The sequence below is a fragment of the Mesorhizobium sp. A556 genome, from assembly GCF_054489545.1.
The window spans coordinates 53,037-167,182 of sequence record NZ_JBTMXA010000010.1; the positions used below are offsets into that span (position 1 = coordinate 53,037).

The following is a 114,146-nucleotide window of genomic DNA, read 5'->3' on the forward strand; positions in this document are numbered from 1 at the left end:
CGCTGGCGGTCATGGTATTCAACCTCGGCCTCTACGACACGCCTTTCGCGTTGATCCTCACCTATCCCACGTTCCTGGTGCCGTTCTGCACCTGGCTCCTGATGGGCTACTTCCGCTCCATCCCGTTCGAATTGGAGGAGTGCGCGCTGATCGACGGCGCCAGCCGCTGGCAAATCTTGACGAAGATCGTGCTGCCCCTGTCGGTGCCCGGGCTGATCTCGGCCGGTATCTTCGCCTTCACCCTGTCCTGGAACGAATTCATCTACGCGCTGACCTTCATCCAGTCGTCGGAGAACAAGACCGTACCGGTCGGCGTCCTGACTGAATTGGTTCGCTCCGACGTCTATGAATGGGGCGCGCTCATGGCCGGAGCGCTGATCGGCTCACTGCCGGTGGTGATCCTTTATTCCTTCTTTGTCGAGCATTATGTCTCCTCGATGACTGGAGCCGTGAAGGAGTAACTTCTGGAAGGGACCAGTGAACGCATCGGACCGCTCGCGACGCATTTCAGCGTCTGCTGGACAGCAGACAATTCCTGACTGCCCTTTATGCGACTTTCGGAGCACGAAGCGTGAACATTCGAGGGGTTCCGATTTCCATTTGGCTTAAGACTGCTTTGCGCCCAAGTGGGTCATCGCGATGGGCCCTGCACGCCGCCAAAAGCGGGTACACGGAAATGGCACTGTAGGTCTCTCTGGCTTGTAAGCAGCCAATCAGTCCAGTGACGGCAGCACTGCGGCCCTGCCGAGCTCCGTTAGCTCATAGACCCTTCTATCGGTGTCAGTTGCAGCCAACTGACCTGGCCTCGGTGGGAATAGCCTCCTTCACCGCCAATTCAGCCATGGCGAGAGCAGCATCGCGGGTCTTAGCGGCGGCGACGAAGCGGCCGTTGTGGCAAAAGCTTGCGCCCTTCACGCCGCATGCCGCCTCCAGATCGCCATTGCTCAGCCCGGCCCAGGCCGCGGGAAGATCGGCCCTCACCTCAAACCCTTCGTCCGCTCGGCGGATTGTGGTCAGGCACCAATCCCCGTCGCGCGGGTGGACCACGAACAGCAGATGATCGGCACCCGCCTTCACGATGGCTGGCCGGAAGGGCATTCCCATGGGAAGCTCGAGAACACGCCCCTGCCCTGTCGTCTCGATGGCTCGATGCACAACAGCTTCAGCACGCAATTTTGCGGCGATGCGGGAGATACCTGCCTCGACAAAACTGCGGGCGATCGTCAGCGCGGCCTGGAACGCGCGATCTTCGGCTGCAGGGTCGGTCTCGTCAAAAGCCGGCTTCAAGGTTTCCAGCAGTGCCGGCAGCGTGAGCCCCGCCAGCGGCCCCGAAGGGCTGAGCGCACCATTGTCCACCAGATCGACCGGAAGCACAAAACTTGCATCAAGCGAGGCGTGGACCGCTTCAATATGGGCCTCGGGAAGGCTCGAGGCGGCGAGATAGTCACGGCCATAATGCGTCCAGATCAATCCAAATGAACTGAAGGGTTGGCCATCCTGGCGCAACGGCGCGCCACGCTGGTGGTGATCGAATATCTGCGCAGCAGCGTCGTAGCGGCCGCCAACGTCGTAAACGATACGGTCCAGGCCGGATGTGATCCATTCCGGCGCCCTGCTGCGGATCAGACGAGCCTTCGGGAAAAGCCCGGTCAGGATGACGCTGGACAGCAGTTCATCGGCATGGAAGCCACCGGAATGGGTGACGAGGAAATCTGGAACCATGCCGGGATGTGCCTTGTATTTGCGGAGAACCCGCTTGCGGGTGGCACCAGATAGCCGTTGCCCGATACCAACTCAACCTGCCATGTCTCTTAGACCGCTTCCGCAGTGTTGACGCGTTAGATCGAATATGGATCGGCCGCAGTCGCAGCAGCCAGGACCGGCTTCCAAAAGGCACGCGCTGTGAAAACTAACCGAATAGTGACCCCAACGACGCCCACTCATTATGCCGAGGATGGCTATGCTTGGGTCGCGCGCCGTTTCGTGCACTGATCACTCCCATAGTTCATTTGCCAGTTTGCGATTGTTGACACGACGGACGGCCATGCGTGACATGTCCTCGGGCAAGGAGAGGGCATCCGCATATGGCGAATCCGGAACTGACTGCTGAGGTTCTCCTAAACCTCGGGTTCGTCGACGTCGGACGATGGCAGCCGTCCGGCGATTTTATCGCCTACCATCTGGACGGCGACGATGCCGCGGCAAACCAGGTCCTGCTTGACGCCCCGAACGCGCTCTATGCATTCGTGAAGGCCGAAGATGTTCTCTACATCGGGAAAACTGCCCGCTCGATCCGGAAACGATACGTCGGCTATTGCCGTCCGGGAAAGCGGCAGGCGACGAACCAGCGCTGCCATCGCAACATCAAGGTCGCCATCGCCCAAGGAACCGAAATCCGCATTTTCGTTTTCACGCCGATCTCGCACCTCCGCTACGCCGATTTCGAGATTAATCTGGCCGCGGGCCTCGAAGACAGCCTGATCCGTCAATTCGATCCGCCATGGAACGGCCGCGAGAGGGGCCAGCCGATTTCCGAGGAAGCCGAACGTGAAGAGGCGGAGGAAACCGAAACCGTGCAGGCTGGTGTCCGAGCGTCGGCCGATATCCCGTCGGAGCCACAGGCATCCAGTCAAGCGATGGTGTCTTTCTCTGTCGTGCTCGGCCCGACCTATTACAACAAGGGTTTCCTGAATCCCGGCGTCGAGGCCAGTCGTCATCTGGGCAAGGACGGCGACCCGATCCGTGTCCGGTTCAGCGATGGCAGCCAGACGGTCGTCTCGAAAATCAACAGGACGGCCAACCGGACCGGTGCCGTCCGCGTCGTCGGCTCCAACCAGCAGATCGCCAGATGGTTTCAGGATCACTTCCACGAAGGCGATACCGTGCGGGGCAGGATCGTCGACCTGCATACGATTGAGCTGCTCTCACAGTAGGAAGATATCCGCCATCATCGGCAATGCCGCATCCCCAGGTTCGGAGTATGCTTCGAATCAACAGGGGACTCCGATGGGGGATGTCGATCCGCACGTAGTCGTGGGAGACCAGTACGACGATGACCGCGCTTGTTGTCCTTCGGCTTCCTGCGCCACACCGCCATGAGCAGCGCCTGCAACACGATGTCGGTGGTTTGGCGGCTCTGCATTGACCAGCCGATGACGCGGCGCGAGAACAGGTCGATCACGACCGCCAGATAGGCAAAGCCTTCCTGGGTCCTGATGTAGGTGATGTCTGTCACCCATGCCGCGTCCGGCGCATCAACATCGAACTGCCGGGCCAGAGTGTTGTCGACCACGACAGACGGTTTGCCACCATAAGAGCCGGGACGCCGCTTGTAGCCGATCTGGGCTCTGATCGCGGCAAGCCTTGCAAGGCGAGCAATGCGGTTCACACAACTGGTCTCTCCCTGATCCAGAAGGTCGTCATGCAGCTTGCGGTAGCCGTAGACCCTGCCGCCATCCTTCCAGGCCTTGCTGATGAGCTCGGTCTGACGTGCGTCTTCGCGAGCTCGCTTACTTAAGGGGTTCTTCAGCCAGGCGTAGAAACCGCTGGCTTGGATGCGCAGGCAACGACACATCGCCCGAACCGTGAACTGCTGGCGATGCTTGGCAACGAACGCGTATCTCACTTTGCATCCCTGGCGAAATACGCGGTGGCTTTTTTTAGGATGTCGCGCTCTTCGGTGACGCGAGCCAGTTCTTTCTTCAAGTGCCGGATCTCCGCCGCCTGATCCCCATCGCCAGAACCTGAAAGCTTCAAAAGCTTCTTCTTCCACGCGTAGAGCGAGTGCGGGCTGACACCCAGACGCTTCGACACCTCCGTTACCGGATAGCCCCGCTCGGTGATCTGTGCGACCGCATCGCGTTTGAAATCGTCACTGAAACTGCTGGTCCCCATCATGGCCTCCTTGCCTCAAATTTAGGGAGGAAGGCGTCCACAAATCTAGGGGCTATTCAGACACCACCGGCGTGATGGTGACGGGCAGCACGACATGACGGCGCTGCGTTTCCTTCACCCGGGTCTTGGCGATCTCTTGTGCGTGGAATTCGTCACGAACTCGCCAGCCTGGTCATTCGTGATTGTCGCCAACGGCTATCTGCCTTCCATGACCTGGATGAGGCCGCCGAGGTCGATGGTGCAGCATGACCGACGACTATCTGGACGTAAAATTTGACTACTTTGCCGCACGGCACGCTCAATCCATTGTGATGCGCGAAGGCGCGGCTCTCGCACTGTCTGCACTCGGCGGGCCGCCGCGCGACGCGCTATTCGTTTGAGCCTCTACTCGAACTCGTCCGGGCGTAATCCGCCTTCTCTCCCATCCCGGCCTCGCGCCGGGTTTTCGTATCCGCCGGTAAGAACCTTTGATCGCGGCGACGTTGACCTCGCGTCCTCAATCCCGATGATGCCGACCCGCGGGGAGCGAAATCGAAGGGACGATAGATGACCCGTAAATTCCAACTTCTCGCTGCCATTGGATTGGCGACAATTGCCTTGGCTGCATGCAGTCAGACACAGTCGCAGGATCCCCAATTCCCGCCTGCAACGCAAGCGCCACCCCCGCCAAGCTCAATGTCAGCACCATCTGGCACGACACCAACGCCTCTGCCGGCACCCACGGAATAGCAGAGGCATAACGCTCATGCGAAAATCCCGCGATTGACGGGGTTTTCGTTGCCCGGCGGAACGGCTGTCTGTTTATCCACAGTGCATAGTTGCCCGAATCATAGGGCGCTGGCAGCATGTTGGGGCTGACGAGGGGGTCAGCGGGTTTGAGGCTCGATCACGCTTCGGCGATCCTCCCACGATCGAGCCTCGCCCTGCTATTGTAGATTATATCGCCTGCCACTCAGCCGCCTCCGGGCTCGCGGCAAGCCCTTCCTTTGCTAACAAGGCCCGATCTCCTATCGGGTTTCATTTCAAGCCTATTGAGGCCAATCAACCGAGCCATCCTGAATGGCCAAATCTTAAACATGCTGGAGGTTACTATGCATCGACGAATCTTCTTGGTGGGAACGGCGGCAAGCATTGCCTTCGCTTCTGGTTGCCAGAGTGAGGCTGCGAAATCGCCACCCCGTTCGGGCATTTGCGATCAGGAAGCAGCAGCGGCACTCGTCGGTCTAGATCGAGTATCCGACGCCCAGGCGAAGCAATTGACCGGTGCGACGATCGTTCGGCAAATCAAGCCTGGCGACCCTGTTACAATGGATTTCCGGCAGGAACGCGTCACTATCGAAACCGATCCAAAAACAGGCAAGATCGTTCGAGCCGGTTGCGGCTAATATCTCCTCTTCGGCGGGGGTTTCGTTTCAAGCGAGGAGATTGACAGTTACACCGGGTAAGAAACATTGAACCTGGCCAGTCCTTCAAGCGTTGACGCTCGCTTCCTCGCTCACCCTGAGAACGCTGTCCCCCTTCATGTCCGTCATGGTGGATTCGTTTTGCTTGGACATACCCGGTTCGTAGGGCAAACTGCCCTGGGGTCAGGAGGATGCATGAGAGCACGAACAGCGACAGTCGGAGACCTCGAACACGTCTTTCATGACTTGTCGAAGCGGATGTCAGACGAGTATGTCGCGGCCGGCAAGGACAGCAAGGCCGCCTACGACAATCTGATGATGAATTTGAAGGAAGGGCGTGCCCACGCGCTTGTCGAGAATGATACTACCGTCGCGATCATCGCGTGGCATGAGCATGGCGGCGCAGCAGATACCCTGTTCTCCGCGCGGGACGATTTCTTCAGCGCCAAGACTGTTCGGTTCTGCAAACAACACATCCGCCAAATCCAGGCGCTAACCGGAAATCTTCCGATCCATTCGCGCAGCTGGCTTGACGGCCCAGATGTCGTGAAATGGTTTCGGATAATCGGCTATGCCGAGCGAGGCCGAGAGAATGGTGCGCGGCTGTTCGAGTTGCTGCCAAATAACTGATGGATGGACACACTTCGCCCTATCAGGACGAGCCAAGGCTCTGGCAGCGGTTTCGTTTCAGGCGCCTACCTCCAATTGCCGACCGACTTGCTCTTCGTCGGCTTTCTTGAAGGGTGCAGACTGTCCAAAATCTGGCTTCTCAAGCGGGGCACGGATGGACATCGATTTCGAGGCAGCGCGAAAGCACCTGAAGCAGGCCCGCAAATTCCTTCAGGGGAATGACGGCGCCTGCCACGATATGGCTGGGGCCCTTGATCTGATGATCATCAATCTGGCTGTGGCCGAGTGCTCGTCGTTTCGCGCCCTCTCGCCTTTCCGCAGATCGAAACACGCGGAAGCCCGCGACGCCGATCCCGTTCAGGCGCTCGATAGCTTTGAATAAAAGTGGCAGAGTAGCAACGTTGGCGGCTACAGATCGTCAAGCGTCGTCAGCGCGCCTTCAAGAACAGCGCCTCAAGCGTGTACGCCCATGCGCTGTACACAAAATTGCATGACCGTGTTTCCGTCGAACCGCACAAAAGCTTTCTCCGCAACGGTACATGCGATACTTCCTGATAAGATAAAAGGGATGACACATGATGAACCTCGCCCGCTACCCCCGCGTCACGCTCGGCCACCTGCCGACACCGCTCGAAAGGCTCGACAATCTGACGAAGGAACTGAATGGTCCGGAAATCTGGATAAAGCGTGACGACTGCACCGGCCTGTCGACCGGCGGTAACAAGACGCGCAAGCTGGAATTCCTGATGGCGGAAGCGATCGCCGAAGGCGCGGACACCGTCATCACGCAGGGCGCCACGCAGTCCAACCATGCGCGCCAGACCGCGGCGGCGGCAGCGAAGCTTGGGCTCGCCTGCCATCTCCTGCTGGAGGATCGCACCGGCAAGACCGACTTCGACTATAAGGAGAATGGCAACGTGCTGCTCGACCGCCTGCATGGCGCGACGCTTGAGCGCTGTCCGGGCAATCCCGACATGAACGACGAAATGGAAAAAGTCACTGAGCGGCTGCGCGCCGAGGGCCGCAAGGTTTACACGATACCGGGCGGCGGTTCCAATCCGACCGGCGCGCTGGGATACGTCAACGCCGCCATCGAACTCCTCTATCAGGCGAACGCCATCGGCCTAAAGATCGACCATGTCGTGCACGCCACCGGCAGCGCCGGAACCCAGGCCGGGCTGGTGACGGGACTTGCCGGCATCAACAGCGGCGTGCCGGTGCTCGGCATCGGCGTGCGTGCGCCGAAAGCCAGGCAGGAGGAGAATGTGTTCGCGCTCGCCTCCCGGACCGCCGAGAAGCTCGGCATTGCCGGCGCCGTCAAGCGCGAAGATATCGTCGCCAATTGCGACTATATCGGCGAAGGTTATGGCTTCCCCGCTGCCGACACGATCGAGGCGATCCGAACGCTGGCGCGCACCGATGCCATCCTGCTCGACCCGGTCTATTCCGGCAAGGGCATGGCCGGGCTGATCGACCTGGCGAAGAAAGGTTTCTTCAAAAAGGGCGAGACGATCGTGTTCCTTCATACCGGCGGATCGGCCGGGCTGTTCGGTTACCCGACGGATTTTGAGAGCAATGCCTGATCGCCCCTCCGCGGGACAGGACATGAGCCGCCATTTCCCACCCGCCCATCCAGTCGTCGGCGTATTGGGCGGCATGGGGCCGGCTGCGACCATAGAGCTGATGCGCCGTGTCATGGAAGCGACGCCCGCCACGGACGACGCCGACCATATCCACCTTCTGGTCGACCAGAACCCGAAGGTGCCGTCGCGCATCGATGCCCTGATCAACGGCACCGGACCAAGTCCGCTCGACGAACTGGTGCGCATGGCGAAGGGCCTGGAAAGCGCCGGCGCGACGATGCTGGCGATCGCCTGCAACACTGCCCACGCCTATGCCGGCGACATCGCCGCGGCGGTCTCCATTCCGCTGCTCGACATGGTCACGCTGACCGCCGCGGCAATCGCACAGAAGCCGCTGCGCCACGGGCGGGTCGGCATGCTGGCCTCGACCGCCGTCCTGCAGCTCGGCATCTATGAAAAAGCTTTCGCGGCGTTCGGGATCGAAACCCGTTATCCGCAAAGCCAGCCGGAGGTCATGGACATCATCAGGGCGGTAAAGAAAGAAGGCGCGACGGCAAGGCTGCGCGGCGAATTCAATGCTGCTGCCCACGCGCTTCTTGCAGACGACATTGATCTGCTGGCCATTGCCTGCACCGAGCTTTCGCTGCTCATCGAAGGCCTCGATGCCTACCCGCCGAGGATCGATGCCCTCGATGTGCTGGTTTCTGCGATTGTCGAGGGCGCACGCAAATGTGAATCGGCGGCCTAGGCGCGGCCGCGAAGGCCCGTTGATTGACCTTCCGGTGAGCGTGCTCTAGCTTCGACGGTGCCGGCTTCCTGGTCATCCTGGCTGGGTTTGTCTCCGCCATGACTGCCGGTGAACGGATCACGACGCAATGTCCGCCGATCCCGGCACAATGGGATACGGCGTCGGGAGGAGTGAAGCGAATGAAGAGACTTTCCATTGTTGTCGCGGGTATCGCGCTCGCCATGCTGACGGCGCAAGCCTCGGCCGGCAAGCTGGACGACATCAAGAGCCGTGGCTCGCTGATCGTCGGCACCAAGGCCGACTACAAGCCGTTCGGCTTCCGTGATCCGTCCGGCGGCATCATCGGCATCGAGCCCGATCTGGCGGCCGACGTCGCCAAGCAACTCGGCGTCAAGCTCGAACTCGTGCCGGTCGTTGCCGCCAACCGGATGGAATTCCTCAAACAGGGCAAGGTCGACCTTCTCATCGCAACCATGTCCGACAAGCCTGAGCGCCGGAAGGTCGTCGAAGCGGTCGATCCGCCCTATTATTCGGACTCCGTCAACGTGTTGATGTCGAACCGCGCCAAGATCACGTCCTGGGAAGGATTGAAGGACAAGCCGCTTTGCGCGACGATCGGGTCGTTCTACAACAAATCCGTCGCAGAAAAATACGGTGCCAAGATCGTTGCGCTCGATGGTTCAGACAAGCCACTCATCGCCTTGCAGCAGGGCAATTGCGTCGGCTATCTCTACGACCAGACCTACATTCAGGGCAAACTTCTCGATAAGCAGTGGTCCGCCGATTACTCGATGCCTCTCAAGGGTATCATGGAAACGCCGTGGATCATGGCGGTGGCACCGGGCAATGACGACCTGCGGGATTTCGTCTCCAAGGCAACGATCACATGGATGAAAAAAGGCACAATCGTCGATCTTGAGAAGAAGTGGGGGATCGAGCCCACCGATTATTCCAAGCGCATGCATGAGAAGTACAAGAACCAAAGCTGACATATGCGATCTCTGGGCGCGCGGCCGTTGAAAGGCCGCGCGTTTTGGTTGGAACCGTTGGTGGGTGACTCGCATGCAGGAAATCGCCAACTGGTTTCGTAGCCTCTACGAAACCACAGGGCTGAATTTCACGATCTTCTACGATCCATACGATGCTACGCAGTTCTTCCACGGCATCGGCATGACGATCTATCTCAGTGTCGTGTCGATCCTCATCAGCCTCGTCGTGGGCGTGATCGGTGCCTGGCTGCAAGGCTCGAAAATCATGCTCGTGCGCGGCATCGTCCAGGCTTTCGTCGTCATCTTCCGCAACACGCCTCCGCTGGTGCAGATCTTCTTCTTCTATTTCGGCATGGGAGAACTGCTACCCACCACCTACAACGAGATCGGACTGCGCGAGCCCCTGCTCAGTAATGTCCAATGGGCGATCATCTCGCTTTCGCTGTTTTCCGGCGCGTTCAATATCGAAATTTTCCGATCCGGGATCGAGGCGGTCCCGAGCACCACGGTGGAGGCAGCCGAAGCGCTTGGCTATACCCGCCTCGGCGTCTACCGGCATGTCGTCCTGCCACTGGCGCTGCGTGTGTGCTTGCCGTCGCTCAACAACAATCTCGTGAACCTGCTGAAAACCACGACCCTCGCCTACGCCATCGCTGTTCCCGAGACGCTCTACGCCGTGACGCAGATCTGGGCACAATCGCAGAATGTGACGGAAATGATGTTCGTGTTGCTGGCCACCTTCGTGGTTTTGGTCGGGGTGCTGGTCTGGATCATGCACCGTTGGGAACGGTCTTTGCGCATCCCCGGATTCGGCCGATGATCGGCGCGCGCATCACGGCCAAGACCGACCTGCCTGTGCTGCTGGCGGTTCGGCCGCCCTCTGTGCCAGTCTTTCGTTTCCGCCCCTGGCACGGCCTGGCACTTGCCGGAGCGGTGATGATGTTTGCGCCAGGGGCCGTCGCCCAGACCGCCGTGCAGGAGTCTTCGATCATCGGCGTCATCATCAAATGGATGCCGCTGCTTCTGACCGGTTTTGCCTTCAATCTTCTCATTTCGGTGTTGTCGATGGCGCTCGGCACGATTGTGGGCGTTGGCCTCGGCCTGCTTCAAATGAGCGAATTGCGCTGGCTAAGGGGCAGCGCCTGGGCTGTCACCCAGTTCTTCCGCAACGCGCCATGGCTGGTGCTCCTGTTCTTCGCCATGTACCTCATTCCCTATCAATTCCAAATAGGCGGGATCACCGTCCCCTTTCCCGACTGGGTCAAGGCAGTCATCGGTTTCGCCTTGCCGGTCATGGCCAATGTCGCCGAGATTCTGCGCGGCGCGGTGCAATCGATCTCCAGCGGCCAGTGGGAAGCCGCGGATTCGCTCGCCTTCTCGCGCCGGCAGACGATGTGGATGATCATCCTGCCACAATGCGTTAAGCGGATGCTGCCCTCCTGGATGAATCTTTATTCGCTCGTCACCATGGCCACGGTGCTGGCATCGATCGTGGGCATCAACGAAATTCTGACCCTGACCGCGCAGGTTCATAATGCGGAAGGCGGGCGTACTGATCTGCTGGCACCGCTCTATGGCTTCGCGCTGCTGTGCTTTTTCCTCTACTGTTACCCGATCAACCTGTGGACCGTCCGCCTCGAGCGGCGCTTCAACGTCAAGAGCTGAGGTTTCATGCCTGTCTGGACCCCCGATCAACCGATGGTGTGCCTCAAGGACGTGCATAAGTCGTTCGGCCAGTCCGAGGTGCTCAAGGGTATCAGCTTCCAGGTGATGAAGGGCGAGGTCGTCTGCATCATCGGGCCGTCCGGCTCGGGGAAATCGACATTAATCCGCTCCATCAATGCGCTGGTGCCGATCAACTCCGGCTCGATCACCGTCGAAGGGCAGGAGGTCAACGATCCGGCCCTCGACAAGCTGGCGCTGCGCCGCAAGGTCGGCATGGTCTTCCAGCAGTATAATTTGTTTCCGCATAAGACCGCGCTGCAAAACATCATGATGGCGCCCATCAACGTTCTCAAGCAGGACCGTAGCGAGGTCGAGGTGCGCGCGCGCGCACTCGTCAGGAAGGTACGTCTCGAAGGCAAGGAAGACGCCTATCCCGGCGAATTGTCGGGCGGCCAGCAGCAGCGTGTCGCCATTGCCCGCTCGCTCGCCATGCGCCCCGACCTGATGCTGTTCGACGAGGTGACGGCGGCGCTCGACCCCGAAACCGTCAAGGAAGTGCTAGTCACCATACGCGAACTGGCACAGGAAGGAATGACCTGCATCCTGGTCACCCATGAGATGGGTTTCGCCCACGAGCTTGCCAACCACATCTATTTTACCGATCAGGGTTTCATCGTCGAACACGGCGCGCCACGAGAAATACTGGACCACCCGCGAAAGGCGCGGACAAAAGCGTTCCTCGAACAAGTTTTATAGACGCGCGGCCGGATCGACTGCGGAATCAGGCGGCGTTTTCAAGTCTCGCTTGCGGGCGCGGCGGACGCGCTGGCGCCGGCCGGCTCACCTAGCCGCTCGCCTCGGACGTGGTCGAGGCGTCACGAGCTTGAAAGCGGCCAAGCCCTGAGGTCGGTCAGGGCCCGCGCCACACCGGAAATGGACGCCGAAACTGGATTGATTAATACGGATACGGATACTTGTCTCGGCGATCGTACGGCAGGCTTCGACGCCGCCGATCGAGGAATGACGCAGAGTTGGAAGAGCGGCGAAAGAGCCGGGCCGTCGCCCAGCTCTTTCACGCTACATTGCCTATTCGCCCGACCAGCCGATGCGATTGACGAAGATGTTCTCGTTCGGCGTCGGTGTGAATTCGATGCCCTTGCCGGCGCCGTAGATTACCGAGGCCTGATAGAGTGGGATCACGTAATTCTGCTTCGCCACGATCTCGTGCACGGTCTTGTACAATGCGGTGCGCTTATCCGTGTCAATCGTCGAGCGCGCTTCGTCGAGGGCCTTGTCGACCTCGGCGTCCTTGATGTTGGCCCAGCCGCTGGAAGAATGCAGGATCGGGTACATGATGCCGTCTGCGTCCTGACAGCCGCACGACCAGCGGCTGAAGGCCGACTGAGGAATGCTGTTTGGCCCCGATTGCATACGCTGCAGCCAGTTGCCCATGTCTGTCATCTCGATCTTGGGGTTAAGGCCGACATCGGCGAGCATCTGCTGGATCGCCTGGACGACGCGCTGGTCATAGACGGGCGCGGTCAGGATGGAGAACTCCTGCTTGGCCTTGTCGCCAACCTCGGCGACGAGTTCCTTCGCCTTCGCCGGGTCAAAAGTCGGAGCCTCAATCCCCTCCACCCAGCCGACATGGGCGGGCGAGGCTAGCTCTGGCACCGACCGCTCGTAGCCGCCCAGGATGCCGTTGACGATACCGTCCTTGTCGATCGCTTCCGCAATCGCCAGCCGCACGCGTGGATCATCGAGCGGCGGCTTGCTGACGTTCATGGCGAAGTATGCGACGCGCTCGGTGCGCGCCGCAATCACCTTGGCCCCATCGGAGGCTTTGACCTGGTTGGCGAGGTCGCTGTCGATGTTGGTGACCAGATCGCTGGTTCCGGCAAGCAGGTCGGCGACCCGCGTCGCCGCATCCGGCACCGCGCGGAACGAAACCTTCGGGAACACCCCCTTGCGCCCCCAGTAGTCGTCGTTGCGCGCCACCACCACCTCGACGCCGCGCGTCCAGTGATCGAATTTGTACGGACCGCTGCCGACCGGCTTGAGGTTGAACTGGTCCTTGGTTTCGGCCTCGACGATGTGCTTGGGCACAATTGAAAGCTTCGTCAGTTGCGCCAGCAGCACTGGATAAGGCCCCTTGGTGGTGACTACCACCGTGGCCAGGTCCTTCGCCACTGCGTCGGTGATCTCGTTGAACTGGCTGAGCTGCGGACTGGCGAAGGCGGGATCGGTGATGCGCTTGATCGAGAAGACGACGTCGTCAGCCGTCAGCGGCTTGCCGTCGTGGAATTTCACATCGCCGCGGATCTTAAACTCCACCTCGGTGTCGGAAAGATATTTCCACTCGGTCGCGATCTGCGGGACGATCTTGCCTTCATCGTCACGTGTGATGAGATTATCGAAGATGTTGCGGTACACGTTGAAGCTGTCGGGGTTCCATTGCATATGCGGATCGAGCGAGTTCGGCTCGCCGACAAAGTCGATCACCAGCATGTCCTTGGCGAATGCCCCAGACAACGGAAGCGTGAACGCGGCCGCCGCTCCCATCAAGGCGGCGAACATCAATGTGTGTGCTCTCATGACTGTTCCTCCCAGTTGAACTTTCCAGCGCCGATGCCCTGCGTCAAAACAATGCCTGCGCTCCCCCGTTCTGGCCGACGACATCCATCCTCAATCTACCATCTAACATCTCAGTTAGAGTATATGCAGCGCCAGTTTTCAAGATTGACATGTCAATAGAAGGGATGCAATCGTGAATCCCGATCATCGTTCAGGCCTGCCTTCAATGGTGCATGAGCACAGGTTCGCTGGCCGGATGACGCCGATGCCTCGATCCGAGCTTTCGGCGGAAGAAACAAAAAGGAGGATCATGCTCGACAACGACGCATATGCATCGCCCGCTCCCGCCGGCGGCAAAGGCGAAGCCGCCGAGCGCGCACTGAGAAGCGCGATCGTCCACTGCGTGCTGGCTCCCGGCGAGCGCCTTTCGGAAGCCCGCCTGGCGCAAGAGTTCGCACTTGGCCGTGGCGCCGTCAGGGCGGCGCTGGCCCGCTTGCAAGCAGCAGGTTTTGTATCGGCCAGCGCCCGCAGCGGCTGGTCCGTTTCCCCCATATCGGCCGGAGAAATCCGCGAGGTCGTCGCGGCCCGCCGTCGGCTGGAGCCCCTTCTCGGCTCGGTGGTTGTTGGCGAAGGCGATCGCGCGCGGCTGGAGCGGCTGGCCGACATGCATCTCGCACTGGCGCAGCGCGACGATCCGGGAGGCGATGTGCTGCCGACCATTCGTCGTTACGAACGCGATCTCCTCGATCTTCTGGCCAATCGTCTCGGCATGCCCGTGATCGCGGGCTGGCTGGGCGATTTGTGGGACCGTTCAGCGCGCCTGATTCACTTCTTCGAGGCACACGGCCCTGCGCGGCTGACGCCGCCGGACCGGCCGTGCCTGATCCAGGCCCTGGTCGCCGGCCGCCCGGTCGAGGCGGCGGAAGACGTCACGGACGCTATCGGCGCGTTCGAGGCTTTCCTGCTTTCCCGCTTCCTGGAATCGGAAGCGACCGTCGGCAAGCCGGCGGGCCGTCGTGCGCCGGTCCAACAGGACCTCGCCGCTCCTACGCCCAAGCAAATAAAAAAATCAACCAGAACAGGGACACTCGACGATGTTTAAGATCGATCGCCTGCTTGCCGCCGCCTCACTATCTCTCTCACTGCTTGCATCGCCGCTACTCGGCACGACCGCCTACGCGAAGGATGCACTGGTCATCGACCTGGTCAGCGAGCCGTCATCGCTTGATCCGCAGAAACAGTGGAACCCGGACAGCTACTACGTCTACCGCAACATCTTCGACAACATGCTGACCCGCGACGATGCCGGCAAGATCATTCCGCAGATCGCGACCGAATGGAAATACGCCTCCGATACTGAAATCGTCTTCACCATTCGCGACGGCGTGAAATTTCACGATGGCTCGCCGCTGACGGCCGAGGACGTCGCCTTCAGCGTCAAGCGCATCATCGACCCGAAATTCGCCAGCCCGCAGCTAGGCCAGTTCAACAAGATCACCTCCGCCGAAGCGACCGGCGAGCATCAGGTGACGATCAAGACCGACGGCGCCTATCCGGTGCTGCTGGCCCAGCTCGTCAAGCTCTCCATCGTGCCCAAGCATGTGGTCGAGAAGGTTGGCGACGACGCCTTCAACCTCGCGCCGGTCGGTTCGGGACCCTACAAATTCGACAAATGGCAGCGCGGCGTCTCGGTCTCGCTCGTGCGCAATGACGCCTACTGGGGCGACAAGGGCACCTTCGCCAGCGCCGAATTCCGCGCCGTGCCAGATGCTGCTACCCGCGTCGCCGACCTCGAGTCGGGCGCGGCAGACCTCGTCGTCAGCATGGATTCCGACCAGGCCGCCCAGCTCAAGGGTTCGAGCGTCGCCAAGGCGCTCATCGCACTTACCGAGCGTGTCGCCTATGTGAAGCTCAATCCCACGCTTGCGCCGTTCAACGACGTGCGTGTGCGCCAGGCGGTTGCCTATGCCATCGACAAGCAGGGGCTGGTGGACGGCATCCTTGGCGGCTTCGACAAGCCCGCTGATCAGATGGCCACCCCCTCGCATTTCGGCTATATCGACGGCATCAAGGGCAGCGCCTACGATCCCGAGAAGGCGAAGAAGCTGATCGCCGAGGCTGGGGTTTCCGGCACGCACCTGGCCTTCGCCACATCGCCGACCTTCGACCAGCGCATCGTGCAGGCCGTCGCCCAGATGCTCACCGATGTCGGCCTTCCGGTCGACCTGCAGCTCACCGACATGGCGACCTACCTCAAGCACGTACAGAGCGATCCCGACAAACAGCCAATGATCTCCTTCGGCCGCTGGTCTTGCGCCTGCCAGGACGTCGACGGCGTGCTGTTCCCGCTGCTGCATTCGTCGAGTTCGTGGTCCTCGCTCAGGAGCCCGGACATCGACAAGTTGCTGGAGACGGCCCGCAACACGCTGGACGAAAAGGCCAGGCTCGACGCCTACAGGCAGGTCAGCGAGTTCGTCGCCTCGGACGTGCCACTGGTACCGCTCTATCAGGCCGCCGCCATCTATGGCGCCGCGAACGGGCTGAAGTGGCAGCCAACCGCGAATGAGAGCATGTTCCTCAATCGCATGAGTTGGACCGACTGAGACCCAGGAAAGAAAGGAACGCAACTGGTGTCGGCGTTTTTCCTGAAACGGATCCTCCAGGCCGTCATCGCGGTGCTGGGGGTCATCACGCTGATCTTCTTCCTGCAGCGTCTTTCGGGTGACCCGACCCTGTTGCTGGTTCCACAGAATGCGACCCAGGCCGACATCGACACCCTGCGCCATTCGCTGGGCTTCGATCGGCCGCTGGTCGTCCAGTATCTCGACTTCATGCGCAACCTGCTCTCCTTCGATCTCGGCCGATCCTTCGTTCAAAACATCGACGTCACCACGCTGATCTGGAGCCGCCTGCCCTACACGCTGATGCTGGCCGGCGGCGCGCTGGTGGTGGCCTTCGGCATCGGCATACCTCTGGGCGTGCTGATGGCGGTGCGGCGAGACAAGCCAGAGGCCAGGCCAATGATGGCGCTGGTGCTGGCCTGCCAGTCCATGCCGACCTTCTGGAGCGCCATCCTGATGATCCTCTTCTTCGCCGTCTGGCTGGGCTGGTTGCCGCCGTCCGGCGCGCGCGAGCCGGCGAGCCTGATCATGCCTTCGATCACGCTCGGCATGCTGTCTATGGCAACATTCGCACGCGTTTCGCGCACCGCCGTGCTCGACGAATTGGAGAAGGACTATGTGCGCACCGGCCACGCCAAAGGCCTGCCGATGCGCCGTATCGTCATGCGCCATCTGCTGCGCAACGCCTCGATCCCGATCGTATCGGTCGGTGCGCTGGAAATCGCCAATTTGCTCGCCGGCGCCGTCATCACCGAGACGGTGTTCGCTTGGCCGGGCCTCGGGCAGCTTACCGTACAGGCGATCAACGCGCGCGACTTCCTCGTCGTGCAGGGCGTGGTCCTGCTCGGCGCCGTCGCCGCCATCGTTCTCAACCTGATTGCGGACCTGCTCTACAGCCTGATCGATCCGCGCATCCGCGTCGGCGGGGATGCGGCATGACTGAGACTTCCATCGCCCCCAGGCGCATCCCCTGGCCGATCGTTCCTTTCGCGATCATCCTGGCGATACTCGTTGCGATGGCGGTATTCGCCCCCTTCTTCGCGCCACTCAACCCCAACCAGCAGAATCTACTCGCTCGGCTGAAGCCGCCGGGGCATGTCGCGCGCGGCGTCGTCTACCTGCTCGGCTCGGACGAACTGGGCCGCGACGTGCTGAGCCGCGTCATCTACGGCGCGCGCGTCTCGCTCTCGGTCGCCTTCGCCTCGGTCATCCTCTCCGGCATTTTCGGCAGCCTGCTCGGCATGGTCGCCGCCTTCTATCGCGGTTGGATCGAGATCATCATCATGCGCGTCGTCGACATCGTGCTGTCGATCCCCGCCATCCTGCTCGCCATCATCACCGTCGCGGTGGTCGGGCCGAGCCTCTACACCGTCGTCGTCGTCCTGGCCTTCACCCGCTGGCCGCGCTACGCGCGCGTCGCCTATGGCCAGACGCTTTCGGTCGCCAACATGCCTTATGTGCGCCTGTCGCGCTTCATGGGCGCCCGCTGGCCTCGCCTGCTCGGGCGCCACATTCTGCCCAACATCAGCGGGCCGCTCATCGTCGTCGCCACGCTGGAATTCGGCCTCATGGTGCTGTTCGAGGCCGGCCTGTCCTTCCTCGGCCTCGGGGTGCAGCCCCCTACAGCGAGTTGGGGCGCGATGCTCTCCGTCGGCCGCAACTATGTCGCAACCGCTTGGTGGATCGCCACCATTCCGGGCCTCGCCCTCTTTCTTCTCGTCCTCTCCATCAACCTGATCGGCGATTTCACGCGTGACCGTCTCGATCCACGTTCAAGGTAGCGTCTCATGAATTTCGAAAATGAATTCGCCGGCAAAAAGGTCGTCGTCACTGGAGCCTGCGGCATCATCGGCGGCTGGATCGCCGAGGCCTTCCGCGACCACGGCGCGCTTCTGTGCCTGACCGACCGCGACGAAGCAAAACTCTCCACTCTGCACAAAAAGTTGGGTGCCTCGGACGGCAGCTTTCATCTCGCCGCAGACCTGATGGACGCAGAAGCGCTTTCCACCTTCGCCGCCGACGTCAAGAAACACTGGGGCGCGCCCGACATCGTCGTCAACAATGCCGGCATCTATCCATCCGGCTTCTTGCTCGACATCAACGTCGAGGACTGGGACGCCATCATGGGCGTAAACCTGCGCGCGCCTTTCATCCTCTCGCGGCTTTTCGCCCTGCAGATGATCAAGGGCGGCAAGGGCGGCTCGATCGTCAACATATCGTCGGGCGCGTCGCGCAAAATGCGCACCACTGTGGTCCCCTATTGCGTGTCGAAGACGGCGCTCGACCGTCTGACCAAGGGTTTTGCGCTTGAACTCGCGGAATACGGCATCCGGGTGAACGCGGTGGAGCCTGGCTTCATAGCCGGCAGCGACGTCAGCCCCCTCTCCGACGAGCATGTCAACACCGTCACCTCGACGATCCCGCTCGGCCGCCCCACCTCTCCGAAGGACGTGGCGAACGCGGTGCTCTACGTCGCCTCGGAAGCCGGCGGCTACGTCACAGGCTCGACGCTGACCGTCGACGGAGGCAATTCGATCGGCTCGCTGGCCGTGTTCCAGGCGAAGAAGAAAGCGCTGTGAGCGGCGGCGCGACGAACGAGGGTGGACAGGAAAACAACATGACTGGGTCTCCAGAGAATAAAAGCGCGGTGGCATCGCCGTGGCCCGCCTACGAATGGCCGGGAGAAAAACGCTCGGCGGCGCTTCTGTCCGTCGATGTCGACGCGCATTCGCCGTTCCTGTGGTCGCTACGCGACGCCGTTCCCGAACGACTCGGCGGCGTCGAGATCCGCCGCTTCGGCCCACGCACCGGCCTTTATCGCCTGCTCGATCTTTTCGCGCGATACGGCTTCAAGGCTAGCTTCTACGTTCCCGGCTTTGTCGCCGAAACCTGGCCGGAAATCCTGCCTGCGATTGTCGACGGTGGCCACGAGATCGGCCTGCACGGCTATTTCCATGAGATCGTCGCGGATGTTTCCGACCAGGAATTCACCGGCGCATTGGAGGCGAGCCTCGACCTTTTCGTCAGGCAAAGCGGCGTACGGCCCGTCGGCTTCCGCTCGCCAGCCTGGGAAATGACGCCGCACATGCTGCGCGAAGTCAAGCGTCTCGGCCTTGCCTATGACTCCTCGCTCTCCGGCTTCGACCACCCCTATGACATAGACGGCGTGACGGAGATTCCCGTCCAGTGGGCGACCGACGACGCCATCTTCTTCAAGTTCGAAGGCGGCGGGCGCGACAAGTGGCCGTTGCAGTCCGGCCATGCCGTGCTGGAGGACTGGCTTTCGGAATGGCGCACACTCCACCGCTTCGGCGGGCTGTTCACGCTAACCGTGCACGACTGGATCTCCGGCCGCGCCCAGCGCATCGCGCTGCTGGAGAAATTACTCGACGCCATCGCCGAAGAAGGCTCGGCTTGGGTGGCGACCGGCGCCGAGATCGCCCACCACCACAGGAATTCATCGAACTGCGGCCGTTTCAGCGTCGAAGGCGCTGTGCCGGAGCCCATCGGCCCGCGCAGGTTTGGACAGGCCCATGGGTGAGCACTGGAAAGTACACAAGCTCGAACGGCGGACCGACAAGGGCTTGGTCGCCTGCCAGAACTGGCTCGCCGCAGAAGCGGGGGCGACTGCGCTGGCGCGCGGCGGCAATGCCGTCGACGCCGCGGTCACCACCGCGCTCACGCTGAGCGTGGTCGAGCCGTGGCTGTCGGGGATCGGCGGCGGCGGCTTCATGCTCAGGGCTGATGCCGAGACGGGCGCAGTCGACGCACTCGACTTCAACGTCACTTCGCCGCGCCGCCTCGACCCGGCCGACTATCCGGTCATCGCCGGCCGCGACGGCGACTGGTTCGACTGGCCCTCCGTCGAGGGCGACCACAATCTGATCGGCTACGGCTCGATCTGCGTTCCCGGCACCATTGCGGGCCTGGCGGCAGCACTTGAGCGCTTCGGCACGATCAGTTTCGCGGAAGCCCTGCAACCGGCGATCGAGCACGCAAGGAGCGGCCTCGTGCTCGACTGGTACACAGTGCTGTGCCTGGCCATTGATGCTGAGGGGCTCGGTCGCTTCCCTGCATCGTCAGAGCTTTTCCTCAAGGACGGCCGCGCCCCACGCGTGCCCGAACGCGGGGCGCGGGCGACCTTGCCAATGCTGCGCAAGGCGGCGACACTGGAACGTCTCGCCCGCGCCGGCGCGCACGACTTCTATGAAGGAGAGACCGCCAGCCTCATCGTCGCCGAGCTCCGCGAAGGCGGTTCGGCGATCACGGCGGACGAAATGCGCGACTATGCGCCCCGTTGGTGCAAGCCACTCGAAACCGACTATCACGGCCTGCGCATCCACACGATGCCCGGCCTCTCGGGCGGGCCGACGATGGTCGATGCACTCTCCGAACTGGACAAGACCCTGAAGCCGGGCGGCGACGGGCTCTCCGGCCAGACCGCGCTCGCCTTCGCCCGCGCCATCCGCCGCGCCTCCGAAAAGCGCTTGCGCACGCTCGGCCATGCCAGCGGCGAAAGCTGTACGACCCATATAAGCGTGGTCGATCGCGCCGGCACGATGGTCGCGCTCACCAATACGCTTCTGTCGCGCTTCGGCTCGAAGGTGGTGCTGCCGTCGACCGGCTTTCTGCTCAACAACGGCGTGATGTGGTTCGATCCCAGGCCGAACCAGCCCAATTCGATCGCGCCCGGCGTGCGTCCGCTTGCCAATATGTGTCCGTTCGTAGCCACCGTCGGCGGCAAGCCGCACCTGGCCCTCGGCGCCGCCGGCGGACGCCAGATCATGCCGGCGCTGGTGCAGATCCTGTCCTACCTTGCGGTATTTGGCATGGCGCTGGAGGACGCGCTGCATGTGCCACGCATCGACGCCAGCGGCGTCACCATCCGCGTCAACCGGCTAGCAAGGCCGGATGTGGCGACACGGTTGGCGGAGGAGTTTCCCTTCGAGATCGTCGAGGATACGCTCTACCCGGTGAATTTCTCGGTGCCGTCGGCGGTGCTGCGTGTCGACGGCGAAAATGTCGGCATGGCGCATCCCAACCACCCTTGGGCGGCAGTCGGGGTCGAGGGCGCATGAGCAGAAATGTCCTCACCGTCGAGGATCTGAAAGTCACCATCCACGGCCAGCCGGTCGTCGACGGCGTCAGCTTCCATGTCGCCAAGGGCGAGATCCTGTCGGTCGTAGGCGAATCCGGCTGTGGCAAGTCGATGACCGCCTTCGCCGTCATGGGCCTGCTCCCCGAGGTGGCCAAGCTTGAATCCGGTAGCATTAGGCTAGGCGATGTCGACCTCAGGACACTGGCGCAAAGCAAGCGCCGCCAGTTGCGCGGCGACGACATAGCCATGATCTTTCAGGAGCCGGTCGCCTCGCTGAACCCGCTGATGAAGGTCGGCCGCCAGATCGAGGAGAGCCTGATCGTTCACAGGAATCTTGATTCCGCCGAGACGCGTCGCGCTGCCATCGCCATGCTGGAGGAGGTCGGTATTCCGGAGCCGGCGCTACGCTTCGAGCAATATCCGTTCGAGCTTTCGGGCGGCATGTGCCAGCGCGCCATGATCGCCATGGCGCTGATCTGCCGGCCGAAGCTCTTGATCGCAGACGAGCCGACCACCGCGCTTGATGTCACCATCCAGGCGCAGATCCTGGAATTAATGAAGCGGATGCGCGACACCACCGGCACCACCATCCTGTTGATTACGCACGACATGGGCGTGGTGGCCGACATGGCCGACCGCGTCGCGGTGATGTATGCAGGCCGCATCATTGAGGAAGCGCCGGTCGATGCCATTTTCTCGCGCCAGGAGCATCCCTATGCGCGTTTGCTTTTGTCCACCATCCCGCGTCTCGACGGCACGCCCAAGACGGTGCTGCCGACGATCGAGGGTACGGTGCCGGACATCGGCGAGTGGCCCGCCGGCTGTCGCTTCAATCCGCGCTGTCCCTTGGCCGACCGGCAATGCGTCGAGCGTCAGCCACCCTTGGCTCCGCGCGCCGATGCCGGCGCCGCCGCCTGCTGGCACAGCGACAAGGTGGGAGCGATGCTGTGAGCGAAACGCTGCTCGCCGTGCGTGGTCTCAAGGTGCATTTCCCCATCCGGGGCGGCCTGCTCGGCCGCCCCGTCGGCTGGATCAAGGCAGTCGATGGCGTCGATCTCGACATCGCCGTCGGCCAGAGCGTGGCGCTGGTCGGCGAATCCGGCTGCGGCAAGTCGACGCTTGGCGCGGCGATCCTCGGCATGCAGCGCCCGACCAGCGGTACGATCAGCTTCGAGGGCAAGCCGATCGTCCACGGCGCGGCCGGGTCGCTGCGCGCCCTTTCCCGTGATGTCCAGATCGTCTTCCAGGATCCCGTCTCAGCGCTCAATCCGAAGCTGACAGTGGGCGAAAGCATCGCCGAACCGCTCGCCATCCATGGCGTCGGCAATGCGAGGCAACGCAAGGAGCGCGTCGGCGAGTTGCTGAAACTGGTCGGCCTGCAACCCGGCCATGCGGCGCGCCGGCCGAACGCTTTTTCCGGCGGCCAGCGCCAGCGCATCGTCATCGCCCGCGCACTGGCGCTCAACCCGAAGTTGCTGATCCTCGATGAACCGGTCTCGGCGCTCGACGTGTCGATCCGCTCGCAGATCCTCAATCTTCTGCTCGACCTGCAGCAGCGCCTGCACCTATCCTATCTTTTCATCAGCCACGATCTTTCGGTGGTGCGCCACTTCGCCGACCGCGTCTTCGTCATGTATCTCGGCCATATCGCCGAGACCGGAAATGCCGGGGACGTTTTCGCCACGCCGATCCATCCCTATACGGAGGCCCTGCTCAGCGCCGTGCCGCTGCCCAACCCGGCTGCCCAGCGCAACCGACGTCGCATCGTGCTGAAGGGCGACCTGCCGAGCCCATCCAATCCGCCGAAAGGCTGCGCCTTCGTCACCCGCTGCCCGCTGGCGCAGCCGATATGCCGGGAGGTGCCGCCGCCTCTGGTCGTCGTCGGCGACGACCAGCAGGCCGCCTGCCATGTGCGTGCACCTCAAAGCGGCATCGCCGCGTCGAACGTCCAGGCCATATCGGCCGGGTCCGACAAGCACGGAGAGACGATATGATGCCTAACCTTACCCGGCGAACCATCAACGCCCCCGACGCGCCGGACACGACGGCGCGCCGCTATTCCCAAGCCGTGGAAGTTTCAGGCGCTGCCCGCACGCTCTATGTCAGCGGCCAGGTGCCCGCCGACCGCGACGGCTGTGTGCCCGGTAATTTCGAGGCCCAAGCGCGCCAAGCCTGGGCCAATGTCACGGCCCAGATCTACGCTGCGGACATGAGCCTCGACAATCTGGTCAAGGCAACCGTCTTCCTTGCCGGTTACGAGCACCGCGACGTCAATGCAAAAGTACGTATGGAGGTGCTCGGGGAGTGCCGGCCGGCACTGTCGACAATCATCACCGGCATCTACGATCCGGTCTGGCTGATCGAAATCGAGGCGATCGCGGTAGCTTGAGTTCAAGACGCCGAAGGGGATGGACCTCGGCTGAAGAAAGGTTATCGCGAAAATCCGGCGCGACATTGCCCGCAGTAATAGAAAAGCTACCCAGCGCCTTTCCTTCTAGGACCAATCGACATTACGATGTGAGCGTGGCGCGAGCCGAGTTTCACGCCTAAGCAGGCGAAAAGACCGCTGTGGTGTCGACCACCACAAGGGCTTTTCAACGAACTCAGTGCGAAATTCGCCGCGTCCCGAAGGGGATATGGCTCCATGTCCTGAATGTCGACTGGTTGTTGATTTCCACTGAGAATTGACGGCAACACAGGATATTTCCATCGAGAATTGACCCATGTTTGAATCCTGCCCTGCGGTTTTTCAGCGGGGGCTACGGAGTGGATCGACATGGCGTTATTGAGCGTGATCCGACGCTGGCATTTTCGAGAGCATTTATCGATCCGGGAGATTTGCCGCATGACTGGCCTGTCTCGGAATATCATCCGCAAATACCTTCGCTTGGGCAGCGTGGAGCCGAAGTTCAAGGTTCCTGATCGACCCAGCAAGCTTGATCCGTTTGCGGACCGGTTGTCGGCTTAGCTGAAGACGAATAGGCCGCTGAGCGAATTGAGAGTTATGACATAGACGCCGTTTCCATCTTTCGAGACGTCGCGGAAAAATGCAATTCGAGGCTCCGAAGAGCCACGCCTCAGCGCTGGTGATGCAAGTTTCAGCCTTCTGCGAGCCGCTGGCAGCGGTTAATATTAACGAGGGTTCACTCGATAAAACCCAGCGTCGCGACAGTAAGCCAAACTCCCTGGCGGCGTTGGAGTTTTGGTGATGTCGATCCTAGGCGCTGATCGTTGGCCGGCGGTCCTTCCAAGGCATCGCCTGTTCCAGTTGTGCTGAGGCGGCAAGGACTGTTGCCTCGTCGCCGTAGCGGCCGACAAGCTGCACCCCGATCGGGATATCGTCGTTTGTCCACGCCAGCGGAAGCGAGATCGCCGGCTGCCCGGAGAAGTTGAAGGGGAAGGCGAACATCGAATCCGTCCACTTGGCATTGTAGGCGTCGATGTCCGTCATCGACATGTCGTAATAGCCCATCGGGCGAGGCAACTGTGTCAGCGTCGGCGTGACGAACAGGTCGTAGGGGACAAGATCGGTCGTGACCTCACGGCCAAGCACGCGAAGCCTCTCCACATCCGTGGCATGGTCCATGCCGCTGGTGGATCGGCCGCGCTCGATGATGGCCCAGGTAACCGGCTCGACATCGTCGGGGGTCACGGCGTGCCCCACCACCGGCGCCAATTGGTCGAACATGGCCGCCGTCTGCACACAAGTCATGTTGGTATAGGTCTTCCACGCGGCTTCGCCGTCGAACGGCATATCGTGCTCCTCAACATGGTGCCCCAGGCTTTCGAACGTCCTGACCGTGGCCAGCACGGCGGCCTTCACCTGCGGGTCGATGGACGCGCCGTTCGGCGGTGTGACCGTGAAACCGATGCGAAGCTTCTTCGGCGCGTGCGACGAAAGCTCTAGCCAGGTGCCGTCCGGCACGGGGGGCGTGTAGGTGTCGCCGGGCATGCCGCCGGCGACACCGTCCAGATAGGCGGCAGTGTCGCGCACGGTGCGGGTGCAGGCGAAGAAATAGGCGCCGCCATACCAATAGTCGCCAAAGGGCGCGAGGGTGATGCGTCCGCGCGACGGCTTCAGGCCGACGATGCCGCAGCAGGAAGCGGGCACGCGGATGGAGCCGGCGCCGTCGCTGGCCTCGCCGATCGGCACCATGCGGGACGCGACCGCCGCCGCCGTGCCGCCGCTCGATCCGCCGGCGGTGATGTCGTCCTTCCACGGGTTTTTGGTCGCGCCATAGAGCTTCGGCTCGGTGCTGATCGACCAACCGTTTTCCGGCGCGTTCGACTTGCCGACGAGGAGCAGCCCGGCCGCCCTGACGCGCCGCGACAGTTCCGAGTCACCGGGCGCGGTGAGGTCCTTGAGGTAGCACGACGAATTGGTGAGCGGCGCGCCTTTCCAGGACGACGCAAGCTCCTTGAGCAGGAACGGAACACCGGCGAACGGCGCGTTGCGATCCACGGTCGCGGCCCCTTCGCGGCCCATGTCGTAGAGCTTGTGGATCACGGCGTTGAGTTCGGGGTTCAACCGCTCGATCAGCGTGACCGCGCACGCCACCAGTTCGGCGGGCGAAACTTCGCCTCGCCGCACCAGCCCGGCGAGGCCGAGCGCGTCGGACTCCGCATAGGTGTTCAGCAAGCTGTCGGTTATCGCCATGTCTTCCCCCTTGATGTTCCTGCTGCCGTCGCGGTGAGCCTGCCCAGACTCGACGTCACTCCGGTTTCAGGCCAAATCGATGGCCCTGCCTTCTTGAATGCTCTGTTCCGCAGCCAGCACGATGCGCAGGCTGTCGACGGCGGCGGCCATCGAGTCCGTCAGGTCCAAGTCCTCGCGGATGGCGCGCAGAAAATACTCCTGCTCGCGGTCGCAAAGCTCCTGATGGCCAGGCTCGTCCTGCATCGAGAATATCTCGTCGGGCTTGGAGAAATTCTTGTCGGCATCGACCGCCGCGTAGTGAATCTTGATGGCGTCGGTCTTGGTATGGCGGTCGATATCGGCGGAATCGGACACTTCCTCCGTCTCCTTGCCGGCACTTTCCGACTGTCCGGCGACGATGGAGACGGCGCCCTTCGGCCCGACCACATCCTTCACAAAATAGGCGGTTTCGCTCATCATCGGCCCCCAGCCTGCTTCGTACCAGCCGACCGAGCCGTCATCGAAGGTCACATGCAGATGCCCGTAATTCTGTTTAGCCGCGTCCGCCCACAGCTTGGCGCCGATGCCGTGCACGCGGACCGGTTTCGCGCCGGTCAGCTGGCACATGACATCGACATAGTGAACACCGCAATCAACGATCGGGATCAGCGAATCGATCAGGTTCTTGTGCCATTGCCAAGCCGTCCCGCTCGATTGCTGGTTGAGGTTGAGGCGCATGACCAACGGCTTGCCGAGCGTCTTGCCTACCTCGATGAATTTGATCCACGAGGGGTGGACGCGCAGGATGTAGCCCAGTAGCAGCTTGCGATTGCTTGTCTTCGCCGCTGCCACGACCTTTTCGGCGTCTTCGACGGTGGTGGCGATCGGCTTTTCCATGAAGACATGGCAGCCGGCCGCGAATGATTTCAGCGCGTATTCGACATGGGTGTTGGGCCATGAGTTGATCGACACGGCATCCGGCTTCGCCTCTCTGAGCGCGGCGTTGAAGTCCTCAAAGAGCGGATAGCCGGCAAGCTCGGCCGGTACCTTCTTCGATTTGATCGAACGGCTCATGATGCCGACGATCTCGAAGCCGTCGAGCCGGTGATAGGCGCTGGCATGCGACGCGCCCATATTGCCGAGGCCGATGACCAGAACCCTTACTTTATCGGACATATGCCCTCTCCATCACCCGTTGTATCGCGGCTTGCGGACGGCAGCGAAACCGCCGCCCGCAGGCCCTTGAGCGTCGTCTTTCGATCTCAGATCGCCGAGTCGAACAGATGCGCCTTGATGGTGTCGACATCGAGCGCGGCAAAGCCCTCGGACAGCTTGACGCCGTCCGCGTCGGCCTTGACCTTGGCCTTGTCGAAATCGTTGGCGCCGGCGATCAGGTCGTTGCTCACCACGTCTTCTGCTTTAACCGGTGCGGTGATCTGGCCGATCTTGTGGATCTCGTCGAAGAAGGCCTGCCAGCTTTCCATGTCGTGCCAGCCCCAGCCGCCACGCTTTTCCATGTCGCCACGGAAGACGTTGACCTGCTGCAGGATCGAGGTGGTGCCAAGCTCCGGCCCCAGGTTGGAAGCCAGCGTCGGGAACTGCTCGAACACCGCTTCCACCGCCGCGCGCGGGTTCTGGTAGCCGAATTCAAGGCCCATCGCCCAGCCGCGCAGATACTTTTCCAGGAACGCCTTGCGGTCCGGGTCTTCCAGGTCCGCCGCGCGAACCACGAAGGTGTTGGCCGGGAACTTCGAATGCTGGACGCCCAGCCAATATTCGAAATCCAGCTTCTTGGCGATCCATTCGGCCCGCAATCCCTCCCATGAAAGGGCTGCGTCGCCCTGTCCGCTGGCGAGTGCGGTGCCCCAGGTCGGCCAGCCGGCCTCGACATATTTGACCTTCTTGATGTCGACGCCCTGCGAGGCAAGCAGCGGATCGGTGATCGCCTGCCATGCGGCCGAGCCAAGCAGGATGGTCTTGCCTTCCAGCTTCTTGAGGTCGTTGGAGCCCTCTCCCTTGCGGAACGCGAAGCCGAAGGTGTCGCGCGCGCCCATGTGGAAGATGGACTTGAGCCTCATGCCGTTCTGGATGGCGAAGGAAAAGACGCCGGGCGAGGGAAACCCCATGTCGGCCTGGCCGACATCGACGAATTTCACCGTGGCGGTGCCATCGGACGGGCCGGGCTGCATGTCGGTTTCGAGGCCGTCGAAATAACCGGCCTTCTTGGCTGCCCAATAGGGATAGTCGTCGAGCACTTCGAGCGTGCCGCGCGGCGAAATCCAGGTGAATTTCTCATAAGGGGCGGCCTGCGCCCGGCCAAGGCCAGAGCCCAGCGCGGTCGCCGTCACAAGGCCGCTGGCGGTAACCTGCAGGAAGTAGCGGCGGCTCATTCCGGCGCCGATGCAGGTCGGTGTCAGGCTAGCTTTCGTCATTTTATCCTCCCGAATTGACGATTGTGGTCTTCTTGTTACCCGCGCGATGCGGTCGCGCCGTTGGTCAGGCCTCCCAGCTCGCCCATTTCTTCCCGATCAGGAAGAACAGGACGTAGATCAGGATGCCAAGCGTCGACAGCACCAGCACGACGGCGAAAAACTGCGGCATCTGGATCATCGAGGAATAGGTGGTCAGCCGGTTTCCGAGGCCGAAACCGCCGCCAACCATTTCCGCACCGACCGCCGTCAGCAGGCCGAAGATGGCGCCGATCATCAGGCCGACGAGGATCATCGGCAGAGCCATCGGCGCGCGTATCTTCCAAAATATCTGCAACGTGCTGGCGCCATAGGAGCGCGCCAGCGCGATCTTGGCGCTGTCGACGCGCCGGAAACCGGTGGCCGCGTTGATCATCACCATCGGTCCGGCCGCAAGCGCCACGGCGATGATGCGCGGTTCGTAGCCGAAACCGAAGCGCAGGATGAGCAACGGCACCAGCGCCAGCATCGGCGTCGTCACCAGCAGCAGGATATAGGGCGCAACGATCTTCTCGGCGAAGGGGAACTGGGTGATGACCGCGGCCAGAAACAGGCCGACAACGGCGCCGATGGAAAAGCCCCCAAACAGCTCCACCAGGGTATAGCCGAGATGCGGCAGGATCAGCGGGAACTCGGTGACCAGCGCGACCACGATCGCGCTCGGCGGCGGCATGATGTAGTGCGGAACTTCGAAGTAGCGCAGCGACAGTTCGACCCCGCCAATCACGACAACCGCGACCAGGATGATGGCCAATATCTCGGCACCCGAGCGAATCCCCGGTCCGCTGGAAAATGCAGACAGATTGGTCAGGCTGACCTTTTGCCCATCGCCGCCCTTGGAGAATTCAGGGATTACGTCGCTCACGGCTCACATCCTCAACTGGCGGTCGCGGCAGGTCTGAAGGCGGCGGGTGTCTGGACGACCCGCGCGCCGATGATATCCATCTTGATCGCATTATGGAGGTCGAAGACTTCTCTGGTCGCCATGATTTCCAGCAAGCGCGGGCGGGGAAACGGCACGGCATATTCCTTGGCCACGCGCCCCGGTCGTGCGCTCATGACGACAACCCGGTCGGACAGGAAGATCGCTTCTTCGATGCTGTGGGTGATGAACACGATGGTGGTCGGCCTATCGAGCCAGATCTCCTCGACCAGCCGGTTCATCTCCTCGCGGGTAAAGCTGTCGAGCGCGCCGAACGGCTCGTCCATCAGCAAGACCGACGGCTTGAGCGAAAGCGCGCGCACGATCGCGGCGCGCTGCTGCATGCCACCGGAAAGCTCGCGCGGGAACTTACCGCCGAACCCTTCGAGGCCGACCCGCTCGAGCAGGTGGCCTATCCATTCGCGGTCAGGCTTCAGCCCCTTGATCTCGAACGGGAAATTTATGTTGGCGTCCAGGTTGCGCCAAGGCAGCAGGTTGGCTTCCTGGAAGACGAGGCCGATTTCGGGGCGGGGGCCGGTAACCGGCGTGCCGTCGAGGGTGATCTCGCCGCTGGACAGGCGGTGAAGACCCGACATCGCCCACAACAAAGTGGTCTTGCCGCACCCGGAAGGGCCGACGATCGAGACGATCTGGTTGGCATGGATATCGATGCTGCAACCGTCCAAGGCCAGCAGATCGCCGGAAGCCGTGTGATAGGCCTTGGTCGCCGCCCGCACGGCTAGCTTCGGGATGGATGCGTGGCCCGCGTTCATTCGTCCCTCGGAGATTGCGCCGTGACCATCAAGGTCGTCTCTTTGCCAGACGAGTTTGTAACTATCCTACTTAGCTGTCAAGCGAGGCAACGGATTGGCGTAACCTGCATACGATAATTTGTCTTATCTAATTGAATATACATATATTAATGACCCTTGAAGAACGTGTTGCTTTCCTACATACTCACGGTGACGGCTGGTCGGATGAACCCGCCGCAAGGAGCGGACCGGCATGGCTCGAAACGACGACCTGCGAGCAAAGAGGACGAAAGCGCCCGCCCCGAACCAGGCGACCGGCAGTGCGCGCGCCGTTTCATCCCGGGCCGATGCCGGGATGCAGAACGATGCGCCGCGCATCCCCGACATCATTTCGCTGATCAAGGACAGCTATAGCAATCTCAGCCCGGCGGAGCGGGCCGTCGCCGACGTGGTGCTAGAGAATGTGCAGTTTTCGGTCGATGCGTCGAATGCGGTGCTGGCGCAGCGCGCGGGGGTCAGCGAACCGACGGTAACCCGTTTCTGCCGCACGATCGGCTGCGCGGGCGTACGCGATTTCAAGCTGAAGCTCGCGCAGAGCCTGGTCGTGGGCGCGCTCTATCTCAGCAGTGAGCCTACGGCGGACGCCGCCAATGGCGTGCCTTGCTGGAGCGCCGTTTTCGGTGAGGCGCGGCGCGCACTGCAGGAAGCCGAACGCCAACTGGACCCGGTACAGGTGCAGAAAGCGGCCGACCTCATCGCCAAGGCACGGCAGGTGGTGGTGTTCGGCCTCGGCGGCAGCGCTTCGGCACTGGCGCAGGAGATTCAGTACAGGCTGTTCCGGTACGGCATCACGGTGAGCGCGCACTGCGACCCTTACGTAATGCGCATGACCGCTTCGGCCCTGAAGCCAACCGATCTGGTCATCGCCATCTCGGCGACGGGGCGGACACGCGAAGTCATCGAGGCCGTCGAGATCGCCAAGCATTACCGGGCGGGCGCGATCTGTCTGACCGCGCCCGATACCGATCTGGTGCGGGTCAGCGATGTCGCGCTGACGGTCGCGGTTGCCGAATACCCCGACACGCTGAAGCCGACGGCGTCGCGCTTCGCGTTCCTGGCGGTGATCGACCTGATGGCGGTGGCGACCGGCTACGCGCTTGGCCCATCCGCCCGCGAAACGCTTCGCCGGATCAAATACAATGTCCAGATCCATCGCACCGGCAAGGAAATGGAACCGCTGGGCGACTGAGACCGAAGCGCGCCAAGCGCCCCGCCCGGAAAGGCCGCGCATGCAACAGGGAAGATCAATGCTCGTGACCGCACCTTCGAAACAGGCAGCCGCTTGGCTCTGTTCCTTGGCACAGGCGCTGGAGGCGCGCGATTCCAGCGCGGCGGCGGGCCTCTTCCTCGAAGGTTGCTATTGGCGCGACCTCCTCGCCTTCACCTGGAACATCAAGACCATGGAGGGTCGCGACGCGATCCGGGACATGCTCGATGCGACGCTGGCGACGGGCCGGCCGGACGGCTGGCACCTTTCCGGGGAAGCGGCAACGGACGAAGACGGCTGCGTGGAGGCGTGGTTCACCTTCGAGACGGCTGCGGTGCGCGGGCAAGGGGCGATCCGTTTGCGCGACGGCAAATGCCGGACCCTGTTCACGGCCATGACCGAGCTTAAAGGGTTCGAGGAACGCAGCGGGCCGAAGCGCCCGCTGGGCGTCAAGCACGTGGCCGACCCCGACCGCGAGACCTGGTCCGAGGCACGGCGGCGCGAAACGCAGGAACTCGGCACTGAAACCCAACCCTATTGCGTGATTATCGGCGGCGGCCAAGGTGGCATCGTGCTGGGCGCGCGGCTGCGCCAACTCGGCGTGCCCACGATCATCTTGGAGAAAAACGCCCGCGCCGGCGATTCATGGCGCAACCGCTACCGTTCGCTCGTGCTGCACGACCCGGTCTGGTACGATCACCTGCCTTACGTCCCGTTCCCGGAGCACTGGCCGGTGTTCACGCCCAAGGACAAGATGGGTGACTGGCTTGAAATGTACACGCGCGTGATGGAACTCAACTACTGGACCTCCAGCACCTGCGCTAGCGCCTCCTATGACGAGGCGGAAAAGACCTGGACCGTCGAGGTGGACCGCGATGGCGAGCGCGTCACGCTCAAGCCCAGGCAACTGGTCTTCGCCACCGGAGCCTATGGCCCGCCCAGGATGATCGACCTGCCGGGCGCCGACGTCTTCAAGGGCGAATTGCTGCACTCCAGCCGGTATTTCGATGGGTCGCGTTTTCGCGGCAAGGCCTGCGCGGTCATCGGCGCAGCGAGTTCCGGCCACGACGTCAGCGTCGACCTGTGGGAGAGCGGCGCAAACGTCACCATGATCCAGCGCTCGCCGACGACGGTGGTGAAATCCGGCACCTTGATGAATCTGGCATTCGACACCTATTCGGAAGATGCGCTGGCGCGGGGCATCACCACCGAAAAGGCGGACATGATGGCGGCCTCCGTGCCTTTCGCGCTGATGCCGGAAGGCCAGAAGCGACTCTATGACCGGATCAGGGCGCGCGACGCCGATTTCTACGACCGCCTTTCCGGTGCGGGTTTTGCCATCGATTTCGGCGACGACGAGACCGGCCTGATGATGAAGGCACTTCGCACCGGGGCTGGCTATTATATCGATGTCGGTGCCTCGGACCTGATCATCGACGGCAAGATCGGGGTGGTAAGCGGGGTCGGCATCAAGTCGCTCACCCCGGACGGCATCCTGTTCGAGGACGGCAGGGAACTTGCCGTCGATGCCGTCATCGCCTGCACCGGCTACCAATCCATGCACGAGACGGTCGCCACGGTCGTGTCGCGAGAAGCGGCGGACAGGATCGGGCCGTGCTGGGGCCTCGGCTCCGGCGTGCGCGGCGATCCCGGCCCATGGCACGGTGAGCCGCGTAACATGTGGAAGCCGACCGCACAAGAAGCGCTGTGGTTTCAGGGCGGCAATCTGGCGCTGTCGCGCTTCTACTCGAAGTTCGTGGCGATGCAGATCAAGGCCCGGATGGAAGGAATTCCAACGCCTGTCTACGCTGCGCCGAAGTGAGGTAGGCCTGCGGCCTCCGCAGGCACTTATTGCTGCTGCGGCTTTCTCGCGAAGTAACGCGTGGCGAGATCGACATGCGTGCATTGGCGAGACGGCTGGAAATGCTCCGTCTCCTCCGCATTGTCGTCCTCGTTCGGCCACCATGTTCCGCCTGCAACGATGCCGTCACTGACCAACCGCTGGTCGGCGACCATGGCCGTTCCGCGTGAATCGATGAAGGTGAAGCGGCCGGAACGCTCGCGAAGCACCGCGATATCGGCCGGCAGGCCGACCGCAAGCCGGCCAAGGTCCTCGCGGCCGATCACGTCGGCCGGCTTTTGCGTGGCGGCGCGCAAGACGTCCAGCAGCGGCATGCCCAGCGCCTGCAGCTTCGACATGCAGACCAGCATGTCGAAGGAAGGGCCATCGACACAATAGAGGTGGACGTCGCTGGAGATAACATCGGGCGTCAGCCCTTCCTTCAGCATGGCGCGCGCCACCTCGAAATCGAACGACCCCATGCCGTGGCCGATGTCGAAGATGACGCCGCGCTCGCGCGCCAGCCGCATGTCGGGCCGCACCGTGCCCGAGGCGAACATCGGCGCGTTGGGAAAAGGCCGGAAGCAATGCGTCAGCACATCGCCCTTGCGCAGGCGCGGCAGAACCTGCGAGCGGCCCGGCGGCGGCTCGTCGATATGCGTCATCAGCGGCAGGCTTACCGCATCGGCGGCCTCCAGCGCGATGTCGACCGGCGCGATGCCGCTGGTGCCGCCGGCGATACGGCCGGACCTCACCTTTACGCCAACGATCACGTCCGCATGTTCGCGCACGATCGCCACCACCTCGCGCGGATTGCACAGGTTGAGATCGCCGCATTCACCGACCATGACGGTATGGGAAAAGCCGAAAATGCCGGCAAAGGAAATGTTGACATAGGCAAGGATGCGGACCCTGGAGCGCTCCATGACGTGGCGACGGAAGCCGAGAAAATTGCCGGCGCCGGCGCTGCCCGCGTCGATGAAGGTCGTCGTGCCGCTCTTGGCCGCGAGCCGGTCGGCATCGACGCCGAGCGAGGTTCCACCCCAATAGACATGGCTGTGCAGGTCGATCAGACCAGGCGTCACCAGACAGCTGGAGGCCTCGACCACGCGGGCAGCATTCGCGGCCGGCAGGTCCGCTTCGATAGCTACGATCTTGCCGTCGCCAACGGCGACATCGCGCTCCGCATCCAGTCCGGACGCTGGGTCGATGACCCGTCCGCCTTTCACAAGAAGGTCATAGCGCATGTGTCACCTTGTCGTCGTGCATGGTTGCGATCCTCGTGCAGCTTTTGTTGGAAAGCAACATTATTTTTGGAAGCCATGTTGCTTTCTTACAAAGCGACCGGCATCTTGCGTTCCACCTTCAACGATTGTTCCATGAAGCCTAGGCTTTCGGACGTAAAGTGCTGCACAGGCGGACGCTGCATGATCGATTTCAAGGGTCGCACGGTGGTGGTGACGGGTGCCGGCGGCGGCGTCGGCAGCGCGCTGGTCGGGGTGCTGTTCGAACTCGGCGTCAGGGTCGTCGCCTGCGATGTCGAGGGAAGCGATCTGGCAAGGCCGGAGATTGCGCAGGCGCATCATTTCGACCTGCTCGACGACCGCGCCATCGCCGCGTTTGCCGATCAGGTCTGCACGGAGGCCGTGCCGGCCGCCGTCATCTCCAATGCCGGCTGGACCCGCGCCGAGACGCTGGCGGGCGTTTCGACCGACGTGCTTGACCATGAAATGAACATCAACTTCCGCAGTGCGGCATTGCTGACGCAGGCATTTCTTCCCGCGATGCGCAGCCAGCCGGAAGGCACGGCCTTCGTCTTCATCTCGTCGGTCAATGCCTTCATCCATTGCGGGAACCCGGCCTATTCCGCCGCCAAGGCGGCGCTTAACGCATGGATGCGGGCGGTGGCGACGGAAGAGGGCCGAAACGGTGTCCGCGCCAATGTCGTGGTCCCCGGTTCTATCAGGACCGGCGCCTGGGATCACCGCATCGCGCAGGAGCCGGGCATTCTGGCTGCGGTGAGCAAGCTTTATCCGCTGGGCAGGCTGGTGGAGCCGGTGGAGGTGGCGCGGGCGGCGGCGTTCCTCGCCTCACCCTTCGCCAGTGGCATTACCGGCACCACCTTGAATGTCGATGCCGGCTTGCTGGCCGGCAATCTGCCGTTTCTGGAATTGATTTCCGGGTAAGGTCAAGGCGCTGGACTAGGCTGTTCAGGGGACGGAACGGCTCGACCAATCGGAACATTTCATCACGGGGAGAGGCCAAGATGATATTTGACAGAAATCCGTTTCCGCCCGGCGATGCCGACCGCCATGAACTGTGGGAAATGCTGGTGCGGCGCGACGTGGACGCCTTCCTCGCGCAGGACTGGTCGATGGTTCAGGGCGATTTCGTGACCCCGGGTTTTTTCGGGATGCACGCCCATTTCCTGAACAACCCGGATTCCTGGCGGCTGCAGTTCCCTTCGGTGGATGCCTATCGCAACGAATGGCTGCGACAGGCCCGAGAAACCGCTTCGACTGAGTTCGCGGAGCCTTTGCGTGCCGCGCTGTTTCGGGTCACCAACATGCGCGATATCGACGTCGATGGCGACAGTGCGGTTCTACACAAGAAGTTCCATGGGACGATCGCAAAGCCGGGCGGCGCAGTTGAACAGCTCAAATGGCAAACGCTGTATTTCTGCACGAGGGTAGCAGGGCGGTGGAAAATCGTGGGCTTTGTCGGTTACATGCCTCATCCACTTAGCTTCCAGGAGGATTAACCCGGGGCTTTGAGGTTCATCATCGTCGACCGTTATTCAGTCAGGAGAGACAGAAAATGCGCAGGATAACCGACATCAACGTTTTCGATCTCCGTTTCCCGACCTCCAGACAACTGGACGGGTCGGATGCGATGAACCCCGACCCGGACTATTCGGCGGCCTATGTCATCCTCAAGACCGATGTGGTGGGTCTCGAAGGGCACGGTTTCACCTTCACGATCGGACGCGGAAACGAGGTGGTTTGCGCCGCCATCGAAGCCTTGCGGCACCTTGTGGTTGGCCTCGATATCGACGCGATCCGCAAGGAACCCGGCCGGTTCTGGCGTAACCTGACGGGCGACAGCCAGTTGCGCTGGATAGGGCCGGACAAGGGCGCGATCCATCTTGCCACCGGCGCGGTCGTTAACGCCGTGTGGGACCTTCTGGCCAAGCAGGCACAAAAGCCTGTCTGGCGGCTGGTCGCCGACATGGAGCCAGAGGAGATACTCATGATCGTCGACTTCCGCTATTTGACCGACGTACTGACGCCGGATGAAGCGCTTCGGATTCTCGAGAAGGCTTCGGAGGGCAAGCAGGATCGTATCCGGACCCTGCAGGAAAAAGGGTATCCCTGCTACACGACATCGGCCGGCTGGCTGGGCTACTCCGACGACAAGCTTCGCAGACTGTGCCGGGAGGCCGTCGACGCCGGTTTCAACCATGTGAAGATGAAGGTGGGCGCGAACCTGGACGACGACATTCGGCGCCTGACGATCGCGCGCGAAGTGCTCGGCCCGGATCGCCATCTGATGATCGACGCCAACCAGGTATGGGAGGTGGACGAGGCCATCGAGTGGGTAAACAGGCTGGCTTTTTGCAAGCCGCTTTTCATCGAGGAACCGACCAGCCCGGACGATATCGCCGGGCACCGCAAGATTCGTCAGGCCGTTTCGCCGGTAAAGGTGGCGACAGGCGAAATGTGCCAGAACCGTATCATCTTCAAGCAGTTCATCGCGGAAGGCGCCATCGATATCGTTCAGATCGACGCCTGCCGGATGGGAGGGCTGAACGAGGTGCTGTCAGTGCTGTTGATCGCGGCCAAATATGGATTGCCGGTTTGGCCCCACGCGGGCGGCGTCGGGCTTTGCGAATATGTGCAGCACCTTTCCATGATCGATTTCGTCGCGGTTTCCGGCATGATGGACGGCAGGGTGATCGAATATGTAGACCACCTCCATGAGCATTTCATGGACCCATGCATCATTGAAAATGCGGCCTACAAGGCGCCATCCCTGCCGGGCTTTTCCGCGCAGATGTTCCCGGAAACGCTGACGCAATTCCAGCACCGGTAGACGTCTGTCGCCGACACGCCGAGACCAAAATCTCACGCTTTGGCGAGCAGCGCCTCGACCTCGCCAAGCGTCGGCATGGAGGGAGCGGTGCCCGGCCGCGTCACCGAAATGCCGGCGACCGCCGATGCGAACCGGACCGCTTCGAGTGGCGCGACGCCCCGCGACAGCGCGACGGCCAATCCACCGTTGAAGGCGTCGCCCGCGCCGGTGGTTTCCGCGACCGGCCCGGCATCGAAGGCCGTCACATGATGCGAGCCGTGCTGTGTGTGCAGCAGCGCGCCCTTGTCGCCAAGGGTGATGATCGCGGTCCCCACGCCCTTGGCGAGCAGGACGGCGGCGGCGCGGCGGGCGTCGTCAATCGAAAAAACCTTCACACCGGTCAGTTCCTCGGCCTCGGTCTCGTTGGGCGTCATGTAATCGCAAAGCCCGTAAATACGCTCCGGAAGTGAGGCTGCCGGCGCTGGGTTGAGGATCGTCATCACCTTCGCGATACGGGCTATTTCCAGCGCGCGCAGGGCCGCGTCGATGGGCTGTTCGAGCTGGGTGACGAACACGCCGGCCGAGCGGATCAGGCCGGCGGCGGCGTCGATGTCGGCTGGCGATATGAGCGAGGCGGCACCGGGGCTGACGATGATGGCATTGTTGCCGGTAGCTTCTTCCACGAAAATATAGGCAGCCCCGGTATAGCTGTCGGGCGTGTCGATGGCGGCGCTGATGACGCCGGCCTGCGTCCATGTTTTCCTGGCGAGGTCGGCGAAGGCATCGACGCCGAGGCGCGTGAGAAAAGTGACGTCCGCGCCAAGCCTGCCGGCCGCAACGGCCTGGTTGGAGCCTTTGCCGCCCGGGCCGAGCGAGAAGGAGGTTCCAAGGATCGTCTCGCCCATCCTCGGTTGCCGGGAAGCCCGGTACGCGGTGTCGGCGACGAAGACGCCAAGGATGATGATTGGATTGGCCTTGACCATGGCGCTACTCGGCGTCCGGCGCGACGACGCCCTTGCGGAAGGCAAAGCACCCGTAGAAGCGGCGCTCGCCCGTCTGGATCACGCAATAGGCCTGCTTGGCGCGCTCATAAAAAGCGTAGCGTTCAACCGGAACCAGCGGCAGCGACCGCCCTTCGGCCTTGTCCACCACCTGCTGAACCTCCTGCTGGACGGGTGGAACGTCGTCCGGATGGCCGACAATTTCCATGCGCGCGGCGGCATCGTCGACAAAAGTATCGAGCGGATAGAGTGACAGGATGGCTTCAATCGCCTCGGCGGCGGTGACGTTGTCGATGCGTAGTAGCTTGCCGAGCCGCGTCTGCCGCGCGGTCGAATCGGAGGGGAAATTGGTGTCGGCGATGATGAGATCGTCGCCATGCCCCATCGCCCGCAGAGCGTGAAGCACATCGGCATTGAGCAGCGGGCTGATCCCTTTGAGCATTCTTTTGTCCCCAAATCCCCGTTCCGCGGTAAAATCAGATACGCTGGCCGCTATCCGCATCGAAAAGATGGACCTTGTCCATCCGCGGTTTAAGGCGAAGCGTATCGCCCAGCGTGAAGTCCTGGCGTTCGCGAAACAGGGCGACGATCTCGTTATCGCCAAACCGCAGGAAGACCAGCGTTTCCGAGCCGGTCGGCTCGACCACCGAGACGCGCGCCTCCACACCGTCCGGGTGGATTTCGAGATACTCGGGCCTGATGCCGTAGATGACGCTGCGTCCGTCTTCCAAGCTTCTGCTTGGCGGAATCGGAAAGGCTACGCCGCCGATGTCCACCACGGGATTCGCGCCGGCCCGAAGTACCCCCTTCAGCAGGTTCATCGAGGGGGAGCCGATGAAACCGGCGACAAACAGATTGGCCGGGCGATCGAAGAGGTCGAGCGGTGCGCCGACCTGCTCGATACGGCCGTCGCGCATGACGACAATCTTGTCGGCCATGGTCATCGCCTCGATCTGATCGTGGGTGACGTAGATCGTAGTCGTCCTCAGCCGCTGGTGGAGTTCCTTGATTTCCTTGCGCATCTGAACGCGCAGTTTCGCGTCGAGGTTGGAAAGCGGTTCATCGAACAGGAAAACCTGCGGATTGCGCACGATGGCGCGGCCCATGGCGACACGTTGGCGCTGGCCGCCGGACAACTGCCGGGGATAGCGCTTGAGATAGGGCGCGAGGTCGAGAATATCGGCCGCCTGGGTCACCCGTTCGGAAACGATTTTCGGGTCCGTCTTCTTCAACTTCAGCGAGAAGGCCATGTTCTGCTCGACCGTCTTGTGTGGGTAGAGCGCGTAATTCTGGAACACCATGGCAATATCGCGCTTGGCCGGCGGCAGGTTGTTGACCACCCGCTCGCCGATGGCGATCGTGCCGCCGGACACCGTTTCAAGACCGGCAACCATCCGCAGCAAGGTGGATTTTCCACAACCCGACGGGCCGACCAGAACCACGAATTGTCCATCGGCGATGTCCACGCTGACATCGTGCAGGACCTTTACCGGCCCAAACGCCTTACCCACATTGGTGATCGCGACCTGAGCCATTTGCCCTCTTCCGGCCCTAGGAGCCATTTTTCCAGCGAAGCTAACCAACGGAAACGGCGAGGGCAAGACGGTCTTACAGATAGCAAGACAGTCTCTTATAGATAAAAAGCTGAGCTCGTTGACACGGCTCCCGGTTACGAGAATAGTACCGCTCGCCAATCAGGTTACCTGCAGGACTGCCCGAACATAGGGCGTCGAGCGATGCGAGGCATCGCCGTTCCAATGTACGGGAAGGCGCGATCAGTGCGCCGTCATCCAGCAGTGCTGGCTTCGTGTATCGGGATCGTGTCTGGGAGGACCAATATGAAAGCAGGAATTTACAACCAACTCTTGGCGGCGGGTGCTACCCGTCGTGACGTGCTCAAGGGCGCAGCCAGTGTCGCGGCTCTTGCAACGGCGTCCGGTACCGGGCTGGGCATGTTCACCCGGCCGGCTTCGGCCGACGAAGCGCTGCGCAAGCAGATTCTTCAAATCCCCGGTGTCGGCAAGGGGCAGCCGACCGATGCCGATTTCCAGAAAGTCGGCGAGATGTGCCTCGGAGCGACCAAGGCCAGCATCAAGGAAGGCGAATTCGCCGGCGTCGAACTGACATTCATGGGCCTGAACAACCAGAACCTTCACAACGTTCTGTTTCGTGGCTTCTTGAAGCCATGGGAAGCTTATACCGGCGCCAAGATCAATTGGATCGATCTGGCCCAGGCCGATTACAATGCGCGCCTGCAGCAGTCGGTCGCCACCGGCACCGTCGATTTCGATCTCATCGAAATGGGCGCGCCCTTCGAAGGCGATGTCTGCGGCAAGGGGCTCACGTCGGAAATGCCCGATTGGGTCAAGACCCAGATCGAATTCGACGATCTGGTCAGCTACCTCAAGCCGCCGGTCGGCACCTGGGACGGCAAGCAGTATCGCGTCACGGTCGACGGCGATGCGCACAATTTCAACTATCGCACCGACGTGTTTTCGGATGCGGGGCTCGCGGAAGCGTGGAAAGCCGACGGCGGCGACAAGGCCGGCCTTGCCGAATGGGGCGTGCCCACGACCTGGCAGCAGGTACAGGCCACGACCAAGTTCCTCAAGGGCAAGAAGGCCGGTGGGCAGGATGTGTTCGGCTATCTCGACGCGCCCAAGCCATGGGGCGGCTTCGGCTTCTACTTCCTTGGCAGCCGCGCCACCGCCTATGTGAAACACCCTGACGACAAGGCCTGGCTGTTCGACGCCGATACGATGAAGCCTCGCATCAACAATCCCGGCTGGGTCCGCGCCATCCAGGATGTCGTCGACGCCTTGCCCTTCGAGCCGTCAGACCAGATCAACGCCGACCCGAACACGACTGCATTCCAGCAGTTCCTGGCCGGCACCGGCTCGATGGTGGTCTGGTGGGGCGACGTCGGTTCCAACGTCAAGACCAGCGATAGTTCGGTGGTCGGCGATCTGACCGGATTTTCGATCCTGCCGGGCTCCGACGACGTCTACAATTCCAAGACCGGCGCGTGGGAAAAACTGGCCAGCGGCCCCAACTTCGCTCCGAACTGCGCCTATCTCGGCTGGGGCGTCTACGTCATGGCGCGGGTTGATGGCGACGAGAAGAAGCACAAGGCTGCCTGGTCAGCCGCGGCGCATCTTGGCGGCAAGGACTTGTCCATCTGGACATCGATGTATCCGTCCGGCTTCCAGCCCTACCGCAACTCTCACTTCAACATCCCGGAATGGGTCGAGGCAGGCTATGACGAGGCGTTCATCTCGTCCTATCTGAAGTCGGAATCGGACAGCTACAACCACCCGAACGCGGCGATCGAGCCGCGCATCCCCGGCATCTTCCAGTATTATTCGATCGCCGAGGACGAGCTGGCCAAGGTCTTCGCCGGCCAGAATACCGCGCAGGCAGGCGCCGACGCCATCGCCGCCGCCTGGGAGAAACTGACCGACCAGATCGGTCGTGACAACCAGATCAAGCTCTACAAGGCTTCTCTCGGGATGTAGGCTTGCGAACTGATGAGTTCTGGCACGGCGGCCGAAACGCTGCCGGGCCAATCCGATTATCGAAGCTTCCTGAGCGGCAAAAGCGTGGCTGACCACACTTCGACCCACACATCGGCAATGAACGGATGGCCGGCGAATGCGGCTACAGGCGATCTGATACCGCCGGGCCGCAGAAGACTCGGTCGAGCGCTTATGGTGTTGGCGACGGCCTGCCTGCTGGCGACCATCCTGGTTCAGATATTGTACAGGGCGGGGAGCATCGGCTTCGGTTTCGATACATGGCGGCCGATCGTCTACGCCTATGTGCTGTGGGGTGTCGCGCTCGGCGTCAGCCAGGTGCTGAGGCGTGGCGAAGACGGCCAGCGCGCCCTGTTTTTGCTGCCGGCGCTGCTGTTCACCATTGCCATGGTCATTTTCCCGACGCTGTTCGGCTTCTATATCGCGTTGACGGACTGGAACCTTGCCTCCCTCAGCGGTCGAAAATTCAATGGGCTCGACAATTTCAGGCAGATGTTGGTCGATCCCTATTACCGAAACGCGCTGTTCAATATGGTGCTTTATGTGCTGGCGGTGCTGGTCGAATACGCCATCGCCTTCGGCCTCGCCCTTTTGCTCAACGCCCAGATTCGCGCTCGGAAATTCTTCCGCGTGGTGTTCCTGCTGCCCTTGATGCTGTCGCCCGTCGCGGTGTCGTGGATGATCGGAAAATCGCTGATGGAATTTCGTTTTGGACCTGCCGCGACGCTGGCGCGCCATCTCGGCTGGGAGAACCCGGCCTTTTTCAGCGATCCCATCACCGCGCGCGTCTCGATCATGGTGCTTGATGCCTGGACCTTCATCCCCTTCATGATGATCATGCTTCTGGCCGGACTGCAGGCGATGTCGCGCGAAGTACTGGAGGCCGCAAAGGTCGACGGCGCTACCCCGTGGCAGACGTTCTGGCAGGTTACGTTTCCGCTGATGCTGCCGGTGTCGGTGACGGCGGTCATCCTGCGCATCATCTTCAAGCTGAAGCTCGCCGACATCATCATCACGATCACGTCCGGGGGGCCTGGAGGCGCCACCGATTCCGTCACCAGTTTCATCTACCGCGAATACCGCGACCGTTCGAATGTCGGCTACGGCACTATGCTGGCGATGGTCTACCTGATCATCATCGTCGTGTTCGTGACCGTGCTTTTGAAGATCGCCAATCGCTTCGTTCGCAACGTCAACTAGGTGGCCGGCATGAGCGTACAGACCACCGACTATGCCGCCACGGAACTTCGCTCGCCGGTAGGTTTTCTCGCCAGCCGCGTGTTCATCTACGGCGCGCTCGTCTTCTGGGCCTTTGTCTGCCTGTTTCCGATCTACTGGACGATAACGACGTCCTTCAAGACCGCCGTCGACGTGACGCAAGGCCATCTCATACCGTTCGTCGATTTCCAGCCGGACTGGAAAGGCTGGCGCTCGCTCGGCCTTTCGCCCGACAGCATCTTCCAGACCTCCACCGTGCGCGACGAATTCTTCAAGCGCTTCATCAACTCGGTGATCACCTCAGTCGGCGCATCGGCGCTGGCCATCGTCATCGGCAGCCTCGCCGCCTACGGGTTGACGCGTTTCCGCTACCGGTTCGGTTTCTTCAAGAACGAAGATATCTCCTTCTTCTTCCTGTCCCAACTCATCTTGCCGCCGGTGGCGCTCGCCCTGCCCTTCCTCGTGCTCTACCGCGAGGTGGGCATGCTCGACACGCGCATCGGGCTGATCCTGCTCTATACGCTGATGGTGCTGCCCATCGTCATCTGGATCATGCGCGACCAGTTCAATTCGATCCCGGTGGAGCTTGAAGAAGCTGCCCTCGTCGACGGCTTGTCGATCTGGGGCGCTTTCTTTCGGATCGTCATGCCGATCGCGCTGCCGGGCATGGTCGCGGCCTTCATCCTGGCGCTGGTCCTGTGCTGGAACGAATACTTTTTTGCCGCTCTGCTGACTTCCACCGACGCAAAGACCATCCCCGTCATGGTGGCGAGCCAGACCGGCTCGCAAGGCATCAACTGGTGGTCGATGGCGGCGCTCGCCACGGCGGCGATCACGCCGCTGGCCGTCATCGGCATCGTGCTCGAACGCTATCTCATCATGGGCATGACGGCGGGCGCGGTGAAGTGATTTTTGTTTCGCGACACCTTGCGACCCTATTCCATATTGGTGTGCCGGGCGCGCATGGTTTGCGATGCTTCGCCCCTCGAAACTTTCAGCTTCAGTACCATCACCTCGAACAGCACGAACAGCGCGCCTTCGAACACCGATCCCATCGGCAGCATCGATGTCTTTTGCGCCCCCTGGTCGTCGGCCATGGTCTGCGCCGGAATAGCCAGGGTGAAGTCGGCAAGGCTGGCAGCGCTGCTTGTCGGCTGTGCCGTCACCAGCAGGACGGTCGCGCCCGCCTCCTTTGCCACCCGCATCAAGGCGAGAACGGTCGATGTTTCGCCCGGCCCCGAACTGACCAGAAAAACGTCGCCCTTGCCCAGCGGGGGCGTCGTTATATCGCCGACCACCGCTACCGGAAGGCCGAGGTGATAGAGCCGCATCGCAAATCCCTTGATCTGGAGCGCTTCGCGGCCGCAGCCATAGACCACGATCTTGCCGGCACGGCTAAGCAACGCGCAGGCGGCATCGATCCGGCTGTCGTCCATACCTGCCAGCGCGCCGCCAAGCTCATCCAGCGCTATCCTGAACAGGTTATTCTCGTCCGGCCTCGTCATGCAAGCTCCGCCATCGGGTTCCATTTCCAGCCTGATCCTACGGCAATTCTCATGGCTGACCAACGGTTCGGCACCCCTGGCATAACCCTATCCTGGTAGGGTTCGACGGAGAACGGAGGTACCCCATGAAGACCCGGCATTTCGACCGCATCGGCAATGGCGGACTGGATTTCACCGAACTCGGCTTCGGCACCGCGCCTCTGGGGAATCTCTACCGCGCCGTCACCGACGAGGATGCCAACGCCACGCTCGATGCCGCCTGGAACGTCGGCTGCCGCTACTTCGACACGGCGCCGCTCTATGGGCTGGGCCTTGCCGAGACCCGCCTCAATCCCTTCCTGCGCGGGAAAAAGCGCGATGATTACGTGCTTTCCACCAAGGTCGGCCGCATCATGCGCGCCTGCCCACCGGATCAGCGGACCGGGATCGGAAAATTCTTCGATACGCCTTCGCGGCAGGAGGTTTACGACTACAGCTACGACGGCGTGATGCGGTCGTTCGAGGCGTCGCTGGAACGGCTTGGTGTCGACCGCATCGACATCCTGTTCGCCCACGATCTCGACATGTTCACCCATGGCAGCCAGCAGGCCGCCGATCAGCGCATCGATGAATTCATGCGCTCGGGCTATTATGGGCTGCTTGCGTTGCGCGACCAGGGCGTCATCAAGGCTTTGGGCGGCGGCATCAACGAATGGCAGATGGCGCAGACGCTGGCCGAGCGCGGCGACTTCGACCTGTTCCTGCTCGCCGGCCGCTATACGCTGCTGGAGCAGGAGGCGCTGAGTTCCTTCCTGCCGTTGTGCCAGAAACGCGGCATCGGCATCGTGCTGGGCGGCCCTTATAATTCGGGTGTCCTGGCGACAGGGGCAAAACCGGGCGCCTTCTATAATTACGATGTGGCGCCGCAGGAAATCCTCGACCGCGTCGCGCGCATCGATGCCGTCTGCCGGCGCCACGGCGTGCGCCTGATCGAGGCGGCGCTCAATTTCCCCCTGCTGCACCCCGCCGTCGTCTCGATCATTCCGGGCGGCCAGCGCCCGGCCGAGGTCGAAAGCAACCGAGCGCTGCTCGACAGGGAACTGCCGGCAGCACTGTGGGCCGATCTCAAACAGGAAGGCGCGATGCGCGCGGACGCGCCAACCGCCTGACCGGAGCCACTCCTCACGGGATTGACAGAAAGGCCTTCGCCATACTCTCCGAGAATGTTTTTATCGACCTTGTACCGGAACAGTTTGCCCCCTCCGAAAGGGTCGTTGCCCGCTACGCAGGCATGATCGCCACCGCATTCCGCTACCGGAGCGGTGTTGCCGGCCTTCGCATCGCCAACGACAAGGGCGAAATCACGCTGCTTCCGTTCCAGGGCCAGCAGATCTGGGATGCGGCGTTTCTCGACCGCACGCTGACCATGCGCTCGATGTTTGGCGAGCCTGTCGCGACCCGCGACTATCTTGCCAATTACGGCGCGTTCTTCATCCATTGCGGCGCAGCGGCCATGGGCAATCCCGGCCCCGGCGACAGCCATCCCCTGCATGGCGAATTGCCCAACGCGCCTTATGACGAGGTGCAGCTTGTCGTCGGCGACAACGCCGAGGGACCGTTCATGGCCTTGACCGGACGCAGCCGGCAAACGGTCGCCTTCAGCCATGATTATGAGGCGCGGCCCACCGTGCGGTTGCAGCAGGGCGCAACCGGCGTTGCGGTGGATATGGAGATAAAAAGCCTGAAACGCTCGCCCATGCAACTGATGTATCTCGCGCACATCAATTTCCGGCCAGTCGACGGTGGCCGGCTTGTCGACACGGTGGCCGACGACCGCCGCGACATCGCGGTTCGACAGCTGTTGCCGGGAGCATTCCCGCCAAGCACCGACGACTGCCGCTACCACGACGCCGTTGCCGCCGATCCGGCGCGGCATCGCGTTTTCGCCAAGGACGAGGCGGTCCTGCCGGAACTCGTGATGACCATGCAGGCAAGGTCGGGCGTGGATGGCTGGGCTCATGCGCTTCAGATCCATCCCGACCGCACGGCGGATTTCGTCAGCCACCGCCCCGGCGAACTCGGCTATGCGGTGCGCTGGATCACCCGCGGCCCGGATCAGGATGCACTCGGGCTCGTCCTGCCGGCAACGGCCGAACCGGACGGGTTTAGTGCCGCCAAGGCGAAGGGTCGGCTATTGGAAATCGCCCCCGGCGGGATATTTCGCTGTGCGCTGCGTTTCGGCGTGATGGATGCCGAAACTGCTGCAGGCCACGAACGGATGATTGCCGGGGTCAAGACCGGGGCGAGTTTGGAAAATCGATGATAGACACCGTGCGAAAATCGTTTCCCACCTACACCGGCAATGCTTTCACCGGCATCGACTTCGACAAGGCCGGCAAGCAGGTCGACTTTGTGAACTTCCCACATTCCCCCCACGACGATGCCTGGGGGGTGACGCGCATCCCCATTGCCGTGATCGCCGGGGGCAAGGGGCCCACCGTCATCATCGAAGGCGGCAATCATGGCGACGAATATGAAGGCCCGATCACCATCGGCGAGTTGAGCCGGGAACTCGATCCTTCGAGCATTCAGGGCCGGCTCATCCTGATGCCGGCCAACAATGTGCATGCGGTGACCGCTGCAAGCCGCACGTCGCCCATCGATGGCCTCAACTTCAACCGGGTTTTCCCCGGCGATGCGCAAGGCACGATGACACAGCAGATCAGTGCCTATGTCGCCGGGCAGATTTTCCCGTTGGGCGACGCCTTCCTCGATCTTCACTCGGGCGGTTCGTCGCTCGACATCCTGCCCAGCGCCATTATCGAGCCGACCGCCGACCGCGACCTGCATAGGCGCACCGTCGCCGCCGCTTTGTCGTTCGGCGCACCGCATACGGTGGTGATCGGCAATCTCGGCGACCAGCGCACGGCAACGGCAACCGCCTGCCGGTCCGGTCTGGTGACGGTGGGCACTGAAATGCGCGGTGGCGGGGCCGTGTCGCTCGACGCGTTGGCGATCTGCCGGAAAGGCGTGCGCAATGTTCTGGCTCATCTCGGCGTGATCGAGCAGGTGCCGGCACCTCCGGTTGACCCCAAAGGCGAAATCTTGGAGCTGCGCGGAGCGGCGGCCTATGTCTACGCCACCGCCGAGGGCATTTTCGAACCCTTCCATGCCAATGGCGAACGGGTTTTAGCCGGACAGCCGGCCGGACGCATCCATCGCACCTGGGACCTGTCGTTCGAACCCGAAACGCTGTCCTATTCGATGGACGGGATCGTCTATGGTCGACGCCATCCCGGTCATGTGCGACCCGGCAATTGCTGCCTTGTTGTGGCGTCCCCCTATGAAGGAACGATCGTATGATCACTATCGACGATATCGAAGCGGCGCGCGCGCGCATTGCTCCCTTCGTCCGCCGCACGCCGACCATGCGGATCGCCTCGGCGCGGGAGCCGTTACCGGTTAAAGCCGACGTAGTCGCCAAACTCGAATTGCTGCAAGTGACGGGGTCGTTCAAGGCGCGCGGCGCGATGAACCGTTTTCTCGGCACGCCACCGGAAGAAATCGCCGGCGGCATCGTTACAGCGTCCGGCGGCAACCACGGCCTCGCCGTTGCCCGCACGGCTTTTGTCGCCCGCGTGCCGGCGTATATTTTCGTTCCTTCAAACGTCTCGCCGGCCAAGGTCGAGAAGATGAAGAGTTGGAACGCCGACGTCCGCATCGTCGGCGACGAATGGACCCAGTCCAACAAGGCAGCCCTTGCCCATGCCGCCGCGATCGGGGCCGCCTATTTTCACCCCTTCGCCGACCCGCTGGTGGTTGCAGGGCAGGGCACGGTAGGGCTGGAAATTCTTGAGGATGTCGAGGATTTCGACACCGTGGTCGTGGCGATCGGCGGCGGCGGTCTTGTCGCCGGGCTCGGCACGGCCCTGAAGGCGCGCCGGCCGGGCGTACGCGTGATCGGCGTCGAACCGACCGGATCGCCGACGTTGAAAGCCTGCCTCGAAGCCGGCCGCCGCGTCGCCCTGGACGAAGTCACCTCCAAAGTGCCGACCATGAGCTGTCGCGAGACCGACCAGCGCGTGTTCGAGACCGTGCGCGACACGATCGACGACATCGTCCTGGTCTCGGATGATGATATGCTCGACGCCTCTAAATGGCTCTGGTCCGAATTCGCCATCGCGGCCGATCTGGCCGGCTCGGCGGCGATTGCCGCGCTGCGCACCAAGCATGCCGCGTTTCACAATGCCGGCCGCATCTGTGTCATCGTCTGCGGCGCTGGTCTCGAAGGCGCTGTTGCATGAAGCTGCTGGTGGCAGGCGCCGGCGCCTTCGGGCGCGAGCATCTGCGGTGCCTGTCGACCATGGAGGACGGCACGCTTGCCGTGGCCGACACACGCGTCGAGGCTGCACAAAAAGCCGCCGCCGATTTTCGCATCACCGAGTTCGGCAGCGATGCCGCTTCGATGCTTGAGACTTTCTGGCCGGATGGCATCGTCATCGCCACGCCCGCTCAAGCACATCTGCCGCTTGCCGCCCTTGCGCTGCGGCACGGCATTCCCGTCCTGCTGGAAAAGCCGATCGCACCGACTTCACGGGAGGCTCTGGAACTTTGCCAACTGGAAGCGGCCAGTTCCGCATTCGTACAGCCTGGCCATATCTTGCGCTTTTCAAACCAACACCGGACGCTGGTGGAGCATGTACGCAAGGGTGCGATCGGCCAGGTGGTCTCGATCGCGTCACGCCGCTACCGCGACGGCGGCCACGCCACACGCTATCCCGATATCGACCCCGTCCTGATGACCATGATCCACGACATCGATCTGGCGCTGTGGATCGGCGAAGGAGTGCCGGTGTCGGCAACCGCAAGGCGTCGGAAAGGCCAAGGCGCGCACTCCCTGACCGCGGCCATGGTGGAAGACGACAAGGGCGTGCTCTGGCGGCTGACCACCGCCTGGCTCTATCCCACAGAGGACGCACCGGTCGACCGCGTCGAGGTCATAGGCACGGCTGGCGGGATCGAGATGGATGCCGGCGGCGTCCTGCGGATATTCGGGCCGGAACCGCAAACCATCTATTTTTCGGACGCGGGCGAAGACCCTTTGACGGCGGAACTCGAATGTTTCCTGGCGGGGGTCAGGGATGGTGTTTCTCGCTCCCCGGTGACGCTGACCGACGCATATCACGGCCTGCTCGCCGCGGAGATGATCCTGGCCGATCTTGCAGGAACAGGCGCGCCATGAAAACGCTGGCCGACGCGCATCTGCACCTGTTTCGCCACGGTTTCCCTGGTGGAAACGGCCAGCCTGTCCTCGGCGAGGTAAGCGACATTGACGCCTACGAAAGACTGAGGAGAAATCATCCTATCGCGAAGGGTCTGGTGATCGGCTACGAGGCCGACGGTATCGATCCAGACAACAACGCCTATCTCCGGTCGCTGGCGGCAACGCGCCCATGGATCGCCAGCCTGGCTTTTCTGCCGGTCGCATCTGCGCCTTCGGTGGAAGCGATCGATTGGCTGTTCGGTGCGGGTCATGTCGGCGTGGCCTTGTACTTGCCGGATGCGGCGGCGGCGAAAACGCTTTGCGCGTGGCCGGCATCCGTGTGGGCCGCCTTCAACCGGCACAAAGCCATCCTGTCGCTCAACGCCCGCCCCGAAGCTACAGTGCACTTGGAACGACTGGTGGAGACGCTGGCCGGATGCCCGATGCTTTTTTCCCATCTCGGTCTGCCGGGGCTTTTTGCGACCCGCCCTTCCACGGCAGAGGCGGAGCACCGTATCGATGGGCTTTTGCGTTTGGCGAAATCGCCAAATGTTCGTGTCAAGATTTCGGGGCTCTATGCCACCAGCGATGCTCCCGCGACGCCACCACATCCTGGCGCGCAGCCATTCATAGACATCATTCTCGACCGCTTCGGACCCGAGCGATGCCTATGGGGTTCGGACTTCAGCCCGGCGCTCGAATGGGTCGATTTCGAGGACACCTTTGCCGCGACCTGTCTCGGACTGCTGACGGCCACCGAGCGCGATGCTGTGATGGGACTTAATTTGCTAAAGCTCCTGCACTCGCCAACGTAACGATTGGCAGGCCGCTCAGCGGGGGGCGCCTGGCCGCGCGTCCGTTCATGGCCGGCCTGCACCTCGGCCACCAGTGCAAGTGCTTCGTGTCAATCGGCAGTGAAGTTTGCACGCCGAAACACACACGGCACATTGATGAAACTTATATCCGGGTGCCCGGTCGCTGGATGTATCTCTACCGTGCCGTCGACAGCGTAGGCGACACGGTAGAGTTCTTGTTCAGCGAGAAGCGTGACCTGTCGGGTGCCAAGCGCTTCATCCGCAAAGCGCTGAACCGTCATGGCCGACCAGATCGTATCGTCATTGACGGTAGCCAGACGAACCGGGAGGCAATTATTGCCTGCGATGGCGAGAGTCGACTTCGGGACTAATCGCAACGGCCACTGAAGCCGATCAGCATCCGGCAAAGCCAATACCTGGATAACCGGATCGAGCAGGACAATCGGCGAATCGATCGCCCGATCCGGTCCATGCTCGGCTTCAAGTCGACCACCTGCGCAGCGACTATTCAGTGCGGCATTGAAATGGAGTAGGAAGTCTTTCCGTATCTCGACTTCGGGTTTCTGGCAGAGCCATCGAAACACAACCAAGTTTGCAGCACGGAAGCATTTGCCGCAGAACCAACTGAGGCGCGGGCTAAGCCAAAACCGCTTCCTCGTGCGCGGGTCAGAAGATGTTGCGCTCGTGATAGGTGCGCAGAAAGGCCTAGATGCGCGGATCCTTGGGGTGTTGCAGGATTTGGCTCGGCGCGTCCATGCCACGCACAACGCCCGCCAGTTCGCCCTTTTCCAATCTGACCCGCGACATGCGCGGCGAATCCCATTTCATGGGTAACGACGACCATGGTCATGCCCCCGCTGATGATTGTTTGAAGTCGATCTTATTTCAGTTCCACACTGCCCTTTTATGCGACTTTTCGAGCACGAAACATGAACGCGGCAAGTGGTCGGTCTTCAGAACGAATTCTTCCATCGACCCGGCGAACACTTTCGCGCCCGCCTCCTTGAGGACCGGAACGGACTCGCCCGTCACCGGCGCTTATATCGAGCAGTTCGATTGGCACAGTCGTTCGCTACAATACAAGCACCATCAACAGCCAAAGAACCGCGCCGCCTCGGGCCACGTCACTCCAAGCGGCTCCTCAACGCCACCATCTGCCTCAAGCATCAGGCCGCGCTCTCGGTCGCCTATGGCGCGGGCCTGCGGGTCGCGGAGGTGTCGATGCTGAAGGTCGCGGACGTCGACAGCGAGCGCATGCTGCTGCGCGTCGAGCACGGCAAGGGCGGGCGCTATCGCAACGCTATGTTCTCGGAGGATCTACTCACGGTTCTGCGTGAGTGGTGGAAGGTCGGGCGGCAGCAGGGCGTGATGTACCGCGACGGCTGGCTGTTCCCGGGGCAGCACGCGATGAAGCCGATCAGCACGCGGCAGCTTCATCGCATCGTCGTCGAGGCGGCACAGGCCGCCGACATCGCCAAGCGGGTCGGGCCGCACACGCTGCGTCACAGCTTCGCCACCCACCTGCTGGAGGACGGCACCGATATCCGGATCATCCAGGTTCTGCTCGGGCATGCCAAGCTCAACACCACGGCTCTCTATGCGAAGGTCGCGACACGGACGGTGCGTGCCGTGACGGGCCCGCTCGACAAGCTCGGCCTGTTCAAGCCCGGAGAGGTCTCGCCCGACGGCTTGAACCGCATGCCAGCGGCATCGATCAAAGCCACGGTCGGATACTCATGATTCTCGAAGGGCCGTCGGGTGCGGGGTTGTGTCCAAGGGCAGGACCGTGTCGGTCGCTCGGTGGTTACGCTCATCGGCCATGTGTCGGCTCGCAATCCTTCGAAGTCTCTGTCCTGCGAAGCTTTGCCGAGGCCCTATGGGATGATCTCACTCTGATGTGTGCCGAATATCTCCAGGCGGAACGTGAGGATGGGCACCAGCCGCAAGGCGTGCCGTTTCGCTGACGATGAGGTCGAATGCTCGTTTTGCCCGTGTGGAAAGACCGCACGCCCGGAGATAGCCGTGCGGCAGCGCTTCGCCAAGGTGCAGCACTGCTGCGCCACCGGCAGCGCCGACCGCCTTGCTGTAAGCCTCTCCTTCCGATGCCAATGGATCATATTCCGCGGTGAAAACGACGGTCGGAGGCAGTCCGCAAAAGTCACCGGACGCAAAGGGGCTAAAGCGCGGGTCGTCGTAGGGCGGCATTTCCCCTGCCCGCACTGTGTCATAGGCCTTGACGTCGTCGTACGAGAGCAGGGGAGCCTTCGCATGCATTTTGTGGCTCTCGCCCATCCAGGGCACGGACATGGCGGGATAAATCAGCAGCTGGCCGATCGGCGGGCACTCCGCATGCCTCATCGCATGGCAGAGGCAGGCGGCTATATTGCCGCCGGCGGATTCCCCGACGACGAGGAGCGGAGCATCAAAGCACTTGCCGGCCCATCGGAACGCGCGCACGGCATCCTCGAACGGCGCGGGATGAAGATGTTCCGGCGCCAGCCGGTAGTCCACGGAAACGACAGACAGGCCGGTCTTTGCGCAGAGTTCGGCACAGACGTCGTCATGGCTTTCAAGGCCACCGAGAATGAAGCCGCCGCCATGGAAGTACAGGATAACCGGACGATCCGGCCGATGGCTCCCATCGGCCCGGTATTCCCGGATTATGGTCCTGTGCCCGGAATCTTCGGCCAGACGATCGGTGCGGCTCACTCCCTCGGGATGCGGCTGGCGCAGGGCGCGGCACATGCCGTCATAGATCCTGCGGTTGTCGCCGATCGGCAAGGCTAGCGCATCGGGCGGATAGAATGTCTCCACCCTATCCACGAAGTCCTCCAGGTCGGCGTCGAGTTGATAATCCATCTTGTTTCCCGGATGAACGAAGAAGAGCCGCGCCGGCATTTTACTGTCAGCGCGGCAAAAAGCCGGACAAAGCGTCCGACAGGCGAGCTAAAGAAGGCCACTCGCCGTCAGGAAGGCGGTTGCCACCTCTTCGATCGACTTCTTTTCAACATCGATCTCACCGTTCAACCGCTGCATGGTCGCATCGTCCAGCTTGGCGGAAAGCTGGTCAAGCAGTTCGCCGAGCTTGGGATTGGCTTCCAGGGTCTCGGTCCGGATCGTCGGCACGAGGGCATAGTCAGGAAAGAAATGTTTGTCGTCCTTAAGCAGCACCAGGTCCATGGCAGCAATCCGGCCATCCGTTGCAGCGACGACCGCGAGATCGACGTCACCGTTCTGAAGGGCGGGAAAGACCAGCCCGATATCCATCGGCCGGATGTTCCTTCGTCCTGCCTCGAAGCCATAGGTTTCCTGGAGGCCGAGCAGCCCGTCCTGCCGCTTGGGAAACTCGGCTGTCGTCGCCATCAGCGGATCCTTTCCGGCGCTATAGGCAGCGGCCAGGTCCGACAGGCTCGCCATGCCGTCCGTCGTCGGATTGTCCCTGCGGATCGCCAGCGCATAGGTGTTGTTTGCGCGCGAAGGAGCGAGCCATGTTATGCCGCGCTCGGCATCCTTCTCCTTGACGATCCTGTAGGTTTCCTCGGGCGTCAGGCGATCGGTGATCTTGTTGAAATTCACGAGCGCCGTGCCGGTGTACTCCCAATAGACATCAACCTCGCCGTTTTCCAGCGCGGCACGTACGATACTGGTGCCCATGCCGTCCCGCTTGCTCACGGTGAAGCCGTTCTTTTGCAGGAGTTGCGTGGTCATTTCGGCAAGCAGGAACTGCTCGGTAAAATCCTTGCCGCCGACTTTGATTTCCTGCGCCGCCGCGCTGGTACCCGCCATGGCGAGACCGGCGACCACAGCGGCCTGGATGACATTCCTGAGGATATCGATGATAGACATTGCGTTGCTCCCTTCGGTTCCGTGGTTGTTCAGTTCGTTCGAGGCTCCCGGACGTCTGTCTGCCTTGAAAGCCGCAATGCCGTCTCCCAGAGATCGGCATCGACGCGGACGGGATGATTTTCTCCGGAGCGGCCGGGAAGCCGTACCCCCGCAGCCTCATGGGTTGCGACCAGCCCGCCGAGGGCATCAGTGAAGTGATCCGCGGAGAAATGGCCGGGATCGATCGCAATCAGGAACTGCCCGACGCGCGGCGGCCCGCCCTCGTCGTTTCCGAAGGCGCTCGCCTCCGTGCTGAGGGCCGAGCCGGTCAACGCCGCGGCAAGGATTTCGACCAGCAGGGCGATATTAGCGCCCTTGCGACCGCCGGCCGGCAGAAGCGAGCCCTCCAGGCCGGTGGCCGGGTCGGTGGTCGGCTGGCCACGGCTGTCCTGCGCCCAGCCGGTCAGGATCGTCTCGCCGCGATTGCGTCGCAGGATCATCTCCGTCTTGGTGACCGCGCTCATGCTCTGATCGACGATGATGGGAGGCGCGCCCTCTTTCGTTGGCACGGCGAAGGCGAGCGGATTCGTCCCGAAGAGTGCCCGCGTGGCGCCCGGCGGCGCGACGGAGGCCGGCGCATTCGACAGGCAGATGCCGATCAGGCCGCTTTCCGCGAGCGGGAGGACATGATGGGCGAGCGCGAGGCAATTGTAGGAATTGCGCACCGCCATGGCAGCGATGCCGGATCGACGGGCGGCGGCGATCAGGGCCGGCATGCCGGCCGTTATGGCAGGATGCGCAAAGCCCGATCGCGCATCGACCGTCACCACGGCACCGCGCGTGGTCACGGCGGGAACGACCTTTCCGTCGATCTTGCCGACCGTCAGATGCCGGCAGAAGACCGGCAGGTAATAAAGGCCGCAGACCCGGTTGCCGTCCGCCTCCGCCCTGGCGATCGCGCGCGCCACTGGTCGGGCATTGTCGGCAGCCGCGCCGTGCTGCGTCAGCGCTGACAGGCATATCGTCTCGATCGCCTCGCGGGATTTCTCGACCGTGGTCATCGGCTTGCCGCGTAGCGTCTTTCACCATGGGCGACGAGATCGTCGGCGAGCTGGAAGCCGAGGCCCGGCTTCTTGAAGGCATCGATCCAGCCGTTCTTCGGAGCGAGGTCGGGGGAGGAGACGATGTCCTTCTGCACGAGCTGCCACATGATCTGGTTGCCATCGTCGAGATTGGGGATGGCAAGCCCGATGTGATGCTCGGCGCAGGTGGTAATCCCGGTGGTGAAGGAAGAGTGGATGCAGATCTTCAATCCGGCGGATTCCGCCACGGCGGCGGCCTTCATCATCGGCTGTATGCCGCCGATCTCGCGCGGACCGATGCAGATCATGTCGGCGGCGCGCTGGCGGCAGATCTCGTAGACGTCGTAGAGCGTAAAGGCAGCTTGGTCCGCGACGATCGGGATACCAACCTTCTCGCGCACATGCGCCATGGCGGGAATGCTCCAGCTCACCGTCGGCTGCTCGATGAACTCGATTTCGTACTTCTCTAGCTTGCGGCACATGTTGATCGCGTCATGCACGCTCCAGCCCTCGTTGGCATCGAGACGCAGGCGCGCGTCACCGATCTCGCGACGGACCGCAGCGGTGATTTCCAGGTCGAGCTTCTCGCCGCGACCGACCTTGAGATAGAAGATCCGTTCACCAGCGGCGTGGCCGGCGGCAGCATCACGCGCCAGATCATCGGCGGTCTCGCCCTGGAGAAAGTAGAAGTAACCGACCGCCTTCCGATGCGCTCCGCCGAGCAGCCGGTGGACGGGAAGGTCGGCGAGCTTGCCTTGAAGATCCCACATGGCCATATCGATGCCGGCGAACATCTGGTTGGCGGCCCGCATGATGTTGGCGCCGTGCCCGAGATATTCCTGATGGAAGATGCGCGCGATGAGCGGCGCCACATCGTAGGGTGAATGGCCGACGAGATGTGTTGCAAGGCGATGGAGGACGGCAGCGGTGCCGGTCTGGTCCGGCGCAACCGTGCATTCGCCGATGCCGACGGTGCCATCATCCGTCTCGATCTCGATGAGGTTGACGGCAAAGGATTCACGGATGCCATAGGACCAGTGGTAGGGCTGCTTCAGCGGCAGGACCAGCGGACGGATGCGGACGCTTGATATCTTGACCATTCTCTCGGACTTCCTCGAAAAGACGGCCGGCATTGACCGGCCCCATGCATCTGACGGCCGGTTTCCGGCACGCCTCCTCCCCGCCCGCCTGCAGAAAACCTGCAGGCGGGCGGACCATTCGACAGTGAAAGCGCCGGCTTACATATCGAGCGACTTCAGGTAGTCGGCGGCCACGGTTTCGATCGTCTTCTTCTCGACGTCGACCTCGCTATTCAAATGCTGCATCGTCGCATCATCCAGCTTCGCCGAAACCGCTTCGAGCGTCTCCTTGAGATCCGGATGCGCATCGAGCACTTCCTTGCGCACGACGGGTGTCAGCGCATAGTTCGGGAAGAAGCCCTTGTCGTCCTTGAGCGTCTTCAGGCCGAGTGCCGCGATCTGGCCGTCGGTCGCCTGCGCGGCGATCGTGTCGAGATCGCCGTTGGCGAGTGCGTTATAGGCAAGGCCGAGATCCATCGGCCGGATATTGGCGCGGCCCGTCTCGAAACCGTAGACCTTCTCCAGGCCGATCAGGCCGTCCGGACGCTTCGGAAACTCGGCAGTCGTACCCATGAGAATGTCCTTGCCGTCGTTATAGGCCTTGGCAAGATCGGAGATAGTCGCCATCCCTTCCGTCTTGGCATTGCCCGGCTTGATGACATAGGCGTATGTATTGTTCGCCGTGGACGGAGCCAGCCAGACGAGGCCTTTTTCGCCATCCAGTTTTTTTACGCGGTTGTAGGTCTCTTCCGGCGAAAGACGCTCCGTCACCTTGTTGAAGGTGATGAGCGACGTCCCCGTATATTCCCAGTAGACATCGACTTCGCCGTTCTCAAGCGCGGCGCGGACGATCTTGGTGCCCATGCCGTCCTTCTTGTCGACGGTGTAGCCCTTGCTCTCGAGGAGCTGCTTGGTGATTTCGGCGATGATCAGCTGCTCGGTGAAGTTCTTACCCCCCACGGTAATCGTTGCGGCCCAGGTAGACGTCGCGACAAGGGCGACGGCAGCGGCCGACAGAAGAGTCTTGGCAAATTTCGGGACGAAGGTCATTTCAGTTCCTCTCTCTTTTTTGTTATCGTAGTGGGTTTATGCCCCGTGGAACGAGGTGGTACTGGATCTGGCCGAAGACGAAATCGACCGCGACCGCTATCAGTGCCGTGGGTATCGCCCCGGCCATCATCATCGGGAGTTCGTCCAGTGCGATCCCGGTGAAGATCAGTTCGCCAAGCCCGCCCGCGCCGATCAGAAAGACCAGCGGCGCCGAGCCGACGCAGATCGCGAGTGCCGTGCGGATGCCGCCGAACATCACGAAGAGGGCGTTTGGAAGTTCAACGCGCCACAAGACCTGCCGCGGCGTCATGCCCATGCCGGTCGCCGCCTCCACAAGGTGAGGCGGGACGGCGTGCAGGCCCGCATAGGTGTTGCGGACGATCGGAAGAAGGGTGGCGGCCCAGAGACCGAACACCGCGGGAACCGTCCCGATGCCGAGCATCGTCATGGAAAGCGCGAGAATCGCCAGCGTCGGCACGGTGCTGCCGATATTGAAGACCTGCATCACCGCCTCGGAAGCAGAGCGGAAAGCCGGCCGGGAAAGCACGATGCCTACCGGCACGGCCGTGAGTATAGCCAGTCCCCCCGCCCAGGCGACTAGTTCCAGATGCTGCATGGCGAGATAGGAAATGTCGTCGGAATAGGCAAGAATCTCCTCTGCCATGCCGCTCGCCCACAGCCAGACGATCACCCCGGCCAGCACGACCAGGGCGAGGACCGGTGCGACCGCGAGACAGCGGCCTTTCTGGGGTGCGGCTACGGCAACGGAAGCACTCATGCGCTCTCCCCGTGGCCGAGATTGTGAACGATGGAGCGATAGCTCATCACGCCGGCCATCCGGCCGCCTTCGTCGATGCAGGGCAGCACCAGCATGTCGTGGGCGAACATCAACGATACCGCCTGCCGGAGGTCGCCGGTCGACGGCACCGTGCACTTCACCGGCTCCGCATGGTCGCCGACGGTGCCGGAGCGATCGTCCGCCACCTGCTCGCCCAGGACGAATTGCGGATCGCCGTCCGCATTAAGGACAAAGGCGGCAGCACTGCGCGACGCGCGCATGCACCGGACGGCGTCCTCGATGGAATCCGAAGCCAGGACCGTGATGAAATCGGTCTCCATGGCGTCGCGCACCGAGATGAGCCTGAGGCGCTTCAGCGCCCGGTCGGAGCCAAGGAAATCCTCGATGAAGCTGTTGGCGGGACGTGCGAGAAGATCATCGGGCGCGGCATACTGCTCGAGTTTGCCGCTGCGAAAGATCGCAATCTTGTCTGCCATCTTCACCGCCTCGTCGAGATCGTGCGAGACGAAGATGATCGTCTTGCGGATCGCCCGCTGCATTTTCAGGAATTCTTCCTGAATGACTTCGCGGTTGATGGGATCGATCGCACCAAATGGCTCGTCCATCAGCATGACCGGCGGATCGGCCGCCAGCGCGCGCAGGACGCCGACGCGCTGCTGCTGGCCGCCCGAAAGCTCCATCGGATAGCGTTTGAGAAAGAGGTCGGGCTGAAGTCCCACGAGCTCCAGGAGTTCCTGCGCGCGGGCCCGCGATTTCCGGCGATCCCAGCCGAGAAGGTCGGGCACGACGCAGATGTTCTCCTCGACCGTCTTGTTCGGAAACAGGCCGATCTGCTGGATCACGTAGCCGATGGATCGCCGAAGCTCGATCGGATCGATGGCGCTGGTATCCTTGCCGTCGATGAACACCTTGCCGCCGGTCGGCCGGACCAGCTGGTTTATCATCTTCATCGTCGTCGTCTTGCCGCAGCCCGAGGGGCCCAGCAGCACGCAGATTTCGCCGGTGGGAAGATCGAGGCTGATATTGTCGACCGCTACCAAAGGATTGTGCGCCGGGCCGTAGTGTTTCGTCAGGTTCTCGAGCCGGATCATTGCGTAGCGTCCCCCTGGATACCGCGTGAGGTGAGAAGGCGCTGTACCAGCGCGAGGAAGAGGTCGGCGGCGATCGCCAGCAGCGAGACCGCCAAGGCGCCGGTCACCAGCTGGCGGGGATCGGATTGGCTGATACCCCGCGAAATGAAGGTGCCGAGGCCGCCCGCGCCGATATAGGCCGCAATCGCCGTCACACCGATATTCATGACGACGGCGGTACGTACGCCGGCCATGATGACTGGAATTGCGAGCGGGATTTCGACCTGCCTAAGACGTTGCCAGGTGCTCATTCCCATCCCCTTCGCGGCCTCGCGCAGCGCCGGATCGACGTTGGTGATCGCCGTGTAGGTATTTCGGATGATAGGGAGCTGCGAATAGAGAACGACGGCCACGACTGCTGGGACATAGCCGATGCCGTGTCCGACCGGTGACAGCAGCGGGATCATCAGACCGAACAGTGCGATCGAGGGAATCGTGATCATCATCGATGCAAGATAGAGAACCGTATCCGCCGTGCTCTTCGACTGCGTGATGGCAATCCCGATCGGCACCGCCGTCGCGATAGCGATCCCGACCGCCAGGAAGACGATCGAAATGTGCTCGATCGTCCGCGCGCCGATAATGTCCAGATTGTCGATGATGAACCGGATGATCTCCATGCGTTATGGCCTGCCTTTCTCCGCCTAGAGTTCCGCATACAGGGTGACGGTATTCTCGAAGGTGAAGCGCAGGGGCACGAATCCCTCGATCTGCCACGCCTCGACGGTGTCTCCCTCCAGCAGAACGCACGCGGCCCGCGTATCGACGACCGCGCCACCGTAAAGGCGGTTCGCAAGATTGAGAATGCCCGTCTGGTGCATCGCGAGACCGCCGCTGCCGCAGGCGTCCTTGACGAGCAGCACACGCAGGCCAAGGGTGATCGCATCCTTCACGGTCGCGTCGATACAGGCTTCGGTCCAGACACCGGCAATCACCAGCCATTCCACGCCGGCATCCCGCAGTTCGCTAATCAGCGGGCTTTTACCGAAGGCGCTCGCTTCGTTCTTGACAAGCACCCGCTCCGAAGCGCGCGGAGCGACCTCGGGACAGATCGCGGTCAGCGGATCGTCCTTGTCGCTGAACGCGGAGCGACCGTCCGGCCCGAGCGGATGGAACGGGCGGGCATGGTCGGCGAGATCGACGACATAGGCGCAATGCAGGACGGGGATGCCGTTGCGGCGCGCGGCTTCCTGCAGGCGGGCGGCATTGCGAAGGATCGTGTCGTACCCTTCGACGAGAGAACGCTCGTCATGACGATGCTCCTCCTGGAGGTCGATGAAAAGGCTCGCAACCTTCGCACGCTCGATCCGCAACGGTTTCTTCATCAAATCTCCCCGCTCAGGAATTCATCCTCATAGGGAAAGCGCGACAGCAGCTCCGTGCCGTTTTCCGTGATGAGGATCTCGTCTTCAAGTTTCACGCCCTCGCGCCCACCCTTCTCGCCGATATAGCTTTCGACGGAGATCACCATGCCCGGCACGATGTGACCGTCCCGCCCATACGTATCGTAGTCGATCGCATGCGCGATGAAGGGTGTTTCGCCGTGCATGCCGACCCCGTGCATAACGGACGTATACCGCTGGTCGACAAAGCGGTCGGGTATCTTCCACGCCTTTTCGGCGATCTCACGGAAGGCCATGCCCGGCTTGACGAGGTCCATATTGTGCTGAACCTGCTCATAGGCCATCCGGTAGAGGGACTTCTGGTAGGATGACGGATTGCCTGGACCGCAGCGGAAGGTGCGCGAGAAATCGGAGTAATAGCCGTAGCAGCCGATCGTATCGGTATCGAGCGCGACCAGTTCCCCCGGCCTGATCTTGCGGCCGCTCGCCTCGTTGAACCAGGGATTAGTGCGTTGGCCGGAACTCAGAAGGCGCGTCTCGATAAACTCGCCGCCCTGCCGGATGACCTCGTGATACATAATCGCGAACAGTTCGGTTTCTGAGACGCCCGGCTTGATCGCCTCGCGAACGGCGTAAACCGCCGCTTCGGCGCCGGCCATCGAAACCTGAAGGCACTTGACCTCTTCCGGCGTCTTGACAGCTCTGACGGCAAGGATTTCGCCCTGGCAGTCTTTTACCTCGCAACCACGCTTTTCGAGGGCGAGAGCTTGCAGATGGCTGCAGCGGTCCATGCCAAGCTTCATCGACCCGCCGCCGTGCTGCTTCAGCAATTCGGTGATTTCGTCGGCGAACGGGCCGGCAGTCTCGTCGTCCTTGCCGGATACCGACGACCAGACGAGCTTGGAGGGACGCGCCTCATCCACCGTGTCGAGGACCATCGAAACGTGGTAGCTCTGCGGATACTCGAACAGGACGATCGGGCCTTCGGTGGGAATGAAGAAATAGCGCGTGGAATTGCGCAGGAAGTAGCCGAACATGTTGCGCGATCCCGTCGCGTAGCGCTGATTGAAAGGATCGAAGAGGATCACGGCTCCATAACCGGCCGTGCGCATCCAGTCGCGGAGCTTGTTCAGCCGCCCCTTGCGCAGCGCATTCGTATCGATGAACGATGGTTCCGTGTCCGAAAGCCACATGCCTCCGGACGGATCGGCCGCCGCCGGATGACGCATCCGGTCCTTGAAATCCACATCTTCGACGCTGTCGGGATCAAATACAACAATGCTCATGGCGCTCTCCTTTTCCAGCAGGATGGAGAATGGTCACGGCATGCAGTTGCGCGAATTCCGCAATTTCTATGCTCGAATCCGCACCCGCTCATTATTTCATCCCCGCCACTGCGCGTGGTGCCTCGCCGGCGCGCGAGACGCGGCGGCGCACGCTGTGCGGCACGTAGCCGAATTGCTGCCTGAAGGCACGGGAGAAGTTCGCCGCGTTCTCGAAACCGCAGGCGACGGCGACTTCGTTCACCGGAAGGCTCGAATGCGTCAGCATGTCTGCCGCGCGTCGGAGCCTGAGATTGCGATAGTAGGCGTTGGGCGGCATGCCGAGTTCGGACTTGAAGGAGCGCTCGAGCTTGTCGGACGAGACACACAGGCGGTTAGCCAGGTCGTTCATGCGCAGCACGTCCTCGATGGCGTCTTCCATCATGGCGACGGCGGAGAGCACGAGGTCGTCGCGAATGCCGCTGCGGATTCGCAATGTCAGCATCCGGCGGTCCGCATCTCGCCGTAGCGGACTGTGCATGTACCAGCCGGCGACGCCGCCCGCGAGTTCAGTCCCGAAGTCGCGGCCGATCATCTCCAGCATCATGTCCAGGCTGCCGACGCCGCCGACCGATGTGAAGCGGCGGCGATCCATAACATAGAGATCCGTGCGCATGTCGAGATGCGGAAAAGCCTCCTTGAATGCCGGCTGGCTGGTCCAATGGAGCGTGCAGGCATGACCGTCGAGCAGTCCCTTGCGCGCGAGGAAAAAAGCCGCATCGGCGACAGCGCCGAGTTGCGCGCCGGACCGGAGGTTCCTCCGGATCCATGCCATCTCCTCCTCGGCAACGAGGTGTTCTGCATCACCGCCGGAACACACGACGATGCGGTCGACCTCGGGTGCATTGCGCACGTGATGGTCCGGCTCTATGCCGATGCCGTTCGAGGCCTTGATCTTCTCGCCGGCCGCAACGGTTATCCAGGAATAGCAGCGTTTGCCCGACAGCGTATTCGCCGCCCGCAGGGGTTCGATGATGGAACTGAACGCCATCAGCGGGAAGTTCGGAAACATTAGAACCGCAAAGCGGATTTCGTGCGTATCCTTCACCGTCATCTCCTCCGGAGCATGTCGCGCAAACCCGTGCAGCGGGCTTGCGGTGACGACGCGCGTGCAAATCAGAACCCAAAACGCGGAAGCGATCCTGGAAGACCGCGCGTCCCCTCAGGGCTCGCCCGCCCCGATCTCCGCGCGCCGCCTCACGATATAGGCATCCAGTTCCTCCCGAACGGCCTGGTCGAGGGCCGGCTCTTGGTATTCCCGCAAGGCCTGCTGCCAAACGTCGGTCGCACGCTCCAGCGCATTGCGTCCGCCCGCCTCCTGCCAGCTTCCATAGTTCTGCCAGTTTGAAAGTATCGGTTGGTAGAAGGCCGTCTCGTACCGCGCAATCGTGTGCTCGGAACCGAAAAAATGTCCGCCGGCAGGCACCGACTTGATGGCTTCAAAACCAAGATCGTCCTCGGAGAAGGGCATGGGCTCGAGGAAACTCATCATGTTCTGCAGGATCTCGACGTCGAGCACGAGTTTTTCGTATGACGCCGTCAGCCCGCCTTCGAGCCATCCGGCTGCGTGATAGATGAGGTTCGCGCCGCCAAGCACCGCCCCCCAGGTCGCCATTCCCGTCTCGTAGGCCGCCTGAAGATCGACGACGTTGGAGGCATTGGCGTTCGACGTGCGATAGGGAAGCTTGTAGCGCCGCGCGAGCTGGCCTGCGATAATGTTCGCCTTGGCGTTCTCCGGCGTGCCGAAGGCGGGTGCGCCGGAGCGCATGTCGACGTTGGATGTGAATGCACCGTACATGACCGGCGTGCCCGGATTGACGAGCTGAGCCAGTGTCACGCCGAACAGCGCCTCGGCATTCTGCTGGCAGAGCGCAGCCGCAAGCGTCACCGGCGTCATCGCACCCATGAGCGTGAACGGCGTAATGGTCACCGGTTGCCCGTGCTCGGCCATGGCGATGAGCCCGTCCGCCATTGCATCATCGAAGAGCCTCGGCGAGTTGACGGAGATGATCGTGATGACGCCAGGGGAATGGCGCATCTCCTCGACGCTGATGCCGCGCGCGATCGCCATCATGTTGATACCGTCCACGGCGCGGCCCCGGCCGATGGCCGTGCAGTGGTAACACAGATCGCTGAGCACGATATTTGCATTATAGGTATCGAGGTGCCGCGAATTGGCCGGCAGTTCGATTGGCGCGCAGACCTGGTTTCCAAGGATATGGATCGCGTTGAAGTAATGGGCCAGCCGCGTGAAATTCTGGTAGTCGGCCATGTTGCCCTGCCGCCGGCCGTTGATCCGGTCGTGCACGTTCGGCGGCCCAGCGACAAGACCGAAGGCCATCGTGTTGCCGCCGATCGTCAGGCGTTTAGACGGGTTGCGGCTGGTGAGCGTGAAGAAGGATGGCGTGGTAGCCAGCGCCGCATCGACAATGGATTCGTCGATGCGGATCGTCAGGTTGTCGCGATCGATGATGGCGCCTGCCTTCTCGAACAGCGTCATCGCCTTTTCGCTCATGACGCGGATACCTATCTCGGAGAGAATGCGCATCGAATTGCGATGAAGCGCATCGATACGCTCCTCGTCGAGAAGCTGCGTCGGCGGGTAGGTGTTGGACACCTCCTGCCACGGCAACTGCGAAATACCGCCGCCGCCCCGACTTGCCCGCGATCGCCGACCGCCGCCGCGTCTGTCACTCATCGAGAACTATCTTTCATGCGATCCGCCATCCGGGATAACGAAGATCCCGGCATTGGGCACGCGTCTTTTTTTATGTTCCGCCTCACTGAAACTATGGCCAATCCCACCCCATTCTTCACACGATAAGTTCGGCGGCAATGACCAAGAAAAACGACGTCATGACTTATCTGCGTCTTGCGCACCGCGGACCGGCCGGATTAGCCTCGGAAAAAAGGGGATCCGGAATGAAGCCACCGCCGCCATTGAACTACATCCGCTCCTTCGAGTGCTCTGCCCGGCATTTGAGCTTCACGGAGGCGGCAAATGAACTGGGCTACACGCAGGCCGCGATCAGCACCCATGTGCGCGCGCTCGAACAGTATCTCGGGCGCCAGCTCTTCATCCGCTATTCGCGCAGCCTCAAGTTGACGGAAATAGGAGAGGCCTTTCTTCCCACGCTGCGCCAGGGGCTGAACCAGATCGATTTCGCGACGGAAGCCGTTCTCGCATCGGCCCGCAACAAAACTGTCGTCATCTCCTGCCCCACCAGCCTTGCCGAGAACTGGCTTGCCAGATGCGTTGCCGGCTTCAGCCGAAAACACCCCGACGTGGAGATCCTCCTGCATGGCACGATCTGGGAGGATTCGACGGAGCAGATCGCCGATATCCTCATTTCGATCCGCCGCTTCGACAATATTCCGACAGACGGCATGCAATTGTGGAACGATCGGCTTGTCCTGCTCTGCGCGCCCCAGTTCGTGCAGGGTCAGAATGCGATCAGGACGCCGGAAGACGTTTTGAAGTCCAACTGGATCGCAGTGCACGGGCGCCAGGAATTCTGGCAGGACATGGCCGATGCGCTTGGCATAGATGCTTCGGCAAACGACAGGCGGCTTTCCACCAATTCCACCAATATTGCGCTGGAACTGGCGGCAAACGGCGCCGGCTGCATCGTGACCACCCAGTCGCTCGCCCGCATCTATGTCGATCGTGACCTGCTCGTCGAGCCGTTCCCGACTCGCGCCAAGAGCGCGTGGAACTATTATCTCGCCGAGGGGCCGGCCTCGAAGGGAACGACCGTCGCCAAGGTGCGCGACTGGATCGTTTCGGAAGCCCAAATAGTGATCGGCTGACGGGCTCGATGCCATGGTGGGCCGACGTCACAGTAGCGGAGCGCGCTCCGGCAACAAGCGAAAATTGCGGGATCAATGACCTCGTTTTATTTGCCCATCTCGTGTGGAAAGAGGCCGCTTTTCCGCTCTCGCCACCTTTTGGAAGAAACGGCCCATCCCTAAACTGAGGCTGGTCGGCGCAGGGTCGCCGCGGCAGAGGTCATCAGTTCAAGGCTAGAATTATATGCGCTCCCACGCTCAAGCAGTCGTCATCGGCGGCGGTCTCATCGGTTGTTCCATTCTCTACCATCTTACCAAGCTCGGCTGGTCCGACGTCGTGCTTCTGGAGCGCAGCGAACTGACATCGGGTTCGACCTGGCATGCGGCGGCCAATATCCATGGTCTTCACGACTCCACCAATATCAGCCTGCTCCAGCATTACACTATGGCACTCTACAAAGAACTGGAGGTAGAGACAGGGCAAGGCTGCGGCATCTTCCAGCCGGGCTCGCTTTATCTTGCGCAGACCGAGGCGCGCGAGCACCAGCTCAGGCTCCAGGAGGCCAAGGCACGCCGCTACAACATGAACTTCTACGAAGTCGGCCGCGACGAGGCGGAGCGCCTGCATCCGCTGGTCAACTTCGATGGCATCCGCTGCATCATGTACGAACCCGAGGGCGGCAATGTCGATCCGTCCGGCGTGACGATGGCATATGCGGCGGGCGCGCGCCAGCGAGGCGCCGAAATCCACCGCTTCACGCCGGTCACGGGCACGGAGGCGCAGCCGGACGGCAGCTGGATCGTGCGCACGCCGAAGGGCGACATCCGCGCCCAATGGATTGTCAATGCCGCCGGTCTTTGGGGCCGGGAAGTGGCCGCCATGGCTGGGCTCGAGCTTCCGTTGATACCGACTGAGCATCAGTATTTCGTCACTGAGACGATCCCGGAAATTGCAGGCCTCTCCCGCCGCCTTCCCTCCGTCGCCGACCGCGACGGCGAATATTATCTGCGACAGGAGGGGCTCGGCCTGCTGATCGGCGCCTATGAACGCGACATGCGGTTCTGGGCCGAGGACGGCACGCCACCCGACTTCGGGCACGAACTCTTCCCCGATGACCTTGACCGCATTGAGGAGAACATGATGCGCGCCATCGACCGCGTGCCGGTCGTGGGAAGGGCGGGCATCAAGCGCGTGATCAACGGGCCAATGATCTGGTCGCCCGACAGCGCGGTCCTTTTGGGCCCTGTGCCGGAAATGACGAATTACTTCTGTTGCAACGGCATCATACCAGGTTTCTCGCAATCCGGCGGCATGGGCAAGCTCGCTGCGGAGTGGATGATAGAGGGCGAGCCGTCGCTGGATATGTTCGGCTGGGACATGGCCCGCTTCGGCCATTGGGCCGGCAAGTCCTTCACGAAGGCGCGGGTGCAGGACCAATACAGCCATCGTTTCAAGATTCACTTCCCAAACGAGGAGCGCGCAGCCGGGCGCCCGGTCCGCACCCGGCCCGCCTACGAAAAACAGAAGGCGATGGGCGCGGTCTTTGGCCTCAATTTCGGCTGGGAGCATCCCCTGTGGTTCTCGGCCGATGGCGAACCCGAAGCGGAATCGATCGGCTTCACCCGCCAGAACTGGTGGGCGCCGGTCGGCCGCGAGGCGCGAATGCTGCGCGAGAATGCTGGCATCATCGACATTTCCAACTTCGCCAAATATGCGGTGAAAGGACCAGGCGCCGCAGACTGGCTCAATGCGATGTTCGCCAACCGCATGCCGACGCAGGTTGGCCGCTCATGCCTGACGCCGCTCATCGGCAAGCGTGGGGGAATTGCCGGTGACTTCACCGTCACCAAGTTGGCCGAAGACGATTTCATGATTTTCGGTTCCGGCATGGCCGAGCGCTACCACCAGCGCTTCTTCAAGGCGGTCTCCCTCCCCGAGGAGACCACCTTTGCCTCAATGACCGAGCGTCTTTGCGCCTTCAACATCGCCGGTCCGAAATCGCGGGAACTGCTGATGCGCCTGACGAACGAGGACATTTCTAACGAGAGCTTCCCGTTCATGCGGTCGCGCAGAATGAGCGTTGCCGGCGTAGATCTTGTCTCGCTCCGCGTTTCGTTTACCGGCGATCTCGGTTGGGAACTCTATTGCGACGCCGATCAACAGGTCGCGCTATACGGCGCCTTGTTGGAGGCCGGAAAGGACCTAGGCGCAGGTCCCGTCGGTTCGCGGGCGCTTGCCTCCTTGCGCATAGAAAAAGGCTACGGCAGTTGGAGCCGCGAATACTCGCCGGAGTATTGGCCGCAGGAATGCGGCCTCGACCGGCTGATCAAGCTCGAAAAGGGCTCCTTCCTGAACAAAGAAGCCTATCAGACCATTGCCGGAGAGAGCCCGAGGCAGACGATCGCCATTGTATCGATCGACGCAAAGAATGCCGATGCGACCGGTGGTGAACCGATCTTTCTCCTCGACGGTACGCCGATCGGCCAGGTCTCCTCCGGTGCCTACGGCTACACCGTCGGCATGTCGCTCGCGCTCTGCTACATCAAAACCGGCATGGCGAAGCCAGGTGACAAAGTGAGCGTCGCCATTCTCGGCCGTCCCCACGACGCCACCATCCTTGCACGACCGCCCTTTGATCCGGAGGGGGCGAGACTTAGAACTTGAGAATCGATGGGAATGATTTCGACCAACACCGACGCGAGAATGCCGGAAGACGAAGCCTCCGATATCGCGAATTTCGTGGACCGGCTCTACGTCAATCACTCGGAAACGACGCGGGACGATCTTGCCAAGCTTCAGGACGGGCAAGATTTTCGGTTGATCACTTCACGCTGAACGTCAGCACCCCACGCTGACGGCTGTGTTGCAGGGTTCGTAATTTGAGCGGAGCGTGCCAACCAGTGGTTCATGTTTCTTTCGACCTTAGCGTGTCTGCAGCCTGACGTCGGCTCATCCCTTCCGAGCAAGCCAGACGAACCTTCAGATATAATTCCACGGTATAGATCCCCAACCCTCCTGCTCGTGTCGCAGAAGGAAAATAGGTGGCCGGATTTTACTCCGCCCCTACGGCGAGATTATCCCGCCGTTACCGTGGTAGGTTTTTGCACCGCCGCTCTCACCTCACCCTAGTTGCTTGGAAAAATGCGCCCAGCTCGATGGCCAACTCCTCGGGAGCTTCTTCTGCCATATGGTGCCCGCAGTCGATGCTCCGACCACTGACGTTGCTCGCCCATCCACCCCAGATGTCAAGAATATCGCCAAAGAGATCTTCCAGATCGTCCCGCGCCGACCAAAGCACAAGCAAAGGGCAAGCGAGTTTGCGACCAGCAGCTCTATCATCTTCGTCGTGCTGGCGATCAACGACTAGCCCTGCCCGATAGTCTTCGATCATTCCATGAACCGTTGCCGGGTCATGGATCGCGGCACGAAAGTCAGCGTAACCCTCCGCGCCCATCAGCTCTGGATTGCCACCGTACCACGCGTCCGGATCAGCTAGGATCGACCGCTCTGGCTTCTCTGCTTGGGCGAAAAAGAACCAATGCCACCAAGCAGAAGCGAAGCGAGCGTCGCACCGTGCGAGAGCATCCGCAATCGGAATGCCGTCTAAGATTGCTAGACTACTGACTGACGCCGGGTAGTCCATCGCAGTTCGAAAGGCCGTATAAGATCCTCTATCGTGCCCGACGAGTCCGAAGCGATCAAAACCAAGATGGCTCATAAGTGCAACGCAGTCTCTTGCTTTAGCTCGCTTCGATGAACCAGCGTGATCGGGTGTATCTATAGGCTTGGAGGATTGGCCGAAGCCACGCAGGTCCGGGCATACAACGGTGTACTGCTCGGCCAGGATTGGAGCTACACGGTGCCATGTTGCATGTGTCCGAGGATGACCATGCAACAGTAGAAGCGGCTCCCCTTTGCCACCAACCCGCACTCGAAGCACGGCCTCCGGAAGCTTGATTTGCTGCAGCTTGAATCCATCGAACATATTTTCTCCTACCCCAACACGAACAGAACGCTCTGGCACCCAACCAGTTTCAATGGCCACTTTCAGGCGTGTGCACTGAGAGCTTTGATGCCCGAAATGGGGTCGACAGCGGTCATCTGCCCACTGCCCGACAAACACCCGTTTGTCGGGCAGTGGGTCGAAATGGTGATGATGGGGTGGGAGGAAGAAGGGCCGCTTTCTGTTTGATTGGCCCAAAGTATCAAGGACTGGTTCTGCGGGCAAAATGCTCATAGGTGATTTGCCACGGGTCGCTGTCAGACGCTCTTTCCTCGCCGATCCAATGGAAGCTGTCGGCGGTGATTTCGGTAAAACGCCATCGAGCTTTGAGGCCGCGCAAATCCTCGCCGATCTGGACAATGTCCCTGCCCTCGGCCCTGCCGATCTGGCGCGAGTAGTCCTGGTTGAGGGGGTCGCTCCAGATGATGTGCCAGCCATCGATCACGGGATCGAAGATGCGCAAGGTCGTGCCATACATGGTGGGCGGCGAAGGCCGTCTGGGCCTGATCCAGATGTCCTGGATCGCGCGGCCTTCCAGCACCCAGTCGAAGTGGATTTCCCCCGTTGATTCCTGGGTTGTCCCGTCGTTCAGGTGGTGGACCGTGTCCATCTCCCAGCTTCCAATCAGCCACCCATAAAGCTCCATGTCTTTTGCCCGGGCCGGCGGCGGACTTTCGGATCCGAGGGCGACGAGAAACGGCGATATCGTCATTATCAAAGCCCTTTCGTTCTTCGGCAGACGACGGAAGTTTAACACAGTCTTCCTGACAGCCAGCCGTCAGGAGATCGAGAGAAACGTCCGGCTTGCGGTCGGAAGAGGCCTTCCATATCAACCAGCGTTTGCAAGATACGGCTACATTCGTGCAACCGACTTTCCAGCTAGATGCGCCGTCAAAGACCGTCGAGATGGCTCCGCAACCAACAGTTCCACACTGCAACTTATGCGACGTTTCAAGCACAAAACATGAACGCTGATTGGTAGTGTACGGTTTCGAATAGTCATATTTGATTCGTCATGAAGTCAGCTTCCCGCCATTCAGCCGCCTCTAGAAAGCTACCTTCGGGCAACGGCTCAGATCACCGCTTCTTCGAGAAATGGTTCTTTGCGCGGTATGCGCTCATAGCCGAACGGCGAGAGATTGAGCGTCTGGAAGGCTCCGTGGACGATCAATTCCGACACGGCTCTGCCGACGGCTGGCGATTGCTGAAGACCATGCCCAGAGAAACCGTTGGCAAACATGAAATTGGTCACTTCGGGGTGGAAGCCAACGATGCCGTTGTGGTCGAGCATGTTGTATTCATAGTGCCCGGTCCAGCAGGTCTGGACCTTCAACGCGTCGAAAGCTGGAATGCGATGCCAGAGCGCCGGCCAGATATAATCGTCGAACTCCTCGTGATGCATTTCAAAGTCGTCATAGTCGGCCGGCCCATCGTTCTGCGGCGTGTTGCCGGTGAGAAACAGTTCGCCCTCAGGCCGCACGAAGGTGCCGGAAAGATCGATGACATTGGGCATCCGGCCGGGAATCGGCGTGGCGCTGGAAAAGACAAAGCTGTAGCGTTTGTAGGGCGCGACCGGAATAGACAGGCCGGCCATGGCAGCGACCTGCTGCGCCCGCGGCCCGGCCGCGTTCACCAGCGTCCCGCATGAAATCGTCTCGCCGGTCGCAAATCTTGCCGCCGTGACTCGGCCGTCCGCCAGGTCGAGGCCGACCACGGCGTTGTCCACATATTCGACGCCCGAGCCACGCGCGGCGCGCCGGAAGCCGTTGAGCATGCCCATGGAATCGAACCAACCCTCCTCGCGCGCGCCCCACGAGCCGCCGCCGAGATCCTCAACGTTGAGCCAGGGGAAGCGCTCCTTCAGCGGGCCGGGATCAAAAAAGACGGTGTGCGCGCCAAGACTACGCTGCAGATCGACCCGTGCCTTCGCCGCGTCCACCCCGTCGGGCGAACAGCAATAGAGATAGCCATGTTCGCGGAAGCCGAGATCGGGCGCCGGCTCGTTCGGGAAGAACGGCGCCATCAATTCCGGAAAGCTGCGGATCATCTCGATGCCGAACTGACTGATCTTGACATTGATCGGATTGGAATATTGCTGGCGGATGGCGCTGGTGGAGAGCGCGGTCGAGGAGAACTCGTAGCTGCTGTCGCGCTCTACCACCAGGATCGATGCGCGATTGCCCAATGCTTGGCTGAGCCAGTAGGCCGTTGAGGATCCGACGACGGCGCCCCCCACGATGACGATGTCGTAGGCGGCACGGGCGGGAGCCTTGTAGGAAGGGATCGCCATGGCACGGGTTCCTCAGTCAGCGGGCGAAAGCGGCAATCAGCGCGTCGGACCCGCGTGCGAGCAGACCGAGATCCGAACCGACCGCAACCATGGAGAAGCCATCAGCAAGATAGCGGTCGGCATCGGCCTTGACCGGCGCCAGGATGCCGCTCGCCTTACCGGCACCCACTGCCGCCTTCTGAACCGAGTTGATAGCGTCCTGCACATGCGCGGCATTGGGATTACCCATGGCGCCCATATTGGTGGAGAGGTCGCCGGGGCCGACGAAGAGCACGTCGACGCCGTCGACCTCCGCGATCTCTGCGGCATTGGCGACGCCAATCTCGTCCTCAATCTGGACGGCGAGAAGCTGCTGCGCGCGTGCGTTAGCATGGTAGCCGGCAATGCGGCCGAAGGCGTTGGCGCGGTGACCGACGGAGAAGCCGCGAATTCCGCCGGGTGCGTAGGTCATAGCGGCGACAATGGCTCGCGCCTGCGCAGCATCGCGGACATTCGGGATCATGAGGCTGCGGGCGCCGATGTCCATCGCCTGCTTGATGAGATTGGCGTCGTCGGAAGGTAATCGCACCACCGCCTCGCACGGAAACGCCGCAGCGACCTGCAACTGTCCCATGATGGTGATGAGATGGTTGGGGCTGTGCTCGCCGTCAATCAGGAGCCAGCCGGCGCCGGACCCGGCGACGACCTCGGTTGTAAGCGCCGAGCCCAGCGAGCACCAGATACCGATATGCGGTTGGCCGGCGACCACGGCTGCCTTGAGGGAGTTCTGGCGCTCTTGCATCTGGTCGTTCTCCGTATCGAGAATGTGTATTGAAATTTGTATGATGTCCTATATCATACGCCATAAACACCTCGCAAGCCATCATGCGGCTTGAGAGCATCAAAAAGGATCGAGGCATGAAAATCGGTTTTATCGGATTGGGCGTGATGGGCACGCCGATGGCGCGCAATCTCGTCACCGCTGGCCATGAGATTGTCACCACGCTCAACCGCTCGCCACTTCCGCAGGCCCTTGAAGCTGCGGTAGTGTCTTCGCCGGCCGAAGTGGCGCATGCTACGGACATCGTGATCACGATGCTGCCTGACACACCGGACGTGGAACGCGTGCTGCTCGGCAAGAACGGCGTGCTGGAAGGGATCGCCAAAGGCGCGCTGGTCATCGACATGAGTTCGATCGGCCCGATTGAGACGGAGCGCTTCGCGCATGACTTCCGCGATAAGGGCGTCGATTACCTCGATGCGCCAGTTTCCGGCGGCGAGGTTGGCGCCAAGGCCGCTAGCCTGACCATCATGGTCGGTGGGCCGCAAGCCGCGTTCGACCGTGCGCTGCCGATCTTCGAAAAGCTTGGCAAGAACATCACCCTGATCGGCGAAACGAACGGCACCGGCCAGACCTGCAAGATCGCCAACCAGATCATCGTGGCGCTCAACATCGAGGCGGTTGCCGAGGCGTTGGTCTTCGCCAGCAAGGCCGGCTGCGATCCGGCCAAGGTGCGCGAGGCGCTGATGGGTGGCTTTGCCTCCTCGCGCGTGCTCGATGTGCATGGTGAGCGGATGATCAAGCGTACTTTCGCGCCGGGTTTCCGCATCAGCCTGCATCAGAAGGACCTCGGGTTGGCGCTGGACAGCGCACGGGCGCTTGGCGTCGCGCTGCCCAATACGGCGACGGCGCAGGAACTGATGAACGCTTGCGCCGCGCAGGACGGTGGCGGCGAGGCCGACCACTCGTCCCTGGTGCGGGCGCTGGAACGACTGAGTGCCCATGAATTGTCGAATGGAGAGGAATGAGACGATGCGCGGAAGCGGCAAGGCGGATGTGTTCGTGATGCTGGCCCATCCTGTTGGTCATGCCAAAAGCCCCGGCATGTTCAACGAAATCTTCGAACAGAAGGGCCTGGACAGCCTGATGGTGCCGATGAGTTGCAAGCCGGAGAATTTCGACATCTTCTGGGCGGGTTTGACCGCCGCGGAGAATGTACGCGGCGTCATCATCTCGGTGCCTTACAAGGTGGCGGTCTATCACAAATGCACGACGGCCCATGACCGTGCGGCGCGGGTGCAAAGCGCCAACTCCGTCCGGCGCCAGGCCGATGGCAGCTGGTATGCCGACAATTTCGACGGTGTCGGCTTCATTGACGGGTTGAAGGCCGGAAACCACCAGATCGCCGGCCGCAAGATCCTGCAGGTGGGTGCGGGAGGCGCCGGCGCCTCGCTCGCCTACTGCCTGGCAGAAGCCGGCGCCAGCGAGATTCGTCTGAACGATATCGACAAAAGTCGCGCGGAAAAGCTTGCCGTGCTTGTGGCGAAGGCGTTTCCGGCCTGCCGCATAGAGGCGGGCGACGCCGATCCCTCCGGCATGGACATGGCGATCAACGCGACGCCGATCGGTATGCATGCCGGCGATCCGCTGCCGCTGGACGTCAGCAAGCTCACACCTGCCATGACGGTGGTGGACATCATCATGGAGCCGGCCGAAACCGCACTGCTGCGCAAGGCGCAAGAAATCGGCTGCCGCGTCCAGCCCGGCCTGCCGATGATGGATTTCCAGGTTCGCGGCATGGCGGAATTCTTCGATATCGAACGCAAGGACCGCATCCATGGCTAATACCCGCGTAGTCGTGGTCGTGGGCGGCACATCGGGCATCGGACGGGCGATCGCCTTGCGCTTTGCCGAGGACGGCGCCAATGTCGTCGTCGCCGGGCGTGACAAGAGACGCGGAACAGACATGGCAGAAGCCTGCAGGACCGCTGGTGCGCCCGCTGCCCGCTACGTCGAGACCGATGTCGGCGACGCCGATTCGGTCGAGGTGCTGGGCAAGACGGTCGAGGGTGAATTCGGCGCACCGCATGTGGCGGTCAATTGCGCCGGCATCCTGCAAAGCGGCAAGCGCGTTCTCGACCAGGCGCTGGACGAGGACGAGACCCTGTGGCGGGTGAACTATCGCGGCACGCTTCTCGGCTGCCAGGTGTTCGGCAGACTGATGTCGGCCGCCGGGCGCGGTGCCATTCTCAACGTCGGTTCGCTGGCATCCTTCGCGCCGTTGTCGCTGCCGGCCTATACGCCGGGCAAGCACGCGGTGCTGGCGCTGACGCAGATGCTGGCGGCGGAGCTTGGGCCGCATGGCGTTCGCGTCAACGCCGTCGCGCCGGGCTACACGCTTTCCGACGGATTGAAGGACAAGATCGCCAGGGGCGAACGCAATCCCGAGGCGATCAAGGCGACGACGGCGCTGCGGCGCTTCGTCGAACCGCGCGATGTCGCCGAGGCCGCCTTGTTCCTGTGCTCGGACCGGGCCGGCGCGATCACCGGCGTCACCCTGCCGGTCGACGCAGGCTGGCTCGTGCAGGCGCCCTATGCCCATTATCTGCAAGGCAATCCGATCCGCCCCCAACTTCCTGAGAAGAATTCATGACCGACATCAAACGTTTCGACTTCGACACCCGTATCCACCACGGCGTCATCCACAACGGCACGCTCTACCTGACCGGACAGGTCGCCGAGCCGGGCCGGTCGGCAGCCGACCAGATGCGTGAGGTGCTCGCCAAGATTGATGGGCTCCTCGCCAGGGCCGGCACCGACAAGACCCGCATCCTGCATGTCCAGATGTGGCTGGACGACGTCCGAGACTTCGACGAAGTCAACGAGGTCTGGGATGCCTGGATGCCGATGGACCATGCGCCTGCCCGTTCCTCCGGCCAGGGCCGCATGGCAAAACCCGGCATGCTGGTCGAGCTGATCGTCACCGCTGCGGTTTGAAAGTTCGCGCCGACCGGGGGCATTGTCCCCGGCCTGACGAAAACCGGGTAAGGGAGAATTATGACGAAACGCAAGCCGTTGTCGACGGTCGTGGCGGAGAGCTTGTCGGAGAGGATTCTTTCCGGCCGGCTGCTTCCCGGCGCCCAACTGCCCACCGAAGCGGAGCTATGCACCGAATATGACGTGAGCCGGACCGTGGTGCGGGAGGCGGTGGCGCGCCTGCGATCCGAGGGAATGGTCGTGCCACAGCAGGGGCGCGGCATATTTGTCAGCGACGCGCCGAAACCGCGTGCCTTTTCCATTCCCGACGACGCACTGAAGACGCTGCCGGAAACGGTCGCCCTGCTCGAACTGCGGCTGAGCGTCGAAGTCGAGACCGCAGGGCTCTGTGCGGAGCGGCGAACGGATGCCGAGGCTACCGCCATACGCGAGCTGATGGAGCAGGTGGACGCCCAGCATATCGATCCCGCCGAAACCCAGATCCACTACGATTACGATTTTCACCTGGCCATCGCCAAGGCCGCGCGCAACGAATACATCCACGGCTTCCTAAGCTACCTGCGGCCTATCATCGTGCCCCGTTACCAGCTTGGCTATCTGGTGACCCCGGACCGCAAGGAAGCCTACTATATGCGTATCCACAAGGAGCATCGGGCAATCGTCGATGCAATCGAAAAGCAGGAGGCGGCCACGGCGCGGCTCGCCATGCGCAGGCACCTCTACAACAGCCTGGAACGCTTACGCGCGCTGGCGCTGGCTTCCGGCGTGCAGCCGACGGATGTCGAGCAAAAGGAAGCGGCAGCGGCGCTTTTCGCGGATCTGAGACGCCCCGCTGCCGGAAATCGATGACGCGAAAGCGTCGTCATCGATTTCCCCAGGGGCACCACGACGCCATGACCGCTCAGGCGAAAGTTCAATTTTGCCCCGAAGGCCGGCGCGTGGGGTTTCTCCTGCCTGAAAAGCGCCGGTTCGGCACGCTTTTCAGCGGATTTTCATTGCTATCTGCCCGCCACTTGACGAGACGGCAATCTCTGGTGATGTCGAAATAAGAAAGTTTATCTTTTCTATTTCCTGCTTTTCTTGATTCCCCCGGGGTGGCCGAGGCCGCACACTCCCTGCAGAGAAACTGGAAGACGCGACGTGACGACAGCCATCATTACAGGCGCTACCAGCGGCATCGGACGAGCCATGGCGATCGCGCTGAGCGATGCGGGCTACGATGTCTACGCCATGGGGCGGAGTGAAGCTGCCTTGAAGGAACTGCAAGGCACGCATCCTCGCATCGTGCCCGTCGCGATGGATGTCACCGACCGCGAGGGCCTGGAGGCCGTGCTGGCGGACCTGCATGTCGATGTCCTCGTCAACAATGCCGGGATGATGCCACCGCTCGGCAATTTCGTCGACATGAAGATCGCCGACATCGACACGACGCTCGAAGTCAATCTCAGCGCCGCGATCCTGCTGACCCGGCTGGTGGTTCCGCAGATGCGCGAGCGCCAGTCCGGGCACATCATCTTCACCGGTTCCTCGGCCGGCCATGCCCCGTTTCCAAACGTCGCGGTCTACTCCGCGACCAAGGCGGCGATTGCCGGCTTCGCCGCAGCACTTCGGGCAGACGTGTCGCAGTACGGTATTCGCGTCACCGAGATCGTCCCCGGCCGCGTGGAAACGCAGCTCTACAACGACATTCTCGACGCCGAGGCGCGGGCGGCTATGTACGCCGGCAACGTTGCCGTGCAGCCCGAAGACGTCGCGCGGATGCTGGTGGCCCTTCTCGCCCTCCCCGCATCGGCCGACGTTACCCGCTTCGACATCATGCCGACGCGCCCGACCACGCCTAGCGGCAGCAAGTAGGAGAAGAGCACCATGAAAGACCTTTGCGTACTGATCGTTGGCGGTGGCTCCGGCCTTGGCGCGCTGCTCGCCCAAAAGGCGGTTGACGACGGCGCGGCCGCGATCGGCATCATCGACATCAACCCGGAGGCGGCCGAGGCAGCACTAGCGCCTGCGCGTGCAAAAGGCCTGCCGACGGCATCTGCCAAATGCGACATTCAGGTCGGGCCGGAGTGCCATGCCGCCTTCGACGCGATCGCCGCCAAGCTCGGCCGGGTCGATACCCTCGTCAATTGCGCGGCGATCTATCCGCGCCGGCCGCTTCTCGAAATCACCGACGCCGACTGGGATGCCTCCAACGGCATCAACATCAAGGGTACCTACCACATGATGGTTGCGGCGGTCCGGCACATGCAAAAGCAGGACCCGAAGGCCCACGTTCGCGGCCGCATCGTCAACCTGACGTCCGTCGACGCCTTCAAGGCGCATCCGCAAAACGCCCATTACGCCGCAACGAAAGCCGCCGTCGTCAGCCTGACCCGGTCGTTTGCGCACCAAGTCGCCAAGGATGGCATCCTGGTGAATTCCGTCGCTCCTGCCGGCATGGCAACCGAGAAAGCCAAGGCGCTGGGCTTCCTGGACGAACTGGCCAAGGCGAGCCCGCTTGGGCGCGGAGCAGAGCCGCACGAGATCGCCGAGTGGGTGCTCATGACCGGCGGCCCGAAGAACACCTACATGACCGGCGAACAGGTCATCGTTTCCGGCGGCTACATTTATGCCTGAGGCGGCCGGACGACGGTTCCGGGGAGCGGGCCGCCGCCAGCAGGGCAGGACCGATACGGTTCGAAGGGAGAGGAGCGGAACTGACGATGACCGGTAAGCTGCGCCTTCCGCCGTTGAATGCCCTGCGCGTCTTTCATGCCGTCGCGCAACACAAGAGCTTTCGCCAAGCGGCCGACGAGCTTCTCGTCACGCCGCAGGCGGTCGGGCAGCAGATCAAGCTGCTTGAAGATACGCTCCAGGTGACGCTGTTCGAACGCAAGGGCCGCTCCATCGAGTTGACGGAGTCGGCGATACTGTTGTCCCACTACGTCAAGGCCGGGTTCGGCGAATTCGCCGAAGGCGTTCGCCGCGTTACCAAGTCGGGTTACAGAGATCGCATCAACCTGAACGCCAGTCCCTATTTCGCCACCCACTATCTGTTGCCGCGACTGTCCCTGTTTCGGGAAATCCTGCCCGCCGGCGACCTTCGGCTCACGACCATGGTCGACCTGCCGGACTTCGGGCGTGACGACATCGATATGACCGTGCAGTGGGGCTACGGAGTCTGGCAGGACTACGAGGCGACGCTGCTCGTCCTCGACCCCAAGATCATCTGCTGCACGCCGACGCTCGGCGAAAAGATCAAATCGGCACAGGATCTGACGCAGTTCACCCTTCTGGACACGGTCAAGTCCAAGCGGCTGTGGCCCGACATCCTTCGCCACTTAGCCGTGGAGAAGACCGACAGCGACCGCAGCATCGGCTTCGACGACGCCGCCACGATGCGGCGGGCAACGCTCCAGGGCATCGGCGTCGGCCTGGTCTCCGTGATCGATGCGGAGGAAGACCTGCGCTCTGGCGCCCTGGTCGCGCCGCTCGGGCGCGACGCGATCACCGGCATGATGCCGGAGGAAATTCCGGGGTTCTATCTCGTCATGCCCAAGGGCCATTTGCGCGTGAAAGCCGTCGCGGCCCTGCATCGATGGCTGACCCAGCAGAATTGGGGCGATCTGGAAGCCTCTCCGTTACCGACGCCGATCCCTCTTTCGGATTGAAAGCGGTTTACCAGCCGGGCCTCGATTGCCCCAACAACAACAAGACCGAACAACCTCAACAGTGGAGAAAGACCATGAGCATGACAAAATGGGGGGCCGCTGCATTGGCGCTTGGCCTCGTGCAGTTTTCGATGCCGGCCGAAGCGGCGGGCGGAAAGACGCTCGAAACAGTGAAGGAGCGCGGCGTGCTCAACTGCACGGGCCACGACGGCTCCTATCTCGGCTTTGCCGAGGTCGACGACAAGGGCAACTGGAAAGGTATGGACATCGACCTATGCCGGGCCGTGGCGACGGCCGTGCTCGGCGACCCGGAGAAGCTGAAAATCGTCCCGATCAGCTGGGCCCAGCGCTGGCCCTCGCTTCAGTCGGGCGACGTGGACATCATCATCAAGGCTTCCGGCGGCACGCTGAGCCGCGACACCGAACTGGGTCTCCAGTTTTCGATGTCCTATTATCTCGGCACGACCAAGATAATGGCGCACAAGGAGCTTAACCTGACGTCCCTGAAGGATGCCGATGGCGGTTCCGTCTGCATCCCCGCAGGCACGACCCAGGAACAGCAGATTGCCGCTTACACCCAGAAACTCGGGATCAAGCTCGAGCCCGTGGTCATTGAAAAGACCGAGGAACTTGAACAGGCGTACTTCTCCGGCCGTTGTGACCTCTACACACAATGGGGTCCGGTGCTGGCGATCGCGCGCATGGCGAAAGGCAATGTCGAAGACCATGTGATCCTGCCCGACGTTCTCGCCGTCGAGCCGGAAGTCATGATCATGCGCCAAGGCGACGACAATTGGATCGACATCGCCAACTGGACGCTTAGCGCGCTTCTGTTTGCCGAGCAGGAAGGCATCACGTCCAAGAATGTCGACGAGTTCAAGGCCAAGCCGACCTCGCCGCAGGTGGCCAAGTTCCTCGGCGTGACGCCCGGCATGGGGACCGGCCTCGGCCTGTCCGACGACTGGGCCTACAATGTCATCAAAAAGGTCGGCAGCTACGCCGAGATTTTCGACAACGACCTCGGCGTGAACTCGCCCTACAAGATGGATCGCGAACTGACCAATTTGTGGAACAATGGCGGCGTGCTGTTCCCGCTGGTGATAGACTAACCGGTCGTGGGCTCCGCCGGCCACGGGTGGCGGAGCCCACAGTTTCCTCCTGCAAAGGGCCGATCCAATGGGTAGCCTGCTGAGAAATCAGAAGGTCCGCAACGCGTCGCTGCAGATTTTCTATGTCGGAGCGCTTGGCGGGCTGCTGCTTGCCGGCATCCTGATCGCGCGTCGCAACCTCCAGGCGCAAGGCATCACCTCCGGATTCGATTTCCTGTTCAAGTCGACTGGCTGGAACCTGAATTTCTCGCTGTTGCCGGCAACGGCAATGGACCCCTATTGGTGGTACTTCCTGATCGGCATTCTCAATACCCTGTTCCTCGGCACGATCAGTCTCGTGCTGGCGACGATCGTGGGGGCGATCGTCGGGCTTGCGCGCACCTCGTCGAACGAACTGGCCAGGCTTCTGGGGCGCACCTATGTCGATATCTTCCGGAATATCCCGCTGATCCTGCAGGTGTTCTTCTGGTACGCGGTCATCACGCATCTGCCCTCGCCAAGAGCCGCCCAGCAAAGCTGGGGTTCCTTCCTGACCAGTCGCGGCCTGTACGTCCCGGCCCCGAATGTCGATTCGCTTACCCTTGCGGTCGCCCTGCTTGCCGTGCTTGCCGGCATCGTCCTGCCGCTCTGGCTGGGACGGACATCGCAGATCGACCGCGCGCTGGACCAGAGGCTTCCCCTCCAGTTGGCCAGCAGCGCTGCCGCACTGGCGTTCGCGGTGCTCATCCTACTTGCCGGCCGCCTGCCCGATACGCCGTTTCTGGATTTCCCCTCGCTCCAGGGCCTCAACCTGCGGGGCGGGCTGCGTATTCCTCCGGAATTTTCCGCGCTCGCGGTCGCAATTGCGATCTATGGCGGCTCCTATATCGCCGAAATCGTGCGCGGCGGCTTCAAGGCCGTCGGCAAGGGCCAGATGGAGGCGGCCAATTCGCTCGGCCTCACCGCCTGGCAGGTTTTCACGCTCGTGCGCCTGCCGCTCGCGCTGCGGGCCATGCTGCCGATCCTGGCCAACCAGTATGTGTGGCTGATGAAAGCCACCACCATGGGCATCGCGGTCGGCTTTTCCGACTTCTTCATGATCGTGGCCCTGACAATCAACCATTCCGGCCAGACGCTGGAAGCGATCGGCATCCTGATGGCTGGCTTCCTGATGATCAACCTGACGCTGGCGGCCCTGTTCAACCGCATCAACAAAGCAATCGCCCTCAAGGGCAACCAGTCGAGGGGATAGGATGACCGTTCTCGCCCCGCCCGCCCCTACCCCGATCGAAGACCTCAAGCGGCGCTTCTTCGCCACGCCCCTCCAGGCGGCCGTGTCGCTGTTTTCGCTCGCCGTCATCGTGTTTGTCGGCTGGAAGCTGCTGAACTGGGCCGTCTTGTCCGCTGTCTTCACAGCCAGCGGCGGCGCGGAGGCGTGCCACGCGGCGGCCGGTGCTTGCTGGTCGGTCATTACCGCCCGCTGGCGGATCATCTTCTTCGGCCTCTACCCGTTCGAAGAGCAATGGCGTTCCGCGCTGGCATGCGTGACCGTCGTAGCCATGACCGTGCTGAGCTGCATTCCGGCCTTCTGGACCGGACGCCGCATCGCCATCGTCTGGGGGGTCGGCACCGCGCTCTTCTACGGGCTGATGAAGGGCGGCGTCCTTGGTCTTGCCTATGTCGGGGAAGAGATGTGGGGCGGCCTCGCGCTCACCTTGTTCATCTTCGTCACCACCTGCCTGATCGGTTTTCCGCTGGCGATCTGCCTTGCGCTGATGCGCCGATCGGGACTGCCCTGGATATCGCGGGCCACGGGCGTCATCATAGATGCCGTCCGCTCGCTGCCGCTGATTGCGATCCTGTTCACCTTCGCCATCGTGCTGCCGTTCGCGATGCCGCAATGGCTGCAAGGCGACAAGCTGTACCGGGTGATTCTCGGCTTTGCGCTGTTCTTCTCCGCTTATCAGGCGGAAATCATCCGGGGCGGCATGCAAGGTGTTCCGGGCGGCCAGGAAGAGGCGGCAAAGGCGCTGGGCCTCGGCTACTGGCATTGCGTCGGCCGCATCCTGTTGCCGCAGGCGATGCGCAACGCCCTGCCAGCGACGATCAATCAGTTCGTCATCTCCTTCAAGGAGACCTCGCTGGTGGTCATTATCGGCTTCTTCGAAATCCTGGCCTCGGGCAACGCCGCCTATGGAACAGGCGAGTGGCGCTTCGCCTATGTCGAGGTCTATGTCTTCATCGCCCTCATCTACTTCGTCTTCGTCTTCAGCCTGTCCCGCTATGGCGCCTACCTCGAATGGCGCATGGCGGTGAATGAGCGATGAGGTTCTCTGCATGATCGATTCCGGTTCCCCCCAACTGCAGACCATCGCCGTTCACGTCGATCAGGTGAACAAATATTACGGCAGCTTCCAGGCCCTGCATGACATCAACCTGACGGTGAAACGGGGCGAGAAGATCGTGGTATGCGGCCCTTCCGGATCGGGGAAATCCACCCTGATCCGCTGCATCAACCGGCTGGAGGAGCATAGTGCCGGAAGGATTGTCGTGCTCGGCACTGAACTGAACGACGATGTCGGCAACATCGACGGCATCCGCCGCGAGGTCGGCATGGTGTTCCAGCATTTCAACCTGTTTCCACATATGACGGTGCTGGAAAACTGCGTCCTTGCTCCCCGGCTCGTGCGCAAGACGCCCATGGCCGCGGCGGAAGCCCTTGCCCGACAATACCTGGAGAAGGTCCGCATTCCCGAACAGGCGTCGAAATATCCCGGTCAACTGTCCGGCGGGCAGCAGCAACGCGTCGCCATTGCCCGGGCGCTCTGCATGCAGCCGCAGATCATGCTGTTCGACGAACCGACTTCGGCGCTCGATCCCGAAATGATCTCCGAAGTGCTCGACGTGATGACGACGCTTGCCTCCGAAGGCATGACGATGATCTGCGTGACGCATGAAATGGGATTCGCCCGGCGCGTCGCGGACCGCGTGGTCTTCATGGACAAGGGCGAGATCGTCGAGCAGGCGCCGCCGGAACAGTTTTTCACCGCCGCCGGCAACGAACGGACCCGACTGTTCCTGTCCCAGGTTCTGAATGATTGAATGACGGAAATGGTAGATCCGGGTTATTCCGGGTCCGTCTGCGGGATGTTTTCATGGCCGAACTGACTGGGCAACTGTCGAGTGTTCTTGGGACGAAGGGGTGGCTTTCAGGCCCCGACACGCAACCCTATGTCCGCGATTGGCTCGACCGCTACGGCACTGAACCCGTGGGCGTCGCAAGACCTGCCAGCACGCAGGAAGTGGCGCAGGTCGTGCGCATCTGCCACCGTGCCGGCGTCGCAGTCGTCCCGCAAGGCGGCAATACTGGCCTTTGCGGCGCTGCCGTCGCCGAGCGACCGGGCACGGTCGTCCTGTCGCTGTCCCGGATGGCCGCAATCGGACAGCCCGATGCCGATAGCGGCTCGATCCTTGTCGAGGCCGGCGTCGTGCTGGCCTCGCTCCATGACGCACTGGCGCCCCACGGCCTCATTTTCCCGATGCATCTGGGCGCCGAGGGCAGCGCGCGCATCGGCGGCCTGATCGGCACCAATGCAGGCGGCAGTCACGCCCTGCGCTACGGCATGATGCAGGATCTCGTTCTCGGCCTGGAAGTGGTCCTGCCCAACGGTCAGGTCTGGAACGGCTTGCGCGCCGTGCAGAAGGACAATGCCGGCTACGCGTTGCGAAAACTGTTCTGCGGCTCGGAAGGCACGTTGGGCATCGTGACGCGCGCCGTGCTCAGGCTTTTCCCCGAGCCACGGCAGCGGGCTACTGCCTTGCTCGTTCTCAGGGACTATCGGTCGGCGATCGCCTTCGGCACGTTCCTGCGTGGCGAGGCGGGCGAATTCTTGTCCGCTCTCGAGTTCTTCTCCGATCTTGGCCTGGAACTCGCCCTGAAGCACCTGCCGGACCTCGCCTTTCCGCTCGGCGCGCGCGGCGCGGTCTATCTGCTTGTCGAATTGACGTCGAGTTCTTCGCGCGTGCCGCTGGACGACATCCTCGCCTGCGCCCTCGAAGCGGGCATGGAACAGGAACTGGTCGCGGACGGCGCGCTGGCCATGTCGTATGCGCAGCGTGAGCATTTCTGGCGGCTGCGCGAGGAACAACCGGAAGGACAGCGGCTGGAAGGCGAACAGCTCAAACATGATATTTCGGTGCCGCCGGGCAAGGTCGGACAATTCATCGCGGCCGGGGAAACTGCCTGTGCCGGCCTGTTGCCGGGCGTTCGCGTGAACCCGTTCGGCCATCTCGGCGACGGCAACATCCATTACAACCTGTCGCCTCCCGTGGGCCAGGTCGGCTTCGACGGCAAGGCAGGTGAAATCGGCCAGGCCCTGGCGGCGCTGGCCACCGGGATGGGCGGCAGCTTTGCCGCCGAACACGGCCTCGGGCGCTCCAAGATCGGCTTGGCCGACGAACATCGAAGCGCCATCGAGCGAGATCTGATGGCCCGGTTGAAAAAAGCACTCGATCCTTCGGGGACCATGAACCCTGGCGTCCTCGTTCATGACGGTGGGGAAAGGAAAACTTTCGAATAGACGGCATTTCTTCGTTTCGCCGCGCTCCGGCAGCGTGCACGGTCCTGGCAGACGCGAAATCCTGTCATCACACTCGCGGCCCGGATGAGGACCAACCATGAAACGCAATGGCGGCCGTCTTCTTGTCGAAAGCCTGATCGCCCTTGGCGCGACGAAGAGCTTCGGCGTACCCGGCGAAAGCTACCTCGCCGTGCTGGACGCCTTGCACGACACCAGCGGAAAGCTGGACTTTGTGCTGTGCCGCAATGAAGGCGGCGCGGCATTCATGGCCTCCGCCTACGGCAAGCTGACCGGCTCACCGGGGATCTGCTTCGTCACACGCGGTCCCGGCGCGACCAATGCCTCGATCGGCGTGCATACAGCCATGCAGGACAGTTCGCCGATGATCCTGTTCGTCGGCCAGGTTGGGACCGACATGAAGGGCCGTGAGGCTTTCCAGGAGGTCGACTACCGCGCGGTCTTCGGGACGCTCGCCAAATGGGCGGTCGAGATCGACGACGTCGAGCGTCTCCCCGAAATCGTGGCGCGCGCCTGGACGACCGCGCTGACCGGCCGGCCCGGCCCCGTCGTGGTGGCGCTGCCCGAGGATATGCTGACGGCGATGACGGAGGCCGCGCCCCTGGCCGGTCCCGCCGACATCTTCGAGGCCGCACCCTGCGCGGAGGCGGTGGCCTCCGTCCGCACCATGCTTGCCGGCGCGCAACGGCCCGTCATGCTGATCGGCGGCGCCAACTGGAACGAGAAGGGGCGCAGGGCGTTGCAGGCGTTCGCGGAAGCCTCCGATATCCCGGTCGTGGTCGCGTTTCGCTATCAGGACCAATTCGACAATTTTTCACCCGCTTTTGTCGGCGAGGCCGGCGTCGGCATGGTGCCGCATGTCAGGGCGCTGCTGCGCGAGGCCGACGTGATCCTTGCCGTCAATGTCCGCTTCGGCGAGATGACGACGGACGGCTACACGCTGTTGTCCGTGCCGGAGCCGCGCCAGAAACTCATCCACGTTCACGGTTCCGACCGGGAGATCGGCAAGATCTACGTACCCGCGCTCGGCATCCATGCCGGCCCGAACGCGTTCGCGGCCTCCCTGTCGCCGGTCGAAGGCTCCTGGGCCGATTGGCGCAGGAAGGCACGCCAGTCTTATGAAGGCACGCTCGATGCTCCCGCCCAGCCAGGTCCGGTCGACATGGTTGCGGTCAGCGCATGGCTGCGTGACAATTTGCCTGAAGACGTGATCGTCACCAACGGCGCCGGCAACTTTACGGTCTGGCCGAACAAGTTCCTGAAGTTCGGTCCGAAGGCGCGGCTGCTGGCTCCGCAATCAGGCGCCATGGGGTACGGCCTGCCGGCAGCGGTCGCCGCCAAGGTGGCGTTTCCGAAGCGCACGGTCGTCTGCTTCGCCGGCGATGGCGACTTCCAGATGAACTGCCAGGAACTCGGCACCGCCATGCAGGCCGGCGCACAGCCGATCGTGCTGATCCTCAACAACGGCATCTACGGCACCATCCGGGCGCATCAGGAGCGTCACTATCCGGCGCGCGTGTCGGGAACCACGATCGACAACCCCGATTTCGTCGATCTGGCCAAAGCCTACCGCTTCCATGCCGAACGCGTCGCTTCCACCGACGATTTCCCGGCGGCATTCGGGCGGGCGCTAGCGTCCGCCACCGGGGCGGTGCTCGAACTGGCGATTTCGCCGGACGCGCTGACACCGCGCCAGACCCTTTCCCAGATGCGCGATGCCGCGCTCGCCTCGCAGAAGGTCCCATCATGACTTCCAGGAAAGACGACGTCCGTCTCGGCGCCGATATCGGCGGGACGTTCACCGACATCGCTCTCGACATACGCGGCAAGATCTTTTCCTGCAAAGTGCTGACCAATTATTCGGCGCCGGAGCAGGCTATTCTCGACGGCATCGAGATCGTCACGCGCGACGCGGGGATACCGGCTTCCGAGATCGGCATCATCATCCACGGCACGACGCTGGCCACCAATGCGCTGATCGAGCGGCGCGGCGCCAGGACGGCGTTGGTGACGACCGAAGGCTTTCGCGACGTCATCGAGATGCGAACGGAAAACCGTTTCGAGCAGTACGACCTGAACCTCAGGCTGCCGACCCCACTAATCCCGCGCGAGCACCGCTTCACGGTCAAGGGACGCATCGGCGCCGAGGGGCAGGAACTGCAGCCACTGGACGAACCCGCGCTCGAGAGGCTGGCGGGCGAGATCGCCGGCGGCGGATTCGGCGCGGTCGCCATCGGCTTCATCCACTCCTACGCCAACCCCACGCATGAACGCCGCGCCCGCGAAATCCTCGCGGCCAAGATCGATGTCCCGATCTCGATCAGCGCGGAAGTCTCGCCGCAGATGCGCGAGTTCGAGCGCTTCAACACGGTCTGCGCCAACGCCTATGTGCGCCCACAGATGGCCGACTACCTCGCCCGCTTGCAGGTGCGCCTGAAGGACATGGGTGCAGATTGCCCGGTATTCATGATCCATTCGGGCGGCGGCCTGATCTCGGTGGAGACGGCGTCGGAATTTCCCGTGCGCCTTGTCGAATCGGGACCGGCGGGGGGCGCGATCTTCGCGGCCGACATCGCCCGGCGCTTCGGCCTGCAAAAGGTCGTCTCCTACGACATGGGCGGCACCACGGCCAAGATCTGCCTGATCGAGGATTTCGTGCCGCGCACGGCCCGGACTTTCGAGGTCGCCCGCACCTACCGCTTTTGCAAGGGTTCCGGCATGCCGATCTCAATTCCGGTCATCGAGATGATCGAGATCGGCGCAGGCGGCGGCTCGATCGCTTGGGTCGATGCGATGGGCCGTATCCAGACCGGACCGGAAAGCGCCGGCTCGGAACCCGGTCCCGCCTGCTATGGGCACGGCGGCGAGCGCCCGGCGATCACCGATGCCGATCTGGTGCTCGGCAAGCTCGATCCCGACAATTTCGCCGGCGGCGCGATCCGGCTCGACACCAGCGCTTCAAAACGGGCGATCCTGAGAGATGTCGGGGAAAAGCTGTCGCTCGACGCCATGTCCGCCGCCTTCGGCATCTGCGAGGTCGTCGACGAGAACATGGCCAATGCCGCACGCGTTCATGCCGTCGAAAGCGGCAAGAACATCTCCGACAACATCATGATTTCGTTCGGCGGCGCGGCCCCGCTACACACGGCGCGGCTGTGCGAAAAACTCGGCATCGACCAGTGCCTGGTGCCGCAGGGCGCCGGCGTCGGCTCGGCCATCGGCTTCCTGAGGGCGCCCTTCGGCTATGAGGCGCTCGCCTCCCGGCTCACACGGCTGTCGCAGTTCAGAAGCGCCGACGTGAACGCCCTGCTCGCCGACCTCAAGGCCTCGGCGGAAAGCTTCGTGCGCGCCGGCACCGACGGCCATATCGTCTGCGAGATCACCGCCTTCATGCGCTATGCGGGGCAGGGCTGGGAAATCCCAGTCCCCTTCCCCGACAAGCCGTTCGGCGACGATGCCGCCTGCGAAGTCGAGAAACTGTTCCGCGCCAACTACGAGCGGTTCTTCGGCCGCGCCATCGACGGGCTGGACGGGCTGGAGATCGAGATCGTGACCTGGTCGGTCAGAGCGACCGATGAAAGACCGGCCGTTGCCCGGCATTCCCTGACCGCAGGCGAGCGCAGCGTGCAGCCGACCGTCACGCGGGCCGTATTCGATCCGGAGACCGGCTCGACGCTTTCCTATGCAATCGTCGAGCGCGACTCTCTTGTGAGCGGCGACCGCGTCTGCGGCCCGGCGGTCCTGGTCGAGCGCGAGACGTCCACCGTCGTCACCTCTCCCTTCGATGCCGTCATCCAGAGCGACGGCGCCATTCTTCTCACGCGCAAAGGCAGCCAGACATGAGCGACGCAAGCATGAGCCGTTCTGGCACGAGTTCCGGCATGAGCAACATCGCCGAAATCCGCATGCAGGTCATGTGGAACCGGCTGATCTCGGTCGTCGAGGAACAGGCGCTGACGCTGCTGCGCACGGCCTTCTCCACATCGGTGCGCGAGTCCGGCGACCTGTCCGCCGGCGTGTTCGACCCGCGTGGCCAGATGCTGGCACAGGCCGTCACCGGCACGCCCGGCCACGTCAACACCATGGCCGAGGCGGTCCTGCATTTCATGGGTGAAATTCCCCGCAAGGAGATGTTCGAGGGCGATACCTACGTCACCAACGATCCGTGGAAGGGCACGGGCCACCTGCACGACATCACCATGGTATCGCCATCCTTCCTGGACGGCGAACTGGTGGCCTTCTTCGCCTGCACGGCGCATGTCGTCGATGTTGGCGGCCGCGGCTTCGGCGCGGACGCCAAGTCGGTTTACGAGGAAGGCATCCAGATCCCGATCATGAAATTCGCGGAGAAAGGCGCGGTCAACCGCGATCTAGTCCGCATACTGCGCACCAATGTCCGCGAGCCGAACCAGGTCGTCGGCGATTTCTATTCGCTGGCTGCCTGCAACGAGGTCGGCCATCGGCGGTTGGTCGGCATGATGAAGGAGATCGGCCTCTCTTCGCTAGACAATCTCGGCGAATTCATCTTCTCGCGCACCCGCGACGCCATGCTGGAACGCATCAAGGCGCTGCCGAAGGGAAGCTGGTCGAACGAACTGACAACCGACGGCTATGACGCCCCGGTCAGGCTGGCGGCGGCCGTCTCCATCCACGACGACCATGTCGAGGTGGATTTTTCCGGCACCGACCCGATGAGCCGATGGGGCATCAACTGCCCGATCATCTACAGCAAGGCCTATGCCTGCTATGCCCTGAAATGCGTGGTGGCCCCCAACATCCCGAACAACGCAGCCTCGCTTGCCTTCTTCACCGTGTCGTCGCCCGTCAACATCCTAAACGCAGTGCGGCCGGCGCCGGTGGCGCTGCGGCACATCTTCGGCCACATGGTCCCGGACCTGGTTCTTGGCGCGCTGGCCAAGGCGCTACCCGGCCAGATTTTGGCCGAAGGCGCGGGCGCGCTGTGGAACATCCATATTTCGGTGAGGCCCACGGCAACAGAAGGACGTCACGCCGAGGTGCTGATGTTCAATTCCGGCGGCATGGGCGCACGCCCCGGCCTCGACGGACTGTCGGCTACCGCCTTTCCATCCGGCGTGCATACGATGCCGATCGAGGCGACCGAGCACACCGGCCCGATCGTCATCTGGCGCAAGGAACTGCGCCCCGGTTCCGGCGGCGACGGCGAGTTTCGTGGCGGGCTCGGCCAGATCATCGAGATCGCGCCGATGGAGGGCCATGAATTCGACTTCTCGGCCATGTTCGATCGGATCAATCATCCGCCGAAGGGCCGCAATGGCGGCAAGGACGGCGTCGCCGGCGTGGTGAAGCTTGACGATGGAACGAAGATGCGGCCCAAGGGCTGGCAGCATGTGCCGGCCGGCCGCCGGCTGATCATGGAACTGCCGGGCGGCGGCGGCTACGGCGACCCGGCAAAACGCAACCCCGAAAGCCAGGCCGAAGACAGGCTGCGGGGATATGGAACGGAGGAAGATCGATGAACCATGTCGCTTCACGCCTGTCGGCGGTGAAACCATCCGCGTCCATGGCGGCGTCCATGGCCGCAAAAGCCCTGCGCGCGACCGGGGTCGATGTGATCGATCTTGGCCTCGGCGAACCCGACTTCCCGACGCCTGTCCATATCGTCGAAGCGACCTACAAGGCAGCACTTGCCGGTGAAACGCTCTACACCGCCTCCGGCGGTACGCCTGCATTGCGCAAGGCAGTAGCGGACAAGTTCGTCCGCGAGAACGGCCTCGACTACGGCCCCGACGACATCGTGGTCGCGAACGGCGCGAAGCAGATCATCTTCAATGCGCTGATGGCGACGCTGAACCCGGGCGACGAAGCAATCCTGCCGTCGCCCTATTTCGTCTCCTACCCGGAGATGGTGAAGCTTTTGGGCGGCGTCCCGGTGATCGCGGAATGCCCTGCCGAGGCGGGCTTTCGCCTGACGCCGCAGATCCTGGAGGCGGCTATCACACCCCGGACAAAATGGCTGTTCCTGAACATGCCCGGCAATCCTTCCGGCGCCGTCTATTCGGCGACCGAACTGGAGGCGTTGGGCGCGGTGCTGGCTAGGCATCCGCAGGTTCTCGTCCTGTCCGATGAAATCTACGAGCACATCATCTTCGACGGCCGGGATTTCGTCTCCTTCGGCAAGGCCTGCCCGGAACTGAAGGACCGGACGCTGATCGTCAACGGCGTCGCCAAGGCCTATGCCATGACCGGCTGGCGCATCGGCTATGCTGCCGGCCCCGCTTCGCTCGTCAAGGCGATGAACACGGTGCAGAGCCAGTCCTGCACCTCGGTTGCGGCTCCCATGCAGGCGGCCGCCCTTGCGGCACTAACCGGGCCGCAGGACTGCGTGGCGCAGTTCCGCGCGGCCTTCGAGCGCCGGCGCGATGTGGTTGTCGCGGGCATCGCCCAGATAGAAGGGCTGACCCTGCCGCCGCCGGAGGGTGCATTCTATGCCTATATCGGCTGTGCCGACCTGATCGGCCGCAAGACGCCGAAGGGTATCGTCCTGACCGACGACGTGGCGGTGTCGGACTATCTGCTCGCCGAAGGGCATGTGAGTTCCGTTCCCGGCACGGCCTATGGCCTGCCGCCCTTCTTTCGCATCTCGACGGCAACGTCCGACGAGATCCTGATCGAGGCCATAGCCCGCATCGGGCGTGCGGTGGCCGCCCTCCAGCCTGCCGAGGTCACCGCATGAACCCGCACTTCGACACCATCCTGCTGACCGGGGCCGCCGGCCGCCTGGGGACACATCTGCGCCGGGGCCTCGCGCCGCTGACGCGGCGGCTGAGGGTCTCGGACAGGTCGGAGATCGCCGACCTGCAGCCGAACGAAGAAGCGGCCGTCTGCGACCTCGCCGATGCCGATTCCGTCCTGAAGATGACTGAGGGTGTCGACGCCATCGTGCATTTCGGCGGCGCGCCGCTGGAGACGAACTGGCAGACCATCCTCGACGCCAACATCCGCGGCAGCTACAATATCTATGAGGGCGCGCGGAAGAACGGCGTCAAGCGCGTCGTCTATGCTTCCTCGGTGCACGCCATCGGCTATCACAAGGTCGAGGACCATATCGACGCAAGCGCGCCGCACCGGCCGGATAGTCTTTATGGCGTGTCAAAGTGCTTCGTCGAGGATTTGAGTCGCCTCTACTGGGACAAGTTCGGCATCGAAACGGTGTGCTGCCGCATCTTCTCGTCCTTCGACCAATACACCGACCGGCGGCTGCTCTGGTCGATGCTGACCTTCGACGATTGCGTGCGTCTGGTCGAGGCGAGCCTGACCGCGCCGCGCGTCGCGCATTCGATCATCTTCGGCACATCGAACAACCGGCACAAAATGGTCGACAACCGGCTGGCAGGTCATATCGGCTTCATGCCGCAAGACAGCACCGAACCCCATCGGGCAGATGTCGAGGCCCGCCTGCCTCGAGCCGACCCGGCCGCGCCGGCCGTGCGCCATCTCGGCGGCTGGTTTGTCGATCTCGGCCACCCCGATGACGAAGCCAAGAAATGAAAGACCGCTATGATGTCGTTATCGTCGGCGGAGCCGTGATCGGCTCAGCGGTCGCCTATTTCCTTTCCATCAACCCGGACTTCAACGGATCGATACTGGTCGTCGAAATGGACCCTACCTATGCGAAGGCGTCGACGTCGCTTTCGTCCTCGTCCATTCGCAACCAGTTCTCGAACCCCATAAACGTAAAGATCAGCCAGTTCGGCACAGAGTTCATCCGCAGCTTCGCAGAGACGATGCAGGTGGGCTCGGACAAGCCCGACCTCGCCTTCCATGAAGGCGGCTATCTTTTCCTTGCCAGCGCCGAAGGACAGGCTCAGACCCTGCGCGAGAACCACGCCGTCCAGAGGGCCTGCGGCGCGGACGTGGTGCTGTGGCAGCGCGACGAACTTGCTGCCTCGTTCCCGCATCTGAATGCCGGCGACATCGTTCTTGCCTCCTACGGCCGCTCTGGCGAAGGCTGGTTCAACAACACGGGCCTGATGTACGGCTTCAGGAACAAGGCCAAGTCGTTCTGTGTCGAATACATCAAGGACGAGGTTATCGCCATCGGCCGGGAAGGCGCCCGCATCACGGATGTGACCCTGAAATCCGGAACTGTGGTCTCAGCCGGCGCCGTGGTCAACGCTTCGGGGCCCCGTGCCGCGCTGACAGCGCGCATGGCAGGTCTCGACGTTCCAGTAGAGCCGCGCAAGCGCACCCTGTTCGTCTTCGATTGCGCGCAATCGCCAGAGGGCTCGGCCGCTGTCAACAAAGGCCGCCTGCCGTTGATGATCGACCCATCCGGCGTCTTCTGCCGCCCGGAAGGCCGCTTCTTCTTGAGCGGCGCGACGCCTGTCGAAGACCCGTGTGTCGACTGGGACGATTTCGAGCCTCGATACGAGGAGTTCGAAGATATCGTGTGGCCGGCGCTGGCCGCGCGTTCGCCAGCCTTCGAGGCGATCAAGGTCGTTAACCAATGGGCCGGACACTACGATTTCAATACGCTCGATCACAATCTGATTGTCGGCCCGCACCCAGAGGTGCGCAATTTCTTCTTTGCTAACGGTTTTTCCGGGCACGGACTTCAACAGGGACCTGCGGTTGGACGCGGCGTGGCCGAGCTTGTTGTCTACGGCGGTTTCCGCACCCTCGATCTGTCGGAAGTCGGCTACCAGCGGATCATCGAGAACCGACCATTTATCGAGAAAGCTGTGATCTGATCACTTCACAGTGGCCAAACTGAATCCTGCTAAGTTGAGCGCGCTGCGCGGCTCGATTGTCTGAGAGGCCGGTTTCGGATCACCGGATCGTAGGGATTATAACTCTAGTTTCCAAATATTTTTTGCGGTCTTACCGACGACGACGCTGACCAGTTGCCATCGCGGGTAATTGGATAAATCCCGAATGCCCTTTTATGCGACTTTTCGAATACGAAACATGAACGCTGCGGCGCAACGGGATTGATTTTCGCTTCGCCACCTGTCTCTTTTGCGCTACGAGCGGCCAGTCGGAGGCATGTTCTGGAACGACTGCATTGGGGCCGCTTACAGACGATCCGCTTTCAGGACCTACTGTGCGGATAGCAGCCATTCGGCAATCCCCCATTTCGGACGTCAAGCCAACACGATTAGCTGCCAGAAGCGGACACAAAGTCCACACCCGCATGTAGCCTGAGCATCATATCGCCTCCCCGCTAGAGAACCGCGTACTATGAGCGGAAGCGTAGTGCCTCGATGAACTTGATGAATGCAGGTGAGTTCTGACGCCGGCTTGGATAGTAGAGGTGAGATCCGTCGAAGGTGGGCAACCGGACGAGTTGGCGCGACTTTAGGTAGGGCTTCACTATGTCTTCGGGGATGCAGGCTAGGCCGGACCCTGCAACAGAGGATATGGGTACTGCTGCCGAAAGTGAGCTGGCCTTCGACTCTCACGTTCAGGCACCTCCCTTCCTGCTCGAACTCCCAGGCGTAGTGGCCCCATAGGTCGGCAGCCGCAGGTTGATGCTGACGTGCTCCGTCAGATCATGCGGCGTCTTCGGCAGAGGTCGACCCATGAGGTATTCAGGTGAGCCCACTACGGCCATGCGCCAATCCGGACCGATGCGAACCGCCACCATGTCCTTGGCGAGCTGCTCACCCAGTTGCACGCCTGCATCGTAGCGCTACGACACGATGTCCACGAAACCGTTCTCGGCGATGATCTCGAGCTGGATATCGGGGAATTCGCGGGTGAATCCGCTGCCTTGTCGGCCTGTCGAACGCGCCGCGCATGGCGGTGAACAAATCCTAGACGACGATGAACATCGCGGCGACCATAAGCGTCGCGCTGTACTGGCTGTGGATATACGTACGCAACCAGCGCAGCGCCCGCCTGATCACCCAAGGTCGCAACGACGAGAATTTCAGCTGAAAACCCTGTGAGAATAGCGCGGCTGCCAAGCCGTGCACGCGCTGCCTCTCATTCAAGACGACCTGATCAAACGGGATGAAAACGACGAATGGGTCAGCGATCTGGGCAACCGCTATGAGTTCGACGTCGAGTTCGTCGAGGCGTTGATGATCGTTTTTTAACCCGATTTTGTGACAACTTTGGGATCGGGTTTTGGGGCAACGTTCTGGTTCTGAAAAGAATCGGGGGACTAAGGGGAACATCATGTTCAAAATTTTGGCGGGCACGATTGTGGCCGGGATCGCGCTTGGGGTGGCTGTCCCTCACGCTTCGGCTTTTGAGCGCACATATACCGACGTCAAAGATTGCAGGTCGATCGACCTCCGGCAGGAGGAATTCATCCACGCATGCAAGGGGCCGAATGAGGTAAATGCCGTTCTCTATTATTTCGACGGCCGCGCCGTGCCCATGTTCGGGGAGGCGGGAGGATGGTTCGACGACGAGATAGGTGGCGAACCGTACAATGCTGACGAGGAGCCGCTCACGGTCGGCGGCAAAGGCAAGGTTTACGGTCCGAAGATTGAATGGACGCTAGCCGAGGGCGGACGCCCTTGTGCGGCAACCGTCAGGATTGGGACCAACAAGGGCAGCAGGCTTGTTGTCACCGCTCTCGGTGACCGCAAAGGACGGGTCGGCGTCGTGAAGGGCAACAAGGAAGCCCAGGCGAAAGCTGACGGGGCCTGCAAGGAACACGGTGCCGCACCTGCGCCGCGGGAGTTTATCGAGATGAAAACCGAGGAGCGTCAGGCAGACGACCCGCTGCTGAAAAGGCTATGGGGCAAATATTATAAAGACGCCATCATGCCTGGTGAGGAGAAGCGCATTTACGGATTCGTGGGGGAAGTCCGACTGGAAGACGGGCGACTCGTTCAAGCGTCCATGTTTCCGGATCGCATGTACTGCAACATCAATAAGTGCCCCGTGACGGTCCTTATCGATGACAAGATCGTCTCCGAGGAAAACCTGCTCTGCGATACCTTCGACATAAATATCCTGAAATCAGGCGACATCCTGAAGTCATGCGGCGAGGAGATTTCGCTGGTTTCGGGGCAATAGCCGACGTCGCGACCGTGTCAAAATCCATATATGGGGACGGTGCCGGATCATAATCCATATCGATGGACCATCTTCTGGAATCGTCAACTGGATTTCGCAGAACGCAAAGCGACGGTCTCCCTTCGCTGATAGCCTTCCCTTGCGGGAGCTTAAACGAGGAGAGAAGTATGCGGGTATTCAAGGCGGCACTTTTGGCAACATGTTTGTGGTGGCCAGTGGTTTCTTACGCGGCGGATCGAACCGATCTGACGGTTGCCGACCTCACGAGTGATCAGCAGCCCTCAGGAATCGTTCAGAACTCGTCGTTCCTGCCATCGGCCGAGGCCCAGGACGCGCATGCGCCGTTCACGGGTACCATCTCTCTCACCGAAACGGTGATGACGACGGAGCCTGCCAAATTCAAGACTAATGACGTGATGGGAAAGGACCCGGCGATTTTCCCGGCTGCCGTGCTCTCGTTCGTGACGCATGAAGGCGATCTGGTGCCGACAACGCAGGATGTGCTGCGCTACGGATCGACACCGGACGGGAAGTCGTATTGGGACATCATCGTACAGGCAGGCAAGATTTGGTCGGAACCCGGCGATGCCGGTTGGTCGCGGGCATCGTTTCCGTTTTCATTGATGCATTCGATCGAGGGCGAGACCCACAATGGCGTTGCCATGTTCTTGTACAAAGATGGCCAGGTCTCCGGTCTTCGCTTTCAAGTGCTGACGGAGACGGCTCCCTTCTACATCGAAGACTATTTCACGGCAGTTGGTTTGGCTGACGCGGCTCTCAGCACCGACAAGATAGCGAACGAGGACGAGGTCAAGGCTACATACGCGCAATCTGTTGCCGATGCCGAAAAGCTGGGTACTTGGGCCGATCTCGAGGCGAAATTTGGCAAGGAGTATGTCGAGGCGTTTGACTCCGATATCAATGCCGACGAAATCGTCATGGACGGCATTGGGGTGGACGGGACGTTTTACCTGAAATCGTGCCCGACGGGGGCCGGCGAACTTCCATATTGCGACCGCCAGAGGTTCGGCGTCTGGTCAGTTACGAAGGCGGCCAGTAACGCCAGTGCCATGCTTCGCCTTGCTGAGAAATACGGGCCGAGTGTCTTCGACGAGAAACTCGTCGACTACATCACCGAAGCCAAGGACGTCCCGGGTTGGGAAAAGACGACCTTCGGCGACATGTTGAACATGGCAAGCGGTATGGGTTGGGGACCGCAGGAAGAGAAGCCGTACCAGATCAGCGATCCTTTCGGAGACCCCTACTACGCTTGGTATGAAGCCAAAACCGTAGAGGGGAAGATCGAGGCAACGCTCAAGGCAACGAAACCGTATTCTTGGGGCCCTGGTAAGGTTGCCAGGTATCGTGACGACGATATGTTCCTGATCGGGGAGGCGATGACCCGTTACATGAAAAGCAAGGGGGAGCCGTACGCGAATATCTGGGAGATGCTCAAGGAAGAAGTCTACAAGCCGATCGGTATCCACTACGCGCCGATCAACCGCACGATCGAGCCTGATGCCAAGAATGACCAACCGCTGATGGCTTACGGGTATTACCCGACAATCAGCGATCTCGTGAAGATCACCAAGCTATACCAGAACGGCGGAAAATTCGGCGACAAGCAGATTTTGAACACAGAGATGCTTGCCGATCTCAAGCCAGCCGAGAAGCCCGTCGGTCTCCACACGGGTGATCCGCAGCGTCCATTTTATCGGAAGGCATTCTGGCGTGGCCACATGGATTCGAGAAACGGCTGCAGTTTCTATTATCCGACCATGCTGGGCTGGGGCGGAAACTTTGTCCCCATGTTCTCCAAGGACGTATTTGCTATCCGGCTCGCGAAGGATTGGGACGGTGATGCGGGAGCAAGCAGGATGGATAGTCTCGAAGTGGTGGCCGATCACGTGAGTGATCTCTGTCAGTAACAAAGTCATGCAACCCCCTGGGCAACACACCGTCTGGGGGTGGCTTGTGACCATAAACCAATATCTGGTCGCGTCCGCGTGTCAAAATCCGTACCGTGACGGTCATGAAAACTTTCGGCGACGTCATCGACGCTGGATTCAAACTGCGCTGCAGCTGCGCGAACTGCAGCCGCGATGAATTCCTGGAACTCAGCCGTTTTGACCGGGATCGCGCTTGGGTAGGCAAAACATTCCGCTGCCGTTGCGGTAGCGAGGCCACGGTGAAAGTCATCGATCCGAAGGCTGAGGCTTACAAGCGGCAGACCGAGGGCTGGTGATCATGGACATGGTGTCTAGGATCAGGCCAGTCGGCGACCAACCCCCAGCCTTCCCCCTCTACCCGGTTACCGATCAGGCGGCAGGCTTTCCCAAAAGGCCTGTCTCCACCTTTCCTTGGCAACTTCGATGATGGCTTCGTGGAGTTCCGCGCCATCTGGCTATGGATGCAGTCGGCAGGCCGGCGCGTGGGGAGGCCCTTCATGCAGATGAATTATGATATCGCCACTCTTGAGTCCTGCCGCCAAAGCCATAGGCATCCGCCCGGACGTCTTGTACGTAGATGTAGCTCTCCTCGTGTAAATCGCCGAGGAGACGCGAGAATCCATCGAACGCCTCTTGAACGTAGCGAGCCTTCTCGGCCTTCGTGTTCGTTTCATCGGTAATCTTTATGTCGAAATAGACGCTCGACTTTCCCTGCTCTGCGAGACTTTTGCCAGCGGCATACCAGTCACGCGCGTCAACGTAGTCGATAGCGATGGCCGTGACCGCTGGGTTTTTGCCGAGAATGTTTGACGTGAGATCCGTAAGGAGCTTCACGATCTCGCCGGTCAGCTGATCTGAACGGGCGGCACCGATTTTGACGTTAAGAATGGGCACTTCTCTCTCCTATAGTTAGCTATGCAATTATTTGGCCGAAAATCAGCCGACATCGGTCGAAATTGTTTTCACCTGTTCCACGAATGACGTGAATTCCGAATTGCCGAGTTTTGCCTTCAAACTCCTGGTGATCTCACCGCTTGCGGCGTTCAGACCGTCCTTGATCTTTTGCGCTTTTTCTGTCGGACGAATCTCGCATTCACGGCCATCTCGTTTGGTTGGATGGCGCTCCACAAATTCGCGTGCTTCAAGCCCATCGATCGCACGCGTTGCGGTTGCTCGAGCGATCTTCAATTCATCGGCCAACTCGCTTGGCAGCATCCCGGGTTTGGCCAGAATGGCTCGCAACATGAAACCCTGCGGCGGCGTCAAATCGAAGGGCTTGAAGGCCTTCGTCCAAATCCGCTCCAGCTGCCGACCCAGCGCTTGCGTGTTGAAATATATGCACTCATCAAACATGAATGCATTCAATCGGAGTTTAGTTGTATATGCAATCACTTTTTTGACATCAGCAGCTGGTCACACGCATCGAAAGGCGAGGCCGGCAACGCGCGCATCGCAGCAAGATCGCGCTGCAACCGTTCTCCAATCCTCTCGCTCTCACCCCTCAGCCTGTCGCGCTGACGATTGCGGCATTGCTCCTCCAGCCAGGTGTTGAACGCATCCCATGTCGCAAACTGCGGGATAGGCACCATGAAGTTGCGCCGGGCATAGCCGACAAGCCCCTCGACGTTCCCCTTGTCGTTGCCTTTCCCCGGACGGCCATAGCGGTCCCGGATCAGATAGTGGGACAGAAACCCGCTGAACAGCGTCTCCCGCTTGCGCGTGCCGTCAGCCAGGATCTTGGCCACAAGGCACCGGTCGTTGTCGTAGACGATCGACTGCGGCACGGCCCCCGAAGAAGGAGAACGCATGGATGTGGCCATCGACCCAGGCCTCCGACACTGCCGCCGGATAGGCCCGTACATAGCAGCCGTCGCTATGCGGCAGATCCAACACGAAGAAATTCGCCTTCCGCTCCACGCCACCGATCACCACCGTCGCCTCGCCGAAATCGGCCTGCGCATGCCCTGGCGGATGCGCCAGCGGCACGAACACCTCCTGGCGACGCTGATCCCGCTCGCGCATGTAATCCTTGATGATCGTGTAGCCGCCCGTGAACCGGCACTCGCCCCGAAGACGGTCGAACACCCGCTTGGCCGTATGGCGCTGCTGGCGCGGCACCTTCATGTCCTCATCGAACCAGTGATCGATAGTCGCAACGAACGCATCCCGCTTCGGCCGTCGTACCGGTGCCCGGCGCTGATAGCCGGGCGGCGTCGAATACGACATCATCTTGGCCACGCTATCGCGCGATATATTGAAATGCTTTGCAGCCTGACGCCGGCTCATTCCTTCAGAACAGGCCAGACGAACCTTCAGATACAGTTCCACGGTATAGATCCCCAACCCTCCTGCTCGTGTAGCAGAAGGAATAGGTGGCCGGCTTTTACGCCGCCCGCGCAGGGACTATCCCGGCGTTACCGTGGTAGGTTTTTGCACTGACGCTCTCATTCACATCAGTCGCGTGTGCTGCAAGCCCTGGTCGGGTGAGATTGAGTTTTGTCATTTGAAAATTAACGCCTTAGCCTCCAATAAAGTATCCAGGGTTTGTATTTGGCGTTTGGGGGCAAGAAGAATGTCATTATCGGTCAAGAATATACGTAATATCGCCGCTGTGCTTGCGTCAACGGCTGTTGCGATCACAACCTCGGCCCGAGCTGACGTGACCGCCCGTTATGGAGAATTGCAGGCTGTCATTGACGCAATCAATGACCCGGATCCGCTGATGCGCTTGGCGCAGTTGGAGGAAATCCTGCAGAAGGGCAATGCAACAGAAGTTCAGTTGGCAATCAGGACGGCATTTGAAGTTGATGATCCCAATGTGCGCTCGCTGGCTCTTCGAGCGCATTTTGCAAGCTTCCGAACGTTCATTGTCTCCGCTGAATTACCTGGAGAAGTCAAGAATATTGTTGATGGAAACGACCAGAAAGCTAAGGATCAATATTATAGATCCCACGGAGACTATTTAGAATTCCTGAACAGAATTGGCTATCAATTCAGCTTTTCATCCGAATATCCAGCAAATACGGATCTAGAATTCCAAATAGAATCGCTCAATAATAATCCAAAAAAGAACAACCAGGAAATTTATGGTGGAACAGGCAGCATCCGTGGCGGATTGATCAACATTGCAACGGATGTCAGACCTAATAATAATAATACTGCTATACACTGCAGCTTCGAATTCTTAGATTACAGCGCCTTCACCCTTAAAGGATTCGCATCATGCGACATGGCGGGCGGATTTCAATTTCCTGTAGCGCTCCATCTCTTCGACCAGGACAAGCCAACTGTAGCGGCTGATTAGTGAGCCGCTTCGATAATTTCCAACCGATGGATTTTGTAGCGAACGTCCTCGCGGCCCGTCAGAGTTACACGTAGCCGGGTCGCACGGCGAGTTGCCATGTTGCACGCTAGATCGTCAGTGAGAGGGCATCGGACGCCTGGTGAGAATCCACCATTATCTCTCGCTGTTTCGATGATGAGGCTCCCGTTGCCGCTCAGGCCCTCACCCTGAATTTGCACCCCTTTCACTACAGTTCCCTTCTCGGCATCCAGCAAAAAAACAACTCTGTCGGGTGCGGGTGCAACTTCTAGTGCCGATTGCCCATTGATAAAGGCACTTAGACCAGCATCTTTCTCTGTAATCCGCCCCCGTGTGATCACCAAATTCTTCGCAGATGCATTTTCTGCGGCTTCGGGTAACTGAGGTGTCGAGTTCAGTTTTTGCAATTCTGACGCAATCAGATCATACCGCATGGCAATTCCGATGCCCTCTTCGGTATCGACCTCGAACAGCATCGCAATTGGCCGTCCATTATGCGTGACCGTTCCCCCACTCATGCCCTTTTGGAAGCTGACTTGAGGATCGACGGGTGCCAATGCGATTACTCCGCCACCTGAATCGTCGCGTGACACCGCACGCAGAGCGACAGATATCGATTGCCTTTCAGTCGGTGTTGCGATGCCTAGCTCGGCCTGTTTGATGCCGTCGATAATTGGTTGCAATGGGGTCGATCGTATTCTGTCACGGCTGCAGCCATCTTTTGCTATCTGCCCGCCGACAGAGATGAACGCCAAATCCAAATCAGGATCATTGGCCCCCACAGGGGAGTGGGTAACGTGGATCCGATTGAAGCTGTCCAGCAAATCCGGCGTGGATAGCTTGCCGTCAGATGTTTCAAGAACGTGTCGGGGTGTTGCCACCATACATTTTCCCGACGCATCCAGGAACAGCCAGCCTTGTCCAAAGGTATCGTCGCCTCTGGACAGCAGGATGGTCTCGGCCGACGCCAAGCCGACAAATCCAAATGTCAGCACGCACGATAGAAGGATGGCCTTGAAATTTGTCATCCGTTTTTATCCAGATCGCTCTGCACAGGAGGATCGATATCCAGAGGCGTTGAGTTCAATTCAATTGAGGGTGGGTCGTCATTTTGCGATTCAAGTTCCGGGCGGGATAGCGACAAACTCACCACGCTCATGCTGATGGGCCATAGTAACGCCAAGAGAACCAAGGTTAGCTGAATCGCCAAAATGTTTGGATCATTAAGCACCTGGGCAAAGAGCCCGATTTCAATTCGGTTTGTATTTTCCTTAACACCAGGGGTGGATATCTGAAGCTCTGGAGTCTCAGTCGTGACATGAACACCGAGGCCGTCTTCATCGGACAATGAAACATATCCGAACAATGCCGTATCTTCGGCCGCCACGTTCGACGATTGCCCCCCGTCACCTGGTCGATGGCTCTCGATATAGCCCCCCGATGGGATCGTAAGCGGTTGGGTGGCCGGATACATGGCTCCGCCTCTAAATGGCCCAAGATCGATCGTGCGGCCAAAGACGTCCAGGGACCCCGACAATAGAATTGGCCCCGGGCCGTCGCTTCTCATCGCGAAAGCAGAACCGATCTTTCCTGGTCCCCATATCGGAAAGCGATTTGAAACCAGGTCCCCGCACTCAGCATCCATATAGAGAACCAACTCGCCATCAAAGCCAGCGACACTGTTCTGGTCAGAACGATGCTCGCCCTTCCCGTCGATGGATATCTGTATGACGCTCTTTTCAATCCGTTGATACGTGACGGTTGACATCACATCCGGGATGATCGCCCCGCCGACACATTGGCCATCTCTACTCACCCCGCGGTCATCCGGCCAGCTGCTGATCTTCAGACCAGAGCCGTAAATGATCGCGAGTTCGGGGTTGAAAACGTTGTAGCTCAGCACTTCGCTGCGAGCATTAATGATGGCAAAGGTCTGGGGATCGCGAACCATATGGATCACAAGGACGGCTAAAGCCGAGAGTACGGCTGCGAGCAGGAAGGAAATACCGACCCGCCCCCACGCCAGTGATCGAAGACGATTATTCCAGGTGAACGGCATATTCCTGCTCCGTAGCCATGCCAGTTAGACCACGGACACCGATAGCTAATTTATAGTCGCCTTGCTTCGTAATTGCATTCGCAGGTATGCGGCACAGATGAGAAAACGTCACCTTTGCACCGCCATCGGGTTTCTTGCATTTCACTTTTTGAACAATATTTCCGTCTGCATCCGACAAGGTAGCGCTTACCTTGCTCTGGCTGACATTCACCGAAGCGATGAGTTCGGCATCTTCTTTCTTGTCTCCGAGCATTCCTGGGACGTAGGTTTTTCCAGATGCCTCATTACAATTTTCCGAAAACATCGCGAGGACCAGCAGGCTGCTGGCATCGTAAGCTTTCAATTGCTCTTCATAAGATGTTGGGATCGGCACCCTTGGGGCAATGTTGAAGCTACCTTTGGCGCGATACAAATTGGAGGCCCAATAGCGACCGTCATCCGATGTTATCCGTACACAAACCGAGTTAGCGGTGGCATCAAGCGGGTGAGAATACGATAAACGGAGTTGTTTGAGGTCCAGCTTGTTCAAGCTCGACGCATAAGCCAATCCGGACAGAAATTGACCATTAACCTGCGTATTTCCTGCAAATCGTTCGGTGAACTCAGGCTGATTTGCCAATTCCAGCATGACATCGTCCTGCTGTGCACTCGCGCTCGTTGCCAACAGCGTCAAAAATCCGAAATAGAGAAAAGTATTGCAAGCCGATTCTAGCACCTAAAGACCTCCCGCTAATGTTCCATGAACCAGGAACTACGACGCATTGATGCTGACAGAATCATCTTTAAGAAACGTGTCAACGACAATTCAAATCGTTATGATTATTATGCCTTTGGCAAAGTCCGGTAGTTATGATCGTGCTTTTTGGACGGCAGGCCAGCGGGTATCACTAAATGAATGCCTTCTCTTTCGACGATCTCATCGGGAAAATCTGCCGACCTTGCTTGAGGGTCGATGCGCTTCAGGCGATTGCTCAGCAGATGGTGACATTTTCGCTTCTTCTAGGAGAAGGCACCGCAATCTGCAGAATTACATGCCTGAATCTACGGTAGCTTATGGGGAAGCCATAGAGGCGCCTAGGAAGGCGACAAATGGGCGCAAACCCGCCGATGGCCTTGGTATCACGCGGCAAAATCTACCGGATGTGAGTTTGGTCCGGGAAAGCGGCTCCATATCGGAATTCTCCTCGTCCAGGCTAATTTGGATCATAATCCGTGCGCACATACTCGAGGCGCGCTCCCGGCAGGTTGAGTCCCCAGCGGCGCGCAACAAAAAATTCGAGCGCTTTCCGCGTTTCGATGCTGAGCAACTTGCCCTCGAACCCGTACTCGCGCCTGACAGCCGCGACCTGTTGCTCGTTTAATGTTGACTTGGGCCGCAGCCACACGCGTGCCCGGGTTGCCCACTCTTGATCGACGGGTAGCTGATCACTTCTGAATCTTCGCTCGAAAGGATCGCTGTCGCCAATGCGGATCGGCAGATAGTTCCGATACTCTTGATGCTTATAACTGAAGGCTCGGACATAGACGCTCTCGCCGTCTGATAAAAAATGGCGAGGTGCAATCCACTGGCCATCATTGTCGGCCGAGGTCATTGAGGCGTAGTGGATATATACCTCCTCGCTCGCGACCAACGCTTGGTAGAGCTGGGCGACGATGTTTTCATCTGCGCGCCTTTCTGGCTGAGGCAGAACGTTCGATAGACCTGCGGTCTTCTCCAGGAAAACGTCCTGGAAGGCCTCTGCAGTCCGCGCAGGCGCAAGTGACCGGTGCAGGGGGGTGGCAAAGTAGGCGCGCCGCACTGGGTCGTACAGCGGGCCGTGCTCCCCTGCGCGCAGGAGATAAAGCCGAAAATCTAGCGCGGCTTGAGCCTGCGAAATTGCAAAGCGCTCGATGAGATCGCGTCGATTGGCCATGCCTCGCCACGTCAAGCAGCGGTCGAGAAAAATCAAGCGCTCGCGCTGCGCATGTTTGAGATCGTCGAATATCATCACCCGGCGAATCTAGCTTGACTCGAAGGTGGCGTCCATCTACGAATTACACGTATAAAAAATAGATGGTCTGAGGCAATGAAGATCCTTCATACGGCTGACCTGCATCTAGGTCGCCAATTCAACGGTCTTGGGTTGGAAGCCGATCACCAGGCGGTACTCGATCAGATCGTCGTTGCCGTCCTTGTCCATAAACCAGACGTACTAATCATCGCTGGCGACATTTTTGACAGAGCGTCACCGCCGGCCACTGCCGTGCGACAGTTCAATCAGTTTGTGACACGGATCGCGGTGGAAACAACAACGGCGCTCGTCATGATCGCGGGAAATCACGATTCCGCCGACCGGATCGGCGCGATGGCCGTTATGACAGATGTTCGGCGCGCGTTGATCCGCGGCCCGCTTTATTCGGACGAGATCCCGCTGGTCCTCAACGATGAGTACGGGCCCGTTGCGTTCTCTGCCCTGCCATTCGCTTACGAATATGCCGCGCGCGAATGTTACCTGGACGAGTCAATCGCGCAGCCAGAACACGTCATCCGCGCACAGATTGCGGCCGCTAGGCATCACCTACCAGATGGCGCTCGTTGGGTCATTGTCTCACACGCCTTTGTCGCAGGTGTACAAACGAGTGAGGGCGAGCGTCCCCTCGCTCGTGTTGGCGGCATAGAGACGGTGCTGCCGGACATATTTGAAGGAGCGCACTATGTTGCGCTTGGTCACATCCATCGCCCGCAAACCGCAGGCGCCGATCATATTCGCTACTCGGGTGCTCCTCTCGCCTTCGGCTTCGACGAGGCGGGCGTTGAAAAGTCCATGTGCCTTGTCGATCTCGATGCCAATCGCGCAGCGGTAATCACGATGATACCCTTCGTTCCCCTTAGGTCTGTGTGCGTATTGCGAGGACACCTGGACGATCTCCTCGCTGGGGCGCCGTCGAACGATATCATCAAGGTGATCCTCGCGGACGAAGTGCCGCGAATCGATCCTATGAAGCGGTTGCGGGAGATTTATCCCCACGCCTGCCAGCTCACCTACGCCCGCGACGAACGCCCTATCCATACGACGCTCGCCGAATCTGTTGATTTGAGAGCCTCTCAACCGATGGATGTGATCGGTGATTTTCTCCAGCAGGTCCGCGGCGAGCGCCTATCCACCGCGGAGCTTCCGCTTGTCTCTTCTGCTCTGCACGAGTTCAAGCAACAAGAGGCCGCGACATGAGGCCCATCAGGCTCACAATGCAGGCTTTCGGGCCCTATGCCGGCCGGGAGGTCGTCGATTTCCGCGACGCTGTGACTGCTGGGTTGTTCGGCATCTACGGTCAAACGGGATCCGGCAAATCCACGATTTTCACTGCCATGCATTTTGCGCTGTTCGGCGAAGCGACAAAATCCGACCAGGACCCGGCTTCGTTTCGCTCGGATCACGCGGATTCTACATTGCCGACCGAGGTCGAGTTTGTCTTCGATGTCGGTGATCGGCGATACCTTATCCGTCGTCGGCCCGATCAGACGCGCCCCAAGCAGCGCGGCACCGGCGATACGCGAGATCCGCATGAAGCTTGGCTTTTCGATGCCAGTGGACTGCAAGTCGACGACATCTCAGAGGCGAACTGCGGCCGAGTGGTTGCCGAACGCAAGACCGGGGTTGTTCGCGACGCCGTTGTTGATCTCCTCGGGTATGGCCCCGATCAGTTCCGGCAGATCGTCCTCTTGCCGCAAGGCAAGTTCGAAGCGTTCCTCACTGCCAAGACCGAGAACCGCGTGGCGATCTTACGCGAGCTTTTCGATGTGTCGCTCTATCGGCAACTCTCCGCGAAGCTCCTCGATGAAGCAATCACCGTTCAACGCAAGATCCGTGACGATCGCCAGCTTTGTGCCGGCCGATTGGAGGCCGAGGGGTTTGAAAGCGTCGAAGCTTTGAACAGCGGCGTTATCGAGGCTGACGCAATGATCGTCCAGCAAACCAGGAGAGAGAAGGAGGCCCAGACAGCTCTCACTCACGAGCGCTCGCAACTTGAAACCGGGCGTCAGCGCGAGGCTTTGTTTGTTAGTACTAAGACCTCTGCCGAGGCCTTAAATGCAGTGCTGGATCGTGAGGAGAAGATCGAGCTCGTTCGTCAGCGTATGACCAACGCTAAACGTGCCCAGGCGATGACTGACGTCCATCGTCAGCTTGGCGAGATGCAAAGTGAACTCCGCAAGGCTGAAAGCTTGCAAGTCAAAGCGGTAGAGAGTACCAAAATCGCCGAGACACTTGCCCAGACCACGGCTAAGACGTTAGCTAACGAGAAGGCGCGGGAGGGCGAAATCGAGGCGCTTGCGCGCCAAGGTGAGACACTCGATCGATACCGCCAGATCATTGATGCCTCGATCGTTTTGGCGACGACGGTACAGACGTCACGCACGGCTTTCACGGCTGCGACGCAGAAGTTGGAATCCAAGGATAAGTCGCTCATCACACTGATGGAATCGAAACGCGATGCTGAGCTGCGGCTGAGGCAAGCACGGGAGACCGAAGTCAAACGCCTTCAGCTGATCGCTAAACAGGATGCGCTGGAAACTCTAGGTAAGGTGGCGGCTTCATTCGAAACACTCGAAAAAGGGCTTGCCGATGCACGGACGATTCTTGAACGTCGCCGTATGGATCATCAGGTAGCGGTGTCACAGACCGATCTCGCCCGGGCTGCCTTTGAAAAGGCGGAGTCTGACCTCGCCGCGGCGCAGGCGATCCACCTAGCCGGGAAACTGACCTCTGGAGAACCCTGCCCCGTGTGTGGTTCGACGGAGCACCCTTTCCCTGTTTCAGGTGACGTGCAGCACGCCGGACTTGATCAAGCGTTCCGAGATGCCCGATCGAAGTTCGAGCGCGCCCAAGCCGAAGAAGCAGGTAAGGGACGTGAGCTTTCGTCTTCGGAAGCGACTACCACAGAACGCTCGGTGCGCTTGGCGGAAGCAGAAAAGCCCGCGCGGTCGGCTACGGAGCTACGGTCCGAATTCTCGTTTCTCAAGATCGAGATCAACAGCCTTGGTGCGCCATTCGATATCCCGACTGCCGAAGCTGCTTTGACGAGACTCGAAGAGACGATCACCGCAGAGACCCTGCTGCTCAATGCGGCTCGGACCGCATGCGATACGGCACGTCAGGAAGAAGCAATCGCTAGCGATCGCTTGGTCCAATCACTCGCAGGCATTCCGGAGCCTTTACGCGAGATTGAGGCACTGCAACGTGAACAAGATAATGTTCAGCGCCAGCATCAGGCCCGTAGGACGGTGATCGAGACTGCAGAAAATGCTGCGAGTGTCGCGCGCGAGAAATCATTGACCGCAGAAGCTGCGCTGGTCGGCGCCAAAGAGCGCTGCGCCGAAGCGCTTGCGCGGTGCGATCGGGCCTACATTGCGTTCAAGGCACGCCTGGGTGAGCAAGGGCTCACAACGGAAACGTACGAGGCTTTCAAGATATGGATTGTATCCATCGACGAGGATACGAAGCTTATCGAGGACCATAACCACGCCCTCGGCGTTGCCCGACACGAACTGGAGAATGCGCAGGCGGCGATCGTCGGTCTTGAGCGGCCGGACCTAGTGCCGCTCGAGACAGGTGTTCAAGTTGCCGAGGCGGCGCTGCATGCGGCGACAAGCGTGCTTGCCGGCGCGAAGCACCAGCTTGATCAATTGACGAGACTTCATCAGTCTATCTCGAAAGCTCTTGAATCAATCAAGCAGCTTGAGGCCGAAACGGCACCGTTGCGTGAATTATCGCGCATGTTCAATGCGGAAAATTCGCAACGGCTTGACCTCGAAACCTTCGCGATCGGGGCGATGTTTGATCAGGTTCTAATCGCCGCGAACCAGCGTCTCGGACCGATGACGTCCGGCCGCTACACGCTTCAACGCGAATTTGAAGGAATGGGTGGCCGAGCACGCCGTGGACTCGGAATCAACATTTTTGACACCCACACCGGAAAAGCACGCTCACCATCGACACTGTCGGGAGGTGAGACTTTCATTGCAGCACTGGCTTTGGCGCTCGGTTTATCGGACGTGGTCGAAAGCCTCTCTGGCAAGGTGCGCCTTGATACGATTTTCATTGATGAAGGCTTCGGCTCGCTCGACACCGAGAATGAGTCTGGCACACTGGATATCGTCCTGCAGGTGCTGACACACCTCGTCGGTCAAAACCGCACCGTGGGCCTGATCTCACACGTCCCGTTGGTTCAGGAGGCGATACCAAACGGATTTTATGTCCGCAAAGAGGTGACCGGTAGTCACGTCGAACATAGGAGGGGCCTGTAATGCCTGGCCGCTGGGTTAAACGCCGAGAACATACCCGCCGCATCGGTTTTGGTCGCTGGACCCGTGTCCGTGAGACCCGTGTCTTCTGCGAAGCAGTCGATCAGCGATCGAATAGCTATGTCCACCCGTGCCCAACGTGTGGTGTGCCGATCCGTAGCATTCACATGAGGAACGGAGGTTGGTTGCATGTCGGGGCAGCTGTTGGCCTGCGGCGCGTCAAGCACGCGTGCATGCATCTCGGCGAAGGACTTTCGCGCCGCCGTGACGATGAGACGCCAGACCTTTTTGACTTTCAGGAATAACCGATGCGCCCTTTACCGAGCCAGGTATCATCGGAGAGCAATGGACAACGTGGTTCGCTCAATAATTTCGGGACGGCACGACGGGCAATCTAGCCGCATGTTCATTCTTCAGTTGAATTTCACGGTCGTGACGATCAGCCATGTGGAAGAGATTTGGTCAGTTCTTTTGAACGAGCCGCCCATCTCCGGTGGGCTGCATCGTATTCATGGCCGATGACGTCGACATCATCGTCCGCCTGATTGGAAAAGCCCGGCATATCGCGTAGCGTGTCGAGGCCGAACTCGAGCAGGAAGTCTTTCGTCGTGACGTAGGTATAAGGCGCGCCCGGCGTCGGGCTGCGCGTACCCGACGCGATCAGGCCGGCGCCGCGCAGAGCGCCGATCAGGTCGCGGCTGATTTCCTTGCCAAAGAAGGCCGACAGTTCGGCACGGGTAATCGGCTGGAAGTAGGCTACTGCAGTCAGCATCGGGACTTCGAACTGCGAAAGATCACTCGCGCGCTCATTGCCACCGACGGCCGCACGGATAATGTCGGCATAGGCCGACCGGGTCAAATGCTTCCAAACGCAAGACGAAATCGATGTGCTCGACGGCCTGGTCGATTCTACAATGATCGATCTGCTGTGGCGCCACGGAAGGGTCCGAAACTCGATGAGCGTCCGCAAGCTCGACGGTCGCTGGCGCAGTTTGCAATGCAACGTAAAATCTAGGGATACTATGCCATTTCGGGCTTCGTATAGTCTCCCAGCGCGTTGGCGGCTATCCGAGGTAAATCCTTTATACTGACCCTCTCCGCAATCGTCACCAATGTCATCAGGTCTTTCGTCAAGAATTCGTCGAACTTTGCCAATGCGGGCTGCGCGAGCCGCGCGGCGAGTGTCCGTCCATCTGGTGGCGGCGCACAGGCGATGTCCTCCAGCGTTTCCATCACGCTCTCCACCCCGCATTCCTGAAGCACGACGGCATGCCCGAAATGCGATGTTTTGAAGTCGCGCGCCAGCAATGCCAGGGACAGGGTCTGCAACTTCCGGGTTCCGACCCAAGGGAAGATGAGTACCCCTTCCGCATGCGCGATGATCGAGCGGCGATCCAGCTGCATGTCCAGGAACGCCTTCCGTGCTTCATCCAGCAGTTGGTTTGCGACAGGATCGAGATAGGGATAGGCTTCGGCAGACGCGAGAACCCTACGCATCGTTTCCACGACATGATCGTGAATGGCTGCTCCACTGCCGCTGAAATAAGGCGGTTTTCCGGCACGCGTCGACAGGACGGTGATGACGCGGGCACGATCGTCGATCTCGACAACCCGCCAACGACGCCCCGCAAAGATGATCGTTTCCCCACGTGCGACCGGCGAACTCAACGGGTAGGTGCCGAGCGTGCGTGTTTCGTGAATGATCCGATATTCTCGTTCCGTGGCGAAGACAGGATAGAATTCATACGATTCCGTGATTTTTTCGCCATTCTCCCCGATCATTAACAGCCCTTGCGGGGATTGCTCGATCAACTGGTTTTCGGGCGACGCCATGCATCGAAGCAACTCAGCGAACAGTGCCCTATCCACAGCCTGGAACGGACCACGCTCGCACAGTACCTTCCAGGCGGCGGGCGGACTTACGCCGCCGGTCTGCAGGATCAGCGCCATCACTTGATGGATGAGAGTGGACAGATGCAATCCGGCCGGCAGTGGCGGTTCACACCATCCTTCCCGAAGGCATTCCACCATGGCGATCGACTGAACAAGGCCCAGGTGCAGCCGGTCAATGGGATCGCCTCCCCTGCCAACAGGCTGCTCGACAACAAACATCCGCAAGATTGCCGGTTTTCCGGCTCGACGGCCCGAACGCCCAAGCCGCTGGCGAAGCGAGGCGACCGAAAAGCCCGGCCCGATTTGTGCGATGGTTTCCACATCGCCGATGTCGATCCCGAGTTCCAGCGTTGTGGTCGCGACCGCCGTGGTCGGGCGCGGATCATCCCGCAGCCGTATTTCCACCTCTTCGCGCATGGCCTTCGAGAGATTGCCATGATGGGGGAAGAACTCGTTCGGAAGCCTCGACTCGTCGCACATCGAGCGCAGTTTGTCGGCGTAGACCTCGACATTGGCGCGTGACCCAGCAAACAGCAGATTGCTCTGGCCGCGCAGGAAACGAAACAGATCAGCCGCCAAGGCCGCAGGCACGGTCGATCGTTCAAAAGGTTCGGCCGATTTTCCGGGAGGATCGCCGTCGTCTGCCACTGCGGAAGGATCGCCTTCGTCTGCGCCGCCCAGCACGTACCCCCTGATCTGCAAACGGACACCGTTTCCTTCGTCCTCGCCCACCACGATCGTAACGCCGGCGCCGCCGCCGGGCCGCAGCGCCTCGGCGGCGAGGCACATGTCGCCGAGTGTCGCGGAAAGCCCGATACGGTCGATGCGGTCGCGCGCTGTCGCCACCTCGATCCTGGTGAGGATCGATTGCAGTTGCATGCCGCGCTCGGTGCCGATGAAGGCATGTAACTCATCGATGACGACAGCATCCAGGCGGGCAAATAGCCGTGAAACCTCGCTGCCCCGGCGCACAAGCAACGCCTCCAGCGATTCCGGCGTGATCAGTACGATGCCGGACGGTCGTTTGCGCGCACGCGCTTTCGCCTCCGCCGATACGTCGCCGTGCCATTTATGCAGGAGAACGCCGTTTCCTTCGCACAGGCTCTCCAGCCGCCGATGCTGATTGTTGATCAGCGCCTTCAACGGGCTGACATAGAGGATGGCAAAGCCATCCGCGCTGCCCGCGCGGTCGGTGCACCGTGTCAGCAGCGGTAGGAAGGCGGCTTCCGTCTTGCCGGCGGCCGTCCGCGCGGAGATCACGACATCGCCGCCCGCGAGGATGGCCGGAATGGCTTTTTCCTGCACATCACGCAGGGACGGCCATTTTTGCTGCCATATCCAGCGCCTGACCGGCTCGGAAAGCTTATCGAAAGCGGAGCGTTGCAAGTTCGTCATCCGGGCTGTCTTCAGCGTCGTCGATCGGCTGGTCGCCAGCGCCACCCCGATCTTCCATGAAGTCGACCGTGCCAAGCAGTCCCTTCCAATCGACATCGGGATTTTGCTGCAGGATCGCGAGCAGATCGACGAAGGCCTTCACCGTGTTGCGCGGCGTGCGAAAATACGCCTCGCCGATGCGGTTGGCGCAATGGTCCATGAAGGCCTGGAGCGCTTCATCCGGCACCAGCCATTTCTCCCGGTCGCCGGCGGCGAAGACATCGCGCAGCCGTTCCAGCAGATGGTAAAGTTCTTCCGGCGTCAGGTTCGGCAGATTTACTACCGGACCGGAATAATCGGCGAGGCCGTTGCCGGCAAAGCTATTCGCGGCCAGCCGGGACTGCAAGGCTTCGTAAGAGTAGAGGCCGCGCCGCGTGTCGAGCAGGAATTCCGGCGTCCCGCCGAGAATGAAGCCGATGCCTTCCGTCGTGCCTTGCAACACGTCATTGAGGATACGCAAAATCTGCTCGTAGTTCTGCTTGCGGGCTTGCGCGCTTTGCAGCTTGTAGAGGTTCACGAGTTCGTCCAGGCAGACCAGCAGACCGCCGAAACCGGCAAGCCTTATGAAACGGGCGAGCAGTCTCAGGCCATCATAGAACGAGGCGTCGTCGATGATGCTGCGCACGCCAAGGTCAGCTCGCGCCTCCGTCTTGGTGGTGTATTCGCCGCGTAGCCAGCGCAGCGCGGCGTCCTGCAGATTACCGTTTCCTTCTTCATAGCCTCGCGCATAGGCGGCGATGACGGTCGCGAAATCATAGCCGCCGACCATCTCGCGAAGACCGCCGAGGCCCTCCTTGATAGCGGTTTCGATGTTCATTCCGCTGGAGGCTGCGTGCTCCGACGCTTTCTGGATATAGCTTTCCAAAATATTTCTGAGAGCACCGCCATCCGGTGCTGTCCGCGTCGCAAGAC

At 61.3% G+C, this 114,146-nt stretch carries 102 protein-coding genes and 6 pseudogenes (2 of these 108 cut by a window edge); 68 read left to right on the forward strand and 40 right to left on the reverse strand.

Annotated features, from left to right (window positions below; genetic code table 11):
* A protein-coding gene (locus ACX3P0_RS18545) for a carbohydrate ABC transporter permease (protein WP_459090743.1) crosses the window boundary here: on the forward strand, positions 1-461 show its 3' portion. It extends 427 nt beyond the left edge of the window; 461 of the gene's 888 nt are visible here — the last part of the coding sequence; its start codon lies beyond the left edge, outside the window; the stop codon is at positions 459-461.
* 319 nt (positions 462-780) lie between these two features.
* Here ACX3P0_RS18545 and ACX3P0_RS18550 read toward each other — a convergent pair whose 3' ends face one another.
* On the reverse strand, positions 781-1,722 hold the full coding sequence (locus tag ACX3P0_RS18550; protein WP_459090745.1) for an MYG1 family protein: 942 nt from the start codon (positions 1,720-1,722) through the stop codon (positions 781-783).
* A gap of 362 nt (positions 1,723-2,084) precedes the next feature.
* On the opposite strand from ACX3P0_RS18550, the gene ACX3P0_RS18555 reads away from it, so the two are divergent.
* Complete coding sequence (locus ACX3P0_RS18555) at positions 2,085-2,933, forward strand: GIY-YIG nuclease family protein (protein ID WP_459090747.1); 849 nt, start codon at positions 2,085-2,087, stop codon at positions 2,931-2,933.
* 137 nt (positions 2,934-3,070) lie between these two features.
* Here the strand turns inward: ACX3P0_RS18555 and ACX3P0_RS18560 are convergent.
* Positions 3,071-3,894: pseudogene (locus tag ACX3P0_RS18560) on the reverse strand (IS3 family transposase); the annotation flags it as partial.
* Positions 3,895-4,139: 245 nt separating this feature from the next.
* Between ACX3P0_RS18560 and ACX3P0_RS18565 the strand changes: the two are divergent.
* The 10 genes from ACX3P0_RS18565 (at position 4,140) to ACX3P0_RS18610 (ending at position 11,668) form a co-directional block, all read left to right on the forward strand.
* Complete coding sequence (locus ACX3P0_RS18565; protein WP_459090749.1) at positions 4,140-4,274, forward strand: hypothetical protein; 135 nt, start codon at positions 4,140-4,142, stop codon at positions 4,272-4,274.
* Positions 4,275-4,985: 711 nt separating this feature from the next.
* Positions 4,986-5,279: an I78 family peptidase inhibitor gene (locus ACX3P0_RS18570; protein ID WP_459090751.1), complete on the forward strand. Its 294-nt coding sequence runs from the start codon at positions 4,986-4,988 to the stop codon at positions 5,277-5,279.
* Positions 5,280-5,492: 213 nt separating this feature from the next.
* On the forward strand, positions 5,493-5,927 hold the full coding sequence (locus ACX3P0_RS18575) for a hypothetical protein (protein ID WP_459090753.1): 435 nt from the start codon (positions 5,493-5,495) through the stop codon (positions 5,925-5,927).
* Positions 5,928-6,081: 154 nt separating this feature from the next.
* Positions 6,082-6,309: a hypothetical protein gene (locus ACX3P0_RS18580; RefSeq protein ID WP_459090755.1), complete on the forward strand. Its 228-nt coding sequence runs from the start codon at positions 6,082-6,084 to the stop codon at positions 6,307-6,309.
* A gap of 196 nt (positions 6,310-6,505) precedes the next feature.
* Positions 6,506-7,510, forward strand: coding sequence for a D-cysteate sulfo-lyase (gene cuyA / locus ACX3P0_RS18585; protein ID WP_459090943.1), 1,005 nt, complete (start codon positions 6,506-6,508; stop codon positions 7,508-7,510).
* A gap of 22 nt (positions 7,511-7,532) precedes the next feature.
* Complete coding sequence (cuyB, locus tag ACX3P0_RS18590) at positions 7,533-8,258, forward strand: cysteate racemase (RefSeq protein ID WP_459090757.1); 726 nt, start codon at positions 7,533-7,535, stop codon at positions 8,256-8,258.
* 179 nt (positions 8,259-8,437) lie between these two features.
* Positions 8,438-9,247 carry a transporter substrate-binding domain-containing protein gene (locus ACX3P0_RS18595; RefSeq protein ID WP_459090759.1) on the forward strand — a complete coding sequence of 270 codons (810 nt, stop codon included), beginning with the start codon at positions 8,438-8,440 and terminating at the stop codon, positions 9,245-9,247.
* A gap of 73 nt (positions 9,248-9,320) precedes the next feature.
* Positions 9,321-10,067 carry an amino acid ABC transporter permease gene (locus ACX3P0_RS18600; RefSeq protein ID WP_459090761.1) on the forward strand — a complete coding sequence of 249 codons (747 nt, stop codon included), beginning with the start codon at positions 9,321-9,323 and terminating at the stop codon, positions 10,065-10,067.
* Positions 10,064-10,912: an amino acid ABC transporter permease gene (locus ACX3P0_RS18605; RefSeq protein ID WP_459090762.1), complete on the forward strand. Its 849-nt coding sequence runs from the start codon at positions 10,064-10,066 to the stop codon at positions 10,910-10,912. Before ACX3P0_RS18600 ends, ACX3P0_RS18605 begins: the two co-directional genes overlap by 4 nt.
* A gap of 6 nt (positions 10,913-10,918) precedes the next feature.
* Positions 10,919-11,668 carry an amino acid ABC transporter ATP-binding protein gene (locus ACX3P0_RS18610; RefSeq protein ID WP_459090763.1) on the forward strand — a complete coding sequence of 250 codons (750 nt, stop codon included), beginning with the start codon at positions 10,919-10,921 and terminating at the stop codon, positions 11,666-11,668.
* Between the two features lie 330 nt (positions 11,669-11,998).
* On the opposite strand, the gene ACX3P0_RS18615 is transcribed toward ACX3P0_RS18610, so the two are convergent.
* Positions 11,999-13,507 carry an ABC transporter substrate-binding protein gene (locus ACX3P0_RS18615; RefSeq protein ID WP_459090764.1) on the reverse strand — a complete coding sequence of 503 codons (1,509 nt, stop codon included), beginning with the start codon at positions 13,505-13,507 and terminating at the stop codon, positions 11,999-12,001.
* A 289-nt stretch (positions 13,508-13,796) separates the two neighbouring features.
* Between ACX3P0_RS18615 and ACX3P0_RS18620 the strand changes: the two genes are divergently transcribed.
* The 11 genes and pseudogenes from ACX3P0_RS18620 to ACX3P0_RS18670 form a co-directional block, all read left to right on the forward strand.
* Positions 13,797-14,588: a GntR family transcriptional regulator gene (locus ACX3P0_RS18620; protein WP_459090766.1), complete on the forward strand. Its 792-nt coding sequence runs from the start codon at positions 13,797-13,799 to the stop codon at positions 14,586-14,588.
* A complete protein-coding gene (locus tag ACX3P0_RS18625) occupies positions 14,581-16,089 on the forward strand; it encodes an ABC transporter substrate-binding protein (protein WP_459090768.1) in 1,509 nt (502 codons plus the stop codon). The genes ACX3P0_RS18620 and ACX3P0_RS18625 overlap by 8 nt, the downstream gene beginning before the upstream one ends.
* A gap of 27 nt (positions 16,090-16,116) precedes the next feature.
* Positions 16,117-17,046: an ABC transporter permease gene (locus ACX3P0_RS18630; protein ID WP_459090770.1), complete on the forward strand. Its 930-nt coding sequence runs from the start codon at positions 16,117-16,119 to the stop codon at positions 17,044-17,046.
* A complete protein-coding gene (locus ACX3P0_RS18635) occupies positions 17,043-17,888 on the forward strand; it encodes an ABC transporter permease (RefSeq protein WP_459090772.1) in 846 nt (281 codons plus the stop codon). The genes ACX3P0_RS18630 and ACX3P0_RS18635 overlap by 4 nt, the downstream gene beginning before the upstream one ends.
* Positions 17,889-17,894: 6 nt before the next feature.
* The gene (locus ACX3P0_RS18640) at positions 17,895-18,686 is read left to right on the forward strand and encodes an SDR family NAD(P)-dependent oxidoreductase (RefSeq protein ID WP_459090774.1); all 792 of its coding nucleotides are present in this window, start codon (positions 17,895-17,897) and stop codon (positions 18,684-18,686) included.
* A gap of 38 nt (positions 18,687-18,724) precedes the next feature.
* Positions 18,725-19,648: a polysaccharide deacetylase family protein gene (locus ACX3P0_RS18645; RefSeq protein ID WP_459090776.1), complete on the forward strand. Its 924-nt coding sequence runs from the start codon at positions 18,725-18,727 to the stop codon at positions 19,646-19,648.
* Complete coding sequence (locus tag ACX3P0_RS18650; RefSeq protein ID WP_459090778.1) at positions 19,641-21,185, forward strand: gamma-glutamyltransferase family protein; 1,545 nt, start codon at positions 19,641-19,643, stop codon at positions 21,183-21,185. Before ACX3P0_RS18645 ends, ACX3P0_RS18650 begins: the two co-directional genes overlap by 8 nt.
* Complete coding sequence (locus ACX3P0_RS18655; RefSeq protein ID WP_459090780.1) at positions 21,182-22,156, forward strand: ABC transporter ATP-binding protein; 975 nt, start codon at positions 21,182-21,184, stop codon at positions 22,154-22,156. Before ACX3P0_RS18650 ends, ACX3P0_RS18655 begins: the two co-directional genes overlap by 4 nt.
* On the forward strand, positions 22,153-23,199 hold the full coding sequence (locus ACX3P0_RS18660) for an ABC transporter ATP-binding protein (RefSeq protein ID WP_459090782.1): 1,047 nt from the start codon (positions 22,153-22,155) through the stop codon (positions 23,197-23,199). The genes ACX3P0_RS18655 and ACX3P0_RS18660 overlap by 4 nt, the downstream gene beginning before the upstream one ends.
* Complete coding sequence (locus ACX3P0_RS18665; RefSeq protein WP_459090784.1) at positions 23,196-23,594, forward strand: RidA family protein; 399 nt, start codon at positions 23,196-23,198, stop codon at positions 23,592-23,594. Before ACX3P0_RS18660 ends, ACX3P0_RS18665 begins: the two co-directional genes overlap by 4 nt.
* A gap of 387 nt (positions 23,595-23,981) precedes the next feature.
* Positions 23,982-24,167: pseudogene (locus ACX3P0_RS18670) on the forward strand (IS21 family transposase); the annotation flags it as partial.
* 255 nt (positions 24,168-24,422) lie between these two features.
* Here the strand turns inward: ACX3P0_RS18670 and ACX3P0_RS18675 are convergent.
* The 5 genes from ACX3P0_RS18675 to ACX3P0_RS18695 form a co-directional block, all read right to left on the reverse strand.
* Positions 24,423-25,862, reverse strand: a complete 1,440-nt coding sequence (locus tag ACX3P0_RS18675) for an amidase (protein WP_459090786.1) — start codon at positions 25,860-25,862, stop codon at positions 24,423-24,425.
* 66 nt (positions 25,863-25,928) lie between these two features.
* The gene (locus ACX3P0_RS18680) at positions 25,929-27,017 is read right to left on the reverse strand and encodes a Gfo/Idh/MocA family protein (RefSeq protein ID WP_459090788.1); all 1,089 of its coding nucleotides are present in this window, start codon (positions 27,015-27,017) and stop codon (positions 25,929-25,931) included.
* Positions 27,018-27,103: 86 nt separating this feature from the next.
* On the reverse strand, positions 27,104-28,273 hold the full coding sequence (locus ACX3P0_RS18685; RefSeq protein ID WP_459090790.1) for an ABC transporter substrate-binding protein: 1,170 nt from the start codon (positions 28,271-28,273) through the stop codon (positions 27,104-27,106).
* Positions 28,274-28,337: 64 nt separating this feature from the next.
* Positions 28,338-29,174, reverse strand: coding sequence for an ABC transporter permease (locus tag ACX3P0_RS18690; protein ID WP_459090792.1), 837 nt, complete (start codon positions 29,172-29,174; stop codon positions 28,338-28,340).
* Between the two features lie 11 nt (positions 29,175-29,185).
* Complete coding sequence (locus ACX3P0_RS18695) at positions 29,186-30,004, reverse strand: ABC transporter ATP-binding protein (RefSeq protein ID WP_459090794.1); 819 nt, start codon at positions 30,002-30,004, stop codon at positions 29,186-29,188.
* 334 nt (positions 30,005-30,338) lie between these two features.
* Here ACX3P0_RS18695 and ACX3P0_RS18700 point away from each other — a divergent pair, with 334 nt between their 5' ends.
* Positions 30,339-31,232 (forward strand): MurR/RpiR family transcriptional regulator, encoded by an 894-nt coding sequence (locus ACX3P0_RS18700; RefSeq protein WP_459090945.1) that lies wholly within the window; start codon positions 30,339-30,341, stop codon positions 31,230-31,232.
* A 58-nt stretch (positions 31,233-31,290) separates the two neighbouring features.
* Positions 31,291-33,072, forward strand: a complete 1,782-nt coding sequence (locus ACX3P0_RS18705) for an NAD(P)-binding domain-containing protein (protein WP_459090796.1) — start codon at positions 31,291-31,293, stop codon at positions 33,070-33,072.
* Between the two features lie 26 nt (positions 33,073-33,098).
* Here ACX3P0_RS18705 and ACX3P0_RS18710 read toward each other — a convergent pair whose 3' ends face one another.
* Complete coding sequence (locus ACX3P0_RS18710; protein ID WP_459090798.1) at positions 33,099-34,337, reverse strand: amidohydrolase/deacetylase family metallohydrolase; 1,239 nt, start codon at positions 34,335-34,337, stop codon at positions 33,099-33,101.
* A gap of 180 nt (positions 34,338-34,517) precedes the next feature.
* On the opposite strand from ACX3P0_RS18710, the gene ACX3P0_RS18715 reads away from it, so the two are divergent.
* From ACX3P0_RS18715 to ACX3P0_RS18725, 3 genes are all read left to right on the forward strand, one after another.
* Positions 34,518-35,276 carry an SDR family NAD(P)-dependent oxidoreductase gene (locus ACX3P0_RS18715; RefSeq protein WP_459090800.1) on the forward strand — a complete coding sequence of 253 codons (759 nt, stop codon included), beginning with the start codon at positions 34,518-34,520 and terminating at the stop codon, positions 35,274-35,276.
* A gap of 80 nt (positions 35,277-35,356) precedes the next feature.
* Positions 35,357-35,851 (forward strand): hypothetical protein, encoded by a 495-nt coding sequence (locus ACX3P0_RS18720; RefSeq protein WP_459090802.1) that lies wholly within the window; start codon positions 35,357-35,359, stop codon positions 35,849-35,851.
* Between the two features lie 56 nt (positions 35,852-35,907).
* A complete protein-coding gene (locus tag ACX3P0_RS18725; protein ID WP_459090804.1) occupies positions 35,908-37,182 on the forward strand; it encodes an L-fuconate dehydratase in 1,275 nt (424 codons plus the stop codon).
* Between the two features lie 32 nt (positions 37,183-37,214).
* Here ACX3P0_RS18725 and ACX3P0_RS18730 read toward each other — a convergent pair whose 3' ends face one another.
* From ACX3P0_RS18730 to ACX3P0_RS18740, 3 genes are read right to left on the reverse strand one after another with little or no spacing between them, the layout of a single operon-like run.
* The gene (locus ACX3P0_RS18730; protein ID WP_459090806.1) at positions 37,215-38,144 is read right to left on the reverse strand and encodes a ribokinase; all 930 of its coding nucleotides are present in this window, start codon (positions 38,142-38,144) and stop codon (positions 37,215-37,217) included.
* 4 nt (positions 38,145-38,148) lie between these two features.
* Positions 38,149-38,604, reverse strand: a complete 456-nt coding sequence (locus ACX3P0_RS18735; protein WP_459090808.1) for an RbsD/FucU family protein — start codon at positions 38,602-38,604, stop codon at positions 38,149-38,151.
* Between the two features lie 34 nt (positions 38,605-38,638).
* Entirely contained in the window at positions 38,639-39,697 is a 1,059-nt protein-coding gene (locus tag ACX3P0_RS18740; protein ID WP_459090810.1) for an ABC transporter ATP-binding protein, read from the reverse strand.
* 303 nt (positions 39,698-40,000) lie between these two features.
* Between ACX3P0_RS18740 and ACX3P0_RS18745 the strand changes: the two genes are divergently transcribed.
* From ACX3P0_RS18745 to ACX3P0_RS18755, 3 genes are all read left to right on the forward strand, one after another.
* The gene (locus ACX3P0_RS18745; RefSeq protein ID WP_459090812.1) at positions 40,001-41,677 is read left to right on the forward strand and encodes an ABC transporter substrate-binding protein; all 1,677 of its coding nucleotides are present in this window, start codon (positions 40,001-40,003) and stop codon (positions 41,675-41,677) included.
* 117 nt (positions 41,678-41,794) lie between these two features.
* The gene (locus tag ACX3P0_RS18750; protein ID WP_459081359.1) at positions 41,795-42,895 is read left to right on the forward strand and encodes a carbohydrate ABC transporter permease; all 1,101 of its coding nucleotides are present in this window, start codon (positions 41,795-41,797) and stop codon (positions 42,893-42,895) included.
* Positions 42,896-42,904: 9 nt separating this feature from the next.
* Positions 42,905-43,822 (forward strand): carbohydrate ABC transporter permease, encoded by a 918-nt coding sequence (locus ACX3P0_RS18755; RefSeq protein WP_459090814.1) that lies wholly within the window; start codon positions 42,905-42,907, stop codon positions 43,820-43,822.
* A 26-nt stretch (positions 43,823-43,848) separates the two neighbouring features.
* Here ACX3P0_RS18755 and hxlB read toward each other — a convergent pair whose 3' ends face one another.
* Positions 43,849-44,418: a 6-phospho-3-hexuloisomerase gene (gene hxlB, locus ACX3P0_RS18760; protein ID WP_459090816.1), complete on the reverse strand. Its 570-nt coding sequence runs from the start codon at positions 44,416-44,418 to the stop codon at positions 43,849-43,851.
* A gap of 125 nt (positions 44,419-44,543) precedes the next feature.
* Here hxlB and ACX3P0_RS18765 point away from each other — a divergent pair, with 125 nt between their 5' ends.
* The 8 genes and pseudogenes from ACX3P0_RS18765 to ACX3P0_RS18800 all read left to right on the forward strand — a co-directional run bounded on the left by ACX3P0_RS18765 (position 44,544) and on the right by ACX3P0_RS18800 (position 52,215).
* Positions 44,544-45,566 (forward strand): aldo/keto reductase, encoded by a 1,023-nt coding sequence (locus ACX3P0_RS18765; protein ID WP_459090818.1) that lies wholly within the window; start codon positions 44,544-44,546, stop codon positions 45,564-45,566.
* A 122-nt stretch (positions 45,567-45,688) separates the two neighbouring features.
* Entirely contained in the window at positions 45,689-46,720 is a 1,032-nt protein-coding gene (locus tag ACX3P0_RS18770) for a DUF4432 family protein (protein ID WP_459090820.1), read from the forward strand.
* Positions 46,717-47,760 (forward strand): succinylglutamate desuccinylase/aspartoacylase family protein, encoded by a 1,044-nt coding sequence (locus ACX3P0_RS18775; protein ID WP_459081328.1) that lies wholly within the window; start codon positions 46,717-46,719, stop codon positions 47,758-47,760. Before ACX3P0_RS18770 ends, ACX3P0_RS18775 begins: the two co-directional genes overlap by 4 nt.
* A complete protein-coding gene (locus ACX3P0_RS18780) occupies positions 47,757-48,701 on the forward strand; it encodes a threonine ammonia-lyase (protein WP_459090822.1) in 945 nt (314 codons plus the stop codon). The genes ACX3P0_RS18775 and ACX3P0_RS18780 overlap by 4 nt, the downstream gene beginning before the upstream one ends.
* A complete protein-coding gene (locus tag ACX3P0_RS18785) occupies positions 48,698-49,639 on the forward strand; it encodes a Gfo/Idh/MocA family protein (RefSeq protein ID WP_459090824.1) in 942 nt (313 codons plus the stop codon). The genes ACX3P0_RS18780 and ACX3P0_RS18785 overlap by 4 nt, the downstream gene beginning before the upstream one ends.
* The gene (locus ACX3P0_RS18790; RefSeq protein ID WP_459090826.1) at positions 49,636-50,475 is read left to right on the forward strand and encodes an amidohydrolase family protein; all 840 of its coding nucleotides are present in this window, start codon (positions 49,636-49,638) and stop codon (positions 50,473-50,475) included. The genes ACX3P0_RS18785 and ACX3P0_RS18790 overlap by 4 nt, the downstream gene beginning before the upstream one ends.
* Before the next feature lie 128 nt (positions 50,476-50,603).
* A pseudogene (locus ACX3P0_RS18795) lies at positions 50,604-51,002 on the forward strand (IS6 family transposase); the annotation flags it as partial.
* Positions 51,003-51,531: 529 nt separating this feature from the next.
* Positions 51,532-52,215, forward strand: a complete 684-nt coding sequence (locus ACX3P0_RS18800; RefSeq protein WP_459090828.1) for a tyrosine-type recombinase/integrase — start codon at positions 51,532-51,534, stop codon at positions 52,213-52,215.
* Positions 52,216-52,362: 147 nt separating this feature from the next.
* Here the strand turns inward: ACX3P0_RS18800 and ACX3P0_RS18805 are convergent, their stop codons facing one another.
* From ACX3P0_RS18805 to ACX3P0_RS18860, 12 genes are all read right to left on the reverse strand, one after another.
* A complete protein-coding gene (locus tag ACX3P0_RS18805; protein ID WP_459090830.1) occupies positions 52,363-53,373 on the reverse strand; it encodes an alpha/beta hydrolase in 1,011 nt (336 codons plus the stop codon).
* A gap of 48 nt (positions 53,374-53,421) precedes the next feature.
* Positions 53,422-54,321: a glycine betaine ABC transporter substrate-binding protein gene (locus ACX3P0_RS18810; RefSeq protein ID WP_459090832.1), complete on the reverse strand. Its 900-nt coding sequence runs from the start codon at positions 54,319-54,321 to the stop codon at positions 53,422-53,424.
* A gap of 29 nt (positions 54,322-54,350) precedes the next feature.
* Positions 54,351-55,361 (reverse strand): Ldh family oxidoreductase, encoded by a 1,011-nt coding sequence (locus ACX3P0_RS18815; protein ID WP_459090834.1) that lies wholly within the window; start codon positions 55,359-55,361, stop codon positions 54,351-54,353.
* A complete protein-coding gene (locus tag ACX3P0_RS18820; protein WP_459090836.1) occupies positions 55,358-56,482 on the reverse strand; it encodes a mandelate racemase/muconate lactonizing enzyme family protein in 1,125 nt (374 codons plus the stop codon). Before ACX3P0_RS18820 ends, ACX3P0_RS18815 begins: the two co-directional genes overlap by 4 nt.
* A 138-nt stretch (positions 56,483-56,620) precedes the next feature.
* Positions 56,621-57,511: a glycine betaine ABC transporter substrate-binding protein gene (locus tag ACX3P0_RS18825; protein WP_459090838.1), complete on the reverse strand. Its 891-nt coding sequence runs from the start codon at positions 57,509-57,511 to the stop codon at positions 56,621-56,623.
* A 22-nt stretch (positions 57,512-57,533) separates the two neighbouring features.
* The gene (locus ACX3P0_RS18830; RefSeq protein WP_459090840.1) at positions 57,534-58,289 is read right to left on the reverse strand and encodes an ABC transporter permease; all 756 of its coding nucleotides are present in this window, start codon (positions 58,287-58,289) and stop codon (positions 57,534-57,536) included.
* The gene (locus ACX3P0_RS18835) at positions 58,286-59,401 is read right to left on the reverse strand and encodes an ABC transporter ATP-binding protein (protein WP_459090842.1); all 1,116 of its coding nucleotides are present in this window, start codon (positions 59,399-59,401) and stop codon (positions 58,286-58,288) included. Before ACX3P0_RS18835 ends, ACX3P0_RS18830 begins: the two co-directional genes overlap by 4 nt.
* Complete coding sequence (locus ACX3P0_RS18840) at positions 59,398-60,060, reverse strand: ABC transporter permease (RefSeq protein WP_459090844.1); 663 nt, start codon at positions 60,058-60,060, stop codon at positions 59,398-59,400. The genes ACX3P0_RS18835 and ACX3P0_RS18840 overlap by 4 nt, the downstream gene beginning before the upstream one ends.
* Positions 60,061-60,084: 24 nt before the next feature.
* Complete coding sequence (locus ACX3P0_RS18845; RefSeq protein WP_459090846.1) at positions 60,085-60,765, reverse strand: isochorismatase family protein; 681 nt, start codon at positions 60,763-60,765, stop codon at positions 60,085-60,087.
* Positions 60,765-62,069: a M24 family metallopeptidase gene (locus tag ACX3P0_RS18850; protein WP_459090848.1), complete on the reverse strand. Its 1,305-nt coding sequence runs from the start codon at positions 62,067-62,069 to the stop codon at positions 60,765-60,767. Before ACX3P0_RS18850 ends, ACX3P0_RS18845 begins: the two co-directional genes overlap by 1 nt.
* Positions 62,070-62,160: 91 nt before the next feature.
* Positions 62,161-63,153 (reverse strand): GlxA family transcriptional regulator, encoded by a 993-nt coding sequence (locus ACX3P0_RS18855; protein WP_459090850.1) that lies wholly within the window; start codon positions 63,151-63,153, stop codon positions 62,161-62,163.
* Positions 63,154-63,267: 114 nt separating this feature from the next.
* On the reverse strand, positions 63,268-64,803 hold the full coding sequence (locus tag ACX3P0_RS18860; RefSeq protein WP_459090852.1) for a trimethylamine methyltransferase family protein: 1,536 nt from the start codon (positions 64,801-64,803) through the stop codon (positions 63,268-63,270).
* A 224-nt stretch (positions 64,804-65,027) separates the two neighbouring features.
* Between ACX3P0_RS18860 and ACX3P0_RS18865 the strand changes: the two genes are divergently transcribed.
* The 3 genes from ACX3P0_RS18865 (at position 65,028) to ACX3P0_RS18875 (ending at position 68,730) form a co-directional block, all read left to right on the forward strand.
* Positions 65,028-65,915 carry a LysR substrate-binding domain-containing protein gene (locus tag ACX3P0_RS18865; RefSeq protein ID WP_459090854.1) on the forward strand — a complete coding sequence of 296 codons (888 nt, stop codon included), beginning with the start codon at positions 65,028-65,030 and terminating at the stop codon, positions 65,913-65,915.
* Between the two features lie 223 nt (positions 65,916-66,138).
* Positions 66,139-68,559 (forward strand): GcvT family protein, encoded by a 2,421-nt coding sequence (locus ACX3P0_RS18870; protein ID WP_459090856.1) that lies wholly within the window; start codon positions 66,139-66,141, stop codon positions 68,557-68,559.
* A gap of 6 nt (positions 68,560-68,565) precedes the next feature.
* The gene (locus ACX3P0_RS18875) at positions 68,566-68,730 is read left to right on the forward strand and encodes a hypothetical protein (RefSeq protein WP_459090858.1); all 165 of its coding nucleotides are present in this window, start codon (positions 68,566-68,568) and stop codon (positions 68,728-68,730) included.
* 280 nt (positions 68,731-69,010) lie between these two features.
* Here ACX3P0_RS18875 and ACX3P0_RS18880 read toward each other — a convergent pair whose 3' ends face one another.
* From ACX3P0_RS18880 to ACX3P0_RS18895, 4 genes are all read right to left on the reverse strand, one after another.
* A complete protein-coding gene (locus ACX3P0_RS18880) occupies positions 69,011-69,880 on the reverse strand; it encodes an alpha/beta fold hydrolase (RefSeq protein ID WP_459090860.1) in 870 nt (289 codons plus the stop codon).
* Positions 69,881-70,100: 220 nt separating this feature from the next.
* The gene (locus ACX3P0_RS18885; RefSeq protein WP_459090862.1) at positions 70,101-70,544 is read right to left on the reverse strand and encodes a hypothetical protein; all 444 of its coding nucleotides are present in this window, start codon (positions 70,542-70,544) and stop codon (positions 70,101-70,103) included.
* A 426-nt stretch (positions 70,545-70,970) separates the two neighbouring features.
* Entirely contained in the window at positions 70,971-72,188 is a 1,218-nt protein-coding gene (locus ACX3P0_RS18890; protein ID WP_459090864.1) for an NAD(P)/FAD-dependent oxidoreductase, read from the reverse strand.
* 16 nt (positions 72,189-72,204) lie between these two features.
* A complete protein-coding gene (locus ACX3P0_RS18895; RefSeq protein WP_459090866.1) occupies positions 72,205-72,969 on the reverse strand; it encodes an HpcH/HpaI aldolase family protein in 765 nt (254 codons plus the stop codon).
* A gap of 83 nt (positions 72,970-73,052) precedes the next feature.
* Here ACX3P0_RS18895 and ACX3P0_RS18900 point away from each other — a divergent pair, with 83 nt between their 5' ends.
* The 19 genes from ACX3P0_RS18900 (at position 73,053) to ACX3P0_RS18990 (ending at position 94,013) form a co-directional block, all read left to right on the forward strand.
* The gene (locus ACX3P0_RS18900) at positions 73,053-73,976 is read left to right on the forward strand and encodes a 2-hydroxy-3-oxopropionate reductase (RefSeq protein WP_459090868.1); all 924 of its coding nucleotides are present in this window, start codon (positions 73,053-73,055) and stop codon (positions 73,974-73,976) included.
* Between the two features lie 4 nt (positions 73,977-73,980).
* A complete protein-coding gene (locus tag ACX3P0_RS18905) occupies positions 73,981-74,793 on the forward strand; it encodes a shikimate dehydrogenase family protein (protein WP_459090870.1) in 813 nt (270 codons plus the stop codon).
* Positions 74,786-75,601, forward strand: a complete 816-nt coding sequence (locus tag ACX3P0_RS18910; RefSeq protein WP_459090872.1) for an SDR family NAD(P)-dependent oxidoreductase — start codon at positions 74,786-74,788, stop codon at positions 75,599-75,601. Before ACX3P0_RS18905 ends, ACX3P0_RS18910 begins: the two co-directional genes overlap by 8 nt.
* Positions 75,598-75,945, forward strand: a complete 348-nt coding sequence (locus ACX3P0_RS18915; RefSeq protein ID WP_459090874.1) for a RidA family protein — start codon at positions 75,598-75,600, stop codon at positions 75,943-75,945. The genes ACX3P0_RS18910 and ACX3P0_RS18915 overlap by 4 nt, the downstream gene beginning before the upstream one ends.
* 60 nt (positions 75,946-76,005) lie before the next feature.
* Positions 76,006-76,794 carry a FadR/GntR family transcriptional regulator gene (locus ACX3P0_RS18920; protein WP_459090876.1) on the forward strand — a complete coding sequence of 263 codons (789 nt, stop codon included), beginning with the start codon at positions 76,006-76,008 and terminating at the stop codon, positions 76,792-76,794.
* A 291-nt stretch (positions 76,795-77,085) separates the two neighbouring features.
* A complete protein-coding gene (locus tag ACX3P0_RS18925; RefSeq protein ID WP_459090878.1) occupies positions 77,086-77,799 on the forward strand; it encodes an SDR family oxidoreductase in 714 nt (237 codons plus the stop codon).
* 12 nt (positions 77,800-77,811) lie between these two features.
* Positions 77,812-78,561, forward strand: coding sequence for an SDR family NAD(P)-dependent oxidoreductase (locus ACX3P0_RS18930; protein ID WP_459090880.1), 750 nt, complete (start codon positions 77,812-77,814; stop codon positions 78,559-78,561).
* 86 nt (positions 78,562-78,647) lie between these two features.
* Positions 78,648-79,595, forward strand: coding sequence for a LysR substrate-binding domain-containing protein (locus ACX3P0_RS18935; RefSeq protein WP_459090882.1), 948 nt, complete (start codon positions 78,648-78,650; stop codon positions 79,593-79,595).
* A gap of 74 nt (positions 79,596-79,669) precedes the next feature.
* Positions 79,670-80,704, forward strand: a complete 1,035-nt coding sequence (locus ACX3P0_RS18940) for an amino acid ABC transporter substrate-binding protein (RefSeq protein ID WP_459090884.1) — start codon at positions 79,670-79,672, stop codon at positions 80,702-80,704.
* Between the two features lie 67 nt (positions 80,705-80,771).
* The gene (locus ACX3P0_RS18945; protein WP_459090886.1) at positions 80,772-81,935 is read left to right on the forward strand and encodes an ABC transporter permease subunit; all 1,164 of its coding nucleotides are present in this window, start codon (positions 80,772-80,774) and stop codon (positions 81,933-81,935) included.
* Between the two features lies 1 nt (position 81,936).
* Positions 81,937-83,010: an amino acid ABC transporter permease gene (locus ACX3P0_RS18950; protein WP_459090888.1), complete on the forward strand. Its 1,074-nt coding sequence runs from the start codon at positions 81,937-81,939 to the stop codon at positions 83,008-83,010.
* A 10-nt stretch (positions 83,011-83,020) separates the two neighbouring features.
* Positions 83,021-83,785, forward strand: coding sequence for an amino acid ABC transporter ATP-binding protein (locus ACX3P0_RS18955; protein ID WP_459090947.1), 765 nt, complete (start codon positions 83,021-83,023; stop codon positions 83,783-83,785).
* Between the two features lie 53 nt (positions 83,786-83,838).
* Positions 83,839-85,263 (forward strand): FAD-binding oxidoreductase, encoded by a 1,425-nt coding sequence (locus ACX3P0_RS18960; RefSeq protein ID WP_459090889.1) that lies wholly within the window; start codon positions 83,839-83,841, stop codon positions 85,261-85,263.
* Between the two features lie 97 nt (positions 85,264-85,360).
* A complete protein-coding gene (locus ACX3P0_RS18965; protein ID WP_459090891.1) occupies positions 85,361-87,031 on the forward strand; it encodes a thiamine pyrophosphate-binding protein in 1,671 nt (556 codons plus the stop codon).
* Positions 87,028-89,124 carry a hydantoinase/oxoprolinase family protein gene (locus ACX3P0_RS18970; RefSeq protein ID WP_459090893.1) on the forward strand — a complete coding sequence of 699 codons (2,097 nt, stop codon included), beginning with the start codon at positions 87,028-87,030 and terminating at the stop codon, positions 89,122-89,124. The genes ACX3P0_RS18965 and ACX3P0_RS18970 overlap by 4 nt, the downstream gene beginning before the upstream one ends.
* Positions 89,125-89,162: 38 nt before the next feature.
* Positions 89,163-90,779: a hydantoinase B/oxoprolinase family protein gene (locus ACX3P0_RS18975; protein ID WP_459090949.1), complete on the forward strand. Its 1,617-nt coding sequence runs from the start codon at positions 89,163-89,165 to the stop codon at positions 90,777-90,779.
* Complete coding sequence (locus ACX3P0_RS18980) at positions 90,776-91,996, forward strand: pyridoxal phosphate-dependent aminotransferase (protein ID WP_459090895.1); 1,221 nt, start codon at positions 90,776-90,778, stop codon at positions 91,994-91,996. Before ACX3P0_RS18975 ends, ACX3P0_RS18980 begins: the two co-directional genes overlap by 4 nt.
* On the forward strand, positions 91,993-92,811 hold the full coding sequence (locus ACX3P0_RS18985; protein ID WP_459090897.1) for an NAD-dependent epimerase/dehydratase family protein: 819 nt from the start codon (positions 91,993-91,995) through the stop codon (positions 92,809-92,811). The genes ACX3P0_RS18980 and ACX3P0_RS18985 overlap by 4 nt, the downstream gene beginning before the upstream one ends.
* Positions 92,808-94,013 (forward strand): NAD(P)/FAD-dependent oxidoreductase, encoded by a 1,206-nt coding sequence (locus tag ACX3P0_RS18990; protein WP_459090899.1) that lies wholly within the window; start codon positions 92,808-92,810, stop codon positions 94,011-94,013. Before ACX3P0_RS18985 ends, ACX3P0_RS18990 begins: the two co-directional genes overlap by 4 nt.
* A 488-nt stretch (positions 94,014-94,501) precedes the next feature.
* Here the strand turns inward: ACX3P0_RS18990 and ACX3P0_RS18995 are convergent.
* A pseudogene (locus ACX3P0_RS18995) lies at positions 94,502-95,017 on the reverse strand (LysR substrate-binding domain-containing protein); the annotation flags it as partial.
* 217 nt (positions 95,018-95,234) lie between these two features.
* On the opposite strand from ACX3P0_RS18995, the gene ACX3P0_RS19000 reads away from it, so the two are divergent.
* From ACX3P0_RS19000 to ACX3P0_RS19015, 4 genes are all read left to right on the forward strand, one after another.
* Positions 95,235-95,363 carry a hypothetical protein gene (locus ACX3P0_RS19000; protein WP_459090901.1) on the forward strand — a complete coding sequence of 43 codons (129 nt, stop codon included), beginning with the start codon at positions 95,235-95,237 and terminating at the stop codon, positions 95,361-95,363.
* 82 nt (positions 95,364-95,445) lie between these two features.
* The gene (locus ACX3P0_RS19005) at positions 95,446-96,297 is read left to right on the forward strand and encodes a hypothetical protein (protein ID WP_459090903.1); all 852 of its coding nucleotides are present in this window, start codon (positions 95,446-95,448) and stop codon (positions 96,295-96,297) included.
* A 167-nt stretch (positions 96,298-96,464) separates the two neighbouring features.
* Positions 96,465-98,225, forward strand: coding sequence for a serine hydrolase domain-containing protein (locus tag ACX3P0_RS19010; protein ID WP_459090905.1), 1,761 nt, complete (start codon positions 96,465-96,467; stop codon positions 98,223-98,225).
* A gap of 104 nt (positions 98,226-98,329) precedes the next feature.
* Entirely contained in the window at positions 98,330-98,542 is a 213-nt protein-coding gene (locus ACX3P0_RS19015) for a hypothetical protein (RefSeq protein WP_459090907.1), read from the forward strand.
* Between the two features lie 199 nt (positions 98,543-98,741).
* Here ACX3P0_RS19015 and ACX3P0_RS19020 read toward each other — a convergent pair whose 3' ends face one another.
* The 3 genes and pseudogenes from ACX3P0_RS19020 to istA form a co-directional block, all read right to left on the reverse strand.
* On the reverse strand, positions 98,742-99,140 hold the full coding sequence (locus tag ACX3P0_RS19020; RefSeq protein ID WP_459090909.1) for a tautomerase family protein: 399 nt from the start codon (positions 99,138-99,140) through the stop codon (positions 98,742-98,744).
* 42 nt (positions 99,141-99,182) lie between these two features.
* Positions 99,183-99,599, reverse strand: coding sequence for a MarR family winged helix-turn-helix transcriptional regulator (locus ACX3P0_RS19025; protein WP_459090911.1), 417 nt, complete (start codon positions 99,597-99,599; stop codon positions 99,183-99,185).
* A gap of 56 nt (positions 99,600-99,655) precedes the next feature.
* Positions 99,656-100,574, reverse strand: a pseudogene (gene istA / locus ACX3P0_RS19030) (IS21 family transposase); the annotation flags it as partial.
* 244 nt (positions 100,575-100,818) lie between these two features.
* Between istA and ACX3P0_RS19035 the strand changes: the two are divergent.
* Positions 100,819-101,550, forward strand: coding sequence for a hypothetical protein (locus ACX3P0_RS19035; RefSeq protein WP_459090913.1), 732 nt, complete (start codon positions 100,819-100,821; stop codon positions 101,548-101,550).
* On the opposite strand, the gene ACX3P0_RS19040 is transcribed toward ACX3P0_RS19035, so the two are convergent.
* From ACX3P0_RS19040 to ACX3P0_RS19055, 4 genes are all read right to left on the reverse strand, one after another.
* Positions 101,547-102,596, reverse strand: a complete 1,050-nt coding sequence (locus tag ACX3P0_RS19040; RefSeq protein WP_459090915.1) for a hypothetical protein — start codon at positions 102,594-102,596, stop codon at positions 101,547-101,549. The two genes, ACX3P0_RS19035 and ACX3P0_RS19040, sit on opposite strands and share 4 nt — an antisense overlap.
* Positions 102,593-103,627, reverse strand: coding sequence for a hypothetical protein (locus tag ACX3P0_RS19045; RefSeq protein WP_459090917.1), 1,035 nt, complete (start codon positions 103,625-103,627; stop codon positions 102,593-102,595). The genes ACX3P0_RS19040 and ACX3P0_RS19045 overlap by 4 nt, the downstream gene beginning before the upstream one ends.
* Positions 103,608-104,342: a hypothetical protein gene (locus tag ACX3P0_RS19050; protein WP_459090919.1), complete on the reverse strand. Its 735-nt coding sequence runs from the start codon at positions 104,340-104,342 to the stop codon at positions 103,608-103,610. The genes ACX3P0_RS19045 and ACX3P0_RS19050 overlap by 20 nt, the downstream gene beginning before the upstream one ends.
* Positions 104,343-104,820: 478 nt before the next feature.
* On the reverse strand, positions 104,821-105,615 hold the full coding sequence (locus tag ACX3P0_RS19055; protein ID WP_459090921.1) for a hypothetical protein: 795 nt from the start codon (positions 105,613-105,615) through the stop codon (positions 104,821-104,823).
* Between the two features lie 78 nt (positions 105,616-105,693).
* On the opposite strand from ACX3P0_RS19055, the gene ACX3P0_RS19060 reads away from it, so the two are divergent.
* Positions 105,694-106,836 (forward strand): exonuclease SbcCD subunit D, encoded by a 1,143-nt coding sequence (locus ACX3P0_RS19060; RefSeq protein WP_459090923.1) that lies wholly within the window; start codon positions 105,694-105,696, stop codon positions 106,834-106,836.
* A complete protein-coding gene (locus ACX3P0_RS19065) occupies positions 106,833-109,910 on the forward strand; it encodes an AAA family ATPase (RefSeq protein ID WP_459090925.1) in 3,078 nt (1,025 codons plus the stop codon). The genes ACX3P0_RS19060 and ACX3P0_RS19065 overlap by 4 nt, the downstream gene beginning before the upstream one ends.
* A gap of 436 nt (positions 109,911-110,346) precedes the next feature.
* Here ACX3P0_RS19065 and scpB read toward each other — a convergent pair.
* From scpB to ACX3P0_RS19080, 3 genes and pseudogenes are all read right to left on the reverse strand, one after another.
* Positions 110,347-110,775: pseudogene (gene scpB / locus ACX3P0_RS19070) on the reverse strand (SMC-Scp complex subunit ScpB); the annotation flags it as partial.
* Between the two features lie 152 nt (positions 110,776-110,927).
* Positions 110,928-113,240, reverse strand: coding sequence for a DEAD/DEAH box helicase (locus tag ACX3P0_RS19075; protein ID WP_459090927.1), 2,313 nt, complete (start codon positions 113,238-113,240; stop codon positions 110,928-110,930).
* Positions 113,164-114,146, reverse strand: partial view of an ATP-binding protein gene (locus tag ACX3P0_RS19080; protein ID WP_459090929.1) — the 3' portion only. 343 nt of this gene lie beyond the right edge of the window; 983 of the gene's 1,326 nt are visible here — the last part of the coding sequence; the start codon falls outside the window, past its right edge; the stop codon is at positions 113,164-113,166. Before ACX3P0_RS19080 ends, ACX3P0_RS19075 begins: the two co-directional genes overlap by 77 nt.

Excerpts from the sequence above, each read along its gene's own strand:
- ACX3P0_RS18550 (WP_459090745.1), bottom strand. The coding sequence starts at position 1,722 with ATGGTTCCAGATTTCCTCGTCACCCATTCCGGTGGCTTCCATGCCGAT.
- ACX3P0_RS18555 (WP_459090747.1), top strand. The coding sequence starts at position 2,085 with ATGGCGAATCCGGAACTGACTGCTGAGGTTCTCCTAAACCTCGGGTTC.
- ACX3P0_RS18565 (WP_459090749.1), top strand. The coding sequence starts at position 4,140 with ATGACCGACGACTATCTGGACGTAAAATTTGACTACTTTGCCGCACGG.
- ACX3P0_RS18570 (WP_459090751.1), top strand. The coding sequence starts at position 4,986 with ATGCATCGACGAATCTTCTTGGTGGGAACGGCGGCAAGCATTGCCTTC.
- ACX3P0_RS18575 (WP_459090753.1), top strand. The coding sequence starts at position 5,493 with ATGAGAGCACGAACAGCGACAGTCGGAGACCTCGAACACGTCTTTCAT.
- ACX3P0_RS18580 (WP_459090755.1), top strand. The coding sequence starts at position 6,082 with ATGGACATCGATTTCGAGGCAGCGCGAAAGCACCTGAAGCAGGCCCGC.
- cuyA (WP_459090943.1), top strand. The coding sequence starts at position 6,506 with ATGAACCTCGCCCGCTACCCCCGCGTCACGCTCGGCCACCTGCCGACA.
- cuyB (WP_459090757.1), top strand. The coding sequence starts at position 7,533 with ATGAGCCGCCATTTCCCACCCGCCCATCCAGTCGTCGGCGTATTGGGC.
- ACX3P0_RS18595 (WP_459090759.1), top strand. The coding sequence starts at position 8,438 with ATGAAGAGACTTTCCATTGTTGTCGCGGGTATCGCGCTCGCCATGCTG.
- ACX3P0_RS18600 (WP_459090761.1), top strand. The coding sequence starts at position 9,321 with ATGCAGGAAATCGCCAACTGGTTTCGTAGCCTCTACGAAACCACAGGG.
- ACX3P0_RS18605 (WP_459090762.1), top strand. The coding sequence starts at position 10,064 with ATGATCGGCGCGCGCATCACGGCCAAGACCGACCTGCCTGTGCTGCTG.
- ACX3P0_RS18610 (WP_459090763.1), top strand. The coding sequence starts at position 10,919 with ATGCCTGTCTGGACCCCCGATCAACCGATGGTGTGCCTCAAGGACGTG.
- ACX3P0_RS18615 (WP_459090764.1), bottom strand. The coding sequence starts at position 13,507 with ATGAGAGCACACACATTGATGTTCGCCGCCTTGATGGGAGCGGCGGCC.
- ACX3P0_RS18620 (WP_459090766.1), top strand. The coding sequence starts at position 13,797 with ATGCTCGACAACGACGCATATGCATCGCCCGCTCCCGCCGGCGGCAAA.
- ACX3P0_RS18625 (WP_459090768.1), top strand. The coding sequence starts at position 14,581 with ATGTTTAAGATCGATCGCCTGCTTGCCGCCGCCTCACTATCTCTCTCA.
- ACX3P0_RS18635 (WP_459090772.1), top strand. The coding sequence starts at position 17,043 with ATGACTGAGACTTCCATCGCCCCCAGGCGCATCCCCTGGCCGATCGTT.
- ACX3P0_RS18640 (WP_459090774.1), top strand. The coding sequence starts at position 17,895 with ATGAATTTCGAAAATGAATTCGCCGGCAAAAAGGTCGTCGTCACTGGA.
- ACX3P0_RS18645 (WP_459090776.1), top strand. The coding sequence starts at position 18,725 with ATGACTGGGTCTCCAGAGAATAAAAGCGCGGTGGCATCGCCGTGGCCC.
- ACX3P0_RS18650 (WP_459090778.1), top strand. The coding sequence starts at position 19,641 with ATGGGTGAGCACTGGAAAGTACACAAGCTCGAACGGCGGACCGACAAG.
- ACX3P0_RS18655 (WP_459090780.1), top strand. The coding sequence starts at position 21,182 with ATGAGCAGAAATGTCCTCACCGTCGAGGATCTGAAAGTCACCATCCAC.
- ACX3P0_RS18665 (WP_459090784.1), top strand. The coding sequence starts at position 23,196 with ATGATGCCTAACCTTACCCGGCGAACCATCAACGCCCCCGACGCGCCG.
- ACX3P0_RS18675 (WP_459090786.1), bottom strand. The coding sequence starts at position 25,862 with ATGGCGATAACCGACAGCTTGCTGAACACCTATGCGGAGTCCGACGCG.
- ACX3P0_RS18680 (WP_459090788.1), bottom strand. The coding sequence starts at position 27,017 with ATGTCCGATAAAGTAAGGGTTCTGGTCATCGGCCTCGGCAATATGGGC.
- ACX3P0_RS18685 (WP_459090790.1), bottom strand. The coding sequence starts at position 28,273 with ATGACGAAAGCTAGCCTGACACCGACCTGCATCGGCGCCGGAATGAGC.
- ACX3P0_RS18695 (WP_459090794.1), bottom strand. The coding sequence starts at position 30,004 with ATGAACGCGGGCCACGCATCCATCCCGAAGCTAGCCGTGCGGGCGGCG.
- ACX3P0_RS18700 (WP_459090945.1), top strand. The coding sequence starts at position 30,339 with ATGCAGAACGATGCGCCGCGCATCCCCGACATCATTTCGCTGATCAAG.
- ACX3P0_RS18705 (WP_459090796.1), top strand. The coding sequence starts at position 31,291 with ATGCTCGTGACCGCACCTTCGAAACAGGCAGCCGCTTGGCTCTGTTCC.
- ACX3P0_RS18710 (WP_459090798.1), bottom strand. The coding sequence starts at position 34,337 with ATGCGCTATGACCTTCTTGTGAAAGGCGGACGGGTCATCGACCCAGCG.
- ACX3P0_RS18715 (WP_459090800.1), top strand. The coding sequence starts at position 34,518 with ATGATCGATTTCAAGGGTCGCACGGTGGTGGTGACGGGTGCCGGCGGC.
- ACX3P0_RS18720 (WP_459090802.1), top strand. The coding sequence starts at position 35,357 with ATGATATTTGACAGAAATCCGTTTCCGCCCGGCGATGCCGACCGCCAT.
- ACX3P0_RS18725 (WP_459090804.1), top strand. The coding sequence starts at position 35,908 with ATGCGCAGGATAACCGACATCAACGTTTTCGATCTCCGTTTCCCGACC.
- ACX3P0_RS18730 (WP_459090806.1), bottom strand. The coding sequence starts at position 38,144 with ATGGTCAAGGCCAATCCAATCATCATCCTTGGCGTCTTCGTCGCCGAC.
- ACX3P0_RS18735 (WP_459090808.1), bottom strand. The coding sequence starts at position 38,604 with ATGCTCAAAGGGATCAGCCCGCTGCTCAATGCCGATGTGCTTCACGCT.
- ACX3P0_RS18740 (WP_459090810.1), bottom strand. The coding sequence starts at position 39,697 with ATGGCTCAGGTCGCGATCACCAATGTGGGTAAGGCGTTTGGGCCGGTA.
- ACX3P0_RS18745 (WP_459090812.1), top strand. The coding sequence starts at position 40,001 with ATGAAAGCAGGAATTTACAACCAACTCTTGGCGGCGGGTGCTACCCGT.
- ACX3P0_RS18750 (WP_459081359.1), top strand. The coding sequence starts at position 41,795 with ATGAACGGATGGCCGGCGAATGCGGCTACAGGCGATCTGATACCGCCG.
- ACX3P0_RS18755 (WP_459090814.1), top strand. The coding sequence starts at position 42,905 with ATGAGCGTACAGACCACCGACTATGCCGCCACGGAACTTCGCTCGCCG.
- hxlB (WP_459090816.1), bottom strand. The coding sequence starts at position 44,418 with ATGACGAGGCCGGACGAGAATAACCTGTTCAGGATAGCGCTGGATGAG.
- ACX3P0_RS18765 (WP_459090818.1), top strand. The coding sequence starts at position 44,544 with ATGAAGACCCGGCATTTCGACCGCATCGGCAATGGCGGACTGGATTTC.
- ACX3P0_RS18770 (WP_459090820.1), top strand. The coding sequence starts at position 45,689 with ATGATCGCCACCGCATTCCGCTACCGGAGCGGTGTTGCCGGCCTTCGC.
- ACX3P0_RS18775 (WP_459081328.1), top strand. The coding sequence starts at position 46,717 with ATGATAGACACCGTGCGAAAATCGTTTCCCACCTACACCGGCAATGCT.
- ACX3P0_RS18780 (WP_459090822.1), top strand. The coding sequence starts at position 47,757 with ATGATCACTATCGACGATATCGAAGCGGCGCGCGCGCGCATTGCTCCC.
- ACX3P0_RS18785 (WP_459090824.1), top strand. The coding sequence starts at position 48,698 with ATGAAGCTGCTGGTGGCAGGCGCCGGCGCCTTCGGGCGCGAGCATCTG.
- ACX3P0_RS18790 (WP_459090826.1), top strand. The coding sequence starts at position 49,636 with ATGAAAACGCTGGCCGACGCGCATCTGCACCTGTTTCGCCACGGTTTC.
- ACX3P0_RS18805 (WP_459090830.1), bottom strand. The coding sequence starts at position 53,373 with ATGCCGGCGCGGCTCTTCTTCGTTCATCCGGGAAACAAGATGGATTAT.
- ACX3P0_RS18810 (WP_459090832.1), bottom strand. The coding sequence starts at position 54,321 with ATGTCTATCATCGATATCCTCAGGAATGTCATCCAGGCCGCTGTGGTC.
- ACX3P0_RS18815 (WP_459090834.1), bottom strand. The coding sequence starts at position 55,361 with ATGACCACGGTCGAGAAATCCCGCGAGGCGATCGAGACGATATGCCTG.
- ACX3P0_RS18820 (WP_459090836.1), bottom strand. The coding sequence starts at position 56,482 with ATGGTCAAGATATCAAGCGTCCGCATCCGTCCGCTGGTCCTGCCGCTG.
- ACX3P0_RS18825 (WP_459090838.1), bottom strand. The coding sequence starts at position 57,511 with ATGACCTTCGTCCCGAAATTTGCCAAGACTCTTCTGTCGGCCGCTGCC.
- ACX3P0_RS18830 (WP_459090840.1), bottom strand. The coding sequence starts at position 58,289 with ATGAGTGCTTCCGTTGCCGTAGCCGCACCCCAGAAAGGCCGCTGTCTC.
- ACX3P0_RS18835 (WP_459090842.1), bottom strand. The coding sequence starts at position 59,401 with ATGATCCGGCTCGAGAACCTGACGAAACACTACGGCCCGGCGCACAAT.
- ACX3P0_RS18840 (WP_459090844.1), bottom strand. The coding sequence starts at position 60,060 with ATGGAGATCATCCGGTTCATCATCGACAATCTGGACATTATCGGCGCG.
- ACX3P0_RS18845 (WP_459090846.1), bottom strand. The coding sequence starts at position 60,765 with ATGAAGAAACCGTTGCGGATCGAGCGTGCGAAGGTTGCGAGCCTTTTC.
- ACX3P0_RS18850 (WP_459090848.1), bottom strand. The coding sequence starts at position 62,069 with ATGAGCATTGTTGTATTTGATCCCGACAGCGTCGAAGATGTGGATTTC.
- ACX3P0_RS18860 (WP_459090852.1), bottom strand. The coding sequence starts at position 64,803 with ATGAGTGACAGACGCGGCGGCGGTCGGCGATCGCGGGCAAGTCGGGGC.
- ACX3P0_RS18865 (WP_459090854.1), top strand. The coding sequence starts at position 65,028 with ATGAAGCCACCGCCGCCATTGAACTACATCCGCTCCTTCGAGTGCTCT.
- ACX3P0_RS18870 (WP_459090856.1), top strand. The coding sequence starts at position 66,139 with ATGCGCTCCCACGCTCAAGCAGTCGTCATCGGCGGCGGTCTCATCGGT.
- ACX3P0_RS18875 (WP_459090858.1), top strand. The coding sequence starts at position 68,566 with ATGGGAATGATTTCGACCAACACCGACGCGAGAATGCCGGAAGACGAA.
- ACX3P0_RS18880 (WP_459090860.1), bottom strand. The coding sequence starts at position 69,880 with ATGTTCGATGGATTCAAGCTGCAGCAAATCAAGCTTCCGGAGGCCGTG.
- ACX3P0_RS18885 (WP_459090862.1), bottom strand. The coding sequence starts at position 70,544 with ATGGAGCTTTATGGGTGGCTGATTGGAAGCTGGGAGATGGACACGGTC.
- ACX3P0_RS18890 (WP_459090864.1), bottom strand. The coding sequence starts at position 72,188 with ATGGCGATCCCTTCCTACAAGGCTCCCGCCCGTGCCGCCTACGACATC.
- ACX3P0_RS18895 (WP_459090866.1), bottom strand. The coding sequence starts at position 72,969 with ATGCAAGAGCGCCAGAACTCCCTCAAGGCAGCCGTGGTCGCCGGCCAA.
- ACX3P0_RS18900 (WP_459090868.1), top strand. The coding sequence starts at position 73,053 with ATGCGGCTTGAGAGCATCAAAAAGGATCGAGGCATGAAAATCGGTTTT.
- ACX3P0_RS18905 (WP_459090870.1), top strand. The coding sequence starts at position 73,981 with ATGCGCGGAAGCGGCAAGGCGGATGTGTTCGTGATGCTGGCCCATCCT.
- ACX3P0_RS18910 (WP_459090872.1), top strand. The coding sequence starts at position 74,786 with ATGGCTAATACCCGCGTAGTCGTGGTCGTGGGCGGCACATCGGGCATC.
- ACX3P0_RS18915 (WP_459090874.1), top strand. The coding sequence starts at position 75,598 with ATGACCGACATCAAACGTTTCGACTTCGACACCCGTATCCACCACGGC.
- ACX3P0_RS18920 (WP_459090876.1), top strand. The coding sequence starts at position 76,006 with ATGACGAAACGCAAGCCGTTGTCGACGGTCGTGGCGGAGAGCTTGTCG.
- ACX3P0_RS18930 (WP_459090880.1), top strand. The coding sequence starts at position 77,812 with ATGAAAGACCTTTGCGTACTGATCGTTGGCGGTGGCTCCGGCCTTGGC.
- ACX3P0_RS18935 (WP_459090882.1), top strand. The coding sequence starts at position 78,648 with ATGACCGGTAAGCTGCGCCTTCCGCCGTTGAATGCCCTGCGCGTCTTT.
- ACX3P0_RS18940 (WP_459090884.1), top strand. The coding sequence starts at position 79,670 with ATGAGCATGACAAAATGGGGGGCCGCTGCATTGGCGCTTGGCCTCGTG.
- ACX3P0_RS18945 (WP_459090886.1), top strand. The coding sequence starts at position 80,772 with ATGGGTAGCCTGCTGAGAAATCAGAAGGTCCGCAACGCGTCGCTGCAG.
- ACX3P0_RS18950 (WP_459090888.1), top strand. The coding sequence starts at position 81,937 with ATGACCGTTCTCGCCCCGCCCGCCCCTACCCCGATCGAAGACCTCAAG.
- ACX3P0_RS18955 (WP_459090947.1), top strand. The coding sequence starts at position 83,021 with ATGATCGATTCCGGTTCCCCCCAACTGCAGACCATCGCCGTTCACGTC.
- ACX3P0_RS18960 (WP_459090889.1), top strand. The coding sequence starts at position 83,839 with ATGGCCGAACTGACTGGGCAACTGTCGAGTGTTCTTGGGACGAAGGGG.
- ACX3P0_RS18965 (WP_459090891.1), top strand. The coding sequence starts at position 85,361 with ATGAAACGCAATGGCGGCCGTCTTCTTGTCGAAAGCCTGATCGCCCTT.
- ACX3P0_RS18970 (WP_459090893.1), top strand. The coding sequence starts at position 87,028 with ATGACTTCCAGGAAAGACGACGTCCGTCTCGGCGCCGATATCGGCGGG.
- ACX3P0_RS18975 (WP_459090949.1), top strand. The coding sequence starts at position 89,163 with ATGAGCAACATCGCCGAAATCCGCATGCAGGTCATGTGGAACCGGCTG.
- ACX3P0_RS18980 (WP_459090895.1), top strand. The coding sequence starts at position 90,776 with ATGAACCATGTCGCTTCACGCCTGTCGGCGGTGAAACCATCCGCGTCC.
- ACX3P0_RS18985 (WP_459090897.1), top strand. The coding sequence starts at position 91,993 with ATGAACCCGCACTTCGACACCATCCTGCTGACCGGGGCCGCCGGCCGC.
- ACX3P0_RS18990 (WP_459090899.1), top strand. The coding sequence starts at position 92,808 with ATGAAAGACCGCTATGATGTCGTTATCGTCGGCGGAGCCGTGATCGGC.
- ACX3P0_RS19005 (WP_459090903.1), top strand. The coding sequence starts at position 95,446 with ATGTTCAAAATTTTGGCGGGCACGATTGTGGCCGGGATCGCGCTTGGG.
- ACX3P0_RS19010 (WP_459090905.1), top strand. The coding sequence starts at position 96,465 with ATGCGGGTATTCAAGGCGGCACTTTTGGCAACATGTTTGTGGTGGCCA.
- ACX3P0_RS19015 (WP_459090907.1), top strand. The coding sequence starts at position 98,330 with ATGAAAACTTTCGGCGACGTCATCGACGCTGGATTCAAACTGCGCTGC.
- ACX3P0_RS19025 (WP_459090911.1), bottom strand. The coding sequence starts at position 99,599 with ATGTTTGATGAGTGCATATATTTCAACACGCAAGCGCTGGGTCGGCAG.
- ACX3P0_RS19035 (WP_459090913.1), top strand. The coding sequence starts at position 100,819 with ATGTCATTATCGGTCAAGAATATACGTAATATCGCCGCTGTGCTTGCG.
- ACX3P0_RS19040 (WP_459090915.1), bottom strand. The coding sequence starts at position 102,596 with ATGACAAATTTCAAGGCCATCCTTCTATCGTGCGTGCTGACATTTGGA.
- ACX3P0_RS19045 (WP_459090917.1), bottom strand. The coding sequence starts at position 103,627 with ATGCCGTTCACCTGGAATAATCGTCTTCGATCACTGGCGTGGGGGCGG.
- ACX3P0_RS19055 (WP_459090921.1), bottom strand. The coding sequence starts at position 105,615 with ATGATATTCGACGATCTCAAACATGCGCAGCGCGAGCGCTTGATTTTT.
- ACX3P0_RS19060 (WP_459090923.1), top strand. The coding sequence starts at position 105,694 with ATGAAGATCCTTCATACGGCTGACCTGCATCTAGGTCGCCAATTCAAC.
- ACX3P0_RS19065 (WP_459090925.1), top strand. The coding sequence starts at position 106,833 with ATGAGGCCCATCAGGCTCACAATGCAGGCTTTCGGGCCCTATGCCGGC.